The following is a 115,343-nucleotide window of genomic DNA, read 5'->3' on the forward strand; positions in this document are numbered from 1 at the left end:
AATAGTAGGAGTTTGCGTATGATGCAAATAGTGAGCTCCTTTTAATTGTACTAATTTCCCTTTTTTTAAGCCTTTTAATTGATCTTGGTGCATCTCTAACCAATGTGGCATACTATTGTCATTATCTGCTACAAATAATAAGACAGGCATGTCTTTAGGATAACGAAGACCTCTAGAATCAGGAAAACTGTGACTTAATTCTTGCAATTCTTCAGCCATATTACGACTACTCATGTTTTTCATTGTTAGTAGACGTGTTTGTTCAAAATTAGGATCCGACTTTTCTACCCCAATAGCTGTTTCAGGATTCATTTTAATAAAGGCACGAAAGACTCCTGCTTCTTTTAAAAAATCAAATACGCCCATATCAATTCCTGGCCACGGCTGTTCTGGTGTACTAGAATCAATCCCAATAAATCCCGTCATTTCTTTCGGATATATTTGGGCATAATTAATAGCATATAAACCAGCAATTGAATGTCCCATCAACTTATAATGTTTCAAATTCAATTGACGCACGACTGCTTGAATTTCTTCCACATAATTACTAACACTTCTCTGACGCTTAGTCTGGCTACTCAATCCATAACCAAATGGCTCCATCGTCACCACACGATAGTCTTTTTTTAACTGATTAATCAGTGGTTTAAAATCCAGATAAGGACTAGCTGTCCCTTGTCCTGGTAATAATAAAATCGTCTCTCTTCCTTGGCCTTCATCAATCACATTAATTTCGCCATCGAATAAAGCTAATTTTCTCCCATAATCTAAAACTTTAGGTGCCTCTCGTTTCAAACTAACTTGATGAACGACAGTTGTCGTAAATAACCCAATACCAATAATTAAACTTACGCTAATAAGTGTTGTTAGAATCCCTCTAAGCACTTGTTCCCACCATTTTTTTGGGTGAGATTCCTTATTTTTTTTAAGTATTTTCCTCAAATTCTATCACCTTCTCTGTTATTTTTTTTGTAATACGCTCCATTACTTCATGACTTAACACGTCAACACCACTTTGGGCAAGAACAAATTGACACGCTTTTAATTTATCAAAGAAAGTCTCAGCAGTGTTAGGATATAACGCTGGGATAAACCATGTACTCAGTAATAAGATAATAATCTCTGAGAGTTGTTTAGGTAGCGCAACAGATAAATGTCCACTTTTATTTCCTTCAATAATATATGCCTCAACTTTTGGTCCTAAGACATCTGTTAATTGTGTGATATAAATTGCATAAAATTTGGGATCATTCATCAAAGGATAGGCTAGGTCCATTGCTTGTCCTACTTCTTGATTAAACATGCTCTCAATCAATAATTCTTGGATTTTTTCGAGTCCTGTCAAATCCGTACGTTCATCAATCGCTGTTAAATAACATTCTTCTGGTAAACACCGACGAGCAACTGACTCAATTATCGCTTCTTTAGAGTCAAAATGATGATAAACTGCCCCTCGTGTTAAACCATCTAAACCACGTACAATATCTTGAATTGATGTTTTCTCATAGCCTTTTTCAGTAAATAAGCGGGATGAAACATCTAAAATCATATGATGCGCTTCAGTCGCTGTATATTTTTTCACCATTTTATTTCCCTCCCAAAAAACATTCATTCGGTATGTTTTTTATCTTACCTTAGTTATTGACCTCTGTCAATAACCCTTACAAACAAAAAAGTCTAAGACTCACGTCTTAGACTTTTCTTCACTCCCTTAGTAGGTTAATTCTATTAGTTGTTCTTGTAGTGACAGAACTTTTTTTCTAACTTCTAACTCATTGAGCTGTGCTATTTTCAACTCATCCCTAAGTCTTTGTTGCGCCTCCCTCTTGGCAACTTCGTGGTCCATTTCCCTAACTTTCATTTTTTCATGATACTGTTGGCAGACAACTTTAGATTTTCTTGCTTTTAGTAACTTACCTGCCACAGTGTCACCTCGTTCCAACCGTTTTTGTAATTCCTCAGAAACTGATTTTTTCATCAGAGCTTCTGGGACAGAAGTGGGAAATAAATATTTTTCTAACTCATTTGTTGGGATTTCGCTTAATTTTGTCATTGTGATGCCTCCTAGTTTTAGTGAAATAAAAAAAGTCACTAGAATATCTCCAGCAACTTTTAACCAGGAGAATATCAGGCTACATTGGAGCACGTTACCTCAAGGCACGTTGCTGTCGGGTCAAAGTGTGTAGTCACTCGCCAACTCTTTATATTCTATGACTTATTTATTTAGAAACAGTATAGCATCATTGCTCTTCGAAAAGCAAGTGTACTTACGCCTCACGGGTATCTTGGTCAACTTGTTCCCAAAGCGGTTCGATCGTATCATCTGTCAGCTCACCTGTTTTGAATTTGGCAATATGCTGATCATAGGTGGCTAATTTGTATGTTAACAGTGCTTTAGCTCGCTCCATATCAGCTAATTTGGTTTCCAAATCAGTGAGTTGATCCGCTAAAATTTGTTTTTGCATCAGCTCGACTTCTTCAGTGCTACCTAATTGAGACAAACGACAAAATTCAACTAAGGAATTAATCGAGAGACCGGCCTTCCGCAAATTTTTAACTAAATAAAGCCAATTTAAATCCTTGGTACGATACATACGATACCCTGATTGGCTCCGCTTCACTGGTGGTACAACGCCAATTTTTTCATAATATCGTAACGTATCCACTGTCAAATCAAACAATAATGCCGCTTCTTTTATATTCAAATTGGTCACTTCCTTAGTTAATTTAGTAAAAAACAAGTCATTTGAGCTAAGTTCACCCTAACCGTTAGATTTCAAAGCGATGGTTATGTTGGAGACGTAACGTGAATATTTCGGTCTCAGTATCAAACTCAAACATTAAAATACAACAATTTTTCAACTTTTTAGCAATGCCAATTTCACTTGTCTCCTCCCAATGTCTAGCAAATTGGGCGCACGCGCCTCCATGAGAGACCGCTAAAATAGTAGCACCTTGAGACTCCCTCATCATCTTCAACACAGATGAGGTGATTCTTTCTCTAAATGCCAACTCAGACTCACCACCATACGCCGCAAAAAAATCACCATAAGGTAAGACTGGATTTAAGTCTTCACTTTCCCCTTCAAAACGGCCAAAATGCCATTCTTTTAATCCTTTTAAACGCTTATAAGGGAGATCAGTAATTAACTCTAATGTATCAGAAGCTCTTTCTGAGGTCGAACTGTAGGCCTCATCAAAGTGAATATTCTCTTTGATAAAGTACTCACCAGCCTTTTTTGCTTGCTCTTGACCTAATTTAGTTAAAGGTGCATCACACCAGCCTTGAATCTTTTTTAATTCATTAAAAACAGTTTGACCGTGTCTCATTAAATAGAGCTTTTTTATCATTTATAAAACCTCCTTCTAGTGGGAATAGGTTTAGTGTACACCTTAGAGTTAACTTCAAGGCAAGCCTTTATTTCAAATTACTTCTTTAGTGTATATACTATTTATTAGTTCGTTGTTTGTTGATTGACCTTAAAGCAAAAGACCAAGCGAACCTAATAGTCTCTCAACATGAATTGTTTTATCAAAGTAGAGAGTATATACTGTTAAGTAGTAATGGCAACGTTGCTTGCCGAAAATTTAAACAAAAGGAGCGCACCATGACAACAAAAAAAATACCTATCTACAAACAAATTGCGGAAGAATTACTTGCTGAGATAAAATCTGATGCACTAATGGCTGGTGACCGTCTACCTACGGAATACGAGTTAGCTGAAACCTTCAATGTTAGCCGTCTGACCATTAGAAAAAGTATTGACTATTTAATTGCACATAATATTTTGATTAAGCAAAAAAATCAGGGAACCTACGTTGTCGGACATGGAAAAATAAAAAGTGGTGATGCTGGCTTAGCTGGCTTTTCAGAAATCATTCGCCAATTAGGAATGACTCCTAGTACCAAACTAATCGAAATGACTGAAATTTATCTGCCTCCTGAAGAAATCAAGACACAACTTGCCTTAATTGAAAAAGAAACAGTTATCTATATTAAACGTGTTCGTTACGCCAATAATGAACCCTTAGTAATTGAAAATTTACATATTCCTAAAAAGTTTCTTGGCGATATTAGTTCAATCAACTTTGAAGTCGATTCTATCTTTGAAACAATAGAAAAGCACAGTTTAATTGGCTACTCACAACAAGAAATTAGTGCCGAATTAATGTCGGAAGACATAAGTAAACTGTTAGATGTTGCACCTCAGTCACCTGTCCTACTCGTCAATACAACGACCTACTCTGTTAAAGGTGACCCTATCTTACTAGATAATTCTTATTATCGTTCAGATAAGTATGTCTTTAAAAATACACTTCACCGGCAACAAGTTTAATCAAAGAAGCTAACTATTTCATATAGTTAGCTTTTTTCTGAGGAACAACTGTTAGCCCCTACTAAACATAAAACCAATTAATTGCTTGAGCCTCTGGTTATTACCAAACCCTTACACAAGTTTTTCTTATTTTGAGGGAAAAAGTTGTGTAAGGGTTGCTAATAATTCTTTGTAAGGAGCACTCTTAGCTAAGAGCGGATGTGCGCCAATAATATCTGCAAAAGACTGATAGTACCAATAGTGATCTTGGGGATTTGGATTATTAAATCGTTCCCACAATTTGTCTCCTACCTCTTCATAATCTCGCAACATTTCCCGACTATTGGCTAATTTATCTCCTAAGGCAATATAATAAACCTCTTGCTCACTACCTTTAAGTCCGCGTAAGGTTTGCAACTGGTTTTCTTTACGTTTATGCCATGTTTTAGAAGGTAATACGTCTGACTCTTTTGCCTCACTTTCAAGTGCTACTAACTTTGCAACTTGCTTACCAAATAAAACGTCTATTTCTTCAAGTGTTACCGGTGTATCTTCAACAACATCATGGAGATACGCCCCTGCTATTAATTCCTCATCATCTGTCAATTGACTAACAATCTCAGCGACTGCCTCCAAATGCTTGCTAAACGGTTCTAATTTCCCCTTACGAATCTGTCCCTTATGCTGTTGAAACGCAAATTGACGTGCTTTTTTGATTAAAGCTGTTGTCATATTATCACTCCTTTTTCTTAATGATGATATTACTAATCACGTTATGCTATACTACGATTAAAATTGTCTAACTATTTAATTTATTACTAGGAGATGAGCCTAAAAATGAACAGCCAAGAACGACTACTTGAGTTATTTATTAAACTTTTAACAGAACAGTCACTAAGTATCAAACAAGTCACTGAAGAGTACCAAATAAGCCCACGTTCAGCCCAGCGTGACCTCTCAATCATTCGAGAAACGCTTGCGAACAGTGCCTTCAATGCTACGTTACTAAAAAATACCCAACGTAAACAGTACTACTTAAGCCATAGCGCGCAATTTTCTCAAGCTGAGGCTTTTGCTATCAGTAAAATATTACTAGCAACACGCGGTTTCCATAAAACAGAACTAACCTTTTTAATCGACTTATTACTTAATCATGTCGACGAACAAGCAAACACTCAACTCAAAAAAGCCCTAAAGAGTGAACTATTTCATTACCAACAAGTAACTCATCATAAATTTCTATTGGAGTCACTACAAAAATGGCTTGACTGGACCGATCGCCGACAACCTATTATAGCCGACTATTATTTCAAAAAAAATCAGCCCCCCATTCAAATTAAAGGCTTACCACTTTCTATTATGTTTTCTGAACACTATTTTTATATTCGAACTTATGTCCCACATCATCAAAAAATCATCAATTATCGGTTAGACCGTTTTGGGAAAGTCTCAGAGTTACTAGAAAAAATCACCTTACCTCTAGATAAACAACTCGAAGATGGGGAAATGCGAAAAAAATCTGTCTTAATGTACTCAGGTCGTGACTCAATTATTACCTTCCGCTTTTGGGGTGCAGAAGAAATTGTTAGAGATAAGTTTCCTCAAGCCAAACTCTCTCAACATAAGAACCAAAAGTACTTAGAAGTGACCATTCAAGCCTTTGAACCAGGGGTTATCATGTGGTTTTTGAGCCAAGGTTCACGAATTCAAGTGACCTCTCCTCCTAGTTTAATTCAAAAAATCAGACAAGAAATCGCAATGATGGCATCCCACTATTAACCTAAAAAAACTGAAGAACGTTCTTCAGTTTTTTAGCTTTATTGGGTAATCGCTAATACTTTCTGGCGTGTTGTCGTAGCTTTCCAGTGTCCATTAGCACCTGAATAATGTGGGATAGTCTTTACTTGACGACGCGTGTTACCAGCCAAAGCTTGATATGTTTTCCCTCCTAATGCTACTAACACAGCCGTATCGGGAATAGCTAATTGATCTAAGTGCGCTTCTAAGGTTTGAGCATCCGTTTGACTCGTCTGAACTTTAGCACTATCACTTTCGACTATATGAACTAAATCCGTCATAAAAGCACCCCACATCTCTGTGCCGTATAGAGCCGATGCCAAACGATAATCTAAACTCTTTTTTAAGCCATGAAAATTTAGAAAGTTGACCTCTTCCATCGCCAAAGACTCACCTTCATTCCCAGGATTTAACCCTACTAACACATACCTGACAAGAGAGAGCTGAGTCTCTAAGTCCTCTGACAACTGCTCACTAGGAAAAGACTTAGGCTGATAGCTTTCTCCAAACAAACGCTGACGCTCATCGTCAGTCTTAGCCTCATCAATATCACTTGGTACATGCCACAAAGCCCAACTATCATAAGGGGCAAACTCTACTTCTTTTAGATTTTCTTTCTTGGTCATTATCTTCTCACCAATCCTTATCTCTTCATTTTTTAACACCATATTATGTGATTTTTTACTATTCATCTAACAAGGAATAACTCACTAATTTAGAAACTAAGTTAGCTAAAGTTAGATCAGGAAACAATACTTCACCTGTATGCACACATCTAGCTTCAAATACAGTCTCTATTTTGTTAGATGTTGCTTGTTGCCGTTTTTCAATGGTAAAATCACTAATTTCACCATTGGTATATTCTAAATCATCAGTATCACTAATCGACATCAGCAAACGATCCACTCGAAAAATAGTCAAATCTTGTGCGGCCGCTAAGGCTAACACTTTTTCTGAAAACACCATTTTCTCCTTCGTATAGTCTGGTTTTCCTTGATTTCCAGCCAATTGACCTAACACCATGGGAAGATCTTTAGGCATGATGCCCCAACTTAAGCGACTATAGGCTGGTGGTTTCCAAAAATAATATTCTTCCACCATATTCTGACTGTCTGTTACGCAAATATGTTCGCCATTATGTACCAAATCAGTGATGGATTCAACTTTATGAGGAAGTGACACTCGATAGTTTTCAAACAATAACTGACTTTCTGCCACTTCGATGTCTGACAATTCCTCAACTGATAAAAATTCAGCGTGTAAAAAAGAGGGGGATATGCCACTCAATACGCCAAATAAAAGGAGTCCTAAGAGCTCTAGTGGGATCTTACCAAGGACGACTTCCCCTGCCTCATCTAATACTGCATAATAGGTCGGCTCGTCTTCGTGACTTAACCGCGTATCATTCGTTTCTAGCATAATAGCCTCGCCAACTTGATTGGTTAAGGTCATGATATTGTCTTTTTCTTGGCACTCAAGTTGATTGATTACCCCTTGAGAACCTTCGCTTGACTCGTTTAAGTTGGCTAACTCCTGTAAAAGTAAGTTTGTCTCTAAGACCTGCCAACTAGCCAGTCGCTGTTGGCGGTAGATTACTACTTGATACCCTAACTCAGAAAGACTCGCCACTAGAGAAAATACGCCATCTAAATAAGGCGTTTCAAACATCATTGGCACTAACTCCTTGGTCAAAATTGTTGGCAATAACCGCTCGAACTCCCCTTTTAATAAATCATCGGCAAATAATTGACCATATTGGTCATATAACTGAAATCGCTCTTGTTGATAATCCAAATTGGCAATCGGTTTAGAAAAAAGGGTCTGTCCTAGTTCTAATCTTATCGGACTTGGCAAACTACTGCTATAAGTTAAATAGTTAATTGCAAGCTCCTGTTCTTTCAAAAAGGAACCTAAGGCTATTTGAATCATTGTCATCTTATCACTCACTTTCACTTGATTATGATTCTAATCACACTTCTACTAAACTAATTGCGCCTAACAAAAATATTGGTATTTTTTAGTTGTTAAAGTCAAATATATATATATATCAGACTCACCTAACTGTTAACACTCCTAGTAAGCGATAGCAGTCAGCTTCTGTCAATTGTTGCGCTAATACTTCACCTTGTTGATTTTTTACACAAAAAATTAATTCGTCTTTTGGCTCTATCGCTGGTGCTAATACAACACTTAATTTTTCTAAATCGTGTAAGACACCTTCAACCGAGGTGATATTCCAACGCTTACAAATTCTTTGCCATTGTGTCTCAATCTGATACCCCTTAACCAAAGCCTGTTCGACAAGATACGAGCATCTCTCCCACTCAACTTGTCTCTCTTTTTCATAAGTACCATACTCACCATCTTTATATTGATTATGATATAAAAAAGCTTCCATGGAACAATAATAGTGTTTCTCACAATTCGCCCAATCATCATCCAAAAGTAAATAGAGATCCGTCAGTTTTTCAGTCCCTAAGTCGGAAGACTGCTCATCAAAATCTGTGACCTGAGTCATCTCACCTAGATCCATTTGACTAACCGGAACATAGCTGATTGAACGCTCAGCTATCGACAAGGTTGGCATCTCATTTTGGTAGCGAATCAGCGCCCCTAATAAATCTGCTTCAACAACATAAGGACTAACCACCTTGTCATCACTATCAAGTATTTGATACAATGCTTCTCCATAATTTGAAGTAAAAGGGGCATATCGAAAAAGGTGAGAGGTAATATCTGAAAAATAAGCCTCTCCTACTAATTCATTTTTATCCGTTACAACAGCTTCATATTTGCCGTCACTTTGCTGATACTCTTGCTCAGATATTTCCTCTGGAAAAGGATTGCCCTGACGATCTACCATTACATTAAAGGTTTGATTAACTAAAGGTTGGTTATCAGAAATCAGTGACTCAAGTCGTTCTCGATTCACCTCACAGCCAAATGTGTCACCTAGGCCTTCCAGTCGATATTTTCTAATCTTAACGCCTAACTTGGCAGCCAAGATTAATAATACTTGACGATACTCAACTTGGCTTGGAAAACAGTTATTATAAGTTGTCTGTAAAAAAAAGGCACGTGCTGTTCCTTCTAATTTATTAGCTTTTGCAACATCATATTCCCTAAAAAAATGTTTAAATTCTGCAAGTGTAGGAAACGTCAGGTGAGGAAATGGCTTATTTTCTATGTCAACCAACTCCACAGGGCCCTGAAAACAAACCACATCACCTTGTAAACCTAATTTTTTTTGTACCAGTATTTCCTGGCTACTTGTTATATGATGAAAAGAGGTGACCTCACGTTGGTCATAATAAATCGTATAATCTTGATAACTACTCTTTAATTGATCCTGCATCATCCACTACATCCCCTTTGAATTTAGCATATGTCTAACTGATTGATCTAATCATACCACATACAAGCGTCATAATATGACGCAAAAAAGCCTTACATAAAATAGTAAGGCTTTTTTACTAACAGATATTAAAGAGAGTGATAGGCTTCTGTCACTTTATCAACTGTAAAACCAAATAATGACAGTAACTCATCAGCTGGTGCACTTTCACCATATCTCTCAATACTCAGAGATATTCCGGTTGTTCCAACATATTCAGACCAACCAAATCTAGTGCCCATTTCTATACTGACACGTTTCGTTAAGTGTTTAGGCAAGATACTTTCTTGGTAGTCTTTAGATTGTTTTTCAAATAGCTCCCAAGAAGGCATTGAAACTACTTTTACTTGAATACCTTGTTTTGCCAATTCTTGTTGTGCTTCAATTGCTAAATTAACCTCAGAACCCGATGCTAACAACAACCCTTCTGCTTCTGAATCAGATACAATATAAGCACCTTTAGAAACACCTGTTGTAATATATTCTTGTGAATTTTTTAAAACGGCTAAATTTTGACGCGTCACAATTAAAGCTGTTGGTGTCTCTTTACTCTCCAATGCTACTTGCCAGGCTGCTTGCATTTCTTTAGCATCAGCAGGTCTAATAACATTAACATTTGGCATAGAACGTAACCCCGCTAGTTGCTCAATCGGTTCATGCGTGGGGCCATCTTCCCCGACTGCAATCGAATCATGAGAAAAAATGTATATAACAGGTAACTTCATTAGTGCCGCCATCCTAATAGCTGGTTTTAAATAATCTGAAAATACTAAGAAAGTCGAGATATACGGACGAACACCACCATGTAAATACATCCCATTAGCGATAGCACCCATAGCAAACTCTCTAACACCAAACCAAATATTTTTATTTCCATATTTTCCTGGCATAAAATCTCCACCATTTTTTTGATAGGTTAAATTAGAACAGAATAAATCTGCTGACCCACCTACTAAAGAAGGAACTTGACTGGCAATGTCATTCAATAACTTAGATGATGAGACTCTAGTTGCTTCGTTAGTATCTTCAGCTATCGGGCTAAAATTTAAAAGGCTTGGTTCATAATCAAAATTCACGGCCTTTTCTAATCTTTCATAGTCAGCCGGGTACTCTTCTTTATAATCATTTAAGAGCGATAACCACTTATTATATTCTTGATCGCCTTTAGCACCAATTTTTAATGTATGTTTTTTCACCTCATCTGGAATAAAAAAGCTTTCTTCAATAGGCCAGCCATAACTTTCTTTAGTCAAGATACTTTCTTCTGCTCCTAGTGGCGAACCATGAGAAGAAGAAGTTCCTTGTTTATTTGGTGAGCCAAAACCTATTGTTGTCTTAACTTCAATAAGTGTTGGACGCTCTGTATCCGATTTAGCTTTTTTTAATGCTTCATTAATCTCTAATAAACCATTCCCATTCTCCACATGAATCACTTGCCAACCATAAGATTTATAGCGCTGAGAAACATTTTCAGAAAATGATTTATTCAACTCTCCATCAAGTGAGATGTCATTACTATCATACAACACAATTAACTTATCTAATTTCAAATGACCAGCCAAAGAAGAGGCTTCACCTGACACCCCCTCCATTAAATCGCCATCTCCACATATCGCATATGTATAATGATCGATCAACTTAAAGTTAGGTTTATTATAGGTGGCTCCCATATGGGCTTCTGCTATTGCAACTCCTACTGCTGAAGCAATTCCTTGACCTAAAGGGCCACTTGTTGCATCGACACCTTTGGTGTGACCAAATTCTGGATGGCCTGGAGTTTTACTTCCTAGTTGTCTAAAATTCTTCAACTCTGTCAGTGTCATTTCTGGATAACCATACAAATGTAGTAGCGTATACAGCATAGATGAACCATGCCCCGCTGCTAAAACAAAGCGATCACGATTTAACCATTCTGAATGATTAGGTGAAAATTTTAAAAAATCAGACCATAGAGTGTAAGCCATAGGTGCTGATCCTAAAGGCATACCTGGATGACCTGATTTTGATTTTTCAATAATATCTATACAAAGTGTTCTGATTGTATCTACTGTCAATTGGGAAATAGGCTTAGTCATGATAAAAATTCTCCTTTTATGTCACTATATTTATAACAAAAAGATAGAAACAAGAACTGTCTCTATCTTCAATTATCACTATTACACTTCACTATTAAATAAAGAAGTAAAAATTTCTTTTGTCGGGGCTTTTACAAGCTCCTCGACAAAAGATGGATCAGATAATTTAATAGCCAATTCTTGCAGTAGGATTAAATGATCGTTATCCTTTCCAGCAATCCCAATGATAATATAGGCTATATTATCATCATATTGGATGCCCTTTGGAAAATGCAATACTGAAATCCCTGATGAATTCACATACTTTTTAGCATCACTTAAGCCGTGAGGAATAGCAATACCATTACCGATATACGTGATGTCTGTCGCTTCCTTAGCTAACATTGATTCAATATAAGGTTCTTCAATTAGACCGTCTTTCAGTAAAACATCACCTGCTAAACGAATAGCCTCTTCTTTTTTTGTGCTTTCTAAACCAAACAAAATATTCTCCATATTTACTTGCATGAACTAACTTCCCCTTCCAATAGATCTGCTACTAGAATATCATATTCCGGGTCGTTTAAAAACGATTTCACTGTTCTGACGACTGCATTAGGTGCTGCTAAGACTGCTCTGTCATACAAATTTTCATGTGTTACAATTACTTTTACATCCTTTGGTACACTATCTACAGCAAAGTTTTCAACTTGAATGTCCAAACCTGCCTCTCTTACTTTCTTTTTAACAATACCACTTCCCATGGCACTCGAACCAATTCCGGCATCACAGGCAAAGACAATCAATTTTATATCTTCAACTTTATAACTATTCTTTATTACTGAATTAGATTGTCCTTTTTTTTCAACTGGTACACCTAACATCTCACCAATATCATCACTCAATGATACGTCTTCTTCTTCACCAGATGATTTATCAATTTTTAAGAAGAATGCAGCAATGAAGAAACTAGCCGCAATCCCTGCCAAAATCCCTAGTAAGACTGAAATAGCTCCTCCTTTTGGTAACATAATTATAAAAGAAATAATACTCCCTGGATGAGGATATCCTGCTAAACCAGCTTTTAAAAGTACCCAAACGATAATTTGAGCAATCCCGCCACCAATCACTGCTAAAAACATAACTGGTTTCATAAGGACGTATGGGAAATATACTTCATGAATCCCACCTACAAATTGAATTAATAACGCTGAAGGTGCAGATTTCTTACTATTTCCTTTACCAAAATATGAATACGCTAACAAAATACCAGCACCAGGAGCCGGACTAGAAACTAGCATATAAAAGAGTGTTTTGCCACCATGTTCCAATATTTCAGCTGCTCCTAAAGGAACAAAAATACCTTGATCAATCGCATTATTTAAAAATAAGACTTTAGCTGGTTCGATAATAATTGCTAATAAAGGTAACAATTTAGCATCAATAATAACATTGATCCCAGCTGTTGCAGCATTGGTTGCAGCACCTATAAATGGTCCCACAATATAAAAGGAGACAACTGCCATCAACATACCAACTATCCCAATTGAAAAATTATTAACTAACATTTCAAAACCGGATTTTATTTTACCTTCCAATAATTCATCCACTTTTTTGATAACAACTGCTCCGATCGGACCTAAAATCATAGCGGCTAAAAACATCGGAATTTCTGATCCAAAAATAGCTCCTGAAGCAGCAACAACTCCTGCCACTGCCCCTCTTTGGCCATAGATCATACGACCGCCAGTAAACGCTATCAATATAGGTAATAAAAATTGAAGCATTGGCCCTATCATTGTCGCTAAGTCCTTATTAGGAAACCATCCTGAATCAAGAAAGAGGGCTGTGATTAAGCCCCATGCTATAAATGCACCAATATTTGGTATAACCATACCAGCTAAAAAGCCACCAAACTTCTGAATCTTCATTTTAAAATCCATAGTCATTCTCCTCTTTATTAAATGTATGTAACTTAAAACATGCTATCTCCACCATTTAAATTTAACGCTTGACCTGTAATATAATCTGCCTCATCACTTAATAAAAAGCAAACAGCTTTAGCAATATCTTCTAGTGTCCCTAAACGTCTTAATGGTATTTTATTTTTAAAATAATCCATTACCATATCTGGTTCTAAATTTCTTTTTTTACCATAATCTACTTTTTGTTGATCCCACATTGGTGTGTAAATAACACCTGGACAAACACTGTTAACACGTATTCCCATTGGGGCAAACTCGGCTGACAATGATTGTGTCAAACCAATGACACCAAATTTACTTGAACAATATGCCTGATAATGACTCGTCCCAATTTTACCTGACTGTGAGGACATATTAACAATACTACCTTTACCTTTTTCAAGCATTTGCGTTATTGCTTCTTTACAGCATAAAAACTGTCCTTTTAAATTGATGTTCAGTGTTTGATCCCATAATTCTTCCGTATGTTCAAAGAATGGCGTAATTTTGGATATTCCCGCATTATTCACCCAATAATCAACTAAACCATATTTTTCCTTAACAATAGCTCCGACTTCTTGAATATTTTTCATATCAGTCACATCTAATTGCAAAGCTAGGGCCTGTCCGCCATTATTTAAAATATCAGTTACAACATGCTCTGCACCTGCCAAATTAATATCTGTCACAACTACTTTAGCACCTTCTTTAGCTAACTGATGACAAATACCTTCACCTAATCCACTTGCTCCGCCTGTAACTAGAGCTACTTTATCTGTAAATTTCATATTAATTGCTCCCTCCACAACCTTTAAGAGGTAATGACGTCGTTACCTCTTTGAGATATATATTAGCACAATCTAATTAATTGTCAACGAAATATTCTTTATTTCCTTATGTTAACTTATGTACAAACTATTATAACTACGTTATAATGAAAAATAAGTAACGATGTCATAACAAGAGAGGTATCAACTTTGGAAAATAAATTGCAACAAAACTGCTTAAAAAATGGTCCAATTCCTTTATACTATCAACTAAAAGAGTTGATTATCGAAAATATAAATAATGGTAACTATCCGATCAACAAAAAAATTCCCACTGAAAAAGAGCTTATGACTTCTTTTGATGTAAGCCGTACAACTGTTAGGCAAGCTATCGATATCTTAGTAAATGATGGACAACTAGAGCGACGTCGAGGAATTGGTACTTTCGTATCAGAACCAAATAAAAAATTAAATACCCTAGACTTAAAAGAACTAAATAGCTACATGGATATATTAGAAAAACAAGGATTACAAGGTAAGACTACTGTTCTTGAACAAACTATTGTCCAAGCAACTCCTTTTTTAACAAAAATTTTTGGTAAACATTATCAACAATTTTATCGTTTAGAAAGATTACGCTATGTTGATAAGAATCCATCATTACTCGTTACAACTTATGTTCCTTATGAACGTTTTCCTAATTTATATCATTATGATTTTAGTCAAGTTTCGCTGTTCGATACGCTAAAAAAAGACTACGCTGTCAAGATAAAATACGCTACCAAAACATTTAATGCTATGAATGTAAATCAAAGCGATGCTAAATTTTTAAAAATCAGTGAGCATAATGCTATTCAATTAGTCAAAACAGTCACATATGATCATGATGATACTCCGATAGAGTATTCATTATCAAGAGATCGTGGAGATCTATCAAGATTTAATATCACGCTTACTTATAATGATTAATAAAAAAACTTTTCCATTAAAATAATGGAAAAGTTTTTTTATTCAACACTAAAATGATGAATTTTATTATATTGACGCCCAATTGCTACATCTAAAGTTTGTTTTTTATTATTATAAACCCCACTCCACTGAGTAGCATCATCTTCCTCTTGCTTATTTGTACTAACCGCTTTTAATAAATTCATTGAATCTGCTAATTCCAACTGCCCTTTTTTATCTTTTAAAGTCGTCATAATTTTCTTGTAACGATCTTGACCTTTTCCTTGATTGAACTTCTTACCTGGTGTTAGATAAAAATTAGTCGCACCAAAATACTTATCTTCAGGTGTTAAAATAGTCATTTTATTATTAATATACTCAACAATTACTGTCTTACCACTGGCATCAGTAATTTGATAATGGTAAGCCACACCAGCTGAGTCATGCATATCATATTTCTTTAATAACTCAATCGCCTCATCCACATTAGCAGCCTTATCTAAAACTAAACGAATGGCCGTTGTACTGGTAATATCAACTTTTTCTGTTTGTTGATTAGTTGGCGCGTCATGTAATAACAAAATCCCCATAGCAACTCCTTTTTCATTTACCCCATCTAATGGTATATAAGGTGCTGCCAAACTAAACAATCGATCACTTATTTTATCTAAGGCATTTTCACCATAACCTAAAAATTCTAAATTGACCATCGAGATACTCTTATACCCAGTTTCAGGAGCTGTTCTAACTAAAACTGAAGGAGAAAAACCTAAATCAAAGTTTCTCCCAAATATCGGGTCACCTTTTTCATTGATTGCATTAAATGTGCTACATCCTAAATCAGGAATATCAATAGCCAGAGGAATTCCTTTTAATAATTGCTTGGAAACATATTCGACTAATTCTTGATCGTTATTGACCCCTGTTTCTAAAAATTTATCAAAACCATAATCTGCTTTAAAATTCATCTCATAAAAACCATAATCATCTACTTTCTTGACAGCTATCAAGGTTTGTATTTCTTTTCTAAATAACAGTCCTAACCCAACAACAGCTAAAATGACCGCTGCTAACAAACTTACTAAAATCTTCTTTAACATTATCTTCTCCTATTCAATCAATTGATATAATTTTTCAATTACTTTTCGTGTGTCAACCCGATCCAATGGTGCTACATCAAACCATGTAGCATGATATAACCCTTGCATCGCTAATCTGACAATTGTCCCATTTAAAGGATCAATCCCATCATGTTCCAAATGATTTTGAATTTTACTATAATCTGAACGAACTTTTTCAATCAGTTGATGGTCAATCATCACATTCGCTCGAACAGCTACATTTAAACGCATTCCTTGTTCCATATCCTCAATCAACGAATCTAATAAAGCACGCGTCCACCGTCCTTTCAAAACTTTAGCACTCTCTGCACGCTGAATAACACCTGCAGTAAAATCTTCGTGAATGTCACTTGCCAATGCAGCTAGTAAACTCTCTTTTGTCGGAAAATAGTACAATAGCCCACCTTTACTAATTTCTGCTTTTTTAGCTACCATTTCTAAAGAAAAATTGCCACCATATTCATCAATCAACTCACTCGTTGCATGATAAATACGTTGCTTTTTCAACTCTGCTTTTTTCATCGTACACACTCCTTTTAAAAAAACCGTCCAGCCGTCTTTTTTTATTTTAATTTAACATTTTCATAAAGTCAACCTGTTAGTTTGTATTTAATGGACAAAAACTAGATATTAATCATTATAAATCTTACTAAAAAACAAAAAAGGGAGCTAACAGCTCCATACTTATACAAAAAATGCCTACTAATTTAGTAGGCGTTTTTTGCATCATCTCCTGATAATAAATATTGATATAAAGCATTATCTACTGATTGTTTTAACTGAACATCATATTCTACTAAATCCTTAATTGTTCCATCTTCTAACCTTTCTTTAACTTCCTGGATTGACTCACGAATAGGTAGGACTTCCCCCATATAATAAAAGTCTTTACCTTCATCATTTGATTTTTGGATGAATAAATGAATCTGCCAATCATGAGGCTCTAATAAAATTTTGACTTCATTGGATTTTAAGCTACGACCAGTTTTAGAATATAATTTCATTTCACTAGAACTAAGTAGTTCATCTCTATAAGCCACTTTAGCTCCATTAAAACCACTACCTTTTTGAAGAGTAACAAAAATAACAAATTGGCCCTCTTTATAGGTATAACCTCCTATATTAAGCGGGACCATTTCTTCTTCCCATTCAAGTAATTTTAAAACTTCTTTACGTGTGTATTTATCATGTAACGTTAACGGTAGAGACTGATTATATTTTTCATTTTTGATGTCTGATGTTACTAAAATATCTAAAAATAATTTTTTAAAGTAATCGTCTTCCAAGCAATTCAAAAAAGTTTCTGTTAAAAAAATAGTGCCTTCATTTTCTTTTATAAAAGGTGCCCCAGCATAAGTTTTTGCATTACTTCCAGAAAAGAATGTTAAATTTAAAACATTTATAACCGAACGAACAGTCTTATTACTTACCAATAAATTATTCGTTTCAAATACTTTCATTAGTTGCTCTAATTTCATCTCGCCACACCTAAGTAAACATCGTAAAACAATCTGTTCATGTCGACGATGGCCTGGTAAAAATTCTCTTGAAGCAATTTTCAAATAACGATCAGCATCAGTTGTCAGCTGGTGGGTACTCTCTTTTACTTTTACTAGAAAATGATGATAATTCCCATATTTATTCGCAATAATTAAAGGCTCTAGCATATTACTTTCTTCAAAATCACATAAATAAGGAACACGTCCTAAACGGTTTTTTAACAACTCAAAAGCTTTTCGCAATTCGGCCATTGAATCAAGTGAGGCTTGGTCAATTGCATAATAAATTCGTTCTTTAGCAATTGTTTCAAAGTTAACCGATGATAATCCTGAAATATAGTTGGCTTCAAAAGTATCACGACGTAAACTGTTTTTATTACGTGAACTGTCTCCAGTCAATGCCATTGGAATCATGTAATTATTTTTATAATTTCCAATAAAATCAATCACTGTCACAAATTCTTTAGATTCATGTTTACGTAGCCCGCGCCCCAGTTGTTGTACAAAAATGATATTCGATTGGGTATTACGTAACATCACTACTTGATTGATCTCTGGGATATCGATTCCTTCGTTAAAAATATCCACTGTAAAAACATAAGATAGCTCGCCACTTTCTAATTCTTGGACAACCTTTTCTCTTGTCTCTAAAGAATGATCCCCAGTTAAATAGTCACTTTCTAACCCTCTCTCACTAAATTTTTTTGCGAGTTCCTTTACTTCATTTTTCTGACTACAAAAAACTAATCCCTTTACTTTATCACCATCACATCCATAATACCTGAGCTTTTCAACTAAAAAATCAACCCGTTCATCTGCTACTAAAAATTGCAAATCTGAGGTTTCTTCAATAGTCTCACCATTTTTTATATAATCCGTCACACCAAAATAGTGAAAGGGGGTTAACATATTTTCTTCCAGGGCTTCTTGTAGACGTATTTCATAAGCAATATTATTATCAAATAAACCAAAGATATCAAACCCGTCGGTTCTTTCTGGTGTTGCCGTCATTCCTAATAAAAATTCTGGTTTAAAGTAATCTATTACCTTTTGATAAGAATCAGCCCCAGCTTTATGGACTTCATCAATTAATATGTAATCAAAATAATCTGGTCCGAACTGCTCTAAATAATTATCTTTGGAAATTGTTTGAATTGTGGAGAATAAATATTTTGCAGATGTTTCTTTTTGAGTCCCAGATAAGATGCCGAAATCATCTGAATTCCCACCCAATATTTTTTGGAATTCTTGTCTAGCTTTATTTAAAATCTGTTCACGATGGACAATAAATAGCATACGCTTTGGTTGATATTGACGAACATCAAAGGCTGATAAATATGTTTTCCCTGTCCCTGTAGCAGAAATAACTAACCCTCTTTTTTCTCCAGTTTCGCGTAACTCGTTTAAGTTTTCAAGTGCAACTTGCTGCATCTTATTAGGTTTTATATTATTAATAGAACAAACATTCAGAGAATCTTCACTAGGATTCATCAGTAAGTTTTGTTGTTTTAAAGTTTTTGAAAACTGAGCTTGGTAAACTTTTCGATACTCTTCAATCCATCCTGGCGTCAATACAGATGACTCTGACCATTCTGCTTCCATAAAGTTAATTGTCTGTTGTATCAACTCGCCATTTTCTAATGAATTTAGCAAAATATTCCACTCATAGTTAACTTTCACTGCATTTTTCGTTAAATTAGAACTCCCTAAAATTAATGAATAATAATCGTCTTTTTCAAATAAATAACCTTTCGCATGGAATCCTGGTTTACTAGACAATCGAACATCAAGATTAGGAATTTCTAAAAGGCTTTTATAAACATCAGGAGAATTAAATGCTAAATAATTAGATGTTAATAGTCTCCCTTTAATTCCTTTTAAATTTAAATCTGCTAACATTGTTTTTAATTCATTTAAACCACTTTGGGTAACAAATGCGATTGAAAAGAAAAAACTTTTGGCTCCCGATAACTCTTTCAAAATATCATTAATAACAAACGTTTTTGTTTTAGGATTATTAATAACTAATTTGGGAGCATATTCAGACCCTTCCATTTCCTTATTGATAAAACCTCTTTGTAACGCTTGTTCCAGCACACTTGACTTAACTGACTTTCTCATCTGACTAATGCTCCAAACTATCTTGCGATATTATTTTTTTTACGGATGGCACATCAGCTGGGGCCCATCTTAAACTTAGTAACTCATCAGCTTCTAACCAACGAACCGCAATATGTTCTTTTAAAACAGGTTCTAAATCACTTTCTAAATAACATAAATAAGTTGTTAAATGGACACAACCAAAGGGATATAAATAACTAGTCGTTTCAAACTCATTTTGAGATACGATTATCTTAAGTTCTAATTCTTCGACCAATTCCCTTTCTAAGGCTTCTCGGGGAGATTCATTTTGCTCAACTTTCCCACCAGGAAACTCCCATAAATATGCTAAATCACGCTCTAGACCTCTCTGTGCACACAATATCTTGTTATCTTTAATTATGATAGCGCCAACAACATTAATTTGACTTGTCATACTAACTCTCTTTTCTAAAGTTATTTTATATATTTATCATAACATATGTTTATACTCTAAAAAAATAACTACCTATAATTGATAACAGAACTATAACTCTCTTGTCCATGGATAGATTATTTCTTTCTTCTACTCTTACAGAAATCTAACTGAATTTAATTTCTCACATATTAGTTTTGTCTTGACTGTCACCCTAGGTTTGCGTCATTTATCGCAATACATTGTCTATTCTAACCGAAAGTTTTTTCAATATTCTCCCTAAGCTATCTTGTTCCTTATCCTACCAATTTATATCGGTGAAACCATAACATCCAAATAGTTGAGACACAATATCAGAATACGTCATTTTATTATTAAATATTCTTCTTTAAGAATGACTTATTCATCACTTATATAGTAAAATAAAAAGAACGAACCACGTCACTATTACTGGAAGGAGCCCCTATTATTATGATTTTTAATGTCATTATTTTTTTTCTTATGATGTTATTAAGTGTCTTATGTTTTGTTTGTAGTGATAAATTTAGCAAAGGTCAATGGTTACATCTAATCGCAGGTTACAATCATCTATCTCCTAAACAAAAAGATAACGTTAACACTAAAAAAATCTTTCAAAACGCTAGTAAAGTCTCTTTAGTAGCTGGCGTCTACATCTTCTACCTATCAATCGTGCTACAATTTATTTTACAAGATCTCTTTGCACCTTTTTTCGATTTACTTTTAATTGGCATTCCTACCATTACTTTCTTTTTTTATGTCATTCTAAAAGTAAAAGATAGTAAAAAAAATGGCTAATCACAAAAAAGCCCCCTATTTTAAGGGGCTCTTTATTATCTATTGAAAACTACTAGTAACCCTATAACAAAATATTAGAATTAACTATCTTTGGCAAGCGCCTCAAGTTTTGCCCTATTTTGAATCCAGTAGCCTGGTTTATCCTTTTTCAACACCTGATTATCTCTCAATTGTTCAAATGTGTACAGTAGATGACGATAACTAACACCTAAATAATCCGCTACCTCTGTATGTTTTTCATGATAAAACCCATCATTTTCAGTATATAAAATAAAGGCTGCCAAACGATTCATCAACGGATAATTTAGCCCTTCACTAAACCGTTCTGTTCGATTTAATACTTTTTCTGCCAAATAATAGCTGAGTTGCTGTAAAAAGACGACATCATTGAGCAGTTTTTCCCTATTATCTTGTAAAGGGATTGCCAAACAGACACACTCAGTTTGAGCAATAACATCTTTCGTACGTTCTTCCACTTCCAACAAACTTAATTCTCCAATCAATTCACCATTCTGTACAAAATGAACAATTGACTGTTTGCCATCTTCATGTAATACATAAATCTTAGCTTTTCCTTCTAATAAAATATATAACATATCCGTCCCACTATTGTAACGTATAATCCGTTCGCCTTTAGTAAAAATTCTAAGATGAGCCAACTCTTCAAGTGGTAAACTCATCATTTTTTTCATAGGTTGCCAGAAATGATTATAATCACTTGTTTCTTTTAATCGTATTTTTTTCATATTCCCCTCCAAATGTGAGATATCTCTTATTATTATTAATTGAAGCATGCTAAATTACAAGAGAAAGGACGGGATAACATGAAAAAATTTAATTTATTACTTTTATCACTCTTATTTTACACATTGACGGGACTCGGGATCAGTTTGACTATTGTTGCCCAAGTTGGCGTCAGTAGTTTTAACGCTTTAAATCTTAGTTTAGCTCATCTATTTTCACTTAAAATTGGATCAATGACAGCCATTGTTAATGGTCTTTTTCTACTACTTTATATTATCTTAACAAAAGGAAAATTAATTAGTAGTTATCTGATTCAGATCATGACGGTATTAGCACTAGGCTATGTTATTAACTTTTTTACTTATCAGGTATTTACAGGACTCACTATTAACAGTTATGCTAATCGTCTAGGTCTTTTTTTACTAGGCTCACTCATTGCTGGTTTTGGTACTGGAATGGTCTTAAATTTAAAGGTCCTGTCCTTTCCAATTGAAAGTGTTTGCCAACATCTGTCCGCTAAATGGCACGTGTCCTTTGCAACCTTACGCTATAGTGTTGATATCATCTCGGTCAGTCTGTCTCTCATGGTCTCATTTGCAAATCACTCACCTGTCTTTGTAAGAGAGGGGACCCTAATAAGTTTACTTGTACTTACCATGACTATCAGCCTAACCAAAAAAGCCTTTAACAAATTAATAACTACTGAACATCCAAACAGATTATTATTCTAACAGACAGCGATACCTTGCCTTGTCTATATGACTTTAATCCGCTTCACTATCAATAATTTTCAGAACTCTTTCAAATAATAATTTATGGCATAAAAGCTAGTATGTGGAGAACTTTACAATAACCAACGTTCTCCACATACTAGCTTAAAATTTCTCACTTGTTAGTTATCCACACGTGGATAACTTTAGCTTATTTCCTAACTGTTTCACATGACTTAATAACAATTACAAAATTAAACTCTTTCATTATTTATTAAGTATCTTCTGACATCGCCTTTGTAATATCTGCAATTGTCATAGGTGTTGGTTTAAATTCTTTTATCTTGCCTGATTGTTCCAATGCTTTTACTTTGTCTATAAATGTTTGTATATCATCATTTGGTAACACTGTTGTAAAATCAGCATAGCCATACCGCCACCATTTTAATTCTAATAACTGATCAATAATTTCTTGTGGGAAACGATATTTTAAAACTTTGGCAGGTACGCCACCCACGATAGCATAAGGTGGAACATCTTTAGTCACTAAAGCCCCTGCACCAACAATCGCACCATCTCCCACCGTCACGCCTGTTGAGACAAAACGCACATCTTGACCCACCCAGACATCATTTCCAATAATAATAGGGGAACCATTCTTAGACTTTTGTGGGACAAACGGATAGTCTACACCTCGTTCTTCTAAATAATCATTAAATGGGATAACTGTGGCATCATAGGTCAACATTGAGGTCGTAAATCGATCGGTTGGATGATTCCCAAATGTCCTGCTAACATTATTAGCTATTGAAGAATATCTCCCTATTACAGTATTAACTGGAAGAATACTCACCGTTGAACTAAATGCTCCCATCGTATGAAAATGATTGCCTTTCAAAAAAAGTGTATAGGGTTCTATGACAGCATATTCTCCAATGATTAGGCTGTCACCTTCCTTAAACCTTGTCCCTTCCATACGGGCTCTTGTGTAGACTTTTTTAGCTTTAAATAACTCCATCAATGCCTTGTTACTCTTTATATTTTTCCTTTTGTGAAGTCTTGTAAACCTAATATTGTCACAAAAAAACTGTGTGTATTTCTCATTCATATTGTATCCTCCAATGATAATAATCTACTTCAAAAATACTTATATTCACATTTTTTGTCAATTAGTAAAAATTATTTTTTTAGATAAACAAGATAGACATTATTGATTAAATTATGTTAATAGTGTTCAATAAATTTTAGAATACCTTAATAAAAACTGCCCTTTAACTTCTTACTACTCTGGATAAATTGTGTCAACATTATCTTTACAATCTATCACGTGGCATACAATTCTAGATACTAATTAGTTAGACACTCAAATCGGACTTACTTCTTTTAATAAGCTGCCATTTAATAACGAGATTTACTTTAATTTACCCTATACTGGTGAAGTTTCACCATTTTAGTATCTTTATGTACATTATCTTTGCTATCATAACCTTTGCTAGCTTTTATCCTGGCTACGTGTCCCTATCGCAACACGTTTAATCATGGTATTATCATGACAATTAAACCGACCGGGAGGAACTAATATGTTAGATTTATTACTCAAAAAAAATGAATATATGTGCCTAACCCTTTTTGAATCCCTAGCTCAAAATAATCGATTAGAAAAAACGGAATTACTAGATCAATTAACCATTAACATTAATACTTTTTCACGTTATATCGATACAATAAATTCTGACTTACGCGACATCGTACTTGATTCACCAATTTTTATCAGGCATACCTCAGAACTAGTTGAAATAATTTATGAGGGTAGCCTTTCTTTTTATACGATTTACTGTCGTCTGGCTCATCTCTATTTGGATGTTTCCAATAGTTATCGCCTTATCTGCTCTTTATTACAAAAAAATAAACAACATACTCACTCGCTACTGTTACAACTCAACCTCTCCAAAAGCTATTTGAATAAACTAATCGCTCGCATAAATGTTTATATCAAACGAACTCAGATCAAAATCAGCCAGCGTAATGGTGAGATTTTTTTTTATGGACCTGAAACGCATATTATTTTTTTTGAATTTTTAATGCAACAATTTATCTCTACCTTTTCACTCGCACCTTCCGAAAATTCAATCTTATCTTCTGATATTATGACATCCCCAAAAAAAATAGCCTACTATCATGCAGATAAAATCAATGAAATCAGGTTAAATGAAGTTCAAAAAATCTTTAAAAAACGCTATTATTCGCTTCATAAAATTAATATCCCTAATCCTTATATTAAACCAATTTTAACAATCATGCTCACTCAAACCAATCTAGTAAACGATTTTTTTACAATAATGCCACTAACTGAAGATACCCGTTTATTTGCAAATTTAATCCCTCGATTACTCTCTTCACGATTAGATTCCTCTGACACACGTCATGCAATTGTCCAAGTGCTTCTTGAAGAAAATAATACCATGACAAAAGATCTTGTTCATCTTACTCAAAAATTAGTGGATAATTTTATTCCTAACTTGGATACATCCCAAGATATTTTTTATGATTTTCTATATGTTGCTCATCTCCATACCGTTTATTTAGCCTTATTAAACTTCGATATCAAATCGTTATTTGCCAATAAGCATAGTGATTCTTGCGAATTCACTGATGCTAATCACCCACTGTACACTAAATTAGTTAGTTTATTTGAAGATCCTAAAACTTGTGCTAACATGTCTTACAAAGCAAGACAAATTATTACTAATAATAAAAAAATTTTTATTGATGCTTGTTATACTGTAATCCGTAGCTTTCAACATCCTGTTCTCAAATTATCACTCGATTTTATCAATAATTTATCCTTTGAGTATTTTTTACAAAATAGACTTAATAATACTTTTAATCGATCGCTAGAATTTGTTCAAGATATTTACCAATCTGATTTAATCATTTCAGACCACCTTGTTACTATCCCTTACACCTCGCATTTCTTCTCCTTTATTAACACCCACTCGTCTAAAAAAATGTCTGAACTACATAGCCTTATTACTGTTATGCTAAATAATAAAGCTTTATCCGATGATTATACTAACTAGACTTATAGCTCATTACAAAAAATTAGATGTCTAAGTATGAGCAACTTGCGACATTACTTTATAAAAAGAATGGTCGTTCCCATAATAAAGTACTATCCTAAAAAAATAGGTCATACCATTGTCTCAATTAAAGGATAGTTATACAGAAGTCTTTTTACAAATATTTGCCTAACAAATTACTACTACCTATCAACCAATTTTTGATAACCTTGTTTTTGTTTACCATATCTTAGATACTGAGTCGCACGCATTGAATCTTCGTCCACGTAAAAAAAATAGCCACCCCCTTGGGTCGCTATTTAACAAATAGTTATCCTGAACAATTATCAATTAGTTTAACCAAATATCAATATAAATACTGACTTTGATTTTTTTTTACCTGATTTTGCTAGTATTTATAGACTTTCAACTGAATATTTCGACTTGTTACTTGCTTACTAAATAAACCTTGCCGACTCAGCTAGAATTATTTAACTGTCAGGAACTTAGTACCCTATTTTCTCTTACTGGCAATCTCTTAACTAGCAATTAGATTCAACTAACTATCGGAGATTATTTACCTTTAAAGATTTATCAGCATGCAAACAGTATCAAGGGCATGCAAACTTAGTTTATTTTACAATGTTCGCTAACTGGCTTGTCTTGATTTTAAACTAACTAAATAACTAGTATCACAGTCCTTTATAAAAGATAATCACAGGCTGACTTATAACGGTTAATGTGTGATTATTTTTTATTATCATTCTTTTTTCTTACATTATAAATCAAATAACTTACTAATATCACTAAAATTAAACCGATTATTATTAAAATATAAACCCACCATGGTAATTTATTCACACCTTGTTCTGTCCGTTGATTAATATCTTTTGCCTGGTGCTTCGTAATTTTAAACTCACGCTGCCATTCCCAATGCCCATAATCAGAATCAGCTTTTATTAAAGCCGTGTACGTGCCATTTTTTATTTTATCTTCTGATAGTTTAACTTGATGAGGAAAAAAAGCTTGTGGAGCAAGTTGATTATTTTTTTTTGTATCAGTCACTAATATCTCACTAGCCCCAACTTTTTTTATTTCCGTTTTAACTGTCACATTCGGAACAATATTTGGATTAATATTTTGGATAGGAATTTCTAATGAAGGATGACCCATATAGGTTCCTACTTTAAGTTTGTCCAATGCTAGTTTAGCCTTTACTTGTTGATCTGATAAGGATAACATTACTTCAGTCGTATAGCCCATTTGATTGCGAATCGACATTCCAGCTTTTTCATTATCTTTTGAATTGCCTTTCTCGTTTTTATCTAGTACATAAATAGCACCTAGTATAATCCCTGGCATCTCTTCTTTCGGTGTTTTAATTGTAAACGTAGCGTCTTTTGTACTTTTAGCAGGAATGACTAATGTGTCTTGTTGTAAGCTAGCTAACTCACTCAATTTATTTTTAGCTTTTTTAATCAACTTTACTTGTGGATTTGACATGTCAATCGTCCCATCTGGTAAGGTTGTAGCATCAGTCATCATAATTGCTACTTTTCTCTCTTCCTCACCATCATTAGTCACATGCAAGACATACTCTTTTTCTTCGTTAGGAGCCATTTGAATATTATACATCGTTTGACTGGTGTCTTTTTGATTATCGGGAATTTCTGGTTTCACACTAATTGTAAATCCCTCTGCACTTGCAAAAATGGGGGAAAGTATCATGCATACTCCTACTACTAATACTAAATAAAGCTTTTTCATCTCATGTTCTCCTATTCTAAATCCAATAAAAATAAGGACCTAAGTCCTTATTTTTATTTAGCTGGTAATGCTGCAACTTGACTCTTACCTTGATTGTTAATAACTGATAAATTCCAAGTTAAGACTGAACTATAGGCTTTCGTTTTTGCTTGTTGTGCAGTTTTCTCTGGAACCGACATCGCTATATTACTATAATCAAACTGAAACTTACCTGAGGCAACTGCACCTGCTTCAGAAGTGAAGATGGCTGATGGTGCTTTTCCTGTCATAACGGTTGTTTCTGTTGATTTATTCTTCAATGCTGTATTACTTTCGACTGCAGTTACTTTTAACTTAGAAAAATCAAAAGTAATATCTGATAAGACAGCACTAGATGCTTTCTCATTGGCTACTTTAAAATTATCTGCAGCTAATTTTAGAGTCCAAGCATTTTCATCTCCTGTATAGTTACCAATCCCTGTTGACGTCAATCCCATACTTTTAGATTTTTCGCCTTCTGATAGGACTTTTCTTCCTACTTCTTCTTTACCAACTTTAAATGCTCCAAAGTCAAAAGTTGGTACTGTCACATCTGGATGGGCACCTGGTTTCGAAGGGTCATTTGGATCAACTGGCACATGTTCTAACTCACCTTTTTCAAAGTCAACATGACCTGCTGTATTAGTAGCTGCCTCTGCACCTAAACTAATACTAGCACCTCCGATGATAATTGCTGATACTACTAAAATACTAAACTTTTTTTCCATTATAATTCCTCCGTTCTTGATTTAATTGCTTTATTATTAAGAATTTTTTTTCTTAAATACCCGATTATGAACGTACTGATTACAATCAACTCCCCATAAATCTGAAGATTACTCTTCTCTCCTGTTTGGGGTAATCTACCCAATCCTTGCTTGTCATTCTCAAGATTTTTGGGTTTATTTTTATGTGTCAAATCTAATGGCTCTACCTTGTCACTCTCCTTGTTACTTATTTCTTCCGGATAAAGTGGTAACGAAGGGTTTGGCAAAAAGGTCACACTTGCTGAACTATCTGCTGAAGATAGTATTGGGCTAATCAAAAGAGCACTAATTATTAGCCCACTTACAATAAAACTTCTTTTATCTATCATCTTTTGCACCTACTTTCAAAGGAAGAGCGGTTTGATATTCTTGAAAAGATTGGTTTGAATCATTCACTTCCCAAGTAATCGTTGCGGTATAGTCTTTTGTTGGTTTTATCCATCTATAACTATTTTTACCAACCGCAACATCAGCTTTCTTATTATTAAGTGTTGTAGGAGTATCTCGATCACCAAAAGTTAAGGTGATTTCTTGCAATTGATTATCAACCGGGGTGCGATGAACAATCACTCCATCCTGCGTTAAGATTTTTTTATCAATTCGTAACGCTAGATTATCTTGTGTGATCGTTTGATGACTGTTTGGCTCTTTAAAGTTGTCAATCTTAGCACGTAAGGACCACTCTGGATGTAAGTCAGTACTTTTGACTGTCAATTGAACAGGCTTATCACCTTGATTAATCAGTAACTGTTTCTCAGCTAACATTTTTCCATGAAATGAAAAATCATTTTTGAGACTGTCCACCCATGATTGCCCTTTATATTTCAAATAAATTGTTTGGTTATTAGATTCAAAAGGAATATTAATGGCTTCTTCCTTGTTACTAATCAGATTATCACCATTAAAACTCCCTTTAAAATCAAATCTCTTTTTGCTCAAATTTGTCGGATCAATTTTTAAAGTGCCATCTTGATTGGCATCCTTAATGGTGTATTTTTTAGTAACATTAGCTAAGCCACTCTCAGATTTAGGTAACAGTGTTTTATTAGAATCTGTGTAAACGTACTTCACAGTAATTGGTTTTTTAACGTCAATCTTTAGATCATACTCATATCTGGCATAACCAGTATTGGAAAGTTTTTCAAATACTTGAACGGGTATTGTTTGTATGCCCCCTTTATCTAAGTCAATTGCTTCCTTCACTTCTTTAGAAATATTGGCATAGCCGTTAAACTTTTTGATGTCACGATTTAATCCTAAATAACTTAAAACTTTTTCATCGTTTAAATCTGAAAAAGTTTTAATTGGAACGGGTTCAATGTCTTTGGACTCTTTTAATGGCTTCGGTCCGTGGGGATTTTCAAAATGATTTAAGGTTAAATGGGAAAAAGTCGGTTGCCCATTTTGTACACCAGCCTCAAATAAATCTGTATTAAAACGTGAAAATTTCAAATTATCTCCACCCATATAACTTTGCTCACCATATAAAAATTTATCCACTGCAGTTATTTTTGTTTCCCAATTATATTGTTTGCCATGTTTATGAACGCTTTGCGCTACCACATCACCTGGGTTAATCGTCACATTTCCAAACTGTTTTTCTCCTAGTTCAATCATTTGATCTAGGGTAGTCCCACCTGGATATTGTTGCAAATACTGATTATCTTGAAGAATCTCACCTTCTCTATCTTGCTTAGCACTGACGTCAACTAGATTGTTAACACCTTGATATAAGCCGACATAGGCTTCTATCGCAACATGATTGGCATCATTAATCGCATATGGATACTCCGTTGCCGCTTTCTCACCGTAAACAGGACGTAATGATAGACCGTTTGATTCTTTTACTAACGTTAAACTCCCCATATCGGTTTTATTAAAGCCTACCGCTGGAGCGATCGTCTGCATGCCGATAGTTGCCCCATAATTAACATCAAGAGTTGCTTCTGCGTTGACCTCAAAATGTATCCCGGTCTCTGGCTTACGATAACCAACAGTTAAGGGAACTGTGATTCCTTTGTTCTTCTCAGTCGCATACATAAAATGATTGTTTCGTAATAGTTTTTTAGGTAGTTGTTCTTGCTCTGCCTTTATGTCCAATTCAGCCATGGGAATAACGTCGTCACCAACTTTCACTTCCTTGATAAAGTCTTTCGGTTGAAAAGACTGTCCCAATTTAGCAGTTACTTTTTGAGTCGTCACAATCGGTTCTTCTTCAGGTGAGATGGTAATAGGTTTTAATGGCACATTCTTTTTATCCTCTACATAATCACTGTTCTTTGTTGGTCTAAATGTAATGACTGGTTTTAAAATGTGCTTGCCTTTTGAAATAGATTTATTTGCTACCCAAACGTTAGCCGTATCTGTTATTTTCCACAACTTGTCATCTAAATACCAATTCATAAGAAACTTAGCTGAATCAAACTTGTAAACTTCTTTTTCCCCAAAAGCTGAAATTTTAATTGTTTCATCTTTTGGAATAATGTAGTTTTTTTGAGGATTAACTGCTGAATAAAAAAAGGCATTATTTAATTTTGCATCATCATGAATCGTTAAATTTTTATTAGCCAACACATAGATAGGAGCAGCAGCGTCTATATTACCAAAATCTACTTCCGGTAATTGTAATAATGAACTTAGATTAATACGCATCGGTTGTGCTAACTCTTTAGTATCAAATATATTACTTCCTCTACTTACTGATAAATCGGTTAAGCTACGTAAATCGATTTCTTCCATTTTAGGCATATTTGAGAATAACTTATAACCGTTAAGTTCCTTTAGTTTAGGTAATATCAAACGTTTAGCATTAGGAAAATCATAAAAATTGTTATAGAGTCCATCTGCATACTTAGCACCTTCTAGAGCGTCTAGTACTAGCTCTGTTCCTTTAAATCCATCAAAAGTACCGTTATGGACTATAGCTAAACCTGGCGCTTCAACCTTTTCTAAGTTACTTAAAGATGATCGACCTGAAAATATTAAGGAATTTTCATGACTACTTTTTACACTAGAATCTAATTTCAGCGTCTTCAATTTATTGTCTCGACCACTCGTCGCAAAATAAAATTGATAAGGAATAATATTTGAATGTTGTAAGACGATAGTTTCAACATTTGTCAAAGATAGTTGATTACCTGAGCCCATTGCTAAATCGTCTCTTGAAAACTCCCCATCGATTACCAAGGTCTTAACATTCCGATACTCATTTAATAACCTAGGGACAATCACTAACTGCATACTGATACACTTAGGTCTTCTTTTTAACTGAACATTCATCGTTAAACCATCGTTACTAACACTATAAGAAATTTTTGATTTTTCATCCTCTGTAATATTATCATCCATTAGATTTTGATCTACACCACTCATACCTTTTTGACTTTTTTCTTCATCAGTCTCTGCTTCACTCGCTTCTTCTTCAGGCTTACTTTCTTGATTTGTTGCTTTATCAGTCTCTGCTTCACTCGCTTCTTCTTCAGGCTTACTTTCTTGATTTGTTGCTTCTTCAGTCTCTGCTTCACTCGCTTCTTCTTCAGGCTTACTTTCTTGATTTGTTGCTTCTTCAGTCTCTGCTTCACTCGCTTCTTCTTCAGGCTTACTTTCTTGATTTGTTGCTTTATCAGTCTCTGCTTCACTCGTTTCTTCTTCAGGCTTACTTTCTTGATTTGTTGCTTTATCAGTCTCTGCTTCACTCGCTTCTTCTTCAGGCTTACTTTCTTGACTTGTTGCTTTAACAGTCTCTGCTTCACTCGTTTCTTCAGGCTTACTTTCTTGACTTGTTGTTTCTTCACTAGTGTCTTCTTCGCTTATTTTTTCACGCTTACTTATTTTAGCTGTCTCCTCACCGCCACTAGTATCACTGGCGACCATAGGTTCTTGTAATGATAGCTTTTTTATCCCTAATAAAGACTTAGTATTCCCTTTTATAATTTTATCTTTCCTATTTATTGCTAAAGTTGAAGGGCTTTGTTTAACAAACTTACTCTGCTTAAGGTTATCGTCTGTTGCTTTTACGGATAATTGGCCTAATACTATAAGACAACATAGGGTCATCCCGATTATTATTTTTTTAGTCATCACATTCTCCTAGCTTTCATCGTCTCTTTTTATTCAAGTCAAAATATCTCCTTGACGCTATGTCCTCATAATAAATGCTTTTTATCCGAATTTATTATATATATCTGAATGAATCACCCCATTAGTGGATAATTAAGTGCAATAACGACGGTAATATAGTTAAAATTAGGATTACTATAGAGTCATATTTTGATTGAAATTTGTTAAAATAAAAAAACACCACAGTCGACGAATGCCAACTGCGGTGTTTTTATGTTATTATCTAGCTTCTTAAGCCACGTCCTTTTTCTATTAAATACCATGCTACTATATATAAACCTACTATAAAGACAATCAAAATTGTCATAGAAATACCTACCGGTACGTCAACTGTTCCTAAGAAACCATAACGAAAACCAGAGATCATATAAACAATCGGATTGATTTTTGACACAGCTTGCCAAAATGGTGGCAACATTGAGATGGCATAGAATACGCCACCTAAGTAAGTTAGAGGCTGTAAGACAAAGGTTGGAACAATTGAAACATCATCATATGAACGCGCAAATATACCATTAATTAAACCTGCTAATGAAAAAACAATAGCTGTCATTAATAAAGTAATGATCACAATCGGCCATGATACCACATGTAAAGGAACAAAGAATAATGAGATAATCGTAACTAAAGACCCTACTAAAATACTACGACCAAGGCCACCAATCACAAACCCCCAAATAATGATATGGGTTGGGACAGGTGCAACTAAAATTTCTTCAATATTTTTTTGAAACTTCTGTGAAAAGAAAGAAGACGAGACGTTGGCGTAAGAACTGGTAATTGCCGACATCATAATCAAACCTGGAACAATAAATTCCATGTAAGAAAAACCGCCCATCTCACCGATCCGTCCCCCAATCATTTTGCCAAAAATAACAAAATATAGTGACGTTGTAATAACTGGCGGAACTAAGGTTTGAACCCAAATTCTCAAATAACGATTTGTTTCCTTATAAGCTAAACTCTTTAACGCTGTAATATATAAACTAAGCATGATTATCCTCCACTTGCTGTGTGTCTTCCGTAATTTTTAAGAATAATTCTTCTAAACGGTTTGATTTATTCCGCATTGATAATACTTTAATATTTTGCGCTGTTAATTGTGCAAAAATATCATTAACTCCTTGATTACGCTCAACTTCAACAACAAGTGTCTGGTCATCTTCAAGAAAACTTTGATAGTTTTGAATCACAGGAATGCTCTCTGATTGTTCTAAATCAAAGATAAATGTTTCATATTGTAATTTTGATAATAAATTTTTCATACTGGTATTTTCAATCACTTCACCTGACTGAATAATTCCAATGTTACGGCATAACATTTCTGCCTCTTCTAAGTAATGAGTAGTCAAAATAATTGTCGTTCCTTGTCGATTTAACTCTTGTAAAAAGGTCCACATTTCACGACGCAATTCAATATCGACTCCTGCTGTTGGTTCATCTAAAATCAGTAACCGTGGTTCATGCATCAAAGCACGAGCAATCATCAGACGACGTTTCATGCCACCTGACAACATACGAGCCTTCACATCGCGTTTTTCCCATAAATTGGATTGTTTCAAATATTTTTCGCTGCGTTTTATCGCTTCTTTACGTGACACACCATAGTAACCTGCTTGATTGACTACTATTTGTTGCACCGTTTCAAACGGATTAAAGTTAAATTCTTGAGGGACTAAACCAATTTGTTGTTTAGCACGAACCAAATCTGTATCCAGATCATAATCAAAGACCTTAACTGACCCTGACGTTTTATTAACTAATGAGGTAATAATCCCTATTGTTGTTGATTTTCCCGCTCCGTTTGGACCTAACAAAGCATAAAAATCACCCTCTTCAACCGTTAAATCAATTCCTCGCAACGCTTCAACACCTGTGTCATAAACTTTTTTTAAGCCATTTATTTCTAATGCATTTGTCATAGTTATCTTGACTCCTTCTTTATAAACTCTCTTTTCAACTTGTCTACTAAAAAACTAATCTCCCTACTTCGTTATCTCTGGTATTAGATACTGAATGCTTGCTGAAAAAACTTTCATTTTTTCAAGATTAAGTGAATAATTATGCCACGTCCCAACTTTCCTAGTCTGAACGATCCCCGCACATATCAAAACTTTCATATGATGAGATAGGGTGGGTTGGGTGAAGTCAAAGTGCTCTAGTAACTCACAGGCGCACCGCTCTCCTTGAGACAATAGATCAATGATTTGAACCCGATTTGGATCACCTAAGGCTTTACAAAATTTAGCTGTTTCCTCATAATTCATTGCTTCTCCTCCTATAGATAGAAGTTCTTCTATCTATAATATAGAGATTTATCTATCTATTGTCAACCCTAGATTAATCACAAGTCATCTATAAGTCTCTTGCCCTATTTCTCTCATAATTATCAATAAAAAAATAAATCCATATTAGATTACTAATTAATTTTAAAAAAACTAGCTAAAATAGAATAATATGACGACTAATATAGCAGGCTTATCTTCTAAATAAAAAAGGTCATCGTTTTAAAAAAGTTATTTCACGATTTTTTCCACCTATGAAAGACACTCCTACACTATACTCATAAAATAAAATGAGACTTGCTTGAACAAAAATCATAGTTTTATCAGCACTACCTGATAACTCATTTTACAATAAAAAATAACCGGTTAACTCCTCCAAGTTATTACACGGTTATTTTTAATTTTTTTACTTATCATGTCACAATTAACTATTTGATCCTCAACTATTCTTATTCGCACTATTATTTCAAGTTTTTTTCATAACGTTCATAGCTTCCGATGAAGCTAAAACAGGGATTGAAATAGTAAAACTGACTAATAAACTAATTAGAACTAGCTTACTACTCACATTAACTTGATTTATTAAGATCAATAACTGTTTCAAATAAAAATGGTACTAACAAATAACTCAACCGAGCCCAAAAGGGAGTCATTTTTAATTTGTAAATAGATATTCTTTAACAACCATAAATAAACTAACTATATTCCTTGAAAGGACAGCTTAAAAATTAATGGCATCCCGTTATCAAACACAATCGATGCTGCTAGTATAGCAAACCTCACGTATAACAATTAGTCATTAAATAACAACCCTCCCTATTTATTTCCCATTTAAAAATAACTAGAGGGTGTTACTATCCTCTATAATTCGATTAAACCTGTCTTATTTAATTGATAAATTTTAGTCCCAATTTCTTTGATATATTTACGGTCATGGGAGACACTAATAATCGTTCCCTTAAAATTTGTTAACTCTTGATATAAAAGAGGATTCGTAATCGGGCTTAGGTTACGAGTAGGCTCGTCTAAAATAAGGCATTCGGCTTCATCTAAAATTAAAGATAATAGCAAAATTTTAGCTTGTTGGCCACCACTCAACTCTTCCATTGGTATTTGCATTTCTTCACGAGTAAAATTAACATTTCCTAACATTGTAAATATCTTCGTTTTTTCATCAGCGTCCCCTTGCCTAGTTAAAAATTGACTAGCTGATTGATCTAAGTCTAGTACTTCACCATAATTTTGTGGCATATAGCCTACCTTCTTATCCCCAAGCTGTTGATAAATTTCTTTAAGTAAGGTTGTTTTTCCACAACCGTTATTGCCGGTAATCACAATTTTATCTCCCAATAACACAGGTAAATGAATAGCTCCTGCTAGTTTCCCTTTTTTATTTTCTAACACCGGGAGATCAATTGTTGCTATTTTTTTACCTACAATCGCCTTATCTAAATAAGCAAAACTAAAGAAACTTTCTTTTTCATAAGCCTTAATATCGGATACCCCTGCTTGCTCTTTTTCTAAACGTGTCCGTTGATTTTTTAGACTCGCTACTTTTTTTTGCAGACGAGGATCTGCTCGATTAACATTTTGATGTTGATGTTCAGCTTTATTCCACACACGTTGCAATTTTTCTTCTTTTTGATGCAACACTTTGCGTTGCGCGAGTGTCTCATGTTGTTCTTTAGCAATACGTGAGGCCCTACGCTGACGATAGCTGTCATATCCTTGATTGTCTAACGTGTGAATTGGTTGATCTTTTCGCCCAGCTAGTTCTAGATGTAGCAACCGTGTAGCTGTCTGTTCAATAAAGTGCTCATCATGAGACACATAAATCACTGGGATAGACGTTGTTTTAATAAACCTTTCTAACCAATTAATAGCCTGTAAATCAACATCATTAGTCGGCTCATCTAATAAAATCATTTCTGGGGAACTAGCTAATAACGCCAATAACTGATACCTGATTTTTTCACCACCAGATAACGTCTGAAGTTTTTGTTCACTAAAAATAGTATCAATTTCAAATTCTTTCAGTGCTTTTAAAAATGTTTCATTCCAATCAACGTCATGAAATAAGTCGGCAATTGTTAACTGTTCATCAGTTGCTGCTTGCTGAGCTAGATAACCAATTTTTGTTGTATCAGTTATAACATCACCAGTCAATTCAACAAAATCTGGGAGATATTCCTTACCACGCATTACTCTTAGTAAGGTTGATTTACCATTACCTTCCTCACCAATGATTGCCAATTTATCTCCGGGATTAATAGTCAAATTTAGACCTCTTACTAATTGACGTCCTGTCTTTCTTTCTTGTAGTCCTATATTTCTTAAAGTCATCATTTTCTTCACCTACTTTATGTATTTAGGCTTTGTTCGTTAGCTTGTCTAACAATTTATTCGCCTCCTTCGGCATACAAAAAAACACCCCTGTATATACAGGGGTGCTCAAAAATAATCATCGTTATAGTAATTATTTTATAGAAAGAAGACGCACTCGACCTGTTTATTTATAAGAATAGTATTTCTTTTAAATAAAACAGTGTTCAAATGCGCCAACTCCTTACATGTTATAATTTCTTTTATCTTAACAAACAAAAACTTATTCTGTCAATATTTTTTACTAATTTTTTCTTTTATCTTTTCTAATTAGACTAAAAAACGGCCAGATTGTTCATTTAACTACTAGTTTTTTGAGTGAATTTTCCTTTCAACTCATTTATTTCTTATGAAAAAAAATTATTTGTGCTACGATATTTTTTGTACCTAATCAAAGGTAACTGTTTTATTATTTTAGGAGGAAATCAGTTTGTTATTTCATATGCGTCTACCCCGTAATACTAAAGAATTCATTTTATTTTTAGGTATCATTTCAATTATTTCAGTTTGCCTGATTGGTTCTCTGATTATTGGCTTTGAAACAGGATTTAATTTAGAAATTTGGCAGCACTCTTTAAAACGTCTCCCTTTCATTTGGTTAGCAGTAGTGACAATCGTTTTATTAGTCCATCCACTAGCAGATCGACTTGCAAAAAAAATCATGGCAGAAGATGACAGCTTTAATAGCCAAATGATTGTCACAACATTATGTAATGTTCTAATGATTTCGATATTAATGACCATTATTGGGACTTGGATCGGCACAGGGACCGTTTCGCTAGACCCCCTTTATCATTTTTTCTACAAATGGCCACGTAACTTTGCTATCGCCTTTGCAGTAGAAGCTCTTCTCGCGCAACCCATTGCTCGCCAAGTTATGTATCTCATCCATACTCATTAGACATTATTAAAAAGGCAAGCCTGTTAATTGATAACAGACTTGCCTTTTTGTTAGTTAAGAATCATTATTAGGTGACAAAAAACGACGCCTTTGGTATCTCTTTATAAAAAAACTACATTTGTTTACTTTGATAGGCTGCTAAAATTAAGTTGCCCCTAGCTATAATCATCTCATTAACTGCTTTCAGGTTTTCTTGAGTAGGTCTGTCTAAATTAAGCAACTCTTTTAATTCTCCCTGCTCATTAATAAATGGGCTTAGAAAGTTAGCTGTCAGATATTCTTCCCAATTAATTCCCTTATAGTGTTTGAGAATTCTTTCTTCTATGGGGCTACCATCTGAAGATCTAGACCCAGTCAATAATGCTCTCACTTTTTCTAAATAATAATAAGCTGAATCATTGTGGCTAAATCCTTTTAGTTGATTAAGACTTTTACCTTGATCAATACGTTGATCAAATGGATAGAGAATAACATTACCAATAGCATGTATGTAGTGTAACAACTTCTCTATTTCTGATTTTATTTCTGTAGAATGAGTCAAAACACTCTCTTTGCTAGCTAAATCTGACAAGATGTCGGGTAATTTTTTATTACTATAACGATTACCTGCTTGCTCTCGATATTTTGTTAAAAAGCCACTTACATTCTGATAAAACATCGGAGCTAAAAAACTTGATGGACCAATTAAAGTATCTCCTTTATAGGTTTTTCCATTCTTATCACATAACTGATATTTCTGAGTACTATAAGCTTGTGTGTCTAAGTTCCAGTCCATAATCTCTGCAAAGAGTGCCATCGTCATATAACTGACATCTAAATCGTAACCATCCTCTGCTTTACGGTAATTTTCAAATAATTGATAGCCAGATCCTTGCCCATATTCATTGAGATATTCTTTAAAATCGGTTGTAGCTGTGATTTCCAACGTTCTATCAACCTTATCATAACTTCCTCGTAACTGTTCAAAATTTAACTGTACCATAAGTCATTCCTCCATTAATTAGTTTTTATTAGTTTTGACAAGTAAACTAATTAAATACTGTTTATACATAAAATCCAGACCTTGCTGTCATACACTCAAGAGCCTTCTACTAGATATAAGCCTTGCCACTCAACTTCCGCTGATTCTCGTACTAACTCAAAGCAACTCAACTAGAGCAGTTACTCAAAAACTTTTAGAAACTCACTTTCATTTAAGTTCCAGTGTTAAGTCATAATTTCCCCCATTATTTCTTACTTTCACTCATCACTAACGATGTTAGAAGAGGCTAATTATTCACGCTAAGTGCATTTCCTTAATTTATCCATTAATTTTTTCTTAGTTATTTAAATGGTATAAACCCATTGTCTAATAAAAAGGAAGTAGTTACTAGTCATTTTTACTAATTTCCCACATTCACTATTAGTACCCAAGATAAGCGCTACATGGTCTTCTTTAATATCAGCAATAGTTAATTTTTTAGCATAACATCTAAAAATATTTTCCCTCAGCTTTATTTAAATTGTTTTCCCCCTACTGTAAGCGATATGAATAGAAGGAATTGGTTCTGGCTAGCACTAAAGGGAGTATGGGTTAAAATCTTCTGACACCCAATCTCTCCTTGACGACTGTCCGTATCAATTGTCTCCCAACTGTCGTCATTTAGCGTGCTATTTTTTTAACCATACCATAATTGACTTTTAATTTTCTCAAATCGTTGCAAATTAAGCGATGTCACAAGTAGCGCTTGATTATTAATTGTATGATATTGAAAGAAAAATAAATACTTACCGTAACACTCAATCTCTTGCTCTTCTAAATATATTTTTCTATGCCAATTTGGACGAGGAACCACTCTTTGACTAGCTATAATCAAAATATCCTCCTGCCAATACCAATCAAAAGGTACTTGAAAGGTTTTAAATATCCAGTGATCTTGCTTCACATGATTGATTCTTGTTAATTCTAAGGTATCACAATTTAAGACACCGATTGATAACTCATTACTAAAGGCTAAGGTGGTTTCTTTCATTAACATTTCCTCCTAACAATTAACTACATATGTTATACTACCACTATCAGACGACAATATACGTCGCAAGGAGGACTCTATGGAAAAAATAACAGGACGTGAACGACTTTTAAAAATTTTCTTCCACTTAACTAACGGAGGACAAATCAATCCTCAACAATTAGCCTTAGACTATCAATGCACGGAACGCTCAATTCAACGTGATCTAAAATTAATCAGAGAGCTCCTAACAGATGCCTCGCTGCTAATTGATTCAGCCCCCACTCCTACACCCGAACTTGTTGCTGTCTCAGGAATCGATGAGATAGCTTACCGACTTGAGCAACACAACTTATACACTAGTGCTGAAGCATTTGTCATTGCCAAATTACTTTTAACTAGTCGAGCTTTTACCAAAGATGAGCTGACACGCATGATGACTGTTCTATTCTCTCACCTTGATTCGGACACGCAAAACTGTTTACATGACTTAACTAAGAGTGAAGAATACCACTATCAACAAGTTTCTCATCAAAAACCGATCTTAACCTTACTGCAATCTTTTATTGAGCACATCACTAAAAAGCAAACACTTATGACTACCTATTGTCTCCCAAAACATGACTCAATTGTAGAAATATATGGTGTCCCTCTTTCACTGATGTTCTCAGAAAATTATTTTTACGTTAAAATGTACAGCCATCATTCTGACAAATTGCTAACCTTACGCTTAGATCGCTTCCAAAAGATAAGTCTAGCAAAAAAAGCTTTGACTGTACCTCAAGCTAAAAAAATAGAAGATGGTATTATACAGAAGAAAAGTTTGTATATGTTCTCCTCAGGTAGCGATTTTGGTTTCACCTTTCGCTACTGGGGAGCACCTGAAATCGTTCAAGATAAATTTCCAGAGGCAGAGATTACTTACCCAAAAGATCAAAACTATATTGAAGTCAAGGCTTGTTCTTATGAAGATGGCGTCATTTTTTGGTTACTCAGTCAAGGCAATAACGCTCAAGTAACGCACCCCCTTTCACTAGTAACTAAAATGACAGAAAAAATAAAAGAAATGGCTACACTCTATCAACTAGTACCCTAAAAATCTCCTAAAAAAATAAGCTAAAAAGCCATGTTCAAAGTAAGACATGGCTTTAGCTTGATACAAACAACCAATAAAAAATAGCAACCCCTGGATGATGTTGATAGATCACTCTCACTATCATGACAATTGAATAAATGATTGAAAACTCAACGACACTGCCGATCTCTTTTAATTGATGTACCAGTAAATTACCTCTCTTTCATCTGCAATAGGTTAAAGTAACTAGTCAAATAACTTTCAAGTAGAAATCATTTCAATAAGGAGACAGTAGTAGGCCTATTACCTGATTCAATCCGGTTTCCATATGATCAATATGGGGAAACCAGTTTTTGTATGCCCCAATAACTATACTAACCAATCTCCAGTAGACTAAACATAGATTTTCTAGCTTAAGCAACTATCAATCAGTTATTATCCCATACGATGGTTCCTCCTAAACCAACTAGTAGTATTTGTGTTATACTTAGTTATATATTAAAAAATAACAGGAGGAGATTTCCATGAAAAAGACTAATTTTATCGTGATTTTTTGGTTAGTTCTAGCTCTAATTTTTACGATTGTACTCCTTTTTAACTTATCAACTATTTTTGAAAGTATCTCTTACATGATTATTCCAACGACCTCTTCTGACTCTTATATGTCTAGTGACGATGTTAAACGCTCACTCATCTCAAGCGTACCCATGGCACTCATTGCCCTTATCGGTATGTTTACTAGTATTAGAGCTGGTTTGAAAGTCTACAAAAATTTAACTGTTGGATAACAATAAAAGAACCATAATGTCGATAGTATGACATTATGGTTCTTTTTATTTAATTAGTTATAAGCCTATTCACTGTTATTAAAAATAGGACCTATTACAGATAATCAGTATGATTAGTATAGAAAAAAACCTATTTATCAATTCAATGATAATAATGTGAGATACCTTTACAATTTAAACTAATACCAAGCAAGCCACTCTCTGCTATGTTTTATTATTTTTTGCAGCCTTTAACTTCCGTCTCATCACATAAAGAATAATAAGTAGCAATACTACTAAAAGAATTACAACTAGAATCATGATTTTCATCATTTGACTCATCCGCTCAATACTCACAGATTCTTCATTAAGTTTTTTGGCAACGTCTGTTTTTATTTCAAACAATTCATTCCACTGCCAATCTCCATAAGGGGAATTAACTTTGATATGAGCGATATAACTTCCAGCTTTGTAAGTATCTTTCCCCATCTCAACATAATGATGAAACGTACTATTAGGAGCAAAACTGATTCCTTTCAATTCATCTTTATACAATATTTCTTTTTCATTTTTTTTCGTGACGTCTACATGATACTTAGCTTCTGGCAATAAATTATTAACAGGATTATCCAGACTAATTTTTAATGCATTACGACCACCAGTTAATTCAGGGCTAACTTTATTAAATACCAAATCTGCATCAATATTTTCTTCTGATTCAACCACGACGACTGGGATTGAGTATGAAAAAGCATTTTTAATCATGCTAGTTCCTTTTTTATCGGCTTCTTGTTCAATCAACAGTCCTCCTAATAAGATGCCAGAAAAGGGCTTTTTCGGTAAAGTGATTTTGATTTTAATTCCTTTTTTTTCATAGCCATTTAAGGTGAATTTCTCAGTGTAATCTGCTAATTTAGCTAAAGATAACTCTTTATTTATTACTTTTTGATCTGCTGTATAATTGACAATTCCTTGATTATTTGTAGCGGCATCTTTCATCCCTGTTTTTAATGAAATGGGTTGATCACTTTCATTTTTAATTTCTAATGCCAATTCTACAGTTTTTCCAGCTTCGCCTTTTAGTTTAAAATCAGTCTGAGAATCATCCATTTTTTGCTCTGTTTGCTTGATTGTTGGTGTGAAATTCAGTTTATTTTCACTAGCTAAAGCTGAATTTCCTAGACCTAAACTAATTAAAATGAGTGTCATCATAACTAGCCTTTTTAATTTTTTTAACATAGACATGTTCTCCTTTTATTACACTAAATAATTAATAAAAAACGAGACCAGTGAGCCTCGTTTTTTTATTAAAGATTATTTTGTTGTTGGTGCCATAAATCCTGTTTTAGTAGCAGCAAGTTCACCACTTAGATTCCAGTTTAAATCAGCTTTATAACTACCTTTACGAATTTTACCTACTTCTGATTGAGGAATTACCAAATTAATATCAGAATCGCTTTCAAGTACTTCCCCATCAACCTTACTTGTCATCCCCATTGACCATGTTCCACGAGCACCATCACCTGATGCAGTGATTAATGTTTGCCCATCTGCATCATCTAAATTAATACTTTGTGCTTGCCATTCAGGTTTTTCAGCTGGTACTTCTTGGTTAGTAGATCCTGTTGCAAAAATTGGAGCTGATGTAAAATCAATGTGTGCTCCTGTGATTTTAGCACTATCAGTTCTAGTTCCCTCTTCTTTAGCAACTTTGTTTAAAGAACTTGCTTTAACTGACAAGGTCCAATTTGGAGAATCTTCCCCACGTAAGTCAGACACTTGGACGAAGTGAGCTAACTTCTGATCACCTTTTCTTAATACTGGTAATTTTAAATCTTGACCACTATTTTTAATTTCACTTGAACCAAAATCAAAGTTTGAAGCCCAGTCAATTCTTAAAGCTCCAGCTCCACCATGCTCACCGCCATCTTCTGGAGGTTCAACTTCTTCTCCTGGTTTACCTGGATCTGTTGGTGGTGTTTCTCCTGAATCGTTAGTCGTAAATTCTACTTTAGCTGTTGTCGTCACATTAGTTGCTGATTTTTCTTCCTCAGCATTCACTAGCATTGCTCCTGATGTTCCTAAAATTGTTGTTGCCATAACTAAACCAACTACCTTTGTCGTTTTCATAATTAATCATTCTCCTTTTGTTTATTTTTTTTATATAATAATCCGACCATCACTAATATAATTAAGCCGAAAATTAGTATCTTATTATTTTTTAGTTCGCCTGTTTGCGGAAAATTTTTTGAAGTTTTGCCTTCATTATCTAATTTTTTAGTCTTTTCCGGTTTTTTTAAACTATCACCTTTTTTACTTAACTCTATTGCCTTTTTTGGAGTAGTTTTATCCTTCGTTGGTTTTTTAAAGATCTTACCTGAAGGATCTTTTTGCTCTTTATCATCTTGTTTATCTGGTACTGCAATTGTTGGCGGTAGTGGGGGTTGAAGTGGCGGTGCATCATTTAAAAATTCAATTTCAGCATGCGTCACTACTTCATCAACTTGATCCGCATAAGTCATCAGCGTCCCTAGACTACCTAAAACTACACTTAGTAAAGTCGCGAGCACTATTTTTTTTAATGTCATACTTCTCACTCCCTCACTTTAGGTATCCCAAAGGATAACGTTTTAAATTCTTCTCCGGTTGCCGTCAACTGCCACATCAATTCTGTTTCATATTGGTCGCTCTTTTTAGCCCAATTAGTGCCTTCAGTCGTTTGTAATTGAATTGATAACTTAGACTGATCATTGGCTAAGTTGTTTTTTTCTAATGATTTAAGAGTATTATCTGAGAAACTAAACCCATTTTCCCTTTGGATACTACTTATTTTTTTACCTGATTTTCCTAACAATTCTAACTGCTCTAAAGAAATCAATTGTTTGTCTTTTGTAAACCGTTTAGCTGAAACATCTAACTGCCAACCATCTTTGGCATAACGTTGATCTTTCACCGATAAAATAACTTCATTATCAGCTGAATATCTTTGATTAAAAAGGGAAGTAATCGTCGGCTGATACGTTAACTCCCCCTCAACTGCCAGCCCGATTTGACCATCTGTAACTGTGATTTTAAAAGGTTGTTCAGTTGCCTCTACATTTCCCTTAGTTAACAATGCTTTTATTGGATACGTACCGGGTTGATAACTGACTTTATCTAACTCTTGTAAGTTAATTTCATCCGTAACATCTTCAATTTCTTGGGTCTCTAGATTAAGATAGTTCCCTCGCAACCCCTTTTCTCTTAGCATATTTTTAAGAGTATCAGCTGTGATTCGTTCTCTTTGTGCTATTAGAGCAGGTTGCTTGGGTGCATCTTTCACTAACTCTTTAGCTGTTAGCGTAGTATCTTGAACCTCTAGCCATAAAGTAGAATCTAAAACAATCATGACCTTTTTATTTAGATCCACATAATTACCAGCATCGTCTGTTAAAGTCAACTGGCTCTGTTTTTTGATAAAATTACCAGTCTCATCAATTGGTGATGTATTAGCTACTGCTTCTTTCATAGCCTCACTGCTTGTATAAGTAACCTTAACTTCTTGATTTTGATCATTACTGTCTTGTTTATTTAGAATAAAAATATTAGGATCTTCAGGCAATTTATTTTTAATGACATATATTGGATCTCTTAAATCTCCTGTCGGTGGTGTGGCATCTTCAACAATTTGTGACTTTTCAATCAACACTTTGCCAGATTTATCAACCAATTGGTAATTTATCTTTTTAGACGCTATCAATTGGTTATCTTCCAGTTCAATCTTAAAGATGTCATTTTTTTTCAACTTATCAGTTTCTAACGTAACTGGTTTATTTTGTTTAGTTACCAGTCCACCTTCATTACTGGAAATTCTTAAGGTAGTGCCTGTCAAATCAAAATTATCTGCTGTTTTCAACTCCCCACTCACATGATAGAGGGGTTCTTTAGTTGAACTTTCATTTTGATTTAATTCTCTTTGAAGATCATTGATTTTATCTAGCTTTAAGTCTACTTTTACTGGATTGATGGTATATTCTACACTACTTTTTTTTAACCCATCATTCGTTTGTTTCGTCATATCTGGATAGTTTTGTTCCCTAATCGTAAAGTTATCTCTAACAAGTTTTGGTTCTTGTAAGGTATACTTTTTATCAACAATAATCGGTACGCGAACAACCATACTTTGATAATATTCAGCCTCTCCATCCTCTGGTCCAAGGGGACCTAAATGATCAAATTCTAAACCATTTTCAGACATTTTCACTTGATAATTTCCTGACTGATTCCCTTGAGGCGCAAGCAGCTCACCACCGCCATATTTATCGTATTTTTGATACCTGACTTCAATCTTTTTCAATGACTCATCCGTAACCTGTGCGAGATCATTTAATGAGGCATTAAGATGCATTTGTTTAGTCACTTGCTTCCCTTCACCATAAGCAATTTTATATTCATAAAATAATTCATCTCCTGACTGCACACTATCACTTGTGTTATCAACAGACTCTTCTTGATTATTGATTACTTTTTTGACATCTTGCTTATTGGAAGTATTTCCTAAATCAGGTAATTCTTCAAAAACAACCGCTTGAGTTGTTGAATCACCTCCTGTTGCTCCAGTAAATCCCCAATACATCATTGAATTATTTTCTGCGCTTGAAAGATCTAACAACTCACTCTTTAAAGAAACTGTTTGAGATTGTCCATCGTATATATAGGTTAATTTTTGGGTCTCTACTTTATAATCGATTTCAAAATCATGCCACTTCCCATCAGATTGGTGCCGACTTGGTGCAAATTTAATCAAGCCATCATGAGTTAAGGTATGTCCACTATTGTTAGCATAATAATTTTGTTCTGCTGGATAATAACTAGCTATATGAAAATTTTTGTTTGGAATTCCCTTATCTAACCCACTACCATTGACATGACTATCAAATTCTATCGCAAAGGCATTTTGTACTGCCATTTCCCATGGTTTATCGTTCTTATTATTTGCTCTGCCCATCACACCTAACGATCCACCAGCATTCCCCATCACAATTGCGTCACCATTCTCATCATAACTGCCTTGATCTTTTCCCGGATTATGAAGGGTAAATGTCATACCATCAGCTGCCTTAGTCCCTTTGTTGCCAAAATACATCTTAGCCCGTATCTTAAAATCTTTTTTTATATTTAATTTATAGGTCTTCTTAGACCAGATAACCCCAATTTGCTCACCTGCATCTGGCGTAATCACAACAATATCCGTATTAGTCGCTTTATTTGTCATCACACTTGCTTTATTTTCTATCCCATCATGCTTTGATTTTGGCATATTGAATAAGTCCGTGGTCCTTAATCCTGGTGGCGCAGTGGCTACTATATCTTCAATGGTCTCTTTTTTTGCTTCATAGGTTTCAACATCACTTAATCTAGACGTTTCTTGGGAGTTGTCAGTAGCGTCGTCAGAACTTTCTTGACTATTTTTTTCTTCAACACTAGATACCTCAGTCTCAGCCTCAATCTCGTCACTTATTTGTTCCAGAGTCTCCTCTGATTCTTTAGTGTTCTCTTCTGACTCTTCTTCTGAAACTATTTGAGGCTCTTCAGAGTTAGATTTAGATTCCTTAGAATCTTCTATTACGTCTACTTCTGTTGGTAGCTCTTGAGATTTTGCATCTAAATCTTGAATCGTTTCCTTTAAATCTTCAGATTCCATTACCGCTGTATCTTTTTGAGTATCAACTTTAGTCTCTGGATCTATTTCTTCTTCAGAGCTCACTGTCGTTTCCTCAGTCTCATTTTTTACATCATCGTCAGAAAAATTACTCTGTAGGTCTTTTTTTAGTAACTCGATTGCTTCAGGCTGTGTCTTGGAAACTGAGTGAATGATACTTAAAAATTCTTTTTCCACTTGTCCCTTTGAACTAGCCGGGTTGTCTAAAGCCTTTTGAAATAAAGTTTGAAATTTTTCTAGTCTGATTAACTCATCATCTTTTGCATCTTTTTTTAATTTTTCAATAAACTTATCAACAGGCTCACTCTGCTCCCAAAATTTTTCTTGAGTTGTACTCAGTTCTTTTTGAAAACTTAAACTTTCTCTTGTCACAACTTCAGGCGAATATGCCATTACCTGAACTGGAATATTACTTACTAATATTAACGAAAACAAGGCACTTAATGCTGTTCTTTTCATCAAAAACCACCCCTTTCTATTCTTAAATAGTCTGCCTACACCCCACTAAAATCCAATTAAACGTTCCTTATATAATCTAAGATTTGATATATTCTGATTTTATCTTCAATACATATCTTGATTCAAAAACATGAAGGACATTAACATTATAGGGATTATTCTTTAATGTATTCTTCACTTGTTTTTCGGAATAGTCTATTGGAAAAAGATAATAAGAAATTCCTTCCGCGCCTGACTGTGTTAGATATATTACATCAAATAAAATACCATCATCAAAATATCTCTCTACATTCATATTTAACCTACCTTTCATGAACATTGAATAAAAAATCAGTGTGTCACTCAATCAAATGATGGCTCCACGTTTTAAGTAAGCCTTATCACGACTATTTTTTGGACGATGACGCCTCTAACCACTAGCCCTATTCTGGAAAGAGGATTTTGTTTTATTTGTCTTCAATCACTTGTCTCTCTTACACTTCCCATAATAAATTATCACAAATTGTTATAGCGAGCAACATTTTTGTACAATAAATACCCCTTAACAAACAGTAATTAGACTAAAAATAACACTTAGATTATAATAGTACTTGATCATTATGATTCATATATAACTATTATTAATATTAAAAATAAGTATCAGATAAAAACAGATGTTATTAATTATTTGATATAATCGTTATTTAATACACCTAAATGAGTAAATGATTTTCAGCTTACCGTGCCTCAACCACTCAGACATAAAATAAACAGATTCCTTAAGAATAAGTTCTTATTAACTTATAAATAACTAATTAATTACAATGCTGACGCTTACAACATTTTATTAAAGTTAGTTTTTTTAAAGTGATTTTAAACTAGTCTTGTAGGATAGTGCCTAGGTATTTTTTTTACGCACAAAATAGATGTGTTATTAAATAAAAGATTGCTATTTTTTTTATTTATAATAAAAAAACATAAAAAATAATAATTTTTCGAAAATAAAAAAACATGTATTTTTTATTACACTATAATGGTATTTGTAACGAAAATGACAATATCTACTTATGATTTTGATTGAATCCAAAAATGTCTCAACCAATGCCCTATCATCCATTTATTACATTGATATTCCTAACATAGGTAAACTAAAAAAGGTTAAAAACAACTAACATGTTTTTAACCTTTTTTCGTAACTGAACTTTTGCATCTATCAGTTGGAACTTACAACGTCTGATGCCATATTTTACTATACTCTTGGGCTGTTTTTGATACCAACTCATAATTACCCTCTGAAACACCTTGAAATAAATTACCACCAATGCCTACCATAAGCGCTCCAGCTTGTTTCCATTCTAATAAGTTAGCCAAATTAATACCACCAGTTGGCATAATAGCGACCTGAGGTAACGGTGCTTGAACCGTCTTAATAAAATTTGAGTGAAAATGATTGGCTGGAAATAGTTTTACCACCTCTGACCCAGCTTGCATGGCTTGTTTTATTTCATTAATTGTCATACAACCTGGTAGATAAGGAACTTGATATAAGTGACAAAGATCGGCAGTCCCTTGATCAAAACATGGACTCACGATAAACTCGGCCCCAGCTGCAATAGCTGTACTCGCCATCTGGGGATCTAAAATAGTCCCAGCACCAATGATAACCCGTGGATCATCCTGACAATCTGCTTTCAACGTTGCAATAACCTGCTCTGCTTGTGGAACTGAAAAAGTAATCTCAATGGCTTGAATGCCACCTGTGATGACTGCTTTGGTAGCTTGCAGCGCTTGTTCACTTGTATTTGTTCTGACAACTGCTAGCGGTGTTTTTATAGTTGTCTCAACCTATGTGGAGAGTTTCCAAGTTAAGCTGCTAACTTGAAAACCTTCCCTATTATTTTTTATAACTCTTCCCCATTACTTTCAATAACTTTCTTATACCAGTCGAAGCTATCTTTTTTATATCGGTCACCAGTTCCTTCACCTAAGTCGTTATAGTCGACATAGACAAAGCCATAGCGTTTACTCATCTCAGCTGTTCCTGAGCTGACTAGGTCAATTGGTCCCCACGGTAGATAGCCTAGTAGCTCAACGCCGTCTTTGACTGCTTCTTTCATTGCCTTGATGTGTTCTCTTAAGTAATCGATACGATAATCATCGTGTACGGTTTCATTTTCGAAGACATCTTGGTAACCGAAGCCGTTTTCTGTAACCATTAGTGGTTTTTGGTATCTATCCCAATATTGACTCATGCTGTTGTAGAAGCCTAGGGGGTCAATCGTCCAGCCCCAGTCATTGGCTTTTAAATAGGGATTATCGGTTATATCAGCCGCATCCATACTATTTATACTGGCATCTACGGTACGTGAGTAATAATACGAAAAGGCTAGGTAATCAGAGGGATTATCTTGTAATAAACGCTCATCCTCTTCAGTTATCTCGAAATGGATGTTATTTTCACTAAACCAACGTAACATGGGTCTTGGATAGCTTCCACGAAGAGCCACGTCTGAGAAGAAATATTGCATTCTATTACGTGTCATGGCAAAGCTCACATTTTCTGGCTTACACGTATGTGGATAGAAAGTACAGTCTGCTAGCATAATGCCGATTTGAGGGTTTTCTGGCATCTCTTTGGCGATTTCTTTTAGCTTAGCATTAATTAAAAACTGATTATGAATCGCACGGTACTGGTCTTCCTCAAAGTTTTCACTTTGATCTAAAACAAGTCCTAATGATTTGAACCCACAATATTGGATTAAGTTGATTTGATTGAATGGAATCCAGTAATGCACACGGTCTGCATAGCGTTCTAATAACACCTTACCGTAGCGAACCATCATCTCGATAACCGCTTTATTTTTAAATCCGCCGTATTTGGTTACGATATTTAACGGAATATCATAGTGTAGCATTGTCACGATAGGTTCCATACCATTATTGACAATCTCGTCAATGACTTGATCATAAAAAGCTAGCCCTGCTTCGTTTGGCTCTAGCTCGTCACCTTGTGGGAAGATACGAGGCCACGCAATGGATAAGCGGAATGACTTAAAGCCCATCTCTTTCATTAGCGCGATGTCTTCTTTATAGCGGTGATAGAAATCATTTCCCTGACGCTTTGGGAAGTAAGACGTTGTGTCATTCATTGCGGCTTGTAAACTCTCTGCGGTGTGCTCGTCCTCTACGGTTAATTTACGGTCAACGTCTACATGGTAACAGTGAATATCTGACGTTGATAATGAACGGCCATCTATATCGTATGCCCCTTCAATTTGGCAAGCTGCGGTAGCCCCTCCCCATAAGAAATTTTTCGGAAACCCTTTTTTTAAGTCGTACATTATTTAATCCCCTTTCAGTCTAATACGGTGACAACAGGTGACAGAAAACTTACGATTGGTGCGACATTTTTTCAAATAACTCAACAAAAATTGCCATCAATTTAACTTCACTGGCAATCGTCATCAGTGTATCTTGAGCGTGGGCAAATAACAGACTGTGTGCGTGTTTCTCACCACTCATCTCCCCTTGAATTATATTAGTTTGTGAGTGATGAGCGATAACAATCTCATCGTGAGCTTCTTTTAAGGATACTCTGGCTTGGTCAAAGTGACCATTACGAGCAAATTCAATGGCTTCGTAGCCTTTCACTCGCCCATCTCCGGCATGGATAATAATAGTCATAGCAACTTCAATTAATTCTTCTTCACTTTTCATTAGGCTACTCCTTCTGTTAAGGCGACTTCTTCAGCGAGAACTTGCTTTTCATACACTCTAAAAAATGGTAGACAGATTAACCAATAGAGGATAAATAAGACGATATAGAAAATAACAGCCCGCCAATCTTCGGTAATCATGACACTTGAAAATGGAGCAGGGATTTGACCAACTTGAATCATTTTACTGGGAATATTTAACAACCCCCAGCGCATGCCGAACCAAATTATGAGTAGTCCTACAATAGTATTAACCCAGGTGGGTACCATCAATAATGGGTTCATTACGACTGGTCCACTGAACATGATCGGTTCGTTAATATTAAAGATAGAGGGGCCAATACAAATCTTGCCAATTGTTCGCAGTTTAACTGATTTAGAGCGCATCATCAAAATGTTTAAGACTAAGGTTGAACCCATGCCTCCCATGGTGATCAGTGCGGCAGTAAAGACTGTTTCACTGGTGACAATATTAGTTGCGGCATGTCCTGCTTGAACCGCTGCAATATTGGCATTGATACCTGCCATGTAAATCGGTGTTGAGACTGGCCCAAATAACCAACTGGAAATGCCGAGTGTATAAAGGAAGGTGGGAATAAAACATAATAGGATAAAGCCTGGTAACGTCTGTCCAAAATTTTGTAAGGGGGAAAAGAGTTTAATGATTAAATCAAAGATGTCCATGTTGAAACGGAAAATGAGGATAGCAGAGAAGCCGATTGAAATCGCAATGGGAATGATGTTGTGAATCCACTCCACTAAAAAATCAGGAATGTCAGACTCTTTGAGGAAATTGAGGTTGCCATAGTGATGAAAAATAAGTGCGACGAAGAGGCCGGCAATCATCCCGACCAAAATGCCAGTGGGGCCTAAACGCTCGAACTGAACGGTCATGATACCATCGGTGACGTCTGGGTTGCAATACATGAGAAAAACAGAAACGGACACGAGACTGGCAGAAACGGTGTAACCTGGGTGTTTTAACTTCTCCATAGCTTGATTAGTTACCATGAAGGCAGTAATCAACCCAATCATGCCGAAGGTGTAATCGGCAAGCTTGCCAAAATCAGGGAGAAAATCTAAATAAGAGCGAAATACGTTATAAAAAAAGACCATCGAACCTGTTAGGATAAAAGGAATTAATTTTTGCATGGAACTGGAAACAGCGGAAATCCAAGGTCGTTTGGTTAGCTCTTGCATAGCTGGTGCAAAGGAACCTTCTAGCCAAGTCATAAATAGTTTCATTATTCAGTCCCCGTCTTTTCCAACTCGTCTAGGGCAAATTTTAGGACACCTGCTCCGTCTAATAAACCGTACATTTCTTTGGGAATGACTAGAACTGGTAGATGATACGGTGCGGCCATCTCAGACATCTCATCACGTAAGTTAGCATAGTGTGGCCCTAATAATAAAATATCAATGCTATCAAAATACTGAGGAACCTCACTTTCTCCACGGGCTTCTATGATAACATCTAACCCTTGTTTCTTAGCAGATTTACGAGCTTTTTGCGCAAGTAACCCACTGGACATCCCGGCTCCACAACAGAGCATTACTTTTTTTGTCATCTTCTCTCGACTCCTTTTTATTAATTAGAGAGACAGTCAGTTGATTTTATTCCGAGCAATTGGCGGTTAAGTAACTTTTCAATAAAAGTAAGAAATAAATCGCCGTTAGAACTAAAAATACGCCTCAAACCGTTTACATTTTATCCAGTTGGTGTTAGCATTAACTATGGCAAGCTTGATTGGGTCAGTGTTTTGTGTTGTGACCTGAGCAAGTCCTCGCGACTGGTAATCGTGAGGTGCCATTTTTTTATGCGATTTATTTCTTATGGGGTAATTGTAGTGCTAAGTGATACGAAAAGTCAAGGAAAAAAATCCTTTAATTTAAATATAAAAGTGACTACTCACAAATATTTTTATTAATTATTAAATTCAATATAATTTACAAAACTATAACTAAAAGTGCATCTGATAACAGATTACTTCCTCTTTTCTGAATTATTTTGGTACTAATTTAACCTGAAACTTTATTACATTAATGATTAAAATTTAAGAAATTAACTTTTTGATAAATCAGTTAATTTCTTTCCCATATAGTCTAATCTGCTCATTTGTTTCATCTTCTTCGACTAACGTTACAAAAGACCAACCATACTTTTCATATAACCCTTCATGATCCGTAATCAAATAAACCTTACTAATGCCTTGAGAACTCAGGTATATTTCAATCTCATTAAATAACTTCTCTGAAACCCTTTGACCTCGATGAGTTTCCTCAACATATAGGAATATAGGACACAGATATTTGGTGTTAAATCTGGTCTATTGTGAAAATCATTTTCAATCACACTTGCTCCGGCGATGATTTTATCACCCTCAACAGCTAGAAACCAATTTGGAATGACACCTTCTTCCGTGATACTTTCTAAATAAATCGCTTCATCAATTTCCCGCTTACTAGACAACCACTTAGCCGCTTCTTTTTGTAGTGAGTGATGATTTGCTAAATTAACTATCTCAACTGACAACATATTTCTCCTTTATGTTTATGTAATGAGATTCTTCAAATTAGTTATACCTATTAATGACTTAATAGTAAAAAATGAGTACAACTATTTTCCAATGGCATTTTCTCACACTTTCAAGCCAAAATAAAAAGACTATAAACGCTGTATTATCAGCATTTATAGTCTTTTTTTTATTACCCTACTGACCCTTTCATTAATCATTTGGACAATCAGTAGTATTATATTTGTATCAAACTCAATGAAAACAATGAATCTTCACTTTTAATGAATCAATAAGAATCATTCAGTTTCACTCAAATGGCATTCAGTTTTTGAGGAGCTATTTCAGAAATTAATATTTAGTAATTTATCTAATCAGCAATAAAAACATATAACTGATTTAAATCATAATTTTAACCTCAGCCCGCTATTTCTACACCTAACATGTCCGCTGAAACTTCAATATGGGCAGAAGATGTTTCACAGACATAACTATCCTCTGGGTTAGCTCCCAAAAGTCAGCAATAATATCACTAAAATCTATCTTATTTAATTTAGTAGAATTAAAATTAACCCTAATTAATTTAGATGGTTCAAACTATGCTTTAACTGGTTTATATTCTAAAAAGAAAGCAGCAGTTAATCGTAAATCTGTTCCTCAAAATCACAACAGACAAAATAATATTGCTTTACTTAGTAAACTGAAGCAACCATTATTATAACGACTTGGGAAAATAATAGGCAATATGTTAGATATGAAACAACGAGCAAGTGATAAAACTAAACTACTAAAAGAGCAAACAAAGGCTTTATCGACACAAGCGAAATATGCAGTTTATAAAAAGAAAGTCAATTTAAAAAAAGGTTTTTAAAACTTTTCTGATACAACTAAAAATACACCACAAACAAATCAATCCGAGCGACTGAAAAAAATAACACCAGCATAGACAAACAATTGCACAAAAAAGATTGGAAATGGAACAAACAAAAACAAATCGTAAAACTAGTTCACCTAAAACCCAAAATAAAACAAATTCAAAAACTTCAGATCCTCAACGCCCGCTTACAAAAGGTACTATCAAGCCTTATCCAAAATCTGAAAAAATGAATGTGTCAGCTACACCAATCATCCGTGAAAATAAACCAGTTAAAAATAAGAATACTCACCCTAAACAATCACAAGAAAATCAACCGCCAAGGAACACGACACAGAAAAGAAATCAACAAAACAAACGAGGTTCTAAAAAATGAAACTCTTAAAACTAAAGTTTATTCTACTACTTGATAGTTTATTTATGATCCTATTTGGATTAATTTTCTGCATTACCCTTTTTTTCTCTCAGATGATGACAGTAGTGCTCAAGACTCTTCTGATACAAGTGGGTTATCTGTTTCAAAAGAAGTTCTTTCTCAAAAGAAAAATCAGGTGGAGCTAAGGTTAGCTATCCCAATCCAATTGCCATCTCTATTATTAATGGTGGATCGCGATACAACTATGGAAATCAATTTTATGTAAAATTAGTTTCTCAATATCTAACAGTGACTGAATTTGATAATAAAAATGTCCAAGCAATCATGGATGAAGCTTTAAAGTATCAGGGCTGTCCTTATGTCTTTGGAGGGCGAGTCCTGAGACAATTTTTGACTGTAGTCGGTTAATGGAAAAGCAGGTATAAACCTTCCTAGAATCGCTCAAGCACAGTATGAAGCTACACAACACATTCCATTAACTAAAGCAAAAGCTGGAGACTTAGTTTTTTTCCACTCAACTTACGATACATCAGACTATGTTACACATGTTGATATCGTCGTATCTTCAACTCAAATATATCACGCAAGAGACCCAATTGGTTATGGTGATCTTACCTCATCCTATTGGCAACAGCACTTGTTTGGTGCAGGAAGAATCATTACTAAATAAGAGAAAGGAATCACATTCATGAAAATAAAACTAGAAAGAAAAGATAAAAGAAAAAAACTACTCACTCAGTCTATACTCTTACTATCCATGTGGACGATAAAGAAAATATGGTTATTATAAAAAATCCAACGATTAGTAGCATCCCTACTAAATCAAAGTACAAGCCCAAAGTTAGTGATAGTGATGACACTGTGGATGCCAAAACTACAGAGGAAATTGATTCATTCTTAAAAAGATTTTTTAAACTCTATCCCAAAACAAATGAAAAAAAACTATCCTACTACGTTACTAATCGAGCTTTAAAACCTATTAATAAAGAGTATCAATTTTTGGAATTAACTTCTTCTAATTATTCGATAAAGAATAACCAAATCATTACACAAATATCAGTAAAATATCTTGATCCATTAACTAAGACTATTCAAATTTCTGAATTTAATCTAGTGTTACAAAAGTTTAAAAATTGGATTATTGTGAAATAACTAAATAAATTAAATATGAGGGTTGCTAATTTTCACTAGCAACCCTCATATTTTAACTATTGTCTTTTTGGAGAAAGGCATATCTTGTTGCAACTTACTTGAACGATATCTACACCTGCTATCAAAAGAAAATTACAGAACCTATCAAATTTCTCGTAAAATTTTTTCAATGGTAGAGACTAATTCCCTTTCATCTGTACTATCTTTCAAAATTGGTAAATAGGCTCGAAGAAAAGAATAATCTTCAATGTTCTTTTCTATTTCTTCAAAGATTTCTTTCGTAGCCTCTCCGGTTGATCCAATTGGGATAATTATTTTTTCTTGCTCTTTTGCAATTTTAAATTCTTCAAACAATCCTTCTGATAGTTCTTTTTTCTCATTATCAGCTTTTCTATTACCAAATAAAAATATCGCTACACCAACATCATTTATCATTTCAGTACGATACTTCTGCTTAATACTCTCCGTTTCGGCTTCAAATCGTCTATCTTGAGGGAACGGTCTTAAAATAAGATGTTCATCTACATGTTTGTACTTTGTAGAATAAATTTCTTCTAGTGCTCCATTTATGATACTTGAACCTACCCCATACCCAAATCCAGAACAAATTTGATAGTCATTTTTCACTAAAGTCTTTGCTAATGTATGGCAAAAAGAATTTACTTTCTCTTTCGTCCAAATGTCATTATAAAAGCTAATGCTACCTGAAATAAATATTTTTCTTTTTAAATTGATAAATTCCAACTCTTTTAGAATATCTGTAATCTCATCGTAGGAGTCAATGAAAACTGTTTGAATACCATATCTTTGCAACTCGTTAACTTTTAGATTTTGCTTTATTGTGTCAATTTCAAAACGTTTTGTTAGTTCATTTACTTCTTCTCCACTTTTTCCAATGCGAGATGATTCCGTTACTTTTTTCTCTAACCAATAGCTAACTCCAACATTCTCTCCTAATATATTTCTTGTATTAGAGAGAACATTGGTTAAGTTGGGATCCTCAAAGCTAAACCCAATAAAAAGAAAAGTTTTTGAAATTAAGTCACCTTGAAGAAGTCTCGCAAATAAAGGACTTTTTTGAGTATAAACTTCATAATCCTCTTTAGTCAAAACTGCATTTGCTGCATCGTCCACATCACCATGCATTTTATATAAAATTGCATCTCTATCGTATTTATGCGTTATTAGTTGAGTTTCAGTTATCTTTACATCTACTCTTCGGTCATTGTTCTCTAGCCCTTTTTCTAATAATTTATCGTAGTTAGTTGTCCAATAAGTATAAATAGGTAAACGCGTTAAAATTTCAATGTTTATATTTGGCGCATTGTCTGCTGAAAATTTATCAACAATTTCCTGATTTATCTGTCCCCTATTTCTAAATTCATTTCTGTAGTATTGGGCAACTCTTGTTAAATCATACTCTTCATCAATATTTAAGCCTAATTCTTTTGCAAAAGGAGTTACTAGAGTTTTCCAGTCAACATAACCAGAAGATATTGACAATCCTGCCCCAGCAAAAACTGCTGCATAGCCTTCATTAATAGCCTTGCTATACTTTTCAATGAATCTTTCTCTGCTAATTGCTCCCATAGTTTTCTCCTTTTTAAATAACTATTACTTTTTCTTACTCAAAATGTAGCCATTGTTATTTTTACTTTTCTCATAAGCATTTTCAATGTACTTATTTGGATCTTTCAAAAAATCTTCTTCATTTACTAAAGAGATATATGAGCCGTTCAAAGAATCTATACTTTTGCATGTCTCACAAGAGTATACTTTGGGATCTTGATTAAATCGATTATTATTAATAATATTATAAATGAATCTTTCATTTGTTCCTATGGTCGAACACCCATCAGATTTAATATTTGTTGGTCTAAGCCATGAGTAATCTCCATTATACTTTTGTACAACACCAACTAAGCCATTCGTTCCAGAAGTTACGTCCCCGCGTTTCACTCGTTTTAAAGAATACTCAATTTCCCAATCAATCCAATCACTCTCAATTATATTAGGTGAAATAACAACGATAGTAACAGAGGTTGAATAAATCATATTTTTTAGTTGTTCTTTTATATACTCAGTAGTTCTATCTGTCATGTCAGGCGAACTAGTCGTTTCACCTGTGTAATATGTTGCGTCCTCCCCCAAAGATTCAATAATAGAATCTCGTAATTTTTTAGCCTCTGAGTATTTGTACGATATAAAAGTTTTTCTTGCCATTCTCTTCCCTCCTAAATTCACTGCTTTAATTCAAATAACTAACTTCCAGTCATCTGAGATTTTTATTTGAAGTGATGACTTGCTACAACTATTTATGAAGATATTTTCTTTCAATATTTTTTTATCAACCTTATTGTACCAACAACAATTGTTCTTAACAAGGACCAAACACAACATACAGTATTATCCTCATCCCCAAAATCGATATATTGATATAATTATCAAAAGAAGCAATTTCAACTAGAATAAAATAGCAATACTTCTAGGAATGATTCTTATTTTAAAACTTAGTAGAATTTGTAATCTCAGTATCTAATAAGCTAATAATGTTACTATTCTTCCTCAACGTTGGAAGTAATCACAATAATTATGAACAGAATTTGTGATGCTATTCCAATTAAACCTATCAATGCCATCTATTTACCTCCCTTAAAAAAAGGATAATGTTATTTATACTCTTGCCTACATAACTTATTCTGTAGGTCTACTGTATTTGCATGATGTACCTAAAGAAACCTGACATTCAGCTGCAATTTCTCTTAGGCTCATTTTGTGGCTGTTGTAGAGAAGTCGAATATCTAAAATAGTTTCATCCTTAATCCTTGATCTTCCATGAACTATTCCTTTATGTTTTGATTCAGTAATACTTTGTCTAACTTGTTTACTTTGACAAGTAGCTATTGTTTCTGCCAGTATTTCTACTATAAAATAAAAAGATACCGATGTATTTGATTCAATATATTCCAATATACTAATCAATTTAACCCCTTTTCGACTCAATACGGCCATTAATTCTCCCATCCCTTTAATCCCCTTCCCAAAAATTCCTAAATTTTGAATTATAAGGACATTGTCTTTCACTAGTACCGCGAGTAAATCTCTTAAAACTTTATCTTGATTAAGTGGAGCTTCTTCGATATGTAGGTCATCAAAATTATGTACCATAATTTCTTCTATTTGTTGACAAGCTTCATTTGGAAACTCTCTTCTTATATATGTATGCGTATGTAGTCATGTGCATTTTCTCCTAAGCACGTTTCGTCTTTCATTTAACTTCTTCTTAGTAACTGGTTATCATCGAATCTATGTAAGTATATTTTGTAGTAGATTTATGTGAAAAGCCGGTTATTCCATTTATATCCACTAAATAAATGGTGTAATACATATTAAAAATTTAGTAGACTACCCTAAAAAAGAATATTTGGCACTTAAATATTTTTGTGAAATATTCTAATAAAACTAATCAAAATTACTAAAACCTTGTTAGTAATCTGAATTGTTTAAATCAGATTAGCGACTTCTACTAAATTCATTTCATCGCTATTTACTTCCAGAATAATAACTGTGTTTGCTCCTTAAATTTTCAAACTACTCAAATTAGATACTTTAACGTATTTAGCCCTTTCAATAACCTATCAGATATTTCTCTATAGGTTTCTGTTTTCACTGTGCTTTCTTGTGCAATAGTATCCGCCAACACATCCAAATGAGAATTAAGATACGAAAAACTGGTATCCTGCATCTTTGTTTCCAAAAGTTTAGTTAACGCGTTAATTTTTGATCCTTCTAAATCCCGAAAGTTCCATTCTCTAAACTGTTCATAGTCAGAAATGTAGTGGAGCTTTTTGTTAGTATTTTCAATTAGCTTAGCCGTTTTTACAGTTCTTAAACTATCGCTTGAGTATATATTTTGCATGCTAGTTTCTTCTAAAGCTTTAGCAACAACTACATATTTTTCTCCATATTTTGTTAATGGACTATCAATAACTCCTTGTATTCTGTTTAATTTGTTCAATACCGTTTCACCATGTCGCATGATGTACATTTTTCTAATTTCTTTATGCTCCTTAACTTTTTTAGATGAATTTTGAAAATTAAATTCAGATACATACTAAATTGTCTAAACAGGAAATGAAAATAGCCTTAATATTTTTTATAAACTGCCTCAAGCAATTTAGGTGCATCTCTCCTACTTTATTTAAACATATCTAGTGGATGAAATTTATTACTTTCCAGCGGGCAAGTGAACATATATTGATAAAGCAAAAATATTTTTCGTTATTTACTTAAATTCAGTAATGAAATTGAAATAAAAAAACACTTTCTATATTTTAGAAAGTGTTCAAATCAATCTAGAATCGTCCATAATCAAAATTTGTCGATTTCAATCATACCGATTAGAAACATGTACAAAATTTTATTAGTTATCACTGGTTTAAACATATGAGCTAACATTTTTTAAAGAACCATATTGCAAATGCTTAAAAAATAGAGTGGAAAATCCACTCTATAGAAAGTATAATTTTTTGGGGCCACTACAATACATTAAATTCCTTCTTTTTTGCCTTATTAATGATTCGTAGCACAAGCATCACAAAAGGCTCCTATTGATCCAGATGGGAAAAATAATCCACAATCTGGACAAGGTGACATTTTCTCTGAACAAGGCGAACAGAGTGGTTCATATCCAAAGGTTCTGTATTCACCTTGTCTAACTTTACATTTTACACATAGTTCGTCATACTCATCGTCAGCATCAAATGGTGACGATGTAGTAATAACTTGGTAAATTCCACCATATTCGTAGTCAATTTCGACATTGTCTAAATCAAGCATATTCTCTTCATTAAATACTAGATACGGACTTCCATCAGTATCTGTATCTATATCCTCATTTTCATTAATGGGTATGGTAATGTCCATCATGTAATTTATATATACATCATACCCGTAATCTATTTCGTTATCCCCATAAATCGTACATTTTGTCTCAACATCACAAATAGAGGTTAACTCAATACTCATTTTTAAGCAGTCTTCCTCATTTGAGACATTTACTTCTGTTATATCCGTATCAGTCAACTCATTAACATCTAATTCGGTGAAAGGTTCTTCCACGTAATTTGTAAAATCTCCATTACTAAATTCAAATGCCAAATCAAGTTTTTCATTTAATTCGTCTTCAATGTCACTAACCGTGATAAACTGTTTCACTTTATCTAATGCATTTAATGAATAATCTGTCACAATCAATTCAATAGTTTTATCATAACTTTGATTAATAAAATCTTCTGTACCCAGCATTAAATTGAAAAAGGTTCCTGTAAATAACATTTCAAAGTTAGCTTTGGGTAATCCAGTTACCTTTTCAAACTCTTCATTTAGCATTGTGTGTTTGTCTATTATCTTTTTATCCTCGTCTAATTCCCACCAATCACATTTTACATCACTCGTTATAAATAAAAGAGATTGTCTATCTGAATTAATCTTATCAAGAATCTCTTTCCAAATGATTAAATCTCCAAATTTTCTAATATCTGTTTCACCTTGCTTATCTTTTTTATTTTTCTTACCTTTTTCATCTTTTTTTTCTTTAGGTTTAGCATCCTTAAATCCAGGTGGTATATTTAACTCGTATCTTATATTTCCTTCAGTATAAATAGCTAACTTATCAAAAATATCGTAACCCTCCCCGACCTTTCCAGAACTTTTAAGTTCCTCTATAAATTCTGAAACAATCCCTGGTTGTCTATCCTCTACAATTGAACAAACTTGATTTTTATAAACAGAAACTATCTTTTCTAGTTCATCTATTTTAGATTCTAATTGACTACTTAAAGTTGGTACAGAAGGATAACTAAATTTCTCAGGATTTTTCAGTAAAGCTGAAATGTTTTGCTTGAATTTTCTTATAGATTCATTAATATTTTTTGGAAGTCTATCAATTTCTGTTTTCCGCGATGCCTCAACACTATGTTGGTTACGTTCTACTTCTACACTAACATGATTAGGTACCCATACCTTATCCAAGTTTATTTGGTAAGACTTTAATAAATTATGGGAATAAGCTCGATCGTGTTTGTATATGTCTAAGATAGCAGAACTATCCAAAACAATTAGAACCTCTTCTTGATTTAAAAAATTTATCAACTCTTCAGAATTTTTCAACATATTTTTTTCCTCCAACCTTATTTACTTTATTATCCATTTATATTATGAAAAAGACAACTCTTCTCTAGTATTTTTATCTTAGCCTCAATACTAATATTCCCTCTTAGAATGGGAATTTAGTCCCAAGTTTTATTCTTTAAACACATTCAAAACTTGCTCACTCAATTGCCAATGTTTTTTAGAAAGTTTATATAAAATCTCTTCAATATCCCATTCAGAGTCAATAAATGTTAATTTATTAACTGTTCAAACATACAGGCTTTTTTTATAATGACATGTTCTTCTTGTGGAGCAATTCCCGCAACTACGTGTGCATAATCAAAAGAGAAAACGCCTTTCATACGCCATTCTCTTTGCCATTAAAAATCATTTTCTACACTGACATGATTAACTAAACAACCAACAGTAGGAAAAGTAATATTTTCATCGGGTTTCTCTTTCCATTTATTAAATTGGTTACAAAATGATTTAATCAGATTTCTATTTTGAGCTCTAACGTAAATAACTGGATTAATCCCAAAACCATTTTCTATGCACTGTGTCTCTTTTAAAAAAATCAATCCATATGGTTCAAATCTCCTATTGTTGTGTACTAATGTCTTAACAACTACTTTTAAATATTCTAAAGGTGTTTCTGTAAAGCAAGTTATACTGAATTCCTTCTGCTGATTTTTCGATAATTTGGCTAATCCTTTATTAAAAATACAACAATAATTAGAAGCATTTATCTTGTGACCGTTTAGAATAGAGTTTAAATTATCCAACGCAGCTGACTCTATTGTACTTCTAGTTAAATGTGTTAAAAATCTAGATATATCCGTACGATCAGCTAAAGTGACTGCACTTTCCGCCATGTTTTCAACTCCTTTAAAAAATAAGATTCCCAAAAATATCCTTTTATTTTTCTACATAGATTTAATAATTAGACTTCCTCTTGCCAACAAACACTACACTGATAAGCAAGAATTATTAGCCAAACAAATTTAATCAAAAATTATTTGTAATATCTTTCTTCAAATGTAATCCAGAAATTACTAAATTTATGATTAGAAAACAAAGTCTTCAATCCTCCCGTTTGTTTTAACCGTAAAACCTCTTCTCTCTCCATTCCCAAATATTGCCCTATTTCTTCCTCTGTCCATCCCTGTAACAACAATGCTCATAGATTCAACATCATGTGTTACTCTTGCTCGATTGTGACGAATGGTTGATGCAATACGGTTACTTAAATCTTTTTCAATAATAGTTACCGGAATATCCGTCAAATTTAATCATTCTTTTGCAACGAGATATCGATAAAAACCGTCAACAATGATATAAACATCTTTTTCTTTACTGTATTAACAAACAATTGGTTGAGTGAACTTATCTTCTCTAATTGTGTGTTCTAACAATTCAAGCTCAGGTTTCGCAACACGGTTAGGGGTATAAAAAAATTTCTGAATTTTTTCGATTGAAATTAACTTTATATTTATAACAGGAAAATATATTTCACTCATGTTCTACCTCCTTCGTAAAAAATAGTAATTTTTAGTTTGTTTATATTGGATAAATTCGAACTCTTCCAATAATATCTTTTGTCGATCGTCTTCAACTGCCGTCTCAATTGGATGAGAGGAATTGCTGTTGATGGCTTTTATCAATTTTTTTAAAATTGGTTTTTCATATTTAAATTCATCCCTAACATTTTCAAAATACATTTCACCGAGGATTGTTTTCTTCTTCTGACAATCAAAAGACATGAACCCATTAACCATTTGATCTTTGAAAAGTAGATACCAAGTTGTCATCGATGTATTAACTAAATAAGGAAACTTATTCTGATAGATATCTTCAGCAAAATATTTTCCCATCAATCTATAAAAAATATCTTTTTGTAAGGCAGACTAAATATCATTAACTCCATATCTTCCTCCTAAATTTTTTCTTAAATTCTCTAACTGCTCGATTGGGTGAATCGTAAAAATTCAAACTGCCTTTGTAGTCGTCATAAATGGCATACAAATCTTTTGCATCCGCTTGAGTGAAACTATATTGTCGCGTTGATAAAGAAAAGTCATTTTTTTCTATTGCTCTAGCAATCCCTTTCCAGTTATGCCAAAACTTTTCATCATATTTCCGATCAGCAGCCTTTGCTTCATCAACAATATCAGCTATACTCATTCCAAAGTTTGTTTCGTAGTAATCCATTAATATTTTGATTTTTCTGTAGTAATGATCTCTAAGTGTTGGTGACACTAAACCAATTGATTCTAAAAGAAATACAACATACTCTTTCCATGTCATATGAGCTGGTTTTGATGTTTTAAAGTGCCTAAGTACAGAGGTTTGCGCGTATAACATTCCAAAATTTACACCACTCACTCTTTTAACAATTTTCTCCCACGTTGCAGGCTCGATTGCTGCATACATTGTTAGGCTCCTTCTTTGATGTAGGCCAAATGGTTGGCATATCCTCATCAAAGAAAGTGGGATACCTAATTTGCAACACTTCTCATAAAACTGATTCATTGGCCAATCATAATAAGCGTACACAGCAATTATATCTTCTACTGACCAATCATAAATAGGATACGCTTTAATCTAGTTTTCTAATGAAAGATTCAGCCAACTTCTATTGGCCCATTTATGCTTACCTTTGGTGATTGCAAAATATCTATTTAGACTTTCTTTCGTTCTAATTCCAATACAATACCACAAACAACTTTAATGTAACCTCTCGAATGAAAGACTATATCGATAATATTTTAATAGCTCGTGAAACTTTTAAATACACAGATAGTGGATCTGTAGGTCTTATGACGGATGATTACAATGTACTAGTATTGCAATCTAGCGGATCAATTTACACAATGAATGATAGATACACACCTTTAGAATTTTCACATTACTATTTAAAAGCGATGTTTCAAGAGATTATGGGATTTAATCAGTTTGATATTATTCGTGCACAAGGAACAGCTCTTTTAGACTCTGATACTATTTTAAAAACTGCAGCATCAGATATTAAAAATTTATTTAATGATTTTTATAACTCTAAATAAAACCCAATAAAAAAGTACCTACACAGTTGAGTAGGTACTTTTTCTTATATATTAACCTACTGACCCTTCCATTTCATACTGGATCAGGCGGTTTAATTCGACGGCGTATTCCATCGGTAATTCTTTTGTGAAGGGTTCAACGAATCCCATGACGATCATCTCTGTGGCTTCTGCTTCTGATAGACCACGGCTCATTAGATAGTATAGCTGTTCTTCTGAGATTTTTGAGACTTTGGCTTCGTGTTCAAGTGCTACTTGGCTATTGTGAATCTCATTAAATGGAATCGTATCACTCTTAGACTGGTCATCCATGATGATCGTATCGCATTCGATATGTGAAATTGAACCGGCACTCTTCTTACCGAAGGTAACTTGACCACGATAGTTCACTTCGCCACCATCTTTAGCGATTGATTTAGAGACAATCGATGATGAGGTGTTTGGTGCGTTATGAATCATTTTAGCCCCAGTATCTTGGATTTGACCGGCTCCTGCAAAGGCGATTGACAACATTGTCCCACGAGCGCCCGGTCCATCTAGGTAGACACTTGGGTATTTCATCGTTGTTTTGGCACCTAAGTTCCCATCAATCCATTCAACTGTTGCCCCTTCATAAGCTTTGGCACGTTTGGTTACAAGATTGTAGACGTTATCTGACCAGTTTTGGATCGTTGTATAACGGCAGTACGCATCTTTACGCGTAAAGATTTCAACAATAGCTGCGTGTAAACTGTTAGTTGAATAAGTTGGAGCAGTACAGCCCTCAACGTAATGAACGCTGGCACCTTCATCAACAATAATCAATGTCCGTTCAAATTGTCCCATGTTTTCACCATTGATACGGAAGTAGGTTTGTAATGGCACATCGCATTTGACCCCTTTTGGTACGTAAATGAACGTTCCACCTGACCAAACAGCTGAGTTTAGCGCCGCTAATTTGTTGTCAGTCGGTGGCACTAATTTTGCAAAGTATTCTTTAAATAAATCTGGGTATTCTTTTAAAGCCGAGTCAGTATCTGTAAAGACAATCCCTAATTTAGCAAATTCGTCTTTCATATTGTGGTACACCACTTCTGATTCGTACTGAGCTGAGGCACCTGCTAAGTATTTACGTTCGGCTTCTGGAATCCCAATTCTTTCAAAGGTTTCTTTGATTTTATCTGGTACATCGTTCCAATCACGAGCTGGCTCGTCACTGGCTTTTTTATAGTAAGTTAGGGCTTCAAAATCAATGTCTGATAAATCTGGTCCCCACTCTTGCATATGCATTTTATTAAAGGCTGCTAAAGATTTTAAGCGGAAGTCTAACATCCACTCAGGTTCTTGTTTCATTTCTGAAATTTCACGAACGATTTCTTCTGATAACCCTTTACCCGTTTCAAAGACTGACTCCACGTCATCATGGAAGCCATATTTGTATTCCTCTAGTTCGGGTACTTCAATTGCTTCTACTTCTTCACTCATAGTCGGGGCTCCTTTACTGTTTACTCTTTTTCACTGTCACAGTGACTGGCTTGTTCGACAGTTGTCGCTTGTTTGTCGATGAGACCTTTTTCTAAGGCTTTCCAACCTAACGTTGCACACTTGATACGTGCGGGGAATTTTGCGACACCACCTAGCATGGCAGCGTCTCCCAAAGCATCTAGTTCTGCCACGTCTTTTCCTTGAACTAACTCGGAAAATTGGTGGCTTAATTCTAGGGCTTTACTGATTGGTTGACCAATCACGACATCGGTCATCATACTCGCACTGGCGGTACTGATTGAACAGCCACTGCCTGAAAAACGGATATCTTGAATCACATCATCCTCATCTAAGACCAATTGTAATTGAATCACGTCACCACAAGTGGGATTATTCATTTCAATTTGGGTACTGGCCTCATCTAAGACACCATGATGATGAGGGTGGCTGGAATGATCTAAAATAACTTGGCGGTATAAATTATCTAATCTAGATAGGGCCATTGTTGAAAAACTCCTTTGTTGCGTTTAAAGCTGCCACTAATTGGTCAGCTTCTTCAAACGTATTGTAAAAATAGAAACTTGCACGTGCCGTTGATTGCACGTCTAAATAGCGTAATAGGGGTTGGGCACAGTGATGGCCAGCACGAACGGCGATCCCTTGCATGTCTAGCGCTGTTGCTAAATCATGGGGGTGAACGTCGTCTAAGTTGAAGGAAATCACAGCACCACGCTGTGTACTGTCAGTCGGACCATAAATCGTCAGACCTTCAATGGCTTGGAGCTTTGGTAAGACGTAAGCAGTGAGACGTTCTTCATAGGCATGAATCTCTTCTAAGCCAATGGCTGTCAAATAGTCTACCGCTGCACCTAAGGCAATCGCCCCCGCAATATTAGGCGTTCCAGCCTCAAACTTCCAAGGCAGTTCCGTCCAGGTACTAGTTTGGTCGTAGACAAAATCGATCATTTCGCCCCCAAACTCTATCGGCTCCATGGCTTCGAGTAAAGCCAATTTGCCATATAAGACACCAATCCCCGTTGGTCCACACATCTTGTGGCCACTAAAGGCATAGAAATCAACGTCTAACTCTTGAACATCGACTGGCATATGCGGCACGGCTTGAGCGCCATCTGCCACAATAATCGCTCCTTGTTCATGAGCTAAGTCCGCCAACTCTTTTAGTGGGTTAGTCACACCTAGAACATTTGAGACATGGGTGATTGAGACGATTTTAGTTTTAGGCCCAATCTTCGCTTTAGCATCAGCTAAATCAAGTTGTCCCTCTGGCGTCAGTTCTAAATAAACTAACTTAGCACCTGTTGCTTTAGCTACTTCTTGCCAAGGCACGATATTTGAATGATGTTCCATATAAGAAATCACAATCTCGTCCTCAGGTTTCAAATTGGCCAACCCATAACTACGGGCCACCCAGTTTAAACTGGTCGTTGTCCCACGAGTGAACAACACTTGCTTACTACTTGGCGCATTAATAAAGGCTCTGACTTTTTCACGAGCTGCTTCATAGTCAGCCGTCGCACGCTCTGCTAGGGTATGCACACCACGATGAACATTGGCATTGTCGCTCTCATAATAGTTACGAAGAGCCTCTAAGACTTGCTTAGGTTTTTGAGTCGTTGCCCCATTGTCCAAATAAATCAACGGCTCATCATTTACTTCTTGAAAAAGAATCGGAAAATCTTGTTTTAATGCGTTGGCATCAAGCATTAAGATAACTTCCTTTCGATAACCTCGGCTAATTCTTGTCTGACTTCTTTGACTGGGATCGCTGTTAAAACTGATCCTAGGAAACCACGGATAACTAAGCGTTCTGCTTCGACTTTTGGTAAGCCACGGCTCATTAAGTAATACATATCTTCTGGATCAACGCGACCAACAGAGGCCGCATGACCTGCCGTCACTTCATTTTCATCAATTAAAAGAATTGGGTTTGCATCGCCACGCGCCTCATCAGATAACATTAAGACACGGCTTTCTTGTTGAGCATCAGCGCCTTTAGCCCCTTTTAAGATATGACCAATTCCGTTGAACGTTAGCGTTCCTTTTTCACGGATAACCCCATGTTGTAAGATATGCCCAACTGAATGAGGGGCCATATTTGTCACACGCGTGTCAATTCCTTGGGTTTGACGTCCCGCACTAATGGCGACAGCTTTCACTTCAGAGTGAGCCCCTTCGCCAACTAAATCAGAGTCAAAATCAGCAATCACGTTGGCGTCATTCATCACACCAATTGCCCAATCAACTGAGGCATCACGCATAATATGAGCACGACGGTTCATATAGGCTGTAACGTTTTCACCTAATTGATCAATGGCTGAGAATTTCACACGTGCCCCTTGTTTAGCAATCACCTCGATAATGATATTGGCTGTTGCTTTAACATCGCCTTCACCCACTGTTTGGAAACGTTCTAAGTAGTTGAATTGACTGTTTTCATCAGCTAAAATCAAGACGTGTTTCACGAAGTTGGCTGTTGAAGCAGCATTGTGTAAGAACAAGGCTTCGATTGGCTCTTCAACCACGACATTTTTTGGCACGTATAAGAACATCCCACCACTCATAAAGGCAGCGTGAAAAGCTGTTAATTTATCTTCATCGGCTTTAACTGCTAATTGCATGTAAGCCTCTTTGACTAACTCACTGTGTTCTTGCATGGCAGTAAAGATGCCTGTAAAAATAACACCCTGCTCCATTAAACTAACTGGCATTTGTTCTGCAATCGTGATATTGCCATGTTGAACGAGTAAAGGGTTGTCTTTAGTAACATCAAAACTATAAACGCCTTCAAAATCAATTGTTTCTTCAAAATCAGCCACGTTTGTTAAATTCCAACGGTCAATTTTGACACGTTCGATTGCGGGTAAAGCTAAGTCAGCTATTTTGGCTAAAGCTGCTTGTCTTAGGTCAAGCATCCAGGCTGGTTCGCCTTGACTAGCAGAATAAGCTTGAATGTCCCCAAGATAAGTTGTTAAGTCTGTCGTTTTCATTTTATCTTGTCTCCTCTTCTTTTCTTAATCTTCTGATAGTTCAATTCCTAATTCTTGACTAATTCCAACGTAACCTTCCGCCTCTAAGCGTTTAGCTAAGTCAGCGCCACCAGTTTTAACGACACGACCATCCATCATCACGTGAACCACGTCTGGTGTGATGTAGTTAAGTAAACGTTGGTAGTGAGTGATGATTAGGGCACCAAAGTTCTCACCGCGCATTTCATTGACCCCTTTTGAAACCACTTTAAGGGCATCAATATCAAGACCTGAATCAATCTCATCAAGAATCGCAAAAGTTGGTTCTAACATTAATAATTGTAAGATTTCATTACGTTTTTTCTCACCACCAGAGAAGCCTTCGTTTAAGTAACGTTCAGCCATTTCTTCTGGCATATCTAATAGCGCCATTTTTTCATCTAGTTTTTTGATGAATGACATGACTGACATTTTATCGTCTTCATCACGTTTAGCATTGATTGAGGCACGCATAAATTCAGCATTAGTAATGCCCGCGATTTCACTTGGGTATTGCATCGCTAAAAATAGGCCAGCACGGGCACGTTCATCGACTTCTAAGTCTAAGATGTTTTCGCCATCTAACAAAATTTCACCTTCGGTTACCTCATAATTAGGGTTCCCCATGATCGCTGCTGACAAGGTTGATTTCCCAGTACCGTTTGGCCCCATGATGGCGTGAATTTCGTTTGTGTTCATTGTTAAATTAACACCTTTTAAAATTTCTTTATCTTCAATTGACACGTGTAAATTTTTGATTTCTAAAATAGACATTAATAATGACCTCCATATCAAATTTAATAGGTTACATAATCTCTTCTAGTTTAGCGTAATTGAGAATGAATTTCAATCTATCTGACCTAGAATGAATGATTTAGATGTTTTTTTTATTTTAAGTCCGATTCCAATTAGAATCGTTATAATTAATCAGCTCCCCTTAGCGACTAAGGAGAGCTGGCATATTAACTTAATTTTAATAGCATATCATTGTGGGGAATGTCATCTTCAAGATATGTCTCTGAGATTAATTCAAAACCAAAACGTTGATAAAATTCAAGCAGATAGGTTTGTCCTGAGATTTCAATATCACGACCCGGGTAGCGTTTTTTGATCTCATCAATCGTTGCTTTGACAATTTCTTTCCCGAGACCTTTACCACGTCCTGCTTCTGTCACCAAAACACGTCCAAAACTAATGCGTTCGCCTTTTTCTAAGATCCGTGTATAAACCACTAACTGGTTCTCTTCATAAGCACAGACATGTAACGTGTCATAATCTACCTCATCAACTTCTTGATAGGGACAGTTTTGTTCAACAATAAAAACCGCCACTCTCTCTTTAAAAATTGTCACTAGCTCTTGAGGTGTTAACTCGTTAGTATGTTTAATCGTAATCATCTTGTTTCCCTCCTATAGTATAGCTATAATAATGTTGGTCATTTGATTATACTACAAAGGGCTTTTAAGGTATAATCAAAAGTAACATTTTAGCCCTATTATTTTAATTAGAGAAAGTGAGTTTATGCTTATATGAAAATCTTGAAACTGCTAACGCATCGTGTGACTTTAGTAGTCTTACTTTTAGCACTACAACTTGTGCTATTATTTGGGTCTGTTTGGTATTTTAAAGATGACTTTGTTTATTTCTACATCGTCTATATTATTGTGTCCATCATGGCTGCCCTACATATCATCAATGGTCGGAGCAATCCTGCCTACAAAATCGCCTGGTTGATTCCGGTCATGGTCTTGCCCATCTTTGGTACGATTATTTATTTGATTTTTGGCCGCTTACGTATTCGTAAGAAATATCAAGAAAAAGCAAAATTAGTCTTACAAAAAGAACGAAATGCCATTGCTCAAACCATGCCTAACTTATTACCTGAGGATCAAAATCCTGACGCTATTTTTCAATCCACTTATATTAAAAATAACGGCGGCATGCCCATGTTTCAAAATACTGAAAGCAAGTATCTTCCTTTAGGAGAAGATGTCTTTGCCTCAATGTTAGAAGAACTTGAGAAAGCCGAAAAATATATCTTTATGGAATACTTCATTATTGAAGAAGGTAAAATGTGGGATACCTTACTTGAAGTTTTAGCTCGTAAAGCTAAAGAAGGCATTGATGTTAGGTTGATGTACGATGATTTTGGGTGTCTGTTTACTTTACCAGATGGGTATTACAAAAAAATTGAAAAGATGGGGATCAAATGTAGCGTCTTTAATCCTTTTGTTCCTGTCTTGTCCTCAATCTTTAACAACCGTGATCACCGCAAGATCACCTCAATCGATGGGAAAGTTGCTTTTACTGGTGGGATTAATCTTGCCGATGAGTACATCAATGAAGTTGAACGTTTTGGTCATTGGAAAGACACTGGGATCGTCATGCGTGGTGATGCTGCCTGGGGCTTTACCTTGATGTTTTTAACACTTTGGGATTTCCAACGAACAGAAGAACGAGACTATGCTGATTATTATCCAAGCTTTAAAGCAGACGAAAAAATAGAGTCAGTCGGTTACTACCAACCTTACACTGATATGCCTTTTGACAATGAAGCTTTAGGTGAAAATATTTACTTAAATCTAATCAACAGAGCGAAAGACTATGTTTACATTACGACGCCCTACTTGATTATTGACAACTTGTTGATGGAAGCTTTGTGTACTGCTGCTAAAGGTGGGATTGACGTACGCTTGCAGACCCCAAAAATCGGGGACAAGTGGTATGCCCATGCGTTAACTCGTTCAAATTATGAGCAACTCCTAGAAGCAGGCGTTCGGATTTTTGAATACACACCTGGCTTTATTCATTCCAAAACCTTTGTCGTCGATGACCAATATGCAACTGTTGGCACGGTCAATATGGACTATCGCAGTCTCTTCTTACACGTTGAATGTGGAGTCTGGATGTACCAAACGACTGCCGTAGCAGAAGTTTATCAAGACTTTGTGGAAGTTGAAAAAATTTGTGATGAAATCACGCTTGAAAAAGCGCGAGATATTAATTGGCTGACTCACTTAGGTCGCGCCGTCTTAAATGTCTTTGCTCCGTTAATGTAGTAACTTGTCGTTGTATTCAATTAAAAAGCCTATCTACTCACCAGCAAGTTGCTCGGATAAGTAGGGAGGCTTTTTTAATTGTTAGTTTAAACAAACACGATGTATAAAAAATTAATTTGCCACAAAGTATGAGACTATCAGCAGTCCTATAAAACCAAGTCCACCATCCTCTAACATATTATAAAAATTAAGCGTTAAACTAACCCTTCATAGTGGTTACCAAAAGTTTAGTAGTTGAGGTTATTTGTTATCGTCAAAAGTTTCTCTCATTTTTGATGGCTCGTTGAGTCGTTTGAAAATAATCCTTTTATCAAACAAAGTCCTTGATAAATGCAAGCGCTTCCTATATTCTTTTAATTAAGTATTAAAAAGAATATAGGAAGGTGACACCATGCAAAAAAGCGTCTTTGATACGCTAGCTAATCGTTATGATACACCAGAACGTCAAACTTTAGCTGGAATCATCAGCTCACACTTAAAACCCCATTTAGTTGGAACACCTGTTGGAAAATTGCTCGATTATGGAGCTGGGACAGGTCTTGTCAGCTTGCCTTTAGCCAATTTAACCAACTTTTTGCTCTTAGTTGATGCCTCTCAAGAAATGTTAACCCTAGCTGATCATAAAATTAAACAACTTGGATTAGGACAAACCCAAACCCTAGTGGCTGATTTTACCAAAACGTCACCAAATGTCCATGCTGACGTCATCTTAGTTTCACTTGTACTGTTACATATTCCAGAAACCGAAAATATACTACAAGCTTTTTACGACTGTTTAAACCCAGGCGGTCGCTTGATGATTGTTGATTTTGATAACAATCCCAACGTTAGCCATCCCTTGATTCATAGTGGTTTTAATCAAGAAGTCTTGCAACAACAATTAAAAAACGTTGGCTTTCAACAGATTAACAGTGCCACTTTCCATCAAGGAACTGCCCTTTTTATGAAGCAAGATGCTTCTTTATTTTTAGCGACTGCTTACAAATAAAAAAAGAACGCTAACCATGGCTTGGTTAACGTTCTTTTTTATTTAAACATATTGACGTTCTTCATCATTGTAAAAAGCTTTGTCGATTGTTCCGCCACCTAGACATTCGTCACCATCGTACAAGACAACAGCTTGACCAGGCGTTATCGCACGAACTGGTTCATCAAAAATAACTGTTGCTTTGGTGCGATCCTCCTCATCAAATCGAACGGTTACCCCAGTATCCGTTTGACGATAACGGAATTTAGCCGTACATTTGAATTCTAAAGGCCGTGTGTCATCCTCATACGTAAAGTGCATCTCACTTGCATCTAAATGTGTCGCATACAGTAAGGGGTGATGGAAGCCTTGACCCACATACAAGGTATTTGTTTTTAAGTCTTTGCCAATTGCAAACCACGGCTCTTGGGTTTTGCCACCACCGCCGATTCCTAGCCCTTGGCGTTGACCAATTGTATAATACATCAACCCAGCATGTTGCCCTTTGACTTCACCATCTTCTGTGACCATATTGCCAGGTTTGGCAGGTAAGTATTTGCCTAAGAACTCTTTGAAATTTTTCTCACCAATAAAACAAACCCCTGTTGAGTCTTTTTTCTTTGCAGTAGCTAGTCCTGCTTTTTCTGCTAACTCACGCACGACTGGTTTTTCTAAATGCCCTAGAGGGAACATTGTTTTAGCTAATTGTTCTTGAGACAATTGACTTAAAAAATACGTTTGGTCTTTATTATTATCAACCCCACGTAACATATGGGCACGCCCAGTTTCATCACGACTCACTTGGGCATAGTGTCCTGTTGCGACATAATCTGCCCCTAATTCCATAGCGTAGTCTAAAAAGGCTTTAAATTTAATTTCTTTGTTACACATCACGTCAGGATTGGGCGTGCGTCCACGTTTATATTCATCTAAGAAATACTGGAATACACGATCCCAATACTCTTTTTCAAAGTTTACTGAATAATAAGGAATACCAATTTGATTAGCTACTTTGGCGACATCTTTATAATCTTCAGTGGCAGTACAGACACCTTTGTCATCTGTGTCGTCCCAATTTTTCATAAAGATTCCCACTACATCATAGCCTTGCTCTTTTAATAATAGGGCTGTCACAGACGAATCTACGCCGCCACTCATGCCAACTACTACTCTAATTTTACTGTTATCTGTCATTTAATACACCATCATTTTCTTGAGATTCTGAAATTATCTACGATTTGAAGGTCGGATTTCAGTATGGTCTATTATAAGCTCTTTTTAATTTTTTTTCATCTCTTTTGACCATTTTTGTTATATTATACTAAATCTTATTACTTTTAAAGCTCTCAAATTAGAAACTTAAAGAAAACTGGCGTGCCTCACAGGCAGTTCCCTTAATAGCAACTTGGATCGCTACGCCTTGATACCATGCACTCACCTCGACCTTACCAAACCGATCTAGCGCATGCCCTTGACCAATCGTAAACCTTTCCTTAAAACTACGGGTGGAGCAATAATGTAAATCATAGGCACCTATCACTCCTGAGGCTGTTCCGGTCACCGCATCTTCTAAAACGCCTGCTTTTACTCCAGAAAAATGGCGAGCTTCATAACGTAAGTCTGATTTGTGACTAGGCGCAAAGGGATGAATCGAGGCTTCGGGATAAGCGGGTAAGAGTTTAGGAAATTGCTGATTGTCTGCTACCATCTGAGCCAATATTTTTGGTTCTTTGACTGGGACTAACAAGGTCCAGACACCTGTATAACCATAAACAATCGGTTTACCTGGCAAAAGATCTGCCACCTCTATACCTAGCTGCTGGCACAAACGCTCGCTCTCGCCGTCATAAGGAATAAACTTTGCTTCTTGCTGACGCATTGAGACCGTACCACTAGCACTTTCATACGTCACCTCTAAGATGCCAGCCTTTGTTTCGATTGTCAAGAGTTGATCAACTGGGCGCGATTCTAAATAATACCAAATAGCCCCAATAGTGCCATGACCACAGAGTGGGGTCTCTTTTTCAGGCATAAAGTAGCGTAATGTCACATCTGCTACCTGGCTTTTTTGGACAAAGACCGTTTCACTAAAACCTGCTTTAAAGGCAATAGCCTGCATCTCTTGTGATGTCAGCTTGTCTGCCTCTAAAACGACACCTGCACTATTCCCTTTTCCTGGGGTTTTAGTGAAGACATCAATCTGAGCAACCCAACAATAATTTTTATTCATCCGCGCTCTGCCTCCTCTCATTTCAATTGTTAGGGATCAAAAAAACTGCTGAACTCCTTACCTTAGAAGCTCAGCAGTCTCATATTTTTTTACTTAAGCCTCAACTTTTTCAAAGCAACCACGGTCAATCATACCATCCATTAAGAAATAAAATTTCTCTTGGTTCATTTTATGATTGTCACTTTTAAAAATATTCATGGCTTTCATCCCATTTGCCGTTGTAACAGACATTTTTAATTGTGAAACATCTTGAGATACCGTAATTTTCAACTTGAAACCTTGTTTACTCTGGGGTGTTGCATCCAGCGGACGGATTAATTGGAAATTTCCTGAATTAGTTTCCATAAACCCATTGTCGCGTAAGGTATATTTTTTAGTGTTTTCACCTAATTTATAAGTAACTGGACACCCTTCAACTGTTGCTTGCTCTGCAAATGCCATTTTCCTCACCTCTACTTGATTAATATAGTCATTATACCGATAAATCGATACTTCGTCTATCCTGAGTCCTGATTGCGCTTTTTAAACGACTGGCTTAACAGTCTTTATTTTTTTAAACGGTTGATAATCGGGACTAAGTGATCTAACATATAATCGATTTCTCTCGAGGTATTTCCCAACCCAAAGCTAAACCGCACTGATTCCGCCACCCGTTGGGCGTCCTTACCAAACATGGTTTCTAAGACATGTGAAGGATGCACATTACCTGCCGTACAAGCTGAACCAATTGAAAGGGCGATCCCTTTTAAATCCAGATGCATTAATAATAAATTGTTAGGTACTCCGCTAAACCACAGGTTGAGCACGTGAGCTGAATGTTGCTCTTGATCTCCATTCACTTCAAACTCAATACCTTCCGCACATAAACGAGTCAAAATTTGGTCATGAAACTCGCGATAAGTTAGTTGACGATGTCGTTTTTCAGTTTCTGTCAAAAGTTCGCTGGCTTTAGCTAAACCAGTAATAGCCGGTACATTTTCAGTCCCTGCTCGGCGATGTTCCTCTTGCTCACCCCCACGCATAAAAGGCGGTAAGCTGATGCCTGAACGGCAATATAAAAAGCCAGTTCCTTTAGGGCCATTAATTTTATGCCCCGTAGCACTCAATAAATCCAGATGACAAGCTTCAACATCAATTGTTTCTAACCCGTAAGCTTGAACGGCATCCGTATGAAAATAAGTTTGATGCTCTTGCAACGCCAATCCAATTTCTTTGATTGGGAAGCGAACACCGGTTTCATTGTTGGTCCACATCAAAGAGACTAAAATCGTATCCGGTCTTAGGGCAGCTAAAACATCATCAACGCTTAATAGTCCTTGCTCGTCTACCGGTAAAAAAGTTACCTCAAAGCCTTCTTCAACTAAGGCTTCCATGGGTCTTAAAACGGCTGGATGTTCAACTTTTGAGGTAATGATGTGCTTACCTAAATGTTGGCGACTATGAGCCGTTTGTATGATTGCCGTATTGTCACTCTCAGTGCCCCCACTCGTAAACATAATGTCATCTTCCTCAGCATGAATGCTCTGAGCAATTTTTTGGCGAGAAGTTGTTACGAGATGCTGGGCTTGGCGGCCTAATTGGTGGATGCTTGACGGATTGCCAAAAACAGTCGTCATAACATCGGTCATCGTCTCTATTACTTGTGGATGCATCGGAGTCGTTGCTCCGTGATCAAGGTAAATCATTGTCATCTTCTCTTCGCTTCTTCCCTATTTAATGTGATTTTATATTGGTTAGTATACCGCAACTAGTCCCTAGTTTCAAAAGAAATGACAGCCCTAACTTTTTGAAAGCTAACGTGACTATTTTTGAACTAAGTCCTAGTAAAAAATTATGTTAGTTGCTTTTTTAATATGCCTTTGGTAAGTTATTTATATGTTATAATGATGGAGATATTGAAAGGGAGGATTGACTGATGCAAGAATCATTAATTACAAAAAAAGTGATTGCTTATTCACTCAAAAAAATTATGCAACACACACCCTTTCAAAAAGTTTCAATCAGTCAGATTATGGAAGTTGCCGAAATCAGACGACAAACTTTCTATAATCATTTCCAAGATAAATATGAACTCCTTGCTTGGACTTACCAGCAGGACATTAGTGAAAATATTAGTGACTTCCTAGATTACGAAGAATGGGACAAGGTCATTTTCCGTATTCTGGATTATTTCTATCGCAATCAAGAATTTTATCGCAATGCCTTACAAGTCTCAGAACAAAATTCCTTTGACCATTATTTTTTCCAACATACGCAAGAATTATTGGAAACGATCATTAACGATTTGGCGACTCGACAACAGATTGAAAAGTCACACGATAGCTTACATTTTGGTGCTGAATTTTTTAGCCATGCCTTTGTCGGTATTACCAAGGAATGGTTACTAGGTGGCTGCAAATCCGAACCCCTTGTCTTAGCTGCTAAAACGTCCAATTTATTAGAACAATCCATTGATGGTCTTTTGAGTAGCCCTTAACTATATTCTTTTACTTATGATAAAAGCTTACGACTATAACTCATCGTAAGCTTTTTTATTTACCAAGCGTAAGTTAGCACCGGCTCTTTCAAGTAAGCCAACCAGCTTGGTTCTTTTAATTCTAAGAAAGTTAAAGAAACACCTGACATATTAGTTGAGGTCATAAAATTACCGACTTTTTTAAAACTAACCTCAATCTCTTCCAAAGCTAATAAGCGACGAACGTCATTAGCAAAAACATACAACTCCAATAGAGGGGTACTCCCTAACCCATTGACCATAATCGCCATCTTCATACCTGGATAACAACGATAATGGATTTTTAATTTATTAACCAATTCATTGGCCAATTTTTCTGAAGATTCAAGAGGCTCTGTCCGATAACCTGCTTCGCCATGAATCCCGATTCCAAAAGAAATATCTGAAACATCTAAAGAAAACTGAGGCACAGACGACCCCGGAACAGTCCCTGGTGCTAAAGCTACACCTAACGTATTCATGCTGGCAACAACCTCGGTTGCTAAGCTTGTTAAGCTAGCTAAATCAAGTCCATTAGCCGCTGCTGCTCCCACGATTTTATGGACAAAAACGGTGCCTGCTACACCACGACGACGTTTCTTAAAATTACTCTTTTCAATCGAGCAGTCATCATTGACAATCACATGAGCTACTTGATGACCATTTGCCTTAGCTAAAGCGCTTGCTGCTAAAAAATTAGCCACGTCGGCCTCAAAATTTTTGACAATCATAAAGACCCCGTTCCCTTGATCGGCCTGTTTAATTGCTTCAAAAATTTCAGTTGCTTCTGGAGGCGTAAAAATAGGGCCATTAATACTAGCTGCTAACATATTTTTTCCTACATAACCTGAATGAGCAGGTTCATGACCTGTCCCACCCCCACTAATGACTGCCACTTTGTTTGGCTCTATATGCTGACTAAGCATGATACCCGTCTGAGGAATCCGTTTTAAACAGTCATCATGAGCAAACGCAATCCCATTTAATAATTGTGTCACACTATCTTGAGGTTTATTCATTATCTTCTTCATTCTCTACACTCCAACTTCTTCTTAAAATAGGTCAGTTGTGTCCATCATCACGAGACACCCTCACAACCCATTACACATTATCTTCCCTCTATCTTAACATAAATAGGTGTGACTTCGTGGTAAATATTCATGGCTCTCACTAAAAAAACAGACGGTCACTTTGTAATGAAGGGAAAGTGGTCGTCTGTTTTTTTATATCTATCTTAACTTAAGTCTCAAGGGGGTTGATTCTTAAGCTAATTGTGCTTTTTTGTAGTCGCTACCGATCTTGTCAGCTGCCATAATAGCCGCTGCAACAGCCTCAACTTCGATTGGGAATGGCATTGAGTGGATTGATTCTTCAGGGATACATGCTTTTTCAGCAACTTCTAGCGCTTCAGCAAAGGTAATTGAGTCTACCCCAATGTCAGCTAGACAAACTGGTAAGCCAACTGATAAACAGAAATCTAATACTTCATACAATTCGTCAGTTTCAGCATTTTCTAAGACTAATTGACAAATTGTACTGAAGGCTACTTTTTCACCGTGGAAGAAGTGATGTGTGCCTTCTAAAGCAGTTAGACCATCATGGATGGCATGAATCGCAGCAAGACCACTACTTTCAAATCCTAAACCTGATAATAAAATATTAGTTTCTACGATATTTTCTAAGGCTGGTGTTACTAAATTATTGTCACAAGCAATTTTAGCATTATAACCATTTTCTAGTAATGTTTCATAACAAACTTTTGCCATTGTGTAAGCAGCAATTGTATTTTTAGCTGGTTTTGCTTCTCCTGTTAAGACACCACATGGTAAGCCAGCATTGACGTTTGAGTATGAATTAGCCGTTGCACGTGCTTCGAACATTGTTGACAAAGCATCACCCATCCCAGCAACTAAGAAACGAGTTGGCGCATTAGCAATAATAGTTGTATCAACCATTACCACACTTGGGCTTTGTTTGAAGTAAGCATAATCATCAAACTCACCTTCTGGTGTGTACATAACAGCAGAATGACTTGTTGGCGCATCTGTTGCTGCAATCGTTGGTACGATGATTAGGTGTTCGCCTTCAGCCACACATTTTGACGTATCAATGGCTTTACCACCACCTAGACCGATAATACAGTCTGTTTGATTTTCTTTAGCCACTTCTTGTAGACGAGCGATCTCTTGACGTGAACATTCCCCATTAAAGTCACTTGTTACAAATTTAACCCCAAATTTTTCAGCTGTTTCATCTAATTGCGTTTGAACACGCGCAATATCATCTTTATGAGCAATCAATAGAGCTGATTCCCCGAATGTTTTAACAAAATAACCTAAGTTTAATAATTCATTTTCACCTTGAACATATTTTGTTGGACAAATAAACGCTTTTCTCATTTGAAATTCCTCCTAGTTATGTATGGTAAATCTTTTATAGTTATCTGGTAAATCGTTTGAAAACACTTGTTATTTAACTTTTAGCGGTTGTAGCTGTTCATCAATCGCTTCAAAACTAGCACCAGCCTGTAATAAAGCTGCCGCTGTATAGCTACTTTCAACAAAAGCTGTGTCATATAAGACTACTTCTTTGTCTGACATTTCCATTGCCATTTCAAGGTTCATCTTAGCACTACCCAAATCATAGAAAGCTAGTAATTTATCCCCATCATTGGCTTCAAAGGCTTCAAGAATCTTTTCAAAACTTGTTCCGACACCTTCTTCTTCAGTCCCACCAGCAAAAGTAATTGACACATCTGGGGCAACTTCTTGTAATAAACGATTAATCCCAAAGACTAATTCTGGAACGTGTGAGACCATTACGACACCTAATTTACTCATCTTATACCACCTCTGCTTCTAATAATGTTGCAAATAAGTAACCACTTGAGACAGCACCGGGATCTAAATGACCAATTGAACGATCACCTAAATATGAAGCACGGCCTTTTGTCGCTTTAATATCTTTTGTCGCATTGACAATTTCTGTGATTTTATCAGCTGTCAATTCATCATTTTTCAAGGCTTCAATACTTGGCGCCCAAGTATCGACCATTGTTTTTTCGCCGACTTCAGCTTTCCCACGTTTTTGAATGCCTTCTAAACCAGCAGCTAAAATCTCTGCCATATCTTCTGAAGAAGTTGCGGCCTTAGCCATGCTGATGAATGCTGAACCGTATAAGGGACCTGAGGCACCGCCTACTTTACTGACTAATGTCATACCAGCTACTTTGAAAATATCAGCGGCTGTTTCAGGATTTTTTTCTAATAGAGCTTCTTGCATCGCTGTCGTGCCACGAGCCATATTCATGCCATGGTCGCCATCACCAATTGCCCCATCTAAGTCGCTTAAGTAAGCTTTTTCTGCATTAACTTTCACAGTAAATAATTCTAACCATTGTTTGATTTTTGTAACATCCATCATTTTTCTTCCTCTCTATCTGAATTGCTATCTACCAAGCAATTGTATTTACTTCTTGATTTAAGTTTGTTAACCACGCGTCGTCTTCTAAATGAATCATCGTTAATGACAAACCAGCCATATCGATCGCTGTCATATAGTCGCCCACTTTTTTGAAGGTAATAGTTAAGCCCTCTTTTTCTAATAACTGACGCACGTCATTAGCGAAAACAAATTGTTCCATTAATGGTGTTGCCCCTAAGCCATTAACTAGTAAGCCGTAGTTATCACCTTTTGACCAGTTAAATTGTTCTTTTAACTTCCCAACGATTTCTTCAGCTAAGACATGACTTTCCGCCACTTTTGTTTTACGATAACCAGGTTCACCATGGATCCCTACACCAAATTCTAATTCGTCTTCAGCTAAAGTAAAACCAGCATGACCCACTTCTGGAACAGTTGCGCCTGTCAAAGCAACGCCTAATGTTTTGATGTTCGGTACAATTTTATCAGCTAATTCTTTAACCTCAGCTAAGGTTGCACCATTATCAGCCGCTGCACCTAAGATTTTATGTACTAAGACTGTCCCGGCAACACCGCGTTTACCCGCTGTATATGTACTATCTTCAACTGCAATATCATCATCGACAATAATTGTTTCAACTTGAATATCTTCCATCTCTGCTAAATCTTTTGCCATTTCAAAGTTCATGACGTCACCTGAGTAATTTTTAATTACTAAGAGCACGCCAGCCCCTTGATCAGCTTCTTGAATCGCTGTTAAGATTTGATCTGGAGTTGGAGAAGTAAAGACTGGACCACAAACCGCTGCTGCCAACATCCCTTTTCCAACAAAACCCGCATGAGCTGGTTCATGACCACTTCCACCACCACTAACAAGTGATACTTTACCGGCTTCTAAGTTCTTACTAATAACGATACCGCTTTCATCAATTCTTGTAACTAAGTCTCCATAAGCATAAACTAGACCGTCAATCATTTCTGTTACGACATTTTCTGGTTGATTAATAATTTTTTTCATTTCCCTCAACGCCTTTCTCTTATCTTTATCTTGATTACATCATAACGTGAAAAGGCTTTCTAAGGAACGGACAGATTTAAAAATGTGTCCGCTTACTTTTGTGAAATAAAAAAATACTCATAGAAAATGCTTTAAAAACAAGCTAACTTAGCAGGCTAACTGAGGTTAACTACGTGCTTTTAAACTAAATTTTTTATGACTACTGTCTTAGTTCTGTTAATTACCGACTCTACTCGTGCGAAAAAATCAGCCAACCAAGCTAAGATTTTTTCCTTGTTTAGCAGACTTAGGCAGGCTTTTACTGTCAAATAGAATTGTCATTCGGTTAGCTAACTTAGTCACGCTCCCCTTTTTTAGTTGTTAAAGTCAACTAAAAAGGGCGTATTACTACTTTATTTTTAATCATAAACAATGCTGATTTCTTTTGCCATAGAGAGGTTAGCTGTTTTTTTACCAAGCAGAAAAAAGCACCAACTAGTGCACTGTTCTAGTCATTTAATCATTTTTTTTTGGCAGTTAGCTAAAAAAAAAGACACACAAAAAGCTTGGTTATTCCCAAAAGGAACCGCCAAGCTCTTCGTATGTCTTCTAACTATAACTCTATTGTAACATTTTTTTGATGCGAGTCATATCGGTCATACGTGACATTAACCAAATTATTACTAACCCGATCGTTAACGATATAAACTCACCTACGCCGATTGTCACCCAAGATAACCAAAATGGGGCAGCTAGCAGTAAGTGTAACTCTCCTGCAACAGTAAACATTGATAAACTACAAATAATCGGCACGCAAAGTAGTTTTTGACGGTCAGTTGTTAACTTCTGACTAACAAAATAAATAATTGTTAGGACGATAAAGGTTGAAACACTCCCAACAATAACGTCCACCATACCTAGTGGTGAGCTTAAATTAGCTAAGGCTACTCCTAAGGTCACCGCCCCAATATAGCGACGGTGATAGATTGCTAGAAAGTTAAACATTTCGGCAAGACGAATCTGGATCATGCCATAGCTTAGCGGGCTAATCAATAAGGTTAGGACCACATATAAGGCAATAATCATCGCCATCTTGCTTAAATTACGTGTCGTCAGAAGTGACTCCTGACCTAGTTCTTTACTAATTGCTGAGGTTTCTTGTTTATTTATCATTTTTATTTCTCCTTTGTAAAATAACTAGTCTCCTAATTATTTTAGTAATACATACGACCAAAGGATTGACCAGCTTACGCTAGACAGAAGTGTCGTATGGTTTTACTTTTCCGTTTTTTATTTTTATTACCTTAATTTCTTGTTACTTTTCAAGCCAGCCACCATCAATTGGAATCACCGTCCCATGAATATAATCTGCTAGATCACTTGCTAAGTATAACGTCAAATTGGCTACTTCCTCAGGTTCTGCCCACCGTCCAGCTGGGGTCTCACTTGCGACCCATTTGGCCATTTCAGCTTCTCCTTCAAAATCAGCCTTGTTCATAGGGGTTCGAATCGCCCCAGGTGCAATCGCATTAGCACGAATCCCTTGCTTAGCATAATCTAAATCAAGTTGTTTCGTGTACCCTACAATGGCATGTTTGGAAGCAGTATACGCTGCTCCACCGCCTCCTGCCACTAAGCCTGCAATGGAGGACATATTGACAACCGTGCCTTTTTTTTGAGCGAGCATATGTGGCAATACTTCATTAGTAAAAAGATATGTCCCCTTAAGATTGGTTCCCATCACTAAGTCCCACTGAGCCTCTGATGTTTCAAGAGTTGGGGAAAATCCGTCTAGAATCCCAGCTGTATTCACTAAAATATCAATTCGACCGTATTTTTCTAACGTAAGTCTCGTCGCATTTTTGGCTGTCAGACTTTGACTCACATCACCTTGCATAAAGTGAAATTTAGGATGGTCTTTAAAGGGACAAGCTGGGTCTAATTTCTGTAAATCAACTCCCACTACCCTAGCACCTGCTGAAAGAAAAGCTTCGCACTGAGCCTGACCAATCCCCGATGCCACACCAGTTAACAGGACAACTTGTTCTTCTAACGTTGTTGGTATCATCATTTGACCCTCTTACTCTACGATTTCCCAATCAGTCGCGAGAATGTCGCAGACTGTTGGGGAAAACATTGAATAACCTTCATCACTTGTCTTAATTAAAAAATGAGGGGTAACAACCTTTGACTCATAGATGCCTTCATTAACTAAAATAACGTATTCCTCCACACCACTCCAACCTTTGCGGATGATTTTTCCCCCTTTTTTTAAACGAGGTAAAATTTCTTCAAAACTCATTTTGCGTGCCTCCTAATTTCTTTTTTTTGATACTGTATTATCATAACACTTGGTTTTAAAACTTCCCAATTTTTTTCTATTCTCTTCCTTGAAATTGAGAGAAAAAACTAGAAGACTATTTTTCTCTAGTCTTCTAGTTTTTAAAAACGATTTATTTTTTTCATCCAACTACGAGTTAATTTTAAACAGTAGGAGGTAATAAAAGTCAACCATACAATAAATAAATAGGGCGTATAAAATACTTTTATACTTAAATAAACTACTATCACTAAGCTAATAGCACTTATTACTACTTTTGAAATCAAGCTTAATTTTATAGAACTACGTTCTAGTATCATCTGAGAACCTACAAAAGAAATAATTAAGATAAAAAAAGCTGTCACTTCATTTTCCATAATTACACCTCTTGTTGACTCTTGTATTGTTCACGCTCAAATAATTTAAAGAATGGGTAGTAAATTAAAATAGCCAATCCAAAGTTTATAATTGCTAAAACCATCGCCCCTACACTCCAATTTGTACTCATTAACGCCCCGATGGGACCAACCATTGTAAATGGTAATTTAGCCATCATCATTGGAACAAAACCACTAATTGTGGCAATATATGAAATAATAGTTAGAATCACAGGACAAAAAATAAATGGAATCACTAAAATCGGATTCATAACAATGGGCGTTCCAAAAACAATCGGTTCATTAATATTAAAAATACCTGGAACAATTGTTAATTTCCCCATCTGTTTGATAGATGGAATTTTAGATGTTAAAAATAATATGGCTAGAGCTAAAGTTGTACCTGAGCCTCCGATTTGAACAAACCATTGTAGAAACTGTTCAGAAAATAAATTTGGTAAATCATGAGCATTACCACTAGCTTGAAAAGCCTCAATATTTTCTAAAATAGCAGCATCCCACATCGGGCGAATAATTGGTCCTAAAACAGCTTCTCCATGAATTCCAAAAGACCAAAATAATTGAATTAATAAGACTGTTAAAATACCACCAAATAAGTTATTTCCTACCAGTAGATTTTTCAGCGGACTAACTAAAGTTGTCACAACGCCATTAATATCAAAGTTTAATCCATACTTAATTCCCCAAAATAATAATACAATAACTAATGTGGGAATCAAAGCAGCAAATGATTTAGACACTGCCGGTGGTACACTACTTGGCATTTTAATCGTTATATTTTTTTGGACAAGAATTCGATAAATTTCAACGGTTATAATAGTTGTGATAATAGCACCAAACAAAGAAGTCGAACTTAAGTCCCCTACTGCTAAATACCTCCCTGTCGAGATAATTTGTTGCCCTTCATCTATAATTTGAATTGGTACAATTGTACTGATTAAAAACCCAAGAACGGATAACAAACCCGAAGTTAACGGATCTACCTTATAACTTTCACCTAAAAAGTGACCGATACTAAATGCTGCATATAATGCCATCACGCCGACTGTAAATCTAAAAGGAACATCTAAAATCGGCCGAAATCCACTAATTAATTCCTCATACCCATCTATCGGTATGTTTAAAAAAATAACAAAAACAGAACCAATAATTGTTAATGGTAACGTTGCAATTAAGCCATTTCGTATAGCCATCAAGTGCCTTTGCTTACCAATCCTATTTGCTACTGGTAAAAAATATCTTTCTAGTATAGTCATTAATCTATTCATTTCTAATGCCTCCTATTTTTTGTAAACGCTTTTCTTTATCTGTTATTACTGATAATAGCACCCTAACTAGACCTCGTAAACATTATGATTTTTAAAAATAAATGAATTTAATAGCTGATTAACTTAAGTTGTCACAAGTTTTTTGTAATTAAAAGTCATTTAGAAAATTTCTCTTCACTTATACGGGTTTTAGCTATCATTTGTAACACCCTGTTAGAATTTAGTTACAAATAACTAAGTAAGAGACACGTATCAAAACCACATAAAAAGGATTTATTTTAAATCGCCCCACGTTATACTTGACTCAAGCATTCTGAAAGGAGTATTACCATGAGTAAAAAATTAAAAATTGTGACAATTGGTGGTGGCTCTAGCTACACACCAGAACTAATCGAGGGATTTATTAATCGACATAAAGAATTGCCAATTTCAGAAATTTGGCTAGTGGATATCTTAGAAGGCAAAGAAAAATTAGAAATCGTAGGCGCTATGGCAAAGCGTATGGTCAAAGCTGCTGGAATTAATTGTAGTATACACCTAACATTGGATAGAAAAGAGGCACTAAAAGGAGCAGATTTTGTTACAACACAACTACGTGTTGGTTTATTAGATGCTAGAATTTTAGATGAAAGAATCCCTCTAAGTCATGGCATGATTGGACAAGAAACAAATGGCGCTGGCGGTATTTTCAAAGCCCTGAGAACAATCCCTGTTATCTTAGATATTGTGGCAGATATGAAGGCGCTTTGTCCGGAGGCTTGGTTAATTAATTTTACTAATCCTGCTGGGATGGTGACAGAAGCCGTACTACAATATGGCGATTGGGACAAAGTAATTGGGCTATGCAACATCCCTGTCAACGCAGTTTTTGAAGAAGCTGACATGTTAGGGCGCAAACCTCAAGAACTTTTCTTTAAATTTGCTGGTATCAATCATCTACATTGGCATACTGTTGTTGATCAGAAAGGAAATGATTTAACAAAAGAACTAATTGATGTCCAATTTGGTAAAGAATCTGATGGTCGTAGCATTGTTGCTAACATTTCAAATAACTCTTACTTATATAAACAAGTCGAAAACCTACAAATGGTACCTTGTCCATATCATCGTTACTATTACATGACTGATGCTATGCTTGATGAGGAGCTGGCTGGTTTTAATAAAAATGGGACACGAGCTGAAAAGGTCAAACAAATCGAAACAGAATTATTTGAGCTTTATAAAGATCCTACATTAGATTATAAACCACAACAATTAGCAGAACGAGGTGGTGCTCGTTATAGTGATGCAGCTTGTGAAATTATCAATGCTATTTATAATGACAAACGAACTATCATGACTGTTAGTACCCGTAACAATGGTACAATTACAGATTTACCACCTGAATCAGCTGTTGAAGTTACTTGCCTAATAACAGGGGATGGTCCTCTCCCTTTTAACTTTGGCTCATTTCAACCACAAATCCGCGGCCTTCTACAACTAATGAAAGCTATGGAAGAATTAACCATTAAAGCTGCTATCACTGGTGATCGTGGAACACTACTACAGGCATTTACCGCTAATCCTCTTATTACTAGTGGCAACAGCGCTGAACTCGTAATGGAAGAATTATTAGCTGCCCACAAACCATATTTGCCTAAATTTGATGCTTAAAAAAAACGCCAAGTTAAAATAACTTGGCGTTTTTTATATATTTTTTCTACGACGATATTCTTTTGCAAGGTACTCTAAAATATAAATAACTGGAATTTGCGATGTTACATCACTATCCCCAATTTTTTCAGTTTTAATATAATAAGGAATATTCACATCAGATAGTTTAGCAATCGTTGAATCCGGACTGTTAGTTATAGAAATAACTTGAGATTTTGCTTCCAAAAATTGATTCAATTGTTGGATAATATTTTTAGTTTCACCACCTACAGATAAAACAATAACACATGTATTTTTACCAATACCTTGACCTAAGTGATTTAATGGTTGATTTAATGTATCTGAAATATTCACCGACATATTCACAAGTGATGAAAAATACATTGCACCATACTCAGCAACTATATTTGATGAACCATACCCTAAAAACCAGACTAACTCTTTTTCATCCAATATTTTTAAACAATGTTCTATTTTTTCTTTATAAAAATCATCTGGAAAGCGCGTTATAAAATGAGTTAATGACATCGTATCAACACTATACTGACCCGCTTTAGCATATTTTTCTAGATTTTCATCTAAATATAAACGTAATTTTATCTTGAATTCTGAAAAACCTTCACAATCAAACTTACGACAAAAGCGCAAAATAGTAGCAGTACTACAGTGGGTTACTTCTGCTAACTCACGAATACGCATTAATACAACTTTTTCAATATTAGTTGCTACATATTTATATATACCCATTTCTAAATCGTTAAAGTCTGGTGTATAGTTTAAAAATAACATACTCACTCCACTCCTTTAATCAAGCTATCCAATAATTTTCGCACCTATCGCAGTTTGAAAATGGCGTAGTGCCCATTCATGCCCGATTTGATCAAAACTGGCAACTGCTTTTCGATGAATCACTAATTGATAGCCTAAATTGTAAGCATCAACGGCTGTATGTAAGACACAAATATCAGTACAAACACCTGTGAGGTGAACTTCTTTAATCCCTCGTTCACGTAAACGTATATCTAAATCCGTCCCACTAAAGGCAGAATAGTGACGCTTATCTAACCAGTAGACGGTTGCTAAGTTTTTATTTTCTTCATACAACTCAGCTAGACGACCATATAACTGACGACCAGCAGTCCCCATCAAATTGTGTGGTGGAAATAAGCTTGTTTCAGGATGATAATGATCTTTTGGATCGTGACCGTCAATTCCAAACACTACATAGTCTCCTTGGGCAATAAACTCTTGCGTAATTGCCACCAAGTCTGCCTCGATGGCTTGACCTGGCTGACCTGTTGTTAAAGCTCCTTCTGTTGCTACAAAATCATTCGTATAATCAATTGAGATTAATGCTTTCATCCTTCTTCAACCTTCTTTCCTTTTATTATTACCTAGGTTTAAGCCATTTCACTCACTAAAGCCACAACCATTTCAGCTGATTTTCGGCCTGCCTCTAAGATAAAATCATCAAAATTAACACTAGCTTCTTCATCACCAACATCACTCATCGCACGTACCACAACAAAAGGTACCTTGTATTGATGAGCCACATGCGCAATGGCTGCTCCTTCCATCTCATTGGCTAGAACATCTGGAAAGTAGCTCTTAATCCTCTCAATCTTATCTTGGCTGTTAACAAATGTATCGCCTGATACGATTAGACCCGTTTTAACACTCAACTTCTTAGCTTCAGCTGCAGCTTTTGCTTGCCAAACTAATTTAGAATCTGCTTCATAATAAAGAGGCATTCCTGCCATTTGTCCCATCTCATAGCCAAAAGCTGTCACATCAGCGTCAAAATATGCCAAACGAGTTGACACAACGACATCACCAATCGCTAAGCCCTCACCAATTCCGCCGGCAGAACCTGTGTTAATCACCGCATCCACCTTGTAGTGACTTATTAATAATGTGGTTGTTAAAGCGGCTAATACTTTCCCAATTCCTGATTGAACAGCTACTACTTCTTTACCTGCTAACTTACCAGAAACAAAAGTTGCTCCTGCCTCTGTCCATTCTGTCATTTCTGTCATCTCTTGACGTAACAAACGTAATTCCTCTGCCATTGCTCCAATAATTCCAATTTTCATACTGATGAACTCCTTATTCTTTTTATAGGTAAATAATTGCTAAAAAAACGAGTACTAATAACAATGCCACAATAATAATAGCACGATTTAACAACTGACTACGCTCTTTAACTTTTTTATTTTCTTTAGCACGACTACCTTTGATTTTTTTTTGTTTCTGACGTTTCTTCTTAAAGGTTTTTTTTATTTTTTTCTCTTTTTGTTGATACTCTTTCTGCAATGCAGCCGTCTTATTTTCCAATTTAGCTTTAGGTCCTTTTGGGACTTGATGTCTTTTACTACGGGTAGTTGCTGGCTGTTCTTTTGCCATCACTTGACCCCTCCTTACTTACTAGTGGCTCTTAATCGAGTTAATTCCCAATGTTGCACCGCGATAATAGTTTTCGCATCATAAATTTCACCTGCTTTAATGGCTGCTTTGGCCTCTTCTAGAGTTAGATAGACCAATTCAATTAACTCATCTTCATCTTGGGGTAGCGGGTTATTAACCTTGGTTAGATTAGTTGCTTCATATAAATATAAAATCTCATTAGCAAAACCTGGCGATGAGGCAAACTCAGTCAATTCACGCCAATTAGTGGCTTGAAATCCTGTTTCTTCCTCCAATTCACGCTGAGCAGTTGCGAGATGGGAACTGTCTGTTGTCTCAAGTTTCCCAGCTGGAATTTCCAACATTACTTTTTCTAAAGGCTTACGAAACTGACGAACTAACACTAAGCGCTCATCTTCTGTCAGCGGAACAATTCCTACTGCTCCTTGATGAAAGACTAACTCACGTGTCCCCATCTCACCTGAAGGTAAACGAACCTCATCCAAAACTACGTCAATGATTTTCCCTTTAAATATAGACTGACGTGTTAGCGTCACCTCTTCAAAATCAGTGTCTTTCATTGCAGCTCCACTTCTTTCTATTTATAATTGTTTTAATCATACCGTTAACCGAGCCTTATTTCAATTCTTAATCTAAAGTTTCGTCTTACAGTTTTGTTATAAGTCTTAAAGAATTATAAATCAAACTTCAGACTGATACTATCCCCCTAAAAACTATGATAAAATGAACTCAAACAGTCAGACAATGAATGGAGTGAATCAGATGTATTACTTAAAAAAAATCTTAAAAATAATGTTAATCATTTTTGTCACTATCGGATTATTAGGCATTCTCTTTGATACGACAATCAGTGGCTTCCCTAAATTCTTACTTATCTTATTGTTCTTACTATTCTTAACACGCCGTCGTCGACGTCAAGCTATACAAAAGAACAAACATCAGCTACTACCTTCATTGACCGCTGAAAAAATTCATCACTACGAAGAGACAGGCATGAGTGAGCAACAAATTGCCTTTTTCCGTGAAACCATGGCGCAAACCAAAGATCAAATTGTCCAATTAGAAAAAAATATGCACAGTGCTTCAAAACTAAAAGCCATTGATTTGCGAAATGACACAGTCAAGGCCGCTAAAGCCATGTTCAAAGAGTTGGTAAAAGAACCTAATAAACTTCACTTAGCTGATCAATTCTTATATACACACTTACCAAATTTGGTAGAGTTGACTGATAAATATTTGGAAATTGACGCCCACGAGTTAAAAAATAAAAACACCTATGATGCACTCAATAAAAGTGCTCAGGTTATCAACGATATTTCAGAATTATTAGCTGCTGATTATCAAAAACTTGTGGCTGATGATCTTGATGAATTGGAAGTCGAAATGACGTTAGCACAACGCGCGATTCGTCGACAAAAAGAGAGCGATACACCTATACCGAATGAAGAGGAGAAATAAGTTATGAATGAGTCATTAAACACACAACCACAGACAACTGATGTAACTAATACATTGGATGATTTATTAAGTAATCCCTTTGGGGATGCTACAAGTGCACCTGTTTCTGTCGAACAAACGACACTACACTCTACGGAAGAAGCCCAACCAGCCAAATTAATTGATCGTTTACCCGCTGAACGTCAAAAGCAAGCTCGAGAACTTGCTTCACAAATTAATGTCAATGATTCGCAAGCTGTCCTAAGTTACGGAGCTGCTGCTCAACAAAAATTAGGTGAGTTTTCTCATTCAATGTTAGCCCATGTTCAAAACCAAGATGTCGGGCCTGTTGGGGATTCTTTAAATGAACTGATGTATCGCCTCAATGAAGCAAGTCCTTCTGAACTACAAGCTGAAGAAAAAAGTGTCTTCAAACGCATGTTTGGTAAAGTGAAGGAGTCCATCTATGAAGTCACTGCTAAGTATCAAAAAATTGGTGCACAAATTGATAAGATTGCTGTTAAACTTGATAAAGAAAAAAATGGTCTCTTAAGTGATAATGTGATGTTGGAACAACTTTACCATAAGAATAAAGATTATTTTGATGCCCTAAATATTTATATTGCTGCTGGTGAAGTCAAAATGGAGGAGTTGCGCAACGAGCTTATTCCTCAAGCAGTTCAACATGCAGAACAGACCGGTGATCAGATGGATGTCCAAATTGTCAATGACTTAAATCAATTTTTAGACCGTTTAGACAAACGAACTTATGATTTAAATCTAGCACGTCAAATTACAATTCAACAGGCACCACAAATTCGCTTGATTCAAAATACAAATCAAGCACTCGCAGAAAAAATTCAAGCATCTATCAATACCTCTATTCCATTATGGAAAAATCAAGTGGCAATTGCTTTAACCTTATTGCGCCAAAAAGATGCTGTCACAGCTCAACGTCAAGTTTCAGAAACAACTAACGATTTACTTAAAAAGAATTCAGAAATGTTAAAAATTTCAGCTATTGAGACGGCTGAAGAAAATGAACGTGGCTTTGTTGACATTGAAACTTTACAACAGACTCAAAATGACTTAGTCGAAACAATCCAAGAAACCTTACGTATTCAAAAAGAAGGTAAAGAAAAACGTCGGGCTGCTGAAATTGAGTTGGCATCAATGGAAAATGAATTAAAACATAAATTACTTGATCTATCTAACCAATAAAATAAAACAGTGCCAATAAATGGCACTGTTTTATTTTTTATAACGGTAATCACTAGGCAACACACCATATACTTTTTTAAAATGACAACGAAATTGTTTAGGATCTTGATAACCAACTGACTCCCCGATATCAGAAATAGAACGTTCTGTCCCTAACAGTAACCCTCTTCCCACACTGACTCGGATCCTAATCAATAACTCTTGTGGAGATAACTGAAAGCCCTTTTGAATATGTTGGTTGAATTGACGTGGTGTTAAGTTTAATCCTTTTGTCACCTCACTCATTAATAAGGGGTGTTGATAATTAGTATAGAGTACCATAAAAGCATCATAAGCATCGTCGCTTAATGTCAGCTCTTGTGACGGGAAATTTTCTTTACGATAACACGCAGGGGTCATCCCATGCTCTTTTTTAAAAGAATCATAGAAATAAGCAGCCGAACCAAATCCAACAATTCTACCAATTTGATTGATAGAAAGCCCGCCAAATTCTAATAAAGCAGTGGCGTTAATCAACCTTACATTACGCAGATTTTCACCAAAATTTTTGCCAGTTAATTGTTTTAAGTGAGATACAACCTCAGTGGGAGTTAAGTCAAATGTCTTAGCTATTTTTTTAGGTGTGAGATTTTGCTGGTGATGCTGATGAAGATATTCCAATAAAATGCCCCCTAAATCGGTGGACGTCTGTCTCGTGGACTCCTGTTTATTTCCCGTTAAAAATAGATAAATTAATGTTGAGATCGAAGCCACTAAAAATAATTCATCTGCCCATTGTAAATAAGACTCTCTCGCTACTGTCAATTTTTTCATCACATAAGCGGCTTCAACTTGTTCACTTTCATGAAGCTTAACACAAGGTATCTGATATTCTAATTCATCCATCGCTCGTTGATAGGCTTTTTTACTAGTATTGCTTAATAGCAACAAACCAATGGAAAGACGACACTCATAAATAAAACAAGGGGCTTCTAAGGCTTGCCACTGATGAATATGATACGACATCAATAATAATAACTGTCCTTCTGATACTTCCTGATAACGTCCATTAATCCACAGACCTGCTGTGCCTTTCAAAATATAAACAATGGTGACATTATTAAACGTCTGAGCACCTGTCGTTTTCACTTCTCTATAAACTGTTTTGACTTCATCTACCTTAAGATTATCTCGAACATAATCAACTGCTGTATAGGGATAAGATTTTACTTGTTTTTTGATCTCCTTCACACCACCTTTTATCATAAGTATACCTTATCTAAAAATAAAAACTGAGTGCTTTTGTCTAAAAACCCCCTTTGTTTTTTAAGGTTAACCCGTTATCATGTGAATATAATCACAAAAGGAGTGTTTCTCATGAAAAAAATTTTTATCTTAGGCGGTACGGGGTTCTTAGGTTACTATACGTTACAAGAGTGTTTGGCCACTGGCTACAGTGTTAAAACAATGGCTCTACCACCTATGCCAAAAGACGATTTATTACCAGATGAGGTCGAATGTACCCTAGGCAATTTCTTTGAACTATCTGACTCTGATATAATCGACCATCTCTCTGATTGTTATGGGGTGATTTATGCAGCCGGAGCAGATGAACGAACTATTCCTCAAAAGCCAGCCTTTAAATTCTTTTATGAGGCCAATGTCTTACCTACACAACGTTTAGCTCGTTTAGCAAAACAGGCCGGTGTTGAAAAATTTATTATTTTCGGATCTTATTTTGCTGAGTTTGCTGAACGTTTGCCTGATTATCACCTAGAGCAACAGGCCTATCCCGGAACGCGTCTTTTGCAAGAGCAGGTAGCTTTTTGTGAAGGTGAAGGCAGTATGGCTGTCATGAGTTTGCGCCTGCCTTATATTTTTGGTACAATGCCAGGTCGAACGCCCCTGTGGAAAATGTTTACTGACCAAATCAAAGACCAACCGGTTTTTCCAGCGTTAAAAGGTGGAACTGCCATGGTCACAGCTCATCAAGTCGCCCAGGCTGCTGTTGGTGCCCTAGAAAAGGGCAGTCATCGGGAAACCTATGCTATTTGTGGACATAATATGTCTTATAAAGAATTTTATGAGATGATGGTCGACGCATTAGGTCAAACTGACTACACGACAATTCCAGTGGTAGCTTATGAGTCAATGGTCGACACTTATCGCGCCATAGATGAGGAAGCAGAAAAAAACAACTTGGAACATGGTATTAAGATTGAAGTGAGCACCAAGCTTCAAACTGAAAATTTATACCTTGATCCTGATGATACCATGACTTTATTAGGCTATCAAAAAGAAGACCTGATTACTTCTATTAAAGAAACCTTAACTGCTTGTCTTTAACAAAAAAAGTGCCGTAAAACGGCACTTTTTTTATTTCTATTTAATTATTAAATAGAATCTCAGGGTATAATAATTTCAGAACATCTTGGGTTAAACGACGTCCTTTTCCAGCAAAAGGATAGACATGCATATGCATTGCTGGGTTAAAATTAGCTTCAATAATACCATAATCCTGACTCCCGCTTGTTGCTACTTTTTTGTAATCTGGAATAATCAAATCAATTCCACTAATCTTAGCTCCCATTGCCTCAACTGCTTGAATGGCAATCTCTTTGTAGCATTCTGGCATCTCATCAGTCATATCAATTGAGTCACCGCCAGTACTAACATTAGAATTTTCTCTCAAATAAACAATCTGATCTTTTTCCAAAATCGTTTCTGCTGAAACGCCTTGTTCTTGAAGCATTAATTTTTCGATGTCCCCTAATTCAATCAATTGTAAAGGGGCACGATGATTAGTGCCGCGTAATGGATCTTGATTTTTCTTTGCTACCAACTCAGCAACGGAGTGTTCGCCATCCCCACAGACATTGGCTGGAACTCGTAACATGATTGCTCTAACTTTGCCATCAATCACAAAGAAACGATATTCAGTCCCTGAAACGAATTCTTCAACTAAAATAGCACTATCTTCTGAAAATGCAATTCGAATTGCTTCTTCATAAGCTGCTTGTGAAGCCCCCTCTTTAAAGATTGAAATACCTAGACCATAGTTAGTTGATTTTGGTTTTACAACAATACCTTTTCCCATAAAATAACCATAGTTAGCAAGTGCCTCTTTTTTTGAATCAAATTCCTTTCCTTGTGGTACATTAAAACCGGCTTGGGCTAACACTTTTTTAGTCACCGTTTTATTTTCCATCATCAAAGGAACAACGTAACTATCGCGACTAGTCATATTTGCTTTTTTCACATATTCAACTTGACCACGATACGTCAATTTTAAAAATTGATCTTGACGATCTAAAACCTCAACTGCTACCCCTTTTTGAATCGCATCAAACATTAATAATTGAGTTGACAGTTCCATATCTGTAAACCCTGCTAACTGATAGGGACGAGTATAAGCTTGCTCATGATAGCTTTTCCCTAAAGAAACTGCTAAATCATGCTGAGAAATCCCTTCATTAACTTCCGTTATAATTCGACCTGCTAACGTTTTTTCAGGTGAATCAAATAGTGTTTGACAACAGGCAACTAAACTTACTAACTTATCTGGTGCACCAATTTGATTGACCATTTCTGCCATACCAGATAGGAGTTGTTCTCCTTCAACTGCTAGACTGGTTTGTGTTAAAGGATGCTCTAACGCGACCAAATCATTTAATTTTTCGCCCATTTTTAGCATATCATCAGCATCTTCAGCAGGTTCATCCATCCATAACATATACATCAAGAATAGATGAAGGACATCAATCTGCTCTTCCGTAATTCCGTAAGGCGCATAGGGATTATTATCAATATTACGAACCTCAATATAATTCACACCCTTAGCAGCCAAGTCTGCTGCATTTTTCCCACCACGTAAGCGGACCGCTGAATAAAATTCTTTCTCTTCCGAGATTTTACCGCTGTTCACTAATTCCTCAATACTTGTAACATAGTCTTCAATCGAGCGGTACGATACAAAGACCGACTCATCATTTGTATAACCATAATGGCTATTGCGGATACTTCTAACTGGTACGTTTGGCATTCCTTTTTTACACCCAGTAAAATAACCTTCCTCGGGTAAAGGAGCCGCACCAATTAAATAAGTCACCATCCAACGATAACGTAAATAATTTCGTGCTACTTTTAAATAAGCAGCTGTTTTAAACTCTTTAAACAGTTCATATTCGTCTTGTTCAGCAAATAATTTTTCTAAAAATTCAACTGAAAATTCAAAATTGTAGTGAATCCCACTAACCATCTGCTTACGTTTACCATAAGTTGCTGCTAGTTGTTCACGATAAGCCACATCTTTCGGATTTGCTAGTTTTGCAATTTTAATATCACGATCATCTTCCGGTAATTTAGGAGGCATACTCATTGGCCATAACATTTCATCTTCTGGCATTGAGCGTAACACAACCTCATGGATCGCTGCCAGCTCTTCTAGTACTTCTTTACCTGAATTAGCAACAGCTGTGATAATTTCAACTTGCGTTTCACTAAAATCTGTTTGAATTGAAGGGTGAAAATTACGACAACCAAATATCTTAGGATGATCGGTTGTCGCCAGAGTACCATCTAATGTTACCCGTTGACTTTCTTTTTCTAACCCTATTTTTACTTCTTTAAATAAAGAATGATAACTAATCTTACTAATAATATTTTGTAACGACTTCATTTGGGAGGTCACCTCATCTTTGATTGTTCTTATTAAAAGTAAATTATATCACTCTATTTCATAAAATGCTTTAATTTGAACCAGACTAAAAAACAAGGTCGTGAGTCTTAAGACTCGCGACCTTGTTTTTTTTACATATCATCTAACAGATTTGAGAAAAGACCTGTCACATATTCTTGTGGTTTAAAGGCTTGTAGATCATTGATCCCCTCACCTAACCCAACTAATTTCACTGGAATGTGTAACTCATTACGTATTGCTAGAACAATCCCACCTTTAGCTGTCCCATCTAGTTTAGTTAAAACTAAACCAGTCACATCTGTCACTTCTTTAAATTGTTTAGCTTGAACCATCGCATTTTGCCCTGTTGTCGCATCCAATACTAATAATACTTCATGAGGTGCATCGGGAATTTCTCGTTGAATCACTCGTTTGATTTTTTCTAATTCTTTCATTAAATTAACTTTATTTTGCAAACGACCTGCCGTATCAACAAATAAAATATCAGCTTCTTGTTCTTTTGCTTTTTCTATTGCATCAAAAACAACGGCAGCAGGATCTCCCCCAGCATTACCACGAACAACTTCAACCTGCGCACGCTCTCCCCAGACAACTAACTGATCAATCGCGCCCGCTCTAAAAGTATCTGCTGCCGCCATTAAAACTTTTTTACCTTCTAGGCGGTATTGATTAGCCAATTTACCAATACTTGTTGTTTTCCCAACACCATTGACTCCTACAAATAAAATAACTGTTAGATCATTCTTTTTAATATTTAATTCATTATTTTCAATCTCTTCTTGTTCCTCATAAGATGCCACTAATTTTTCAACAATCACTCGTTGCACATCTGATGATTTTTTAGCATTCTGTAATTTAACTTCTTGGCGTAACTCATCGGTAATTTTCATGGCTGTTTCAAACCCAACATCGGCAGTAATTAAAGTTTCTTCTAACTCTTCAAAAAAGTCTTCATCCACACGACGGAAGTTTGCCATTAACTCATTAAAAACTTGAGAGAATGAACGACGAGTCTTTTTCAACCCTTTAGTCATTTTTTCAGCAGAATCTTCTTCTAGTTCAACCTCTTCTGTCTTTTCCACAGTTTCAGTTACTTCTTCTTCTAGTTCAACCTCTTCTGCTTTTTCCACAGTTTCAGTTATGTCTTCTTCTAGTTCAACCTCTTCTGCCTTTTCCACAGTTTCAGTTATGTCTTCTTCTAGTTCAACCTCTTCTGCTTTTTCCACAGCTTTAGTTATGCCTTCTTCTAGTTCAACCTCTTCTGCCTTTTCCACAGTTTCAGTTACTTCTTCTTCTAGTTCAACCTCTTCTGCTTTTTCCACAGTTTCAGTTATGTCTTCTTCTAGTTCAACCTCTTCTGCCTTTTCCACAGTTTCAGTTATGTCTTCTTCTAGTTCAACCTCTTCTGCCTTTTCCACAGTTTCAGTTATGTCTTCTTCTAGTTCAACCTCTTCTGCTTTTTCCACAGTTTCAGTTATGTCTTCTTCAGATGTTTCAACATTTTCTGGTAAGTTCTTAATATCTTCTTTTTCTTCTTCACCAGTAAATACTTTTTTTAATTTATTAAAAAAACCCATTCTTTTTCCTCCTTACGCTAGTACAAATTTTTCTACTGCATGCGCCACGCCATCTTCCTCATTTGTTAAGGTAACATATTGGGCGGCTTCTTTAATTTGTTGACTACCATTGGCCATAGCGACACCTAATCCAACATACTCAATCATTGCCAGATCATTTTCCTCATCACCTAAAGCCATCATTTCTTCTGGTTTAATGTTTAATAACTCACCTAACAATTTTAAACCATAAGCTTTTGAAACTTTTTTAGGTAAAAATTCAAAGATATACTCGCCCGAACGAACAATATTGTAATGTTCGTGATAACTAGCCGGAATTAATGGCATTTTTTCTTCAATAATAGCCGGTTCCAAGGTACATACCATTTTATTAAAATCTGATTTTTCTTTTAATTCAGCTAAATTGGTATCTACATAATTTAATAATGGGTTTAGCGTATAATATAGCGACTGATTTTCTTCGGGTTCTGGTTGTACAGTCATCACAGTACTTCCCTGAACCACATCTAAAGGTAAGCCTAAAGGATAGGTTAACTCGTATAACGTTTTAGCATCCTCATAGCTCATTACTTCTTTTGCCACTATTTCCCCAGTATCATTTCGCTGAATGAGACCGCCATTAAACGTTACTGCATAATCGCCCTCATCATTAAGTCCTAAGGTTTCTAAGTGCCCAACTACTGAATTTAAGGGACGACCCGTACATAGTACTACTTTAACCCCTTGCTCTTTGGCCTTTTTTAAAATAACTTGGTTACGTTCTGAAATAGTTTTATCATTCGTCAATAAAGTTCCATCTAAATCAATGGCAATCAATTTAATCATGTTCATGACACCTTTCTCTTTCTTATAAATAATTGTGCCTAGTCTTTTCAATGCTCTATTTCGGAGCTTGATCAATGTCACCATTAGCACTAATTTCTTCAACCCTAACTGATACTATTTTTGAAACACCTGATTCTTGCATTGTCACACCATATAAGACATCGGCTGCTTCCATCGTTCCTTTACGATGCGTAATCACAATAAATTGGGTATCATCTTCAAAGTGGCTTAAATAATGACCAAAACGAGCCACATTGGCTTCATCTAAAGCCGCTTCCACCTCGTCTAAAATACAGAAGGGAACTGGCCGAACCTGAATAATTGAAAATAATAAAGCAATCGCTGTCAAGGCTCGTTCTCCTCCAGACAACAAACTCAAGCTTTGTAATTTTTTACCGGGTGGTTGTGCAACAATTTCAATTCCGGTATTCAATAGATCACTTGGATCCGTTAGGCGCAAGTCAGCATACCCACCGCCAAACATACTTGGAAATGTTTCTTGGAATTTCTCCCTAATAGCCGTAAAGATCTCTTCAAACTTGACTTTTACGACTTCATCCATCTCATTCATTGTATCATACAAACTATCTTTGGCTTCTAACAAATCAGAACGTTGCGTTGTCAAGAAGGTATAACGTTCATTGACTTCTTCAAACTGTTCAATAGCACTCACATTAATTGCTCCAAGACCATTAATTTCTTTTTTCAACTCTTTGACTTTTTGACGTGCCTCTTCCACCTCTAATTCTAAAGAGTAACTGGCTTTAGCGGCTTCAAAAGTTAAGGAATACTCTTCCTGTAAATGTTTCAAGGTATTGTCCATACCCAACTCTGAACGACTCTTTAAAACTTCTGCCTGTGATTTTTGACTCAACAAGGCTTGGCGTTCCTTGTTTGCTGCGGTTAACCGTTCATCACTCTCAGCTATTTCTTGATTTACTTGATCACGAGTTAGTTTGTAAGTTTTTAGACGTTCTTGCCAGTCACTTTTTTGTGTTTGCAACTCGCTCATTTTTTCAATCAATGCTTCTTGGGACAGGTGATGGGTCGAATGATGAGTTGTTAACGTTTCTAACTGCTCTTTTAACTGATTCATTTCAGTTTTGATTTCTTGACGATGACGGTCACAATCTGAAATCAAACGACCGGCATGATTGATCTGTTCCGTAATAACAGCTAATTTCCCTTGATTTTTTTGCAAGCTTTCTTGCGCTTCTTCTCGTTTTTTAGTATTAATCACTTCAAGAGCATCCGTGTCTGCCATTTCTTGATCTAACTGATCTTTTTTAGCTTGTAACGCGGCTAATTTTTGTTCAAGTATTACTTTTTCAGCTTCATAATCTGTTAAAAATTGAGTTAATCCTTTTGTTTCATGAGCAAAGACTTGTTGTTCCCGATCTAACTGCTGACGTTCATTTTTTAATAATTCAACAGTATTACCTAGCTCCTGTTCTTTAAAGCGAGCTGTCTCATTTTGTTGACGCAAACTTTCATAACTCTCGTTTAAATGAGCTAACTCCGTTTTTAAGCGTGTTACTAATGTTTCCCGTTGGCTAAGTTGACTCTCCATTTGTGCGACGTGTTCATTTAGGACTTTTAACTCTCCAGCTTGGGCAAATAAATTGCCTTGTCCCCCTTTTCTAGTGGCACCACCTGTCATTGACCCACCAGGGTTCATCACGTCTCCTTCTAATGAAACAACCCGATATTGATAATTAACCTGAGTTGCTAAGCGGTTAGCACTTGCTAAATCACGTGCTAACAGTGTCACCCCTAATAAATTTGCAATAATCGGTGAGACTTTCTGGTCATAGGAAATCAATTCACTGGCAATCCCAATAAAGCCTTCTGTTTGACGAACGCTTGCTAAAATATGGTCTGCTAGCTTACGCGGTCTAACTGTCGTTAAAGGTAAGAATGTCGCTCTTCCTATACGTTTCTTTTTCAAATAAGCAATACCTGCACGACCAGCTTGTTCATTTTCAACTACCACATGTTGTGCTGCCCCCCCCAGGGCTGTTTCAATTCCTAGCGCATACTCTTTTGGAACTTGAATCAACTCAGCTACGGCACCAACGATCCCATTTAATTCTGTTTTAGCTTTTAGTACTTCACGTACCCCTTGATAAAAACCAGCATAGTTATCTTGCAACTCTTGTAAACTTTTTTGTCTAGCTTGTGCTTGTTGTAAAATTTTTAATGCATCATACATTTGCTTTTCTTTTACTTCAAACTCTTGTTTACGATGAGTTAATTGTCTCTCTACTTCTTTTAAATCATTACTAAGAGCTAAGACTGTTTCTTGATAACTAGCTAACGCGATGTTCGCTTGTTCTTCACGTTGAACTAATTTTTGATTTTTTTCCACTAACATCTCATGTTGAGATAAAGCCGAACGATTTTTAGAATTTTCTTGTTCATGTTGTTTCTCTAAAAACTTCAATTCATTTCCGACTGTAGCACTTTCCTGCATGACTTCAATATATTCACTACGTAAATCAGCTAATTGTTCTTTAGCTGATTTACTGTACATTTGAACCGCTGTTTCAAGTTCTTTAACTGCTTTACGCAGTTCTTTTTGTTTAACTTCTTTTGTCTTCAAATCATCCAGTAACGCTTCACGTTCTTCTTCAAAAGCTTCTAACTTAACCTCAAGATTTTCTAATGTATTAGCATACTCACTAGTTGTTTTTTCTACATTTTGACTACGCTCAGCCAATACATTTTTTTGACCTTCTGTTTGTTCATAAGCTTCTGTTAACACTAATAATTCTTGCTGTCCCTCATCTAATTGCTGATCCAAGCTAGCTCGCTTATCATTCAAGTTAATTAATTGACGATCGAATGTGTCTATTTGTTTACTTAGACTCAAAAGCGTTGTATCTAGTTCGGTTAGACTGCTTTCTTTTGTCGCATATAACTCTTGATGCGTCAAAATATCCGCAACTGCAACCCCTACATCTAACTTAGTCAATTCTTCTTGATAACTTAAATATTTAGTTGCACGTTGGCTTTGATCCCTTAATGGCTCCAACTGAACTTCTAATTCATATACAATATCTTGAACACGATTTAAATTATCTTCTGTTTCAAACAATTTTTGTTCTGCCTGACGTTTACGTTGCTTGTACTTTAAAACACCTGCTGCTTCTTCAAAAATCCCCCGGCGGTCTTCCGGTTTACTATTAAAAATCGCCTCGACTTTCCCTTGGGAAATAATTGAAAAAGACTCTTTTCCCAAACCAGAATCCATAAATAACTCAATAATATCTTTTAAACGACAACTTTGTTTATTAATATAAAAATCACTATCACCATTTCGTTTCAAACGGCGTGTGACGCTTACTTCACTAAAATCTAGCGGTAAAAAACGCTCTTCATTGTCTAAAACTACTGTTACTTCTGCCACATTTAATTGTTTTCGTTTGGTCGTTCCTGCAAAGATAACATCTGGCATTTTACCACCGCGTAAACTTTTAGCCGATTGTTCTCCTAAAACCCAACGGATTGCCTCAGTTATGTTACTTTTCCCACTACCATTTGGACCTACGACAGCGGTTAATCCACGATCAAACTCGATAACTGTTCGCTCTGCAAAAGATTTAAATCCAGCTATCTCTAATCTTTTCAAATACACTAATCTCTGACTCCTTTCCGCTGTTCAACCTGTCATACTTTTACTGATAAAGTTAAAGACAGCTGAACAGTATCAAAAAAACTGACCTGTCCAGCTGATGTTTAATTATTGTTCAAATCTGATATTGCTGCAGCTGCTGCGCTCTGCTCCGCCATTTTTTTAGATTTTCCTTGCCCTCTTCCAATAACATGTCCTTCAACACTGACTTCAACAGCGAATTGACGATTATGGGCAGGTCCTTCTTCTCCGACCAATTGATAAGAGATAGCCACGTCACCGTTTCGTTGTAATATTTCTTGAAGCGCAGTCTTATGATCCATCTCATGTGAAAAAGCACCAGATTCTATTTTCGGAAAAATAACTTGTGCTACAAACTTTTCAGCTGCAACCAACCCTTGATCCAAATATAAAGCTCCTAAAAATGATTCGAATAAGTCACATAATAAGGCAGGTCTTTGACGACCATTGGAATTCTCTTCCCCTTTACCTAAACGAATATAGTGGTCAAACTGACACGCTTTAGCAAATTTAGCTAAACTATCTTCACAAACAATCGCTGCTCGCATTTTAGTTAATTTACCTTCTGGTAAATCTGTAAATTTCCCATATAAGTATTCTGAAATAATTAGCTCTAAAACAGCATCTCCTAAAAATTCCAAACGCTCATTGTCAGTTAGTTCTAAATATCGATGCTCATTGACATAAGATGAATGAGTAAATGCGTCTTCTAATAGTGTGGTATCTTTAAATTCAACTTGAAACCTTTTCTTTATCAACTGTAATAATTGTTCATTCATATCAATCACCCTTTTTCTTTTAACTACACTCATCTTATTATACTGTTTTTAACCAACTTTTTAAACGATTTAACTAAAATATCATGAAATACCTGATATAAAAGCTAATCACTAACCCTAATTGTTACTAAATATTTTAGACGCTCATAACCACTCAACAAAAAAACCAGTCTGGCGCTTGTCATGTTTGACTAGCTGCGACTGGTTTCATTTTTTAATTAATTTAACATCGTTTTTGGATCTAAGAATCCTTTTAACTCTTCTTCATTATAATCTGTTAACTCTAAGGCAGCTTCTAGCAAGCTCAATTCATTTTCAAAGGCATACTTCGCCGTCTTAGCACTCTCGTCATAGCCAATATGAGGACTCAAAGCTGTTACTAGCATCAAAGAATCGTCTAACAATTGAGTCATACGTTTTTCATTTACTTCAATGCCACTTAAGCAACGTTCTCTAAACGAGCACATGCCATCACTTAATAAACGCACTGTTTGTACAAAATTCAACATAATAACAGGTTTAAAAACATTTAATTCAAAGTTTCCCTGGCTAGCCGCAAATTGAATGGTTGTATGATTTCCCATAATTTGTGCTGTAATCATCGTTAAAGCCTCTGCTTGAGTAGGGTTAATCTTACCGGGCATAATTGAGGAACCAGGCTCGTTACTTGGAATCGTAATTTCACCAATACCACAACGTGGTCCACTAGCTAACCAGCGAATATCATTGGCAATCTTCATTAAGTCTCCTGCTAAGCCTGTCAAAATACCGTGAACAGCTGTCATATTGCTATGAGAAGTTAAGCCATAAAATTTATTAGGTTCGTCCATAAAACCTGGATAATACGTTTTATTAATTTCACTTACCATTCCTTTAGAAAAAGTCGGTGAGGCATTGAGACCCGTTCCAACAGCCGTTCCACCAATTGGCAAATAAGCTAATTCTTCTAAGGTTTGGTTTAATAAGTGTTGATTTTTTTCAATCATCCCGCGCCAACCACTAATTTCTTGGGCAAAAGTCAAAGGTGTCGCATCTTGTAAATGTGTTCGACCAATTTTAACTTGGTTTTGATAGGTCTTTTCCAAATTTTTTAATAGCTCAATCCAGTTACCCAACTCTGGTAAGACTTCTTCTTTTACCATACGATAAGCTGCCATATTCATTCCTGTCGGGAAGACATCGTTGGAACTTTGCGACTTATTAATGTCATCATTTGGATGTAACTGAATACCACGATTTTTTTGATTACCTAAAAAAGCAATGACTTCATTAACATTCATATTTGTCTGAGTCCCACTACCTGTTTGCCATACTTTCAAGGGGAAATGTTCTCCAATTGAGTCTTTAGCTAAAATTTCATCACAGACCTCTATAATTAACGTCATTTTTTCTTCAGCCAATTTGCCTTCTAGGCCATTCTGAACCGCAGCTGCTCGCTTTACGTGAACTAAACTACGCATTAATTCCTCTGGCATTACCTCTGTGCCAATCGGGAAATTTTGTAGACTACGCTGCGTTTGTGCGCCCCAGCTAGCCGTTGTAGCTACTTTAATTTCACCGATTGAATCTTTTTCTATCCGGTAATCTGTCACCTTCATCACTCCTTATAGACACATCCAACTTAGGGACAATCATCTGATTTAATTAGATCGCCGCTAAGTAAGTTGATGTCATTAGTTATTTCTTAATTATCATAACGTTTCTCTTACTATTAGTAAATATTTCTGAAAATCTAACCTCTTAAAATCACATTATTTTAGTGTTAATCCATAATTTGTTTTAAAATACTTTCTGATACACCATGTTCGCGAGCCACTTCTAGTACTGTTTTATCTTCACGTAAACTTTGTTTCGTAATAGATGATGCCTCATCATAGCCAATATGACTTGCCAAGCTAGTTGTCAAATAAGTACTTCTTTCTAACAATTCACGACAACGTTTTTCATTCACTTCAATTCCAATTACACAATTATCAATAAATGAACGGAAGGCGTTGGTTAACGCATTGAATGATTCAATCATTGTATAGAAAATAACCGGTTCAAATGCATTTAACTCTAACTGCCCCGCTTCAACAGCCATTGAAATCGTCACATTATGACCTGCAACTAAAAAGGCCGCTTGCGTCACCACTTCAGGAATCACCGGATTAATCTTACCTGGCATAATTGATGATCCATTTTGACGTGAAGGGATAAATAACTCACCTAGGCCCGTACGAGGACCAGATGATAACAGACGAATATCATTGGCAACTTTCGATGTACTTAAAGCGATTGTTTTCAAACAATCTGATACTACTGCATAACAATCAATATTTTGAGTCCCATCGACTAAGTCCTCAGCTACCTCTAAATCAAAACCAGTAATACTATTTAAATGTTTTACTACCATGTTAGGTAGGTCATTGTGGGCTGAGATACCTGTCCCTATCGCTGTCCCCCCCATGTTCAATGAACTAATTTCTGAACGAACATTGACAAGACGGGCAATATTACGTTTCGTCAACACATAGTAAGCATTGAATTCTGCCCCTACTGTAATAGGTACTGCATCACTTAATTGTGTCCGTCCCATTTTTTTAATATCCTTAAATGCTTCCGCTTTAACTTTAAAAGCTGCTGCCAAGTCACTTAAGGTCGGTAATAACTGATCCATCATTTTCAAGAAGGTTAATTTCCCAGCACTTGGGTAAACATCATTCGTTGACTGACCTTTATTGACATGATCGTTCGGACTAACAACCGTATAATCACCTTTTTCGCCACCTAATAATTCAATCGCACGATTAGCTAAGACTTCATTAATGTTCATATTCGTACTCGTACCTGCCCCACCTTGAATGGGGTCAACAATCATTTGATCATATAGATTTCCTTGCAACATCTCATCAGCGGCTTTAATAATAGCCTCACCTATTTTTATATCTAATTCGCCTAACTCCATATTTGCCATAGCGGTTGCTTTTTTTATTTCAACTAGACTTTCAACAAATAATGGATCTAATTTAAGCTTAGTAATTTGAAAGTTATCCACTGCACGTTGCGCATTGACCCCATAATAAGCTTCTTTCGGAATATCTATATTACCTACACTGTCATGTTCTTTACGATACATTTTAATTCCTCCTAATTAGTTGTTGGCTTTCTAGTTTGTAATTTTTCATTTATTAAAACTATTTAACACTGTTTTTTTATAATTATAGTATAACTAAAAAAAAGCGCTTTCTGATCTTTCTCATGTATATTTTTTACTATCTGTGGCTTTTTTTAATCTATTCAAGCAGTATTCTCATACAATTCCCTTAGTGTTCTCTTTTAATTCACAGAAAATGAAAAGGGTTACATAAAACCGAATAAAAAACAAAAAAAGACCTGAGCCTAGGACTCAGATCTTTTTTTATTCGTATTTAACGTTTTTCAGCTGTTACGCCAACTTTACTCCATAATTCATTAGATCGTAATTGCGGATCCCAATCAAAGCCTGTAACACGACTACTAACTGGTAATACTTCATTACGATACAAAGTTGGAATAACAAAGGCTTCATCTACAGCATATGCTTGCCATTCGTCAAATGCTTTTTTACGGAAATCAGCATCAAATGATTTTTCAGAATCAATATTTGCTAGTAATTTATCATTTTCTTCACTTGCAAAACGTGTGTAGTTAAATTGTGCATTACGTCCGTATAAACCACTTGGTGAAGGATCTTCCCCGACTCCCCACGCCCCTTGGTAAACATCAATCTCAGGGTCATCATTTTTCAATTTGTCATAAAATGACTGCATATCTAGTAAACGACCACCTGTTAATTCAACATTTAAACCAATGTCTTTCCACTCTTGCATATAATACTCTGCTAATGGTTGCGCTGTTTCACCACCAGACATTGAAGCAAACTTGATTACTAACTCTTTGCCATCTTTATCTTCAACTAAACCATCACCATCGACATCTTTATAACCAGCATCTGCTAATAATTTTTTGGCTTTGTCTTTATCTTGAGTGTAACCTTTTAATTCAGAGTTGTGGAATGTTTTAAAAATTGGTGGAATTAATGTTGTCGCATTTGAACGTAACCCGTTGTAGAATTGACTTCCAACAACATTATTATCAACCGCATAGCCCATTGCTTGACGCAAATTTTTATCAGCCATTTTTGCTTTTGAATCAGTTACAACTTCGTCATGTTCCTTATCCCACTTGCCTTGTTTAAACCCAATATACGTATATGATAATTCTTCACGACCTAAAATTTCGTAACCTTCAACATCTTTAAACGTTGGGTACATATCTGTTGGTACTTTAAGTGCAATATCATATTTTTTAGATTTTAAAGCTTCTACGATTGAGGCTGGTTGAGCTGTTGAAAAAACTAATTTATCCATCTTAGGTTTTTCTCCATAGTAGTGTTTATTTGGCACATAGACTACTGATTCACCTGGTTTAATTTTATCCATAACATATGGACCAAACGTTACTGGATTTTTACGAACAGCATCTGATGACTCCAGGTCTTTCACCGGAATATCTTTTAAGACGTGTTTCGGTGCCGCATTTCCTGATAAACCACCGTCAACTTGTAACATACTTGGATTCATCTCTTTAAATTCAACCGTCATTGTTTTATCATCGACTTTTTTAATCCCTGAAATGGTATCTGCTTTACCACTATGATAATCATCCATCCCCACAATATTCGTATAGCGATTATCATAACGCACACCTGTATAGTCTTTATGTCCAATAATCTCATAAGGGTAGATCACATCTTCAATCGTCACAGGTTCACCATCTGACCAGACAGCTTCTTTTTGTAATGTTACTGTGGCAATATTTTTATCTTTATCAATATCTAATTTAGCGACTCCATCATTAGTGATTTTAAAATCTTTATCCATTGTAAATAACGGTTCATGTGAAGGTGTCATAAATTGAAGATCTGTATTGTCTGAATATAATTCCCATAAGAATAAACCTTGGAATTGTGAATCCGTTACAACTGCCACATCTAACGTCCCACCTTCAATTGGCTTCTCTTTATTTGAAACTGCTAAAGGAAAACTTTCCATATCGACTTTTTCGATTGACTTATTTTCTTTCGCCTTATCACCTTTTTTTCCTCCACCACTACACGCTGCTAGTGATAGTACTGCTACAGCTGTTAAAGCTAACAATCCATACTTTTTACTTTTTTTCATTATTCATAACCCTCCTTTTAGTTTTAACCCAAACGTTGTCTAGCATCCGCTGAACGTTTCAAGGCTTGACCCACATAATTGATACTTAACATCATAACTAAAATTAAAATTGAGGCTGGTAACCAGACCCATAATTTATTTGATAGAACATCCCCATTTGCAGCATAGGCAATTAAGGTTCCCAAACTAGGGACATCACTCGGCAAACCAAAACCTAAGAAGGTTAGGGTTGTTTCAATCCCAATATTTGAAGCAAAGTTCATCGTTAAATTGGTAATAATTAGGGAACTCAAGTTAGGCATAATTTCTCTAAACATGATTTTAAAATCGCTTGTTCCCAATGTTTTCGAGGCACTTACATAGTCTCTACGACCTTCGGATAAAGTCTTACTTCTAAAAAGTCTGGCTTTGCCGACCCAATAGAACCCACTCATGATAAAGATAAATGACCACACATTGTATCGTGGAATAATCGTAACAAAAACGATGATAATCATTTGAATTGGTAAGATCATAACAAAATCGACAATCCTCATTAAAATATTGTCAACAATTCCACCGTAATAGCCAGCTGCAATCCCTAACCCAACTCCAATAACTGACGTGATAATTGTGATTGCAAAACCAATCATAATTGAGTTTCTAGCACCAATAATCAACTGGCCTAAAACATCACGCCCACCTTCGTCTGCTCCTAAGAGAAAAGTCATGTCTTTGGTCAAACTATACGTACCAGGTTCAGCGTATTTATCTAAAATACTCACCTTCATAATATCTGCTTGATTAACTACTAAAGCACCAATGAAAACCGTCAGTAAAATGATGACTAACAAGGCTAATGAAAATAGTGCTAATTTATCTTTTTTAAACTCACGGCTGATCATCTTAACACCCATCGGTGGGATACTTTCAACTGCAACATCTGTCTTGCTAATTGCTTCGCTCATACTATTCGCCATCCTTTCCTAAGTTATTTATTATTGAATTCTGATTCTAGGGTCGACAATACTCATAATAATATCGGATAATAACGTCCCAATTAAGGTCGCAATTCCTAAGATTAAAATAAGTGAGGTAATGACCGTATAGTCACGTTGGAGAATCGAATCAATAAACAACTTACCAATACCAGGATAGGCAAATATTTTTTCAATCACGATTGACCCACTAATTAAACCTGTAATTTCATATCCTAATTGTGAGGCAATTGGTAGTGATGCATTTCTGAAAATATGACGCGTATAAACACGATTAGTCGGAACCCCTTTTGATCTAGCTGTCCGAACGTAGTCAAGACCTTGGGAATCGATCACTTCGCTTCGTAAGTATTGAATCGTAACGGCTGTAGCAAGCAAGGCTTGAGAGATACCTGGTAAAATCAAATGATGGAATCTATCCCAGTAATACGCTCCGGTCCCTTTCACTGCCCAGCTGGACACTGATCCTGTTGTAGGGAACCAATCCAAACGGTAACCAAAGATAAATAACATAATTAAGGCAAAGATAAATACCGGCACTGCAAAACTAAAGAAATTATAAATCACTACCATCTTGTCAAACCAAGAATTTTTATAACGACCTGAAAGTAAACCTAAAGGTAAGGCAATCAAGTAGGTCATAATCACGGTAACAATTGATAATAAAATCGTATTTAATGCACGCTCACCAATAATGGTTGAAACTGGTAACTTATAAAGGAAGCTTGTTCCAAAATCACCATGTAAGGCATTACCAATCCATCTAAAATACTGGGTATACCATGGATCATTTAAACCTGCTGCCTCACGCATCTGTTCAATAACAGCTGCATCCATGTTAGGGTTAATCAAACCTGTAAAAGGATCCCCAGGCATGGCCTTAGCTAATAAAAAGATGAATACGCTTAAAATCATAATTTGCGGAATCATCAAAATAACACGTCTTAATATCGTCTTCCACATAATTAGTTCCCCCCACTTTCCAAATGTAACAACGCCGCCAAATGAGATGGACTAACTGGTGCTAAATCGTATACTCGTCCATTTTCATCATAATAGTCTCTTTGTAAGGTTTGGAACTCACGTTCCACTTCCCGACGACGCGTTTTATGTGCTTCACGATTCGCCACATCAATCTTTGGAATCGCAGACAATAAACGTTTGGTGTATATATGTTGAGGGTTGTTATAGATATCTTCTCGTGTCCCGATTTCAACAAAACGACCTTTGTGCATAATTGCTAAATTATCACACATATGTTTCACAACACCTAAGTCATGAGAGATAAATAAGTAACTGAGACCAAATTGTTCTTGAATATGTTTCATAAAGTTCAAAACTTGGGCTTGAACTGACAAATCTAAAGCTGAGACAGGTTCGTCTGCCACAATTAACTTAGGACTCGTTGCCACCGCTCGAGCTACCCCTAAACGTTGACGTTGTCCGCCTGAGAATTCATGAGGGTATTTGTACAACGCATCGGTTGGCATACCTACAATATCTAACATCTCTTGTACTTTGCGTTTTTCTTCCTGATCAGATAGCCGTTCAAAGTTATGAATCGGTTCACCAATAATATCAATCACCCTTTTTTTAGGGTTTAAACTAGACATCGAATCTTGGAAAATCATCTGGACATCTTTGTTATAATCTAACGATTTACGAATGCTCTTTTTTGTAACATCTTGCCCTTCATAAATAATTTCCCCTGAGGTAACTTTTTCTAAACCAACAATCGCTTTTCCTGTTGTTGATTTTCCTGAACCAGACTCTCCAACTAGACCATAGGTTTTGCCTTTTTCAATGATAAAATCAACACCATCAACTGCAAACACGTGATCTGTCACACGATTGAAAAAACCACTCCGTATTGGGTAATGAACTTTTAAATCTTTAATTGTTATTAACTCACTCATTAAGCCTCACCTACCTGATCTTTAAAATGAAATCCTTGATAACAGGTGCAACGGACAAGATGATCTGGTCCAACTTCATGCAACTCTGGTTCTTCTTCATGGGCACTCTCTGGTATCCAACCAATCCTTGAGGCGAAACGACAACCCTTACGTGGTAAATTCTTTAAAGAAGGGACAATCCCTTCAATAACATGTAAGTCTTGATCAATAGAATCTTCTTGTGGAATCGAGTTTAACAATGACCGCGTATAAGGATGTTTCGGATTGGCAAAAAGTTCAGCAACGAGTGCCTGCTCAACCACTTGTCCTGCATACATGACGGCTACTCGATCAGCCATTTCAGCTACAACAGCTAAATCGTGGGTAATTAAAATAATTCCCGCCTCAGTTTCTTGTTGTAATTCTACTAATAAATCTAATATTTGTGCTTGAATCGTAACGTCTAAAGCCGTAGTTGGCTCATCAGCAATAATAATAGGTGGCTTACACGAAATAGCAATAGCAATAATAACCCTCTGACGCATGCCTCCTGAAAGTTCATGGGGGTATTGTTTAGCAACACGCTCTGGATTTTTAATCCCCACTTGCCCTAACAATTCAAGGACACGAGCTGCTCGTTTTTCTTTACCAAAATCAGTATGGTATGACAACCCTTCAGCAATTTGATCACCAATTCTCATTAAAGGGTTTAACGCTGACAAGGGATCCTGGAAAATCATGCCGATATCGTTACCACGTACTTGATTGTACAAGGTTTCATTAAACTCTAGTAAATTCAGATTTTTATAAATAACCTGTCCAGTGATTTTTGTATTTCCTGCATTGTGCAACCCCATAATCGTTGTTGCTAAGGTACTTTTGCCACATCCAGATTCTCCAACAATAGCTAAAATCTCATTTTTATCAAGTGTTAAAGAAATACCATCAACAGCATCATAATAATCGTCCTTGATTCGAAACCCTGTATGTAAATCGCGGATGTCTAATAATTGTTCCTCTTGCTTCATTAGGCTACCCCTTCCTACTTTTTGGTTAAAGAAAAATAAATTATTTTTTAATCTTTTTTTAATTTTCTCTCTGATATTTAATGATTATACCTTGTTTTCTCATTTAAGACAACTTTTTCTCATAAAAAAATCATATTTATCTAAATATGTCGGAAAATAAAACAAAAAAAACAAGTTATTATTAGTTTTCTCTAATAATAACTTGTTTTTTATTGATGGCTAGTTATATACTCAACTGCTGCACCGATTGTTTCGATTTTTTCAGCATCCTCATCCGAAATCTCTGTTCCAAACTCATCTTCTAGTTCCAGAACAAATTCCATGATACTAATTGAATCCGCGCCTAAGTCGTCTTTAATGTTAAGGTTTTCTACAACCTTTTCTTCTTCAATATCAAAATGTTTTGTGATAATTGAACGTACTTTTTGTAGGACTTCCTCTTTAGTCATGTCTGTTCACCTCCAAACTATTGCAAACTCTTTACAAAGAACTCACTACTATTTTACTGATATATCTTAGGTTTGTCTATCCTTTTTTTATAAATCACGGCTTAAACTTACTTATTTTTGATCTCAACTTC

General features: G+C 35.6%; 106 protein-coding genes and 4 pseudogenes (2 of these 110 running past the window's edge). 21 read left to right on the top strand and 89 right to left on the bottom strand.

Annotation, left to right across the window (positions count from 1 at the left end):
- From OL234_RS08845 to OL234_RS08865, 5 genes are all read right to left on the bottom strand, one after another.
- Positions 1 to 885: the 5' portion of an alpha/beta fold hydrolase gene (locus tag OL234_RS08845; RefSeq protein ID WP_275468864.1), read on the bottom strand. Its footprint begins 30 nt before the window's first position; only the first 885 of its 915 coding nucleotides appear in the window; the start codon lies at positions 883 to 885; its stop codon lies beyond the left edge, outside the window.
- Positions 886 to 925: 40 nt separating this feature from the next.
- Positions 926 to 1,585: a TetR/AcrR family transcriptional regulator gene (locus OL234_RS08850; protein WP_275468865.1), complete on the bottom strand. Its 660-nt coding sequence runs from the start codon at positions 1,583 to 1,585 to the stop codon at positions 926 to 928.
- A gap of 126 nt (positions 1,586 to 1,711) precedes the next feature.
- A complete protein-coding gene (locus OL234_RS08855; protein ID WP_275468866.1) occupies positions 1,712 to 2,053 on the bottom strand; it encodes a hypothetical protein in 342 nt (113 codons plus the stop codon).
- Positions 2,054 to 2,267: 214 nt separating this feature from the next.
- Positions 2,268 to 2,705 (bottom strand): MerR family transcriptional regulator, encoded by a 438-nt coding sequence (locus OL234_RS08860; RefSeq protein ID WP_275468867.1) that lies wholly within the window; start codon positions 2,703 to 2,705, stop codon positions 2,268 to 2,270.
- 64 nt (positions 2,706 to 2,769) lie between these two features.
- Complete coding sequence (locus tag OL234_RS08865; RefSeq protein WP_275468868.1) at positions 2,770 to 3,351, bottom strand: histidine phosphatase family protein; 582 nt, start codon at positions 3,349 to 3,351, stop codon at positions 2,770 to 2,772.
- Between the two features lie 257 nt (positions 3,352 to 3,608).
- Here OL234_RS08865 and OL234_RS08870 point away from each other — a divergent pair, with 257 nt between their 5' ends.
- Complete coding sequence (locus OL234_RS08870) at positions 3,609 to 4,337, top strand: GntR family transcriptional regulator, LSA1692 subfamily (RefSeq protein WP_275468869.1); 729 nt, start codon at positions 3,609 to 3,611, stop codon at positions 4,335 to 4,337.
- A gap of 126 nt (positions 4,338 to 4,463) precedes the next feature.
- On the opposite strand, the gene OL234_RS08875 is transcribed toward OL234_RS08870, so the two are convergent.
- On the bottom strand, positions 4,464 to 5,048 hold the full coding sequence (locus tag OL234_RS08875; RefSeq protein WP_275468870.1) for an HD domain-containing protein: 585 nt from the start codon (positions 5,046 to 5,048) through the stop codon (positions 4,464 to 4,466).
- 105 nt (positions 5,049 to 5,153) lie between these two features.
- On the opposite strand from OL234_RS08875, the gene OL234_RS08880 reads away from it, so the two are divergent.
- Complete coding sequence (locus OL234_RS08880; RefSeq protein WP_275468871.1) at positions 5,154 to 6,095, top strand: helix-turn-helix transcriptional regulator; 942 nt, start codon at positions 5,154 to 5,156, stop codon at positions 6,093 to 6,095.
- A 38-nt stretch (positions 6,096 to 6,133) separates the two neighbouring features.
- Here the strand turns inward: OL234_RS08880 and OL234_RS08885 are convergent, their stop codons facing one another.
- The 7 genes from OL234_RS08885 to OL234_RS08915 all read right to left on the bottom strand — a co-directional run bounded on the left by OL234_RS08885 (position 6,134) and on the right by OL234_RS08915 (position 14,313).
- Positions 6,134 to 6,739 carry a uracil-DNA glycosylase family protein gene (locus tag OL234_RS08885; RefSeq protein ID WP_275468872.1) on the bottom strand — a complete coding sequence of 202 codons (606 nt, stop codon included), beginning with the start codon at positions 6,737 to 6,739 and terminating at the stop codon, positions 6,134 to 6,136.
- Between the two features lie 58 nt (positions 6,740 to 6,797).
- Entirely contained in the window at positions 6,798 to 8,048 is a 1,251-nt protein-coding gene (locus OL234_RS08890; RefSeq protein WP_275468873.1) for a hypothetical protein, read from the bottom strand.
- A gap of 118 nt (positions 8,049 to 8,166) precedes the next feature.
- Complete coding sequence (locus tag OL234_RS08895; RefSeq protein ID WP_275468874.1) at positions 8,167 to 9,471, bottom strand: hypothetical protein; 1,305 nt, start codon at positions 9,469 to 9,471, stop codon at positions 8,167 to 8,169.
- Positions 9,472 to 9,596: 125 nt separating this feature from the next.
- Entirely contained in the window at positions 9,597 to 11,582 is a 1,986-nt protein-coding gene (gene tkt, locus OL234_RS08900; protein ID WP_275468875.1) for a transketolase, read from the bottom strand.
- 81 nt (positions 11,583 to 11,663) lie between these two features.
- Positions 11,664 to 12,089 (bottom strand): PTS mannitol transporter subunit IIA, encoded by a 426-nt coding sequence (locus tag OL234_RS08905; RefSeq protein WP_275468876.1) that lies wholly within the window; start codon positions 12,087 to 12,089, stop codon positions 11,664 to 11,666.
- Positions 12,080 to 13,504, bottom strand: a complete 1,425-nt coding sequence (locus tag OL234_RS08910; RefSeq protein WP_275468877.1) for a PTS transporter subunit EIIC — start codon at positions 13,502 to 13,504, stop codon at positions 12,080 to 12,082. Before OL234_RS08910 ends, OL234_RS08905 begins: the two co-directional genes overlap by 10 nt.
- A 32-nt stretch (positions 13,505 to 13,536) precedes the next feature.
- Positions 13,537 to 14,313 (bottom strand): SDR family NAD(P)-dependent oxidoreductase, encoded by a 777-nt coding sequence (locus OL234_RS08915; RefSeq protein ID WP_275468878.1) that lies wholly within the window; start codon positions 14,311 to 14,313, stop codon positions 13,537 to 13,539.
- A gap of 189 nt (positions 14,314 to 14,502) precedes the next feature.
- Between OL234_RS08915 and OL234_RS08920 the strand changes: the two genes are divergently transcribed.
- Positions 14,503 to 15,261 (top strand): GntR family transcriptional regulator, encoded by a 759-nt coding sequence (locus OL234_RS08920; RefSeq protein ID WP_275468879.1) that lies wholly within the window; start codon positions 14,503 to 14,505, stop codon positions 15,259 to 15,261.
- A 38-nt stretch (positions 15,262 to 15,299) separates the two neighbouring features.
- Here the strand turns inward: OL234_RS08920 and OL234_RS08925 are convergent, their stop codons facing one another.
- The 4 genes from OL234_RS08925 to OL234_RS08940 all read right to left on the bottom strand — a co-directional run bounded on the left by OL234_RS08925 (position 15,300) and on the right by OL234_RS08940 (position 20,396).
- Entirely contained in the window at positions 15,300 to 16,340 is a 1,041-nt protein-coding gene (locus tag OL234_RS08925) for a carcinine hydrolase/isopenicillin-N N-acyltransferase family protein (RefSeq protein WP_275468880.1), read from the bottom strand.
- Positions 16,341 to 16,349: 9 nt separating this feature from the next.
- Complete coding sequence (locus OL234_RS08930; protein ID WP_275468881.1) at positions 16,350 to 16,883, bottom strand: TetR/AcrR family transcriptional regulator; 534 nt, start codon at positions 16,881 to 16,883, stop codon at positions 16,350 to 16,352.
- A gap of 185 nt (positions 16,884 to 17,068) precedes the next feature.
- Entirely contained in the window at positions 17,069 to 19,981 is a 2,913-nt protein-coding gene (locus tag OL234_RS08935; RefSeq protein ID WP_275468882.1) for a DEAD/DEAH box helicase, read from the bottom strand.
- A 4-nt stretch (positions 19,982 to 19,985) separates the two neighbouring features.
- On the bottom strand, positions 19,986 to 20,396 hold the full coding sequence (locus OL234_RS08940; protein WP_275468883.1) for a (deoxy)nucleoside triphosphate pyrophosphohydrolase: 411 nt from the start codon (positions 20,394 to 20,396) through the stop codon (positions 19,986 to 19,988).
- Positions 20,397 to 20,846: 450 nt separating this feature from the next.
- Between OL234_RS08940 and OL234_RS08945 the strand changes: the two genes are divergently transcribed.
- Entirely contained in the window at positions 20,847 to 21,191 is a 345-nt protein-coding gene (locus OL234_RS08945) for a DUF3784 domain-containing protein (RefSeq protein WP_275468884.1), read from the top strand.
- Between the two features lie 80 nt (positions 21,192 to 21,271).
- Here the strand turns inward: OL234_RS08945 and yeiL are convergent, their stop codons facing one another.
- Positions 21,272 to 21,937, bottom strand: a complete 666-nt coding sequence (yeiL, locus tag OL234_RS08950; RefSeq protein ID WP_275468885.1) for a transcriptional regulator YeiL — start codon at positions 21,935 to 21,937, stop codon at positions 21,272 to 21,274.
- Positions 21,938 to 22,015: 78 nt separating this feature from the next.
- Here yeiL and OL234_RS08955 point away from each other — a divergent pair, with 78 nt between their 5' ends.
- Positions 22,016 to 22,666: a YczE/YyaS/YitT family protein gene (locus tag OL234_RS08955; RefSeq protein ID WP_275468886.1), complete on the top strand. Its 651-nt coding sequence runs from the start codon at positions 22,016 to 22,018 to the stop codon at positions 22,664 to 22,666.
- A gap of 253 nt (positions 22,667 to 22,919) precedes the next feature.
- On the opposite strand, the gene OL234_RS08960 is transcribed toward OL234_RS08955, so the two are convergent.
- Positions 22,920 to 23,666: a CatB-related O-acetyltransferase gene (locus tag OL234_RS08960; RefSeq protein WP_437184446.1), complete on the bottom strand. Its 747-nt coding sequence runs from the start codon at positions 23,664 to 23,666 to the stop codon at positions 22,920 to 22,922.
- Positions 23,667 to 24,225: 559 nt separating this feature from the next.
- On the opposite strand from OL234_RS08960, the gene OL234_RS08965 reads away from it, so the two are divergent.
- On the top strand, positions 24,226 to 25,725 hold the full coding sequence (locus tag OL234_RS08965) for a helix-turn-helix domain-containing protein (protein ID WP_275468887.1): 1,500 nt from the start codon (positions 24,226 to 24,228) through the stop codon (positions 25,723 to 25,725).
- A 726-nt stretch (positions 25,726 to 26,451) separates the two neighbouring features.
- On the opposite strand, the gene OL234_RS08970 is transcribed toward OL234_RS08965, so the two are convergent.
- The 8 genes from OL234_RS08970 to OL234_RS09005 all read right to left on the bottom strand — a co-directional run bounded on the left by OL234_RS08970 (position 26,452) and on the right by OL234_RS09005 (position 37,006).
- Positions 26,452 to 27,471: a WxLIP family cell surface protein gene (locus OL234_RS08970; protein ID WP_275468888.1), complete on the bottom strand. Its 1,020-nt coding sequence runs from the start codon at positions 27,469 to 27,471 to the stop codon at positions 26,452 to 26,454.
- Positions 27,472 to 27,524: 53 nt separating this feature from the next.
- A complete protein-coding gene (locus tag OL234_RS08975) occupies positions 27,525 to 28,217 on the bottom strand; it encodes a WxL domain-containing protein (RefSeq protein WP_275468889.1) in 693 nt (230 codons plus the stop codon).
- Positions 28,217 to 28,585 carry an LPXTG cell wall anchor domain-containing protein gene (locus tag OL234_RS08980; protein ID WP_275468890.1) on the bottom strand — a complete coding sequence of 123 codons (369 nt, stop codon included), beginning with the start codon at positions 28,583 to 28,585 and terminating at the stop codon, positions 28,217 to 28,219. The genes OL234_RS08975 and OL234_RS08980 overlap by 1 nt, the downstream gene beginning before the upstream one ends.
- The gene (locus tag OL234_RS08985) at positions 28,575 to 32,336 is read right to left on the bottom strand and encodes a hypothetical protein (RefSeq protein ID WP_275468891.1); all 3,762 of its coding nucleotides are present in this window, start codon (positions 32,334 to 32,336) and stop codon (positions 28,575 to 28,577) included. Before OL234_RS08985 ends, OL234_RS08980 begins: the two co-directional genes overlap by 11 nt.
- 262 nt (positions 32,337 to 32,598) lie before the next feature.
- On the bottom strand, positions 32,599 to 33,369 hold the full coding sequence (locus tag OL234_RS08990; protein WP_275468892.1) for an ABC transporter permease: 771 nt from the start codon (positions 33,367 to 33,369) through the stop codon (positions 32,599 to 32,601).
- A complete protein-coding gene (locus tag OL234_RS08995; protein ID WP_275468893.1) occupies positions 33,362 to 34,297 on the bottom strand; it encodes an ABC transporter ATP-binding protein in 936 nt (311 codons plus the stop codon). The genes OL234_RS08990 and OL234_RS08995 overlap by 8 nt, the downstream gene beginning before the upstream one ends.
- A gap of 63 nt (positions 34,298 to 34,360) precedes the next feature.
- Positions 34,361 to 34,642 (bottom strand): ArsR/SmtB family transcription factor, encoded by a 282-nt coding sequence (locus tag OL234_RS09000; protein WP_275468895.1) that lies wholly within the window; start codon positions 34,640 to 34,642, stop codon positions 34,361 to 34,363.
- An 879-nt stretch (positions 34,643 to 35,521) separates the two neighbouring features.
- Positions 35,522 to 37,006 carry an ATP-binding cassette domain-containing protein gene (locus OL234_RS09005; RefSeq protein ID WP_275468896.1) on the bottom strand — a complete coding sequence of 495 codons (1,485 nt, stop codon included), beginning with the start codon at positions 37,004 to 37,006 and terminating at the stop codon, positions 35,522 to 35,524.
- Between the two features lie 466 nt (positions 37,007 to 37,472).
- Between OL234_RS09005 and OL234_RS09010 the strand changes: the two genes are divergently transcribed.
- Positions 37,473 to 37,943, top strand: a complete 471-nt coding sequence (locus OL234_RS09010; RefSeq protein ID WP_275468897.1) for a DUF2798 domain-containing protein — start codon at positions 37,473 to 37,475, stop codon at positions 37,941 to 37,943.
- A 112-nt stretch (positions 37,944 to 38,055) separates the two neighbouring features.
- Here OL234_RS09010 and OL234_RS09015 read toward each other — a convergent pair whose 3' ends face one another.
- On the bottom strand, positions 38,056 to 38,925 hold the full coding sequence (locus tag OL234_RS09015; protein WP_275468898.1) for a hypothetical protein: 870 nt from the start codon (positions 38,923 to 38,925) through the stop codon (positions 38,056 to 38,058).
- A 676-nt stretch (positions 38,926 to 39,601) separates the two neighbouring features.
- The gene (locus OL234_RS09020; RefSeq protein WP_275468899.1) at positions 39,602 to 39,955 is read right to left on the bottom strand and encodes a hypothetical protein; all 354 of its coding nucleotides are present in this window, start codon (positions 39,953 to 39,955) and stop codon (positions 39,602 to 39,604) included.
- 79 nt (positions 39,956 to 40,034) lie between these two features.
- Here OL234_RS09020 and OL234_RS09025 point away from each other — a divergent pair, with 79 nt between their 5' ends.
- Positions 40,035 to 41,030: a helix-turn-helix transcriptional regulator gene (locus OL234_RS09025; RefSeq protein WP_275468900.1), complete on the top strand. Its 996-nt coding sequence runs from the start codon at positions 40,035 to 40,037 to the stop codon at positions 41,028 to 41,030.
- Positions 41,031 to 41,533: 503 nt separating this feature from the next.
- Positions 41,534 to 41,797, top strand: coding sequence for a hypothetical protein (locus OL234_RS09030; RefSeq protein WP_275468901.1), 264 nt, complete (start codon positions 41,534 to 41,536; stop codon positions 41,795 to 41,797).
- 204 nt (positions 41,798 to 42,001) lie between these two features.
- Here OL234_RS09030 and OL234_RS09035 read toward each other — a convergent pair whose 3' ends face one another.
- From OL234_RS09035 to OL234_RS09080, 11 genes are all read right to left on the bottom strand, one after another.
- Positions 42,002 to 43,015, bottom strand: coding sequence for a DUF3324 domain-containing protein (locus OL234_RS09035; RefSeq protein WP_275468902.1), 1,014 nt, complete (start codon positions 43,013 to 43,015; stop codon positions 42,002 to 42,004).
- A gap of 75 nt (positions 43,016 to 43,090) precedes the next feature.
- Complete coding sequence (locus OL234_RS09040; protein WP_275468903.1) at positions 43,091 to 43,906, bottom strand: WxL domain-containing protein; 816 nt, start codon at positions 43,904 to 43,906, stop codon at positions 43,091 to 43,093.
- A 2-nt stretch (positions 43,907 to 43,908) separates the two neighbouring features.
- On the bottom strand, positions 43,909 to 44,364 hold the full coding sequence (locus OL234_RS09045; protein ID WP_275468904.1) for an LPXTG cell wall anchor domain-containing protein: 456 nt from the start codon (positions 44,362 to 44,364) through the stop codon (positions 43,909 to 43,911).
- A gap of 5 nt (positions 44,365 to 44,369) precedes the next feature.
- Positions 44,370 to 47,936: a lectin-like domain-containing protein gene (locus OL234_RS09050; RefSeq protein ID WP_275468905.1), complete on the bottom strand. Its 3,567-nt coding sequence runs from the start codon at positions 47,934 to 47,936 to the stop codon at positions 44,370 to 44,372.
- 1,203 nt (positions 47,937 to 49,139) lie between these two features.
- Entirely contained in the window at positions 49,140 to 49,748 is a 609-nt protein-coding gene (locus OL234_RS09055; RefSeq protein ID WP_275470145.1) for a bifunctional 2-keto-4-hydroxyglutarate aldolase/2-keto-3-deoxy-6-phosphogluconate aldolase, read from the bottom strand.
- 68 nt (positions 49,749 to 49,816) lie between these two features.
- Positions 49,817 to 51,256, bottom strand: coding sequence for a glycoside hydrolase family 1 protein (locus OL234_RS09060; protein ID WP_275468906.1), 1,440 nt, complete (start codon positions 51,254 to 51,256; stop codon positions 49,817 to 49,819).
- A gap of 49 nt (positions 51,257 to 51,305) precedes the next feature.
- A complete protein-coding gene (locus tag OL234_RS09065) occupies positions 51,306 to 51,632 on the bottom strand; it encodes a PTS lactose/cellobiose transporter subunit IIA (protein ID WP_275468907.1) in 327 nt (108 codons plus the stop codon).
- Positions 51,632 to 52,876 carry a PTS sugar transporter subunit IIC gene (locus OL234_RS09070; protein WP_275468909.1) on the bottom strand — a complete coding sequence of 415 codons (1,245 nt, stop codon included), beginning with the start codon at positions 52,874 to 52,876 and terminating at the stop codon, positions 51,632 to 51,634. The genes OL234_RS09065 and OL234_RS09070 overlap by 1 nt, the downstream gene beginning before the upstream one ends.
- The gene (locus tag OL234_RS09075; RefSeq protein WP_275468910.1) at positions 52,876 to 53,199 is read right to left on the bottom strand and encodes a PTS sugar transporter subunit IIB; all 324 of its coding nucleotides are present in this window, start codon (positions 53,197 to 53,199) and stop codon (positions 52,876 to 52,878) included. The genes OL234_RS09070 and OL234_RS09075 overlap by 1 nt, the downstream gene beginning before the upstream one ends.
- 510 nt (positions 53,200 to 53,709) lie before the next feature.
- The gene (locus tag OL234_RS11015; protein ID WP_367618564.1) at positions 53,710 to 53,937 is read right to left on the bottom strand and encodes a GNAT family N-acetyltransferase; all 228 of its coding nucleotides are present in this window, start codon (positions 53,935 to 53,937) and stop codon (positions 53,710 to 53,712) included.
- Positions 53,850 to 54,164, bottom strand: a complete 315-nt coding sequence (locus OL234_RS09080; protein ID WP_275468911.1) for a hypothetical protein — start codon at positions 54,162 to 54,164, stop codon at positions 53,850 to 53,852. The genes OL234_RS11015 and OL234_RS09080 overlap by 88 nt, the downstream gene beginning before the upstream one ends.
- Positions 54,165 to 54,889: 725 nt before the next feature.
- On the opposite strand from OL234_RS09080, the gene OL234_RS09085 reads away from it, so the two are divergent.
- From OL234_RS09085 to OL234_RS09100, 4 genes and pseudogenes are all read left to right on the top strand, one after another.
- On the top strand, positions 54,890 to 55,015 hold the full coding sequence (locus tag OL234_RS09085; protein ID WP_275468912.1) for a hypothetical protein: 126 nt from the start codon (positions 54,890 to 54,892) through the stop codon (positions 55,013 to 55,015).
- 103 nt (positions 55,016 to 55,118) lie between these two features.
- On the top strand, positions 55,119 to 55,394 hold the full coding sequence (locus OL234_RS09090) for a hypothetical protein (RefSeq protein WP_275468913.1): 276 nt from the start codon (positions 55,119 to 55,121) through the stop codon (positions 55,392 to 55,394).
- A gap of 153 nt (positions 55,395 to 55,547) precedes the next feature.
- A pseudogene (locus OL234_RS09095) lies at positions 55,548 to 56,064 on the top strand (C40 family peptidase); the annotation flags it as partial.
- Positions 56,065 to 56,123: 59 nt separating this feature from the next.
- A pseudogene (locus OL234_RS09100) lies at positions 56,124 to 56,546 on the top strand (conjugal transfer protein); the annotation flags it as partial.
- A gap of 144 nt (positions 56,547 to 56,690) precedes the next feature.
- Here the strand turns inward: OL234_RS09100 and OL234_RS09105 are convergent.
- The 9 genes and pseudogenes from OL234_RS09105 to OL234_RS09145 all read right to left on the bottom strand — a co-directional run bounded on the left by OL234_RS09105 (position 56,691) and on the right by OL234_RS09145 (position 65,231).
- The gene (locus OL234_RS09105) at positions 56,691 to 58,136 is read right to left on the bottom strand and encodes an SIR2 family protein (RefSeq protein WP_275468914.1); all 1,446 of its coding nucleotides are present in this window, start codon (positions 58,134 to 58,136) and stop codon (positions 56,691 to 56,693) included.
- 24 nt (positions 58,137 to 58,160) lie between these two features.
- Positions 58,161 to 58,769 carry a TIR domain-containing protein gene (locus OL234_RS09110; RefSeq protein ID WP_275468915.1) on the bottom strand — a complete coding sequence of 203 codons (609 nt, stop codon included), beginning with the start codon at positions 58,767 to 58,769 and terminating at the stop codon, positions 58,161 to 58,163.
- 471 nt (positions 58,770 to 59,240) lie between these two features.
- Entirely contained in the window at positions 59,241 to 59,714 is a 474-nt protein-coding gene (locus tag OL234_RS09115; RefSeq protein ID WP_275468916.1) for a hypothetical protein, read from the bottom strand.
- Positions 59,715 to 60,141: 427 nt separating this feature from the next.
- Complete coding sequence (locus OL234_RS09120) at positions 60,142 to 60,585, bottom strand: histidine phosphatase family protein (protein ID WP_275468917.1); 444 nt, start codon at positions 60,583 to 60,585, stop codon at positions 60,142 to 60,144.
- A 533-nt stretch (positions 60,586 to 61,118) separates the two neighbouring features.
- Positions 61,119 to 62,720, bottom strand: coding sequence for a PIN-like domain-containing protein (locus OL234_RS09125; protein WP_275468918.1), 1,602 nt, complete (start codon positions 62,718 to 62,720; stop codon positions 61,119 to 61,121).
- A gap of 359 nt (positions 62,721 to 63,079) precedes the next feature.
- Entirely contained in the window at positions 63,080 to 63,574 is a 495-nt protein-coding gene (locus OL234_RS09130) for a hypothetical protein (protein WP_275468919.1), read from the bottom strand.
- A 140-nt stretch (positions 63,575 to 63,714) separates the two neighbouring features.
- Positions 63,715 to 64,219 (bottom strand): annotated as a pseudogene (locus tag OL234_RS09135) (ParB N-terminal domain-containing protein).
- A 3-nt stretch (positions 64,220 to 64,222) separates the two neighbouring features.
- The gene (locus OL234_RS09140) at positions 64,223 to 64,573 is read right to left on the bottom strand and encodes a hypothetical protein (RefSeq protein WP_275468920.1); all 351 of its coding nucleotides are present in this window, start codon (positions 64,571 to 64,573) and stop codon (positions 64,223 to 64,225) included.
- Positions 64,574 to 64,616: 43 nt separating this feature from the next.
- Positions 64,617 to 65,231 (bottom strand): DUF3440 domain-containing protein, encoded by a 615-nt coding sequence (locus tag OL234_RS09145; RefSeq protein ID WP_275468921.1) that lies wholly within the window; start codon positions 65,229 to 65,231, stop codon positions 64,617 to 64,619.
- A gap of 188 nt (positions 65,232 to 65,419) precedes the next feature.
- On the opposite strand from OL234_RS09145, the pseudogene OL234_RS09150 reads away from it, so the two are divergent.
- Positions 65,420 to 65,764: pseudogene (locus tag OL234_RS09150) on the top strand (NAD(P)H-dependent oxidoreductase); the annotation flags it as partial.
- Positions 65,765 to 65,815: 51 nt separating this feature from the next.
- On the opposite strand, the gene sufB reads toward OL234_RS09150, so the two are convergent.
- The 6 genes from sufB to OL234_RS09180 all read right to left on the bottom strand — a co-directional run bounded on the left by sufB (position 65,816) and on the right by OL234_RS09180 (position 71,651).
- Positions 65,816 to 67,228: a Fe-S cluster assembly protein SufB gene (gene sufB / locus OL234_RS09155; protein ID WP_275468922.1), complete on the bottom strand. Its 1,413-nt coding sequence runs from the start codon at positions 67,226 to 67,228 to the stop codon at positions 65,816 to 65,818.
- A 20-nt stretch (positions 67,229 to 67,248) separates the two neighbouring features.
- A complete protein-coding gene (gene sufU, locus OL234_RS09160) occupies positions 67,249 to 67,731 on the bottom strand; it encodes a Fe-S cluster assembly sulfur transfer protein SufU (protein ID WP_275468923.1) in 483 nt (160 codons plus the stop codon).
- On the bottom strand, positions 67,718 to 68,953 hold the full coding sequence (locus tag OL234_RS09165) for a cysteine desulfurase (RefSeq protein WP_275468924.1): 1,236 nt from the start codon (positions 68,951 to 68,953) through the stop codon (positions 67,718 to 67,720). The genes sufU and OL234_RS09165 overlap by 14 nt, the downstream gene beginning before the upstream one ends.
- Positions 68,953 to 70,236, bottom strand: a complete 1,284-nt coding sequence (sufD, locus tag OL234_RS09170) for a Fe-S cluster assembly protein SufD (RefSeq protein WP_275468925.1) — start codon at positions 70,234 to 70,236, stop codon at positions 68,953 to 68,955. The genes OL234_RS09165 and sufD overlap by 1 nt, the downstream gene beginning before the upstream one ends.
- 24 nt (positions 70,237 to 70,260) lie before the next feature.
- Positions 70,261 to 71,028 (bottom strand): Fe-S cluster assembly ATPase SufC, encoded by a 768-nt coding sequence (sufC, locus tag OL234_RS09175; RefSeq protein WP_275468926.1) that lies wholly within the window; start codon positions 71,026 to 71,028, stop codon positions 70,261 to 70,263.
- A gap of 188 nt (positions 71,029 to 71,216) precedes the next feature.
- Entirely contained in the window at positions 71,217 to 71,651 is a 435-nt protein-coding gene (locus tag OL234_RS09180) for a GNAT family N-acetyltransferase (protein WP_275468927.1), read from the bottom strand.
- Between the two features lie 132 nt (positions 71,652 to 71,783).
- On the opposite strand from OL234_RS09180, the gene cls reads away from it, so the two are divergent.
- Entirely contained in the window at positions 71,784 to 73,313 is a 1,530-nt protein-coding gene (gene cls / locus OL234_RS09185; protein WP_275468928.1) for a cardiolipin synthase, read from the top strand.
- A gap of 391 nt (positions 73,314 to 73,704) precedes the next feature.
- Positions 73,705 to 74,301: a class I SAM-dependent methyltransferase gene (locus OL234_RS09190; RefSeq protein ID WP_275468929.1), complete on the top strand. Its 597-nt coding sequence runs from the start codon at positions 73,705 to 73,707 to the stop codon at positions 74,299 to 74,301.
- Between the two features lie 42 nt (positions 74,302 to 74,343).
- On the opposite strand, the gene mnmA is transcribed toward OL234_RS09190, so the two are convergent.
- The 4 genes from mnmA to OL234_RS09210 all read right to left on the bottom strand — a co-directional run bounded on the left by mnmA (position 74,344) and on the right by OL234_RS09210 (position 78,201).
- Positions 74,344 to 75,474, bottom strand: coding sequence for a tRNA 2-thiouridine(34) synthase MnmA (gene mnmA, locus OL234_RS09195; protein ID WP_275468930.1), 1,131 nt, complete (start codon positions 75,472 to 75,474; stop codon positions 74,344 to 74,346).
- A 157-nt stretch (positions 75,475 to 75,631) separates the two neighbouring features.
- Positions 75,632 to 76,510 (bottom strand): PhzF family phenazine biosynthesis protein, encoded by an 879-nt coding sequence (locus OL234_RS09200; RefSeq protein ID WP_275468931.1) that lies wholly within the window; start codon positions 76,508 to 76,510, stop codon positions 75,632 to 75,634.
- Positions 76,511 to 76,603: 93 nt separating this feature from the next.
- Positions 76,604 to 76,951, bottom strand: coding sequence for a DUF1831 domain-containing protein (locus tag OL234_RS09205; RefSeq protein WP_275468932.1), 348 nt, complete (start codon positions 76,949 to 76,951; stop codon positions 76,604 to 76,606).
- A 104-nt stretch (positions 76,952 to 77,055) separates the two neighbouring features.
- Entirely contained in the window at positions 77,056 to 78,201 is a 1,146-nt protein-coding gene (locus tag OL234_RS09210; RefSeq protein WP_275468933.1) for a cysteine desulfurase family protein, read from the bottom strand.
- Between the two features lie 224 nt (positions 78,202 to 78,425).
- Between OL234_RS09210 and dhaS the strand changes: the two genes are divergently transcribed.
- Entirely contained in the window at positions 78,426 to 78,986 is a 561-nt protein-coding gene (gene dhaS / locus OL234_RS09215) for a dihydroxyacetone kinase transcriptional activator DhaS (RefSeq protein ID WP_275468934.1), read from the top strand.
- 59 nt (positions 78,987 to 79,045) lie between these two features.
- On the opposite strand, the gene dhaQ is transcribed toward dhaS, so the two are convergent.
- The 10 genes from dhaQ to OL234_RS09265 all read right to left on the bottom strand — a co-directional run bounded on the left by dhaQ (position 79,046) and on the right by OL234_RS09265 (position 87,410).
- A complete protein-coding gene (dhaQ, locus tag OL234_RS09220) occupies positions 79,046 to 80,035 on the bottom strand; it encodes a DhaKLM operon coactivator DhaQ (protein ID WP_275468935.1) in 990 nt (329 codons plus the stop codon).
- Positions 80,036 to 80,266: 231 nt separating this feature from the next.
- The gene (locus OL234_RS09225) at positions 80,267 to 81,403 is read right to left on the bottom strand and encodes a glycerol dehydrogenase (protein ID WP_275468936.1); all 1,137 of its coding nucleotides are present in this window, start codon (positions 81,401 to 81,403) and stop codon (positions 80,267 to 80,269) included.
- Positions 81,404 to 81,472: 69 nt separating this feature from the next.
- Entirely contained in the window at positions 81,473 to 81,844 is a 372-nt protein-coding gene (gene dhaM, locus OL234_RS09230; protein ID WP_275468937.1) for a dihydroxyacetone kinase phosphoryl donor subunit DhaM, read from the bottom strand.
- 1 nt (position 81,845) lies between these two features.
- Positions 81,846 to 82,424, bottom strand: a complete 579-nt coding sequence (dhaL, locus tag OL234_RS09235) for a dihydroxyacetone kinase subunit DhaL (RefSeq protein WP_275470146.1) — start codon at positions 82,422 to 82,424, stop codon at positions 81,846 to 81,848.
- A gap of 31 nt (positions 82,425 to 82,455) precedes the next feature.
- Positions 82,456 to 83,445 carry a dihydroxyacetone kinase subunit DhaK gene (gene dhaK, locus OL234_RS09240; RefSeq protein ID WP_275468938.1) on the bottom strand — a complete coding sequence of 330 codons (990 nt, stop codon included), beginning with the start codon at positions 83,443 to 83,445 and terminating at the stop codon, positions 82,456 to 82,458.
- 600 nt (positions 83,446 to 84,045) lie between these two features.
- A complete protein-coding gene (locus tag OL234_RS09245) occupies positions 84,046 to 84,597 on the bottom strand; it encodes a QueT transporter family protein (RefSeq protein WP_275468939.1) in 552 nt (183 codons plus the stop codon).
- A gap of 142 nt (positions 84,598 to 84,739) precedes the next feature.
- Entirely contained in the window at positions 84,740 to 85,495 is a 756-nt protein-coding gene (locus tag OL234_RS09250) for a 3-oxoacyl-ACP reductase (RefSeq protein ID WP_437184424.1), read from the bottom strand.
- A gap of 9 nt (positions 85,496 to 85,504) precedes the next feature.
- Positions 85,505 to 85,726, bottom strand: a complete 222-nt coding sequence (locus tag OL234_RS09255) for a DUF2829 domain-containing protein (protein WP_275468940.1) — start codon at positions 85,724 to 85,726, stop codon at positions 85,505 to 85,507.
- 140 nt (positions 85,727 to 85,866) lie between these two features.
- Positions 85,867 to 86,121 (bottom strand): hypothetical protein, encoded by a 255-nt coding sequence (locus OL234_RS09260; protein ID WP_275468941.1) that lies wholly within the window; start codon positions 86,119 to 86,121, stop codon positions 85,867 to 85,869.
- Between the two features lie 2 nt (positions 86,122 to 86,123).
- Complete coding sequence (locus tag OL234_RS09265) at positions 86,124 to 87,410, bottom strand: PTS sugar transporter subunit IIC (protein ID WP_275468942.1); 1,287 nt, start codon at positions 87,408 to 87,410, stop codon at positions 86,124 to 86,126.
- A gap of 330 nt (positions 87,411 to 87,740) precedes the next feature.
- Between OL234_RS09265 and OL234_RS09270 the strand changes: the two genes are divergently transcribed.
- Positions 87,741 to 89,063 carry a 6-phospho-beta-glucosidase gene (locus tag OL234_RS09270; RefSeq protein WP_275468943.1) on the top strand — a complete coding sequence of 441 codons (1,323 nt, stop codon included), beginning with the start codon at positions 87,741 to 87,743 and terminating at the stop codon, positions 89,061 to 89,063.
- Between the two features lie 33 nt (positions 89,064 to 89,096).
- Here OL234_RS09270 and OL234_RS09275 read toward each other — a convergent pair whose 3' ends face one another.
- Genes OL234_RS09275 through OL234_RS09295 form a run of 5 tightly spaced genes read right to left on the bottom strand, consistent with a single transcriptional unit; the run spans position 89,097 to position 92,047 of the window.
- The gene (locus OL234_RS09275; RefSeq protein WP_275468944.1) at positions 89,097 to 89,852 is read right to left on the bottom strand and encodes a MurR/RpiR family transcriptional regulator; all 756 of its coding nucleotides are present in this window, start codon (positions 89,850 to 89,852) and stop codon (positions 89,097 to 89,099) included.
- A gap of 24 nt (positions 89,853 to 89,876) precedes the next feature.
- Positions 89,877 to 90,425, bottom strand: coding sequence for a cysteine hydrolase family protein (locus tag OL234_RS09280; protein ID WP_275468945.1), 549 nt, complete (start codon positions 90,423 to 90,425; stop codon positions 89,877 to 89,879).
- Positions 90,426 to 90,463: 38 nt separating this feature from the next.
- A complete protein-coding gene (locus tag OL234_RS09285) occupies positions 90,464 to 91,156 on the bottom strand; it encodes a 5'-methylthioadenosine/adenosylhomocysteine nucleosidase (RefSeq protein ID WP_275468946.1) in 693 nt (230 codons plus the stop codon).
- 22 nt (positions 91,157 to 91,178) lie between these two features.
- Entirely contained in the window at positions 91,179 to 91,466 is a 288-nt protein-coding gene (gene macP, locus OL234_RS09290; RefSeq protein ID WP_275468947.1) for a cell wall synthase accessory phosphoprotein MacP, read from the bottom strand.
- 14 nt (positions 91,467 to 91,480) lie between these two features.
- Entirely contained in the window at positions 91,481 to 92,047 is a 567-nt protein-coding gene (locus OL234_RS09295) for an NUDIX hydrolase (RefSeq protein ID WP_275468948.1), read from the bottom strand.
- 202 nt (positions 92,048 to 92,249) lie between these two features.
- Here OL234_RS09295 and OL234_RS09300 point away from each other — a divergent pair, with 202 nt between their 5' ends.
- Both OL234_RS09300 and OL234_RS09305 read left to right on the top strand, forming a co-directional pair.
- Complete coding sequence (locus tag OL234_RS09300; RefSeq protein ID WP_275468949.1) at positions 92,250 to 92,945, top strand: 5-bromo-4-chloroindolyl phosphate hydrolysis family protein; 696 nt, start codon at positions 92,250 to 92,252, stop codon at positions 92,943 to 92,945.
- A 3-nt stretch (positions 92,946 to 92,948) separates the two neighbouring features.
- A complete protein-coding gene (locus OL234_RS09305; RefSeq protein WP_275468950.1) occupies positions 92,949 to 94,145 on the top strand; it encodes a toxic anion resistance protein in 1,197 nt (398 codons plus the stop codon).
- Positions 94,146 to 94,175: 30 nt separating this feature from the next.
- Here OL234_RS09305 and OL234_RS09310 read toward each other — a convergent pair whose 3' ends face one another.
- Positions 94,176 to 95,390 (bottom strand): AraC family transcriptional regulator, encoded by a 1,215-nt coding sequence (locus OL234_RS09310; RefSeq protein WP_275468951.1) that lies wholly within the window; start codon positions 95,388 to 95,390, stop codon positions 94,176 to 94,178.
- Between the two features lie 111 nt (positions 95,391 to 95,501).
- On the opposite strand from OL234_RS09310, the gene OL234_RS09315 reads away from it, so the two are divergent.
- Positions 95,502 to 96,470: an NAD-dependent epimerase/dehydratase family protein gene (locus tag OL234_RS09315; protein ID WP_275468952.1), complete on the top strand. Its 969-nt coding sequence runs from the start codon at positions 95,502 to 95,504 to the stop codon at positions 96,468 to 96,470.
- A 40-nt stretch (positions 96,471 to 96,510) separates the two neighbouring features.
- Here the strand turns inward: OL234_RS09315 and gshAB are convergent, their stop codons facing one another.
- The 14 genes from gshAB to plsX all read right to left on the bottom strand — a co-directional run.
- Entirely contained in the window at positions 96,511 to 98,802 is a 2,292-nt protein-coding gene (gene gshAB, locus OL234_RS09320; protein WP_275468953.1) for a bifunctional glutamate--cysteine ligase GshA/glutathione synthetase GshB, read from the bottom strand.
- A 131-nt stretch (positions 98,803 to 98,933) separates the two neighbouring features.
- On the bottom strand, positions 98,934 to 100,400 hold the full coding sequence (gene ftsY, locus OL234_RS09325; RefSeq protein WP_275468954.1) for a signal recognition particle-docking protein FtsY: 1,467 nt from the start codon (positions 100,398 to 100,400) through the stop codon (positions 98,934 to 98,936).
- A 12-nt stretch (positions 100,401 to 100,412) separates the two neighbouring features.
- A complete protein-coding gene (locus OL234_RS09330) occupies positions 100,413 to 101,225 on the bottom strand; it encodes a Cof-type HAD-IIB family hydrolase (RefSeq protein ID WP_275468955.1) in 813 nt (270 codons plus the stop codon).
- Between the two features lie 55 nt (positions 101,226 to 101,280).
- Complete coding sequence (gene smc, locus OL234_RS09335; protein ID WP_275468956.1) at positions 101,281 to 104,862, bottom strand: chromosome segregation protein SMC; 3,582 nt, start codon at positions 104,860 to 104,862, stop codon at positions 101,281 to 101,283.
- Positions 104,863 to 104,963: 101 nt separating this feature from the next.
- Positions 104,964 to 105,659 carry a ribonuclease III gene (gene rnc, locus OL234_RS09340; RefSeq protein ID WP_275468957.1) on the bottom strand — a complete coding sequence of 232 codons (696 nt, stop codon included), beginning with the start codon at positions 105,657 to 105,659 and terminating at the stop codon, positions 104,964 to 104,966.
- Positions 105,660 to 105,877: 218 nt separating this feature from the next.
- Positions 105,878 to 107,257 carry a class II fumarate hydratase gene (locus OL234_RS09345; RefSeq protein ID WP_275468958.1) on the bottom strand — a complete coding sequence of 460 codons (1,380 nt, stop codon included), beginning with the start codon at positions 107,255 to 107,257 and terminating at the stop codon, positions 105,878 to 105,880.
- 164 nt (positions 107,258 to 107,421) lie between these two features.
- A complete protein-coding gene (locus OL234_RS09350; protein ID WP_275468959.1) occupies positions 107,422 to 108,777 on the bottom strand; it encodes an aspartate ammonia-lyase in 1,356 nt (451 codons plus the stop codon).
- 292 nt (positions 108,778 to 109,069) lie between these two features.
- Positions 109,070 to 110,863 carry an oligopeptide ABC transporter substrate-binding protein gene (locus OL234_RS09355; protein ID WP_275468960.1) on the bottom strand — a complete coding sequence of 598 codons (1,794 nt, stop codon included), beginning with the start codon at positions 110,861 to 110,863 and terminating at the stop codon, positions 109,070 to 109,072.
- Between the two features lie 23 nt (positions 110,864 to 110,886).
- Positions 110,887 to 111,810: an ABC transporter permease gene (locus tag OL234_RS09360; RefSeq protein WP_275468961.1), complete on the bottom strand. Its 924-nt coding sequence runs from the start codon at positions 111,808 to 111,810 to the stop codon at positions 110,887 to 110,889.
- A 30-nt stretch (positions 111,811 to 111,840) separates the two neighbouring features.
- Positions 111,841 to 112,803 carry an oligopeptide ABC transporter permease gene (opp4B, locus tag OL234_RS09365; RefSeq protein WP_275468962.1) on the bottom strand — a complete coding sequence of 321 codons (963 nt, stop codon included), beginning with the start codon at positions 112,801 to 112,803 and terminating at the stop codon, positions 111,841 to 111,843.
- Positions 112,804 to 112,805: 2 nt separating this feature from the next.
- Positions 112,806 to 113,756: an ATP-binding cassette domain-containing protein gene (locus tag OL234_RS09370; protein ID WP_275468963.1), complete on the bottom strand. Its 951-nt coding sequence runs from the start codon at positions 113,754 to 113,756 to the stop codon at positions 112,806 to 112,808.
- A complete protein-coding gene (locus OL234_RS09375) occupies positions 113,756 to 114,763 on the bottom strand; it encodes an ABC transporter ATP-binding protein (RefSeq protein WP_275468964.1) in 1,008 nt (335 codons plus the stop codon). Before OL234_RS09375 ends, OL234_RS09370 begins: the two co-directional genes overlap by 1 nt.
- Positions 114,764 to 114,972: 209 nt before the next feature.
- Positions 114,973 to 115,212: an acyl carrier protein gene (acpP, locus tag OL234_RS09380; protein ID WP_275468965.1), complete on the bottom strand. Its 240-nt coding sequence runs from the start codon at positions 115,210 to 115,212 to the stop codon at positions 114,973 to 114,975.
- 107 nt (positions 115,213 to 115,319) lie between these two features.
- Positions 115,320 to 115,343, bottom strand: the 3' portion of a protein-coding gene (gene plsX, locus OL234_RS09385) for a phosphate acyltransferase PlsX (RefSeq protein WP_275468966.1). Its footprint extends 996 nt past the window's final position; only the last 24 of its 1,020 coding nucleotides appear in the window; its start codon lies beyond the right edge, outside the window — the gene reads right to left on this strand; it ends in the stop codon at positions 115,320 to 115,322.

Source organism: Vagococcus intermedius, assembly GCF_029144185.1.
Taxonomy (GTDB): domain Bacteria; phylum Bacillota; class Bacilli; order Lactobacillales; family Vagococcaceae; genus Vagococcus_D; species Vagococcus_D intermedius.

What these genes read in the sequence shown, in the direction of transcription:
- OL234_RS08980 (WP_275468890.1), bottom strand. Translation starts at nt 28,585, where the DNA reads ATGATAGATAAAAGAAGTTTTATTGTAAGTGGGCTAATAATTAGTGCT.
- OL234_RS08855 (WP_275468866.1), bottom strand. Translation starts at nt 2,053, where the DNA reads ATGACAAAATTAAGCGAAATCCCAACAAATGAGTTAGAAAAATATTTA.
- sufD (WP_275468925.1), bottom strand. Translation starts at nt 70,236, where the DNA reads ATGAAAACGACAGACTTAACAACTTATCTTGGGGACATTCAAGCTTAT.
- OL234_RS09330 (WP_275468955.1), bottom strand. Translation starts at nt 101,225, where the DNA reads ATGATTAAATTGATTGCCATTGATTTAGATGGAACTTTATTGACGAAT.
- OL234_RS09355 (WP_275468960.1), bottom strand. Translation starts at nt 110,863, where the DNA reads ATGAAAAAAAGTAAAAAGTATGGATTGTTAGCTTTAACAGCTGTAGCA.
- OL234_RS09125 (WP_275468918.1), bottom strand. Translation starts at nt 62,720, where the DNA reads ATGTTGAAAAATTCTGAAGAGTTGATAAATTTTTTAAATCAAGAAGAG.
- OL234_RS09205 (WP_275468932.1), bottom strand. Translation starts at nt 76,951, where the DNA reads ATGGCATTTGCAGAGCAAGCAACAGTTGAAGGGTGTCCAGTTACTTAT.
- OL234_RS09265 (WP_275468942.1), bottom strand. Translation starts at nt 87,410, where the DNA reads ATGAATAGATTAATGACTATACTAGAAAGATATTTTTTACCAGTAGCA.
- OL234_RS09200 (WP_275468931.1), bottom strand. Translation starts at nt 76,510, where the DNA reads ATGAATAAAAATTATTGTTGGGTTGCTCAGATTGATGTCTTCACTAAA.
- OL234_RS09280 (WP_275468945.1), bottom strand. Translation starts at nt 90,425, where the DNA reads ATGAAAGCATTAATCTCAATTGATTATACGAATGATTTTGTAGCAACA.
- OL234_RS08935 (WP_275468882.1), bottom strand. Translation starts at nt 19,981, where the DNA reads ATGAGAAAGTCAGTTAAGTCAAGTGTGCTGGAACAAGCGTTACAAAGA.
- yeiL (WP_275468885.1), bottom strand. Translation starts at nt 21,937, where the DNA reads ATGAAAAAAATACGATTAAAAGAAACAAGTGATTATAATCATTTCTGG.
- dhaM (WP_275468937.1), bottom strand. Translation starts at nt 81,844, where the DNA reads ATGAGTAAATTAGGTGTCGTAATGGTCTCACACGTTCCAGAATTAGTC.
- OL234_RS09050 (WP_275468905.1), bottom strand. Translation starts at nt 47,936, where the DNA reads ATGAAAAGAACAGCATTAAGTGCCTTGTTTTCGTTAATATTAGTAAGT.
- OL234_RS09260 (WP_275468941.1), bottom strand. Translation starts at nt 86,121, where the DNA reads ATGGAAAATGAAGTGACAGCTTTTTTTATCTTAATTATTTCTTTTGTA.
- OL234_RS09375 (WP_275468964.1), bottom strand. Translation starts at nt 114,763, where the DNA reads ATGAAGCAAGAGGAACAATTATTAGACATCCGCGATTTACATACAGGG.
- OL234_RS08985 (WP_275468891.1), bottom strand. Translation starts at nt 32,336, where the DNA reads ATGACTAAAAAAATAATAATCGGGATGACCCTATGTTGTCTTATAGTA.
- OL234_RS09285 (WP_275468946.1), bottom strand. Translation starts at nt 91,156, where the DNA reads ATGAAAATTGGAATTATTGGAGCAATGGCAGAGGAATTACGTTTGTTA.
- macP (WP_275468947.1), bottom strand. Translation starts at nt 91,466, where the DNA reads ATGGCAAAAGAACAGCCAGCAACTACCCGTAGTAAAAGACATCAAGTC.
- OL234_RS09350 (WP_275468959.1), bottom strand. Translation starts at nt 108,777, where the DNA reads ATGTATCGTAAAGAACATGACAGTGTAGGTAATATAGATATTCCGAAA.
- OL234_RS09165 (WP_275468924.1), bottom strand. Translation starts at nt 68,953, where the DNA reads ATGCTTGATGCCAACGCATTAAAACAAGATTTTCCGATTCTTTTTCAA.
- OL234_RS09060 (WP_275468906.1), bottom strand. Translation starts at nt 51,256, where the DNA reads ATGTACGACTTAAAAAAAGGGTTTCCGAAAAATTTCTTATGGGGAGGG.
- OL234_RS09270 (WP_275468943.1), top strand. Translation starts at nt 87,741, where the DNA reads ATGAGTAAAAAATTAAAAATTGTGACAATTGGTGGTGGCTCTAGCTAC.
- OL234_RS09085 (WP_275468912.1), top strand. Translation starts at nt 54,890, where the DNA reads ATGTTAGATATGAAACAACGAGCAAGTGATAAAACTAAACTACTAAAA.
- OL234_RS09025 (WP_275468900.1), top strand. Translation starts at nt 40,035, where the DNA reads ATGGAAAAAATAACAGGACGTGAACGACTTTTAAAAATTTTCTTCCAC.
- OL234_RS09005 (WP_275468896.1), bottom strand. Translation starts at nt 37,006, where the DNA reads ATGATGACTTTAAGAAATATAGGACTACAAGAAAGAAAGACAGGACGT.
- OL234_RS09275 (WP_275468944.1), bottom strand. Translation starts at nt 89,852, where the DNA reads ATGTTATTTTTAAACTATACACCAGACTTTAACGATTTAGAAATGGGT.
- OL234_RS08915 (WP_275468878.1), bottom strand. Translation starts at nt 14,313, where the DNA reads ATGAAATTTACAGATAAAGTAGCTCTAGTTACAGGCGGAGCAAGTGGA.
- OL234_RS09295 (WP_275468948.1), bottom strand. Translation starts at nt 92,047, where the DNA reads ATGAAAGACACTGATTTTGAAGAGGTGACGCTAACACGTCAGTCTATA.
- OL234_RS09210 (WP_275468933.1), bottom strand. Translation starts at nt 78,201, where the DNA reads ATGACAATGATTTACCTTGATCACGGAGCAACGACTCCGATGCATCCA.
- OL234_RS09105 (WP_275468914.1), bottom strand. Translation starts at nt 58,136, where the DNA reads ATGGGAGCAATTAGCAGAGAAAGATTCATTGAAAAGTATAGCAAGGCT.
- dhaL (WP_275470146.1), bottom strand. Translation starts at nt 82,424, where the DNA reads ATGGATGTTACAAAAATCAAACAATGGTTAGAATTATTTACTGTGAAA.
- OL234_RS09370 (WP_275468963.1), bottom strand. Translation starts at nt 113,756, where the DNA reads ATGAGTGAGTTAATAACAATTAAAGATTTAAAAGTTCATTACCCAATA.
- OL234_RS09250 (WP_437184424.1), bottom strand. Translation starts at nt 85,495, where the DNA reads ATGATGATACCAACAACGTTAGAAGAACAAGTTGTCCTGTTAACTGGT.
- gshAB (WP_275468953.1), bottom strand. Translation starts at nt 98,802, where the DNA reads ATGAAGTCGTTACAAAATATTATTAGTAAGATTAGTTATCATTCTTTA.
- OL234_RS09065 (WP_275468907.1), bottom strand. Translation starts at nt 51,632, where the DNA reads ATGAAAAGTGAAGAAGAATTAATTGAAGTTGCTATGACTATTATTATC.
- OL234_RS08930 (WP_275468881.1), bottom strand. Translation starts at nt 16,883, where the DNA reads ATGAAAAAAGCAGAGTTGAAAAAGCAACGTATTTATCATGCAACGAGT.
- OL234_RS09110 (WP_275468915.1), bottom strand. Translation starts at nt 58,769, where the DNA reads ATGGCAAGAAAAACTTTTATATCGTACAAATACTCAGAGGCTAAAAAA.
- OL234_RS08925 (WP_275468880.1), bottom strand. Translation starts at nt 16,340, where the DNA reads ATGTTAAAGAAGATTTTAGTAAGTTTGTTAGCAGCGGTCATTTTAGCT.
- OL234_RS08890 (WP_275468873.1), bottom strand. Translation starts at nt 8,048, where the DNA reads ATGACAATGATTCAAATAGCCTTAGGTTCCTTTTTGAAAGAACAGGAG.
- OL234_RS09315 (WP_275468952.1), top strand. Translation starts at nt 95,502, where the DNA reads ATGAAAAAAATTTTTATCTTAGGCGGTACGGGGTTCTTAGGTTACTAT.
- OL234_RS09300 (WP_275468949.1), top strand. Translation starts at nt 92,250, where the DNA reads ATGTATTACTTAAAAAAAATCTTAAAAATAATGTTAATCATTTTTGTC.
- OL234_RS08995 (WP_275468893.1), bottom strand. Translation starts at nt 34,297, where the DNA reads ATGACAAATGCATTAGAAATAAATGGCTTAAAAAAAGTTTATGACACA.
- OL234_RS09020 (WP_275468899.1), bottom strand. Translation starts at nt 39,955, where the DNA reads ATGAAAGAAACCACCTTAGCCTTTAGTAATGAGTTATCAATCGGTGTC.
- OL234_RS09190 (WP_275468929.1), top strand. Translation starts at nt 73,705, where the DNA reads ATGCAAAAAAGCGTCTTTGATACGCTAGCTAATCGTTATGATACACCA.
- OL234_RS09030 (WP_275468901.1), top strand. Translation starts at nt 41,534, where the DNA reads ATGAAAAAGACTAATTTTATCGTGATTTTTTGGTTAGTTCTAGCTCTA.
- OL234_RS09035 (WP_275468902.1), bottom strand. Translation starts at nt 43,015, where the DNA reads ATGTTAAAAAAATTAAAAAGGCTAGTTATGATGACACTCATTTTAATT.
- OL234_RS09120 (WP_275468917.1), bottom strand. Translation starts at nt 60,585, where the DNA reads ATGCGACATGGTGAAACGGTATTGAACAAATTAAACAGAATACAAGGA.
- dhaK (WP_275468938.1), bottom strand. Translation starts at nt 83,445, where the DNA reads ATGAAAAAAATTATTAATCAACCAGAAAATGTCGTAACAGAAATGATT.
- OL234_RS08895 (WP_275468874.1), bottom strand. Translation starts at nt 9,471, where the DNA reads ATGATGCAGGATCAATTAAAGAGTAGTTATCAAGATTATACGATTTAT.
- OL234_RS08875 (WP_275468870.1), bottom strand. Translation starts at nt 5,048, where the DNA reads ATGACAACAGCTTTAATCAAAAAAGCACGTCAATTTGCGTTTCAACAG.
- OL234_RS09015 (WP_275468898.1), bottom strand. Translation starts at nt 38,925, where the DNA reads ATGGTACAGTTAAATTTTGAACAGTTACGAGGAAGTTATGATAAGGTT.
- dhaQ (WP_275468935.1), bottom strand. Translation starts at nt 80,035, where the DNA reads ATGAAGAAGATAATGAATAAACCTCAAGATAGTGTGACACAATTATTA.
- OL234_RS08945 (WP_275468884.1), top strand. Translation starts at nt 20,847, where the DNA reads ATGATTTTTAATGTCATTATTTTTTTTCTTATGATGTTATTAAGTGTC.
- OL234_RS09115 (WP_275468916.1), bottom strand. Translation starts at nt 59,714, where the DNA reads ATGGTACATAATTTTGATGACCTACATATCGAAGAAGCTCCACTTAAT.
- OL234_RS08880 (WP_275468871.1), top strand. Translation starts at nt 5,154, where the DNA reads ATGAACAGCCAAGAACGACTACTTGAGTTATTTATTAAACTTTTAACA.
- OL234_RS08970 (WP_275468888.1), bottom strand. Translation starts at nt 27,471, where the DNA reads ATGAAAAAGCTTTATTTAGTATTAGTAGTAGGAGTATGCATGATACTT.
- OL234_RS09140 (WP_275468920.1), bottom strand. Translation starts at nt 64,573, where the DNA reads ATGGGAAAATATTTTGCTGAAGATATCTATCAGAATAAGTTTCCTTAT.
- OL234_RS09000 (WP_275468895.1), bottom strand. Translation starts at nt 34,642, where the DNA reads ATGAATTATGAGGAAACAGCTAAATTTTGTAAAGCCTTAGGTGATCCA.
- OL234_RS09255 (WP_275468940.1), bottom strand. Translation starts at nt 85,726, where the DNA reads ATGAGTTTTGAAGAAATTTTACCTCGTTTAAAAAAAGGGGGAAAAATC.
- OL234_RS08910 (WP_275468877.1), bottom strand. Translation starts at nt 13,504, where the DNA reads ATGGATTTTAAAATGAAGATTCAGAAGTTTGGTGGCTTTTTAGCTGGT.
- tkt (WP_275468875.1), bottom strand. Translation starts at nt 11,582, where the DNA reads ATGACTAAGCCTATTTCCCAATTGACAGTAGATACAATCAGAACACTT.
- sufU (WP_275468923.1), bottom strand. Translation starts at nt 67,731, where the DNA reads ATGGCCCTATCTAGATTAGATAATTTATACCGCCAAGTTATTTTAGAT.
- OL234_RS08990 (WP_275468892.1), bottom strand. Translation starts at nt 33,369, where the DNA reads ATGCTTAGTTTATATATTACAGCGTTAAAGAGTTTAGCTTATAAGGAA.
- OL234_RS08885 (WP_275468872.1), bottom strand. Translation starts at nt 6,739, where the DNA reads ATGACCAAGAAAGAAAATCTAAAAGAAGTAGAGTTTGCCCCTTATGAT.
- mnmA (WP_275468930.1), bottom strand. Translation starts at nt 75,474, where the DNA reads ATGACAGATAACAGTAAAATTAGAGTAGTAGTTGGCATGAGTGGCGGC.
- OL234_RS09345 (WP_275468958.1), bottom strand. Translation starts at nt 107,257, where the DNA reads ATGAAGGTGACAGATTACCGGATAGAAAAAGATTCAATCGGTGAAATT.
- OL234_RS09145 (WP_275468921.1), bottom strand. Translation starts at nt 65,231, where the DNA reads ATGAATCAGTTTTATGAGAAGTGTTGCAAATTAGGTATCCCACTTTCT.
- OL234_RS09310 (WP_275468951.1), bottom strand. Translation starts at nt 95,390, where the DNA reads ATGATAAAAGGTGGTGTGAAGGAGATCAAAAAACAAGTAAAATCTTAT.
- OL234_RS09045 (WP_275468904.1), bottom strand. Translation starts at nt 44,364, where the DNA reads ATGACATTAAAAAAAATAGTGCTCGCGACTTTACTAAGTGTAGTTTTA.
- OL234_RS09090 (WP_275468913.1), top strand. Translation starts at nt 55,119, where the DNA reads ATGGAACAAACAAAAACAAATCGTAAAACTAGTTCACCTAAAACCCAA.
- OL234_RS08940 (WP_275468883.1), bottom strand. Translation starts at nt 20,396, where the DNA reads ATGACAAGTCAAATTAATGTTGTTGGCGCTATCATAATTAAAGATAAC.
- dhaS (WP_275468934.1), top strand. Translation starts at nt 78,426, where the DNA reads ATGCAAGAATCATTAATTACAAAAAAAGTGATTGCTTATTCACTCAAA.
- OL234_RS08865 (WP_275468868.1), bottom strand. Translation starts at nt 3,351, where the DNA reads ATGATAAAAAAGCTCTATTTAATGAGACACGGTCAAACTGTTTTTAAT.
- sufC (WP_275468926.1), bottom strand. Translation starts at nt 71,028, where the DNA reads ATGTCTATTTTAGAAATCAAAAATTTACACGTGTCAATTGAAGATAAA.
- OL234_RS09360 (WP_275468961.1), bottom strand. Translation starts at nt 111,810, where the DNA reads ATGAGCGAAGCAATTAGCAAGACAGATGTTGCAGTTGAAAGTATCCCA.
- OL234_RS08975 (WP_275468889.1), bottom strand. Translation starts at nt 28,217, where the DNA reads ATGGAAAAAAAGTTTAGTATTTTAGTAGTATCAGCAATTATCATCGGA.
- OL234_RS09075 (WP_275468910.1), bottom strand. Translation starts at nt 53,199, where the DNA reads ATGACAAAAAAAGTAATGCTCTGTTGTGGAGCCGGGATGTCCAGTGGG.
- sufB (WP_275468922.1), bottom strand. Translation starts at nt 67,228, where the DNA reads ATGAGTGAAGAAGTAGAAGCAATTGAAGTACCCGAACTAGAGGAATAC.
- OL234_RS08905 (WP_275468876.1), bottom strand. Translation starts at nt 12,089, where the DNA reads ATGCAAGTAAATATGGAGAATATTTTGTTTGGTTTAGAAAGCACAAAA.
- opp4B (WP_275468962.1), bottom strand. Translation starts at nt 112,803, where the DNA reads ATGTGGAAGACGATATTAAGACGTGTTATTTTGATGATTCCGCAAATT.
- OL234_RS08965 (WP_275468887.1), top strand. Translation starts at nt 24,226, where the DNA reads ATGTTAGATTTATTACTCAAAAAAAATGAATATATGTGCCTAACCCTT.
- OL234_RS08850 (WP_275468865.1), bottom strand. Translation starts at nt 1,585, where the DNA reads ATGGTGAAAAAATATACAGCGACTGAAGCGCATCATATGATTTTAGAT.
- rnc (WP_275468957.1), bottom strand. Translation starts at nt 105,659, where the DNA reads ATGAATGAACAATTATTACAGTTGATAAAGAAAAGGTTTCAAGTTGAA.
- OL234_RS08955 (WP_275468886.1), top strand. Translation starts at nt 22,016, where the DNA reads ATGAAAAAATTTAATTTATTACTTTTATCACTCTTATTTTACACATTG.
- OL234_RS09130 (WP_275468919.1), bottom strand. Translation starts at nt 63,574, where the DNA reads ATGGCGGAAAGTGCAGTCACTTTAGCTGATCGTACGGATATATCTAGA.
- ftsY (WP_275468954.1), bottom strand. Translation starts at nt 100,400, where the DNA reads ATGGGTTTTTTTAATAAATTAAAAAAAGTATTTACTGGTGAAGAAGAA.
- OL234_RS09180 (WP_275468927.1), bottom strand. Translation starts at nt 71,651, where the DNA reads ATGATTACGATTAAACATACTAACGAGTTAACACCTCAAGAGCTAGTG.
- OL234_RS09245 (WP_275468939.1), bottom strand. Translation starts at nt 84,597, where the DNA reads ATGATAAATAAACAAGAAACCTCAGCAATTAGTAAAGAACTAGGTCAG.
- OL234_RS09070 (WP_275468909.1), bottom strand. Translation starts at nt 52,876, where the DNA reads ATGAAACTATTTATGACTTGGCTAGAAGGTTCCTTTGCACCAGCTATG.
- OL234_RS09225 (WP_275468936.1), bottom strand. Translation starts at nt 81,403, where the DNA reads ATGAGAAAAGCGTTTATTTGTCCAACAAAATATGTTCAAGGTGAAAAT.
- acpP (WP_275468965.1), bottom strand. Translation starts at nt 115,212, where the DNA reads ATGACTAAAGAGGAAGTCCTACAAAAAGTACGTTCAATTATCACAAAA.
- OL234_RS09040 (WP_275468903.1), bottom strand. Translation starts at nt 43,906, where the DNA reads ATGAAAACGACAAAGGTAGTTGGTTTAGTTATGGCAACAACAATTTTA.
- OL234_RS08870 (WP_275468869.1), top strand. Translation starts at nt 3,609, where the DNA reads ATGACAACAAAAAAAATACCTATCTACAAACAAATTGCGGAAGAATTA.
- OL234_RS09305 (WP_275468950.1), top strand. Translation starts at nt 92,949, where the DNA reads ATGAATGAGTCATTAAACACACAACCACAGACAACTGATGTAACTAAT.
- cls (WP_275468928.1), top strand. Translation starts at nt 71,784, where the DNA reads ATGAAAATCTTGAAACTGCTAACGCATCGTGTGACTTTAGTAGTCTTA.